Genomic DNA, 110002 nt, shown 5'->3' with positions numbered 1-110002 from the left:
CCGTGGCGGTGATCTCGGCCAGCGTGCGCGCCTGCAACTCCGCCGACAGGCGCGGCAGGATCAGGTTGACCGTCGCGGCCTGGGGGCGCGCGCCCATCGCCCAGACATCGCCCAGCGCGTGGGTCAGGGCGATCCGGGTCATCACGACGGGATCCTCCCAGAAGCTGCGCAGGTGGTCGGTGCTGACGACCTGCCGGGCCTGTCCCAATGCGATCAGGCCCGCATCGTCCCCCGGCAGGACCCGGATGTCGTCCCGCGCCGGAGGGGGCAGGTCCGACAGCGCCGCCCGCAGCGCCGCGCGCCCGACCTTGGCGCCGCAGCCGCCGCACATCGGCTTGTCGCCCAGCGCCTCCCGCAGACCCAGGGCGTGGTGCTTCGGCACGGCGGGGGCCTCCATCGCGGGCAGATCGCCCAGCTTGGCCATGAAGCGGCGGTCGATGCGATCCTTCCACCGCCACAGCAGCCCGCCCGAAAAGCCGGTGCCGAACCGCTCGGCCATCGCGCGCTTCGCCCCGAGCGACACCAGCTTGAGGTAGTCCTTCTGCGGCCGATACCGCCGCATCGACCCGCCGGAAAGCGCCGCGCGCAGATTGTCGAAGAGCACCGGCGCCTCGCGCACGGCGTAGACACCGGCCTTCGGACGGGGCGCGTGGGTCAGGTGCGCGCAATCGCCGACCGCAAAGAGCGCGGGGTCGGAGGTCTGCAAGCTTGGTCCGACGCTCAGGAACCCCTCGTGGCAGTCGACCCCCACCTGCGCCATCCAGTCGTGCGGCTTGGCCCCGGCCGCCCCCACGGTGAAGTCCGAGCGGATCCGGCGGCCGTCGTCCAGCTCTACGGCGCCGTCGGTCAGACGCGCGACCGTGGCGCCTTCGATGAGCGTGACGCCGTTGGCCGCCAAGCCGGCCAGCACCCTGTCCCGCGCGGTGTCGTTCAACCCGGCGAGCGCGCGGCTGCGGTCGATGACCTGCACGGTCGGGTCGCGGTCGCGCAGGGCGTGGGCCATGGCCATCGCAAGCTCCGCCCCCGCGACTCCGCCGCCCAGCACCGCGACATGCGGATCGGTTGCCGTCTGGCGAAACGTGTCCCAGCGGCTGGCGAAGGGGCCCAGCGGTTTCGCGGGCACGCCGTGATCCGCGAAACCTTCGAGGTCGGGCATGGCGGAGGTGATGCCGATGTCCACACTGGCCACGTCGTAGACGACGTCCGCGCGTCCCGGAACGGCGATCCGGCGGGCGGTCGTGTCGATGCCCGTGACCGCGCCGCAGATGAACCGTGCGCCCGCGAACCGGGCGAGGCGCACCAGGTCGATGTCCAGCTCATCCCGGCCGTAGTGCCCCGCGACGAACCCCGGCAGCATGCCGGAATAGGCCGCCGCCGGGGAAGGGTCGATCACCGTCAGCCGCACCCCGGGCAGCGGGTCCATGCCCCATTTGCGCAACACCAGTGCATGGGTATGACCGCCGCCGATCAATACGAGGTCTCGGGTCAGGGGAAGTGTCTGCATGAGGCTTTCTACCCCCCGCCTACGGAGAGCGCCACTGCCCCCGCCAGTCCGCGTCCCTTCTGTAGGTCGCGCGCCGGTGATCGTCGCCCAGATGCGTGAGGTCGATCGCCTCGATCCGGCACGACAGCACCGCGAAGGCATCGAAACTGGCGGTGATTTCGTAGTCGAGCGCGCTGTCCAATTGGGTCCCGGGGTCGGGGCGCTTGCCGTAGCTTTGCCGTCCGCCCGCGCCGATCTTCTCCCACCGGTCGGCGACCGTGTCGCCGCTCAGGATCTCGACCTGCGCCTGCAGGCGGATCTGAAGACGCTGCTTGTCCTCCCAGACGTGCAGGGCGGCGCGGGGGGTGGCGCGCAGGCTTTCGATCTTGTCGGAGCGCAGGTCGGTATAGACCTCCAGCGTCGCGGTTTCGCGCGTGGCGGCGCGCAGCACGACGGTGCGCGCCTCCGGCCAGCCGTCGCGCATCGTCGCGAAGGTGGGTTGGCGGCTGGGGGATTTCGCATCGGCGACCCCGCGCGACAGCCGCTGCCACATGCGGTCGTGCAGACCGTCCAGCGTTTCGAACCACTCACTCATATCCGGTCATCTCCAAATAGCCCCTGCCATCGTGACTGCCGGTCACCGTGACCGGACCTTCCCAGTAGGGGACAGAGGTGTCCATCCAGGCCTGCGGGTTGATCGCCTGCACCGTCACGTCGACACCCCGCTCGGGCAGTTGTACCTGCCAAGCGGTCGGCACCGCGCGGCCCGCCACGTCGGAGGTCTCGAGCGGCGTGGCCGCCAGCGCATCGTTGAACGGCGTCGCGGTGCCGTCGGGCGCGATCCAGGTGGCAGAGGTGAAATCCGCGCCGTCCGTCTGGCGCAGCCGGAACCCCATCATCTTTGCCCCGTCGTCGAAGGAGAGCGAGAACCAGTCCCAACCCGTCTGCGTCTCGGCCAAGGGCTGGCTGGACCATTCGCGGTCGAGCCAGGCATTGCCGGTCACTTCTATTTCTCCCTCGGGCAGGGTCAGAGTTCCCGTGACCTCGTAGAACGGCTGCGAATAGTAGTAGCTGGCCTGCCCGGCGGCGGATTTGACCGAGTAGCCGTCCTCGCCCTGGAAGATCAGTGGGCCGGTGGCCTCCAGCGTCACGTCGTAGGCGAAATCGGGGCCGCTCGCCGTCAACTGGCCCGTGTCGATGCCGCTCATGCGCCAGTCGTCGATCCAGGCCTCAAAGGGATCGGCGACAACCCCCGCTTGCCCGATGCCGCCGCGCGCGATGCGTTCGGTGACGAAATGCGCCTCCGGCGTGGTGACGGCGGCATGGCCCATCCACAGTTGAGGGTCATTCCAGCCCGCTTGCGTCTCTGGCGCCAGTGCGCTGCGGAACAGGGTCCACTGCAATCCGTAGGGCGTGCCGTCCGCCGCTTCGAGGTTGGCGGTCACGTACCACCACTCGATCCGGTAGTCGGGATGCGCGCCGTGGTCGGTGGGAAAGTCGAACTGCGGGTCGGGCTGCGGCACGGCGAAATCACCCGCCTCCGCGCCGAGGCCCGCGAACCCCTGCGCCTGCGCGGTGAAGGGCAGCAGGCAGAGGATCAGGACCTTACCGTTCATTGGAGAACACCTTTAGCAGATCGGCGGGGGGCGTGCGGGCCAGCCGCCAGGCGGGCCAGAGCGCCGCGAGCGCCGCGGCCCCCAGCGCGAAGAGGCCCAATCGGGCGTAATCGGCGGGGAAGAGGAACATCGGCAGTTTCCACCCGAACGCCGCCACGTTCACAACCGCCAGCAGCGCCCAGGCCAGGGCCAATCCCAGCGGAAGCGCCACGACGGCGGTGAAGACCGCCAGCATCACCGCGCGCACCAGTTCCACCACCCCAAGGCTGCGCCGCGTCATCCCCATCGCCCAGGCGGGCGCCAGTTGCGGCAGGCGCAGGGCGGCGAGGGTCAGCAGGCTCATCAGGATCGCGAAGCCCGCAACGGCAAGCGTCAGGACGTTCAGCGCGGTCGTCACCATGAAAGTCCGGTCGAAGACATCGAGGGAGAATTGCTTGATCCCCGCCTGGTCGATCAGGTTGCCCTCGCTGATGCCGACCTCGCGCGTGAGCGCCGCGCGCAGGGCCGCGACGTCTTCCAGATCAAGGCGCAGGCCGAATTGCAGGGGCGTCACCTGCGGATAGAGGCCGGCGAAGACCGGCTCGGTCAGGATCGCCTGGCCGATGGGATTGCCGTAGTCGCCGTAGATGCCCGCCACGGTGAAGGACCGGCCCTGCAGTTGCACCGCGTCGCCAAGGTCCAGCCCGGTGCGCCGGGAAAGCTGTTCGTTGATCGCCACGCCGCTGCCCTCAGCGATCCGCGCCCAGGGGTCCGGCACCGAAGCGAGGAAGGTCCAGTTGTCCACGTAAGTGGGACCGATGCGGGCGCCCAGAACCTCGGTCGGCAGGTCGCGGACTTGCGCCTCTGCCGATTGGATCGGCAGGATCGCACGGGTGCGGGGGGCGGCGAAGGCGACGAGGGCCTCGGCCTGGGCTTCGTCCTCGGCGGTGACGTAAAGCTCGGACGCCAGCCGCTGGTCGAGAAAGCCGCTGAAGGTCAGCCTGAAGCTGCTGACCATGGTGGAGACGCCCACGTTCGCCGCCATCGCAAGCAGCAGGGCGGCCAACGCCAGCGACAGGCCCGGAAGTTGCTGGCGCGTATCGGCCCAGAACCACTGCGCCCGCAGGCTCCGGGCGGCCCCCTCGGCCAGCGCCAGCACCCGGTCGAGGATCAGCGGCAAGGCCAAGGCCGCACCGATCAGCAGCGTGCCCAGCAGCGCGAAGCCCGCGACCAGGCCGTTCGCCGTCAGTGCAAGAAGGCCCGCGACCGCCAGCAGGACGAGTGCGACCGCCCCCTGGACCCAGGCGGCGCGGCCGGCGACAACCGTTAGGGCGCGCCGTTGACCGCTGGCCAGAAGCGGCATCCGTGCCAGCCGCCAGAAGGCCGCCGCCGCCGCGAGCCCGGTCCCCAGAAGCGCCACCGCGAGCCCCGATAGCCACCACGCGGGCCGCAGTTGCAACGTGCCCGAAACGCTTTGCCCGTAAAGCCCGCCCAGCGTGGCCGCCACGTCCGGCAGCAAGAGCGAGGCGATGACATAGCCCAAGGCGACCCCCAGCGTGCCCGCGATCAGGGCCATCGCGGTCAGCTCCAATGCCATCAGTGCCATCAGCCGCCGCAACGGCAGACCCAGTGCACGCAGGGTCCGCACGACGGGGCGGCGCTGTTCGAAGGCCAGGCCGATGGCGCCGTTCACGATGAAGATGCCGACCGCGAAACTGAGCAATCCGAAGGCGGTCAGGTTGAGGTGGAAGCTGTCGGTCAACCGCCCCAGGTCGGATCCCGCCTGCGCCGCCTGCACGGTCACGTCGGGGGCGACCTGCGCAAGATCGGGTCGCCCGAGGGGCTGTTCGGGGCTCACGATCATCCGCGTTACCTGGCCGTCGAGCCCAAGCAGGCCCTGCGCAAGCCCGATGTCGGTGATCGCCGTGCCGGGCGCGACATCGGGGGCCTCGATCCGCTGCGCGTCGAGCTCGGCCAACCCGGCCAGCACCTCCGCCTGACCGAAGATCTGACCGGCCCCCGACAGGAAAGCCGCGATGTCCGTGTCCACAGGGTCGACGGGGCCCAGGCCGCCGGGGGCCGTGAGCGGGTCCAGTCCCACGATCCGCACGCCCGATAGCCGCCCCTCGACCACCGGCGAGACAAGCCACCCGGCGCGGCGCAGGGCGACGTAGGTCTCCTGCGGGATCGACCCGCCGTCGCGCGCCACGATCTGGTCGTAGGTGCCTTCGCCCAAGGTCGCCGCTGCCGCGTCGTAGCTGGCTGCGGCTTCCGCGTTGATCGCCTGCACCCCGGACCAGAGCGCCGTCGCCAGCGCCAGCCCTGCCAGCAGGGTGAACAGCTGCAAGGGGTTGCGGATCCAATGCGAAAGCAGCGCCTGAAGCGTCGCGCGCGTCACGCGATCCGGCCCCGGGCAAGGTGCACCTGCCGCTCCATCCGGGCGGCGAGATCATGCGAATGCGTCACCATCAAGAGCCCCGCCCCGGTGTCCGTCACCAGTTCAAGCATCAGCGCCAGAACCTGTGCGGCGGTCTCCTCGTCGAGGTTGCCCGTCGGCTCGTCCGCCAGCACCAGCCGGGGGCGGGGTGCCAGCGTGCGCGCGATCGCGACCCGCTGCTGCTGACCGCCGGAAAGCTGTTCGGGATACTTGCGCAACTGCGGGGTCAGCCCCATGCGTTCGGCCAGATCCGCGCACCAGCCCGCGTCGTGCTGGCCCGCCAGCCGGGCCTGGAAGCTGATGTTGTCCTCCACCCGCAACGAGGGGATCAGGTTGAACTGCTGAAAGATCACGCCCACGGTGCCGCGCCGCATTCCGGCGCGCGAGACGTCGTCCATTGCCGTCAGGTCCTGCCCGTCCAGCAGGATTCTGCCCGCATCCGCCTCATCAAGCCCGCCGACGAGGTGCAGCAGCGTGCTCTTGCCGGACCCGCTCTCGCCGGTGAGCGCCAGCGTCTCGCCCGCGCCCAGCGACAGGTCGACGCCGTCCAGCACGGTCACGACGCCGTCGCCGGTGGTGTAGGTCTTTCGCAGATCGGTGACGCTCAGCAGCATGGGCTCTCCTTCGACGGGCAACATGACGCCCGAGGGGCGCTTGTCCACCGCGCCTCTGTGCCGCAGGGTCGCGCTGGCCAAACGGCGCTGACCCGATCATCCTTGCGGCCATACACAGGAGGTCCCCATGTCAGACATCGTCATCCTCGGCGGCGCGCGCACCGCCGTCGGCACCTTCGGCGGATCGCTCGCGGGCATCCCGCCGATCGAACTTGCCGCCACCGCGTCCCGCGCGGCGCTCGACCGCTCGGGGCTGGACCCCGCACAGGTCGGCCACGTGGCCTTCGGCCATGTCATCAACACCGAACCGCGCGACATGTACCTGTCCCGCGTCGCCGCGATGGAGGCGGGCGTCCCCGACACCACGCCCGCGATGAACGTGAACCGCCTGTGCGGGTCCGGCGTGGAGGCCATCGTGTCGGTGGTGCAATCGCTGCAACTGGGCGATGCGGAGTTCGGCCTCGCAGGCGGGGCCGAGTCCATGTCCCGTTCGCCCTTCATCGTCTCCGATCAGCGCTGGGGCGCCAAGATGGGCGACGTGACGACGCGCGACATGATGCTGGGTGCGCTGAACTGCCCCTTCGGCACGGGCCACATGGGCGTCACCGCAGAGAATGTCAGCGCGGAACACTCGATCAGCCGCGAAGATCAGGACGCCTTCGCGCTGGAAAGCCAGCGCCGCGCCGCGACAGCCATCGAGGAAGGCCGCTTCGCCGAGCAGATCGTCCCGGTCGAGATCAAGGTCAAACGCGAGACAATGGCCTTCGACACCGACGAACACCCCAAGCCCACCACCGCCGAAGGTCTTGCCAAGCTGCGCCCCGCCTTCGCAAAGGACGGCCGCGTGACGGCGGGCAATGCCTCGGGCCTGAACGACGGGGCGGCTGCGATCACGCTGGCGCGCGCCGACGCCGCCGAGCGGGCGGGCCTCACCCCCCGCTTCCGCGTGCTGGGCTACGCCCACGCCGGCGTCCGGCCAGAGGTGATGGGCATCGGCCCGGTCCCCGCGGTAAGGAAGCTGCTGGAGCGCACAGGCCTCACCGTGCAGGACTTCGACGTGATCGAATCGAACGAGGCTTTCGCCGCCCAAGCCCTCGCCGTCAGCCGGGAGTTGGACTTCGACTCCGCCCGCGTGAACCCCAACGGCGGCGCGATCGCACTCGGTCACCCGGTCGGCGCGACTGGCGCCATCATCACCGTGAAGGCCATGTACGAGCTTGACCGCATTCAGGGCAAACGTGCCCTCGTCACTATGTGCATCGGCGGCGGCCAGGGCATCGCGCTGGCCATCGAACGGATCTGACGCAGGCACGGGTCCCATCGTCGCGCGCGGCCCGTCCTCGCTCTTTTGAAAATACATCCCGCCGGAGGCTCGGGCGATCCTGCAGGGATCGCCCGAAATCGCCTAGTAGAAGGCGGCGGCGTTGTTGATCAGCACGATGCGGATGATCTCGATCGCGATCAGCGCCACGATCGGCGACAGGTCGATCCCGCCCATGCTGGGCAGCACGTTGCGGATCGGCCGGTAGATCGGGTCCAGGATCCTCTGCAGCGTGTACCAGATCTGCCCGACGAGCGGCTGGCGGACGTTGAGCACGTCGAAGCTGATCAGCCAGCTCATGATGAAATGCGCGAAGATGAAGAACCGCGCCACGCCCAGCAGCAGCAACAGGATCTGGAGCAATGAGGTCATCGGTGCATCTTCCTTCGGTCAGGTCCCCGCGCAGGTAAGGGCAGGGGCCCAGGCGATCAAGTCCTTCCTGCCGCAAGGGCACGGGTTGACGGCCCGCATCCGGCTGGAAAGGGTCCGGCCCGTGTATCCCTTCGTCCGCCTTGCCAAGGAATTCGTCGTCCACCACCGGGCGGCCGATCTGCCCATCACCGGGGCGCATGTGAGCCATCACCGCTGCTGGCCGCACGACCTCGACGTCTACCTCGAGATGAACAACGGGCGCATCCTGACGATCCTCGATCTCGGGCGCACGATCCTGGCCCGGCGGACGGGGCTTTTGCGCGTGATGCGGCAGGAACGGTGGGGGCTCGCCATGGCCGGCGCCTCTGTCCGGTGGCGCCGACGCATCCGCAGCTTCGAGCGGTTCCGCGTGGTCAGCCGCTGCGTGGGCTGGGACGCCCGGTTCTTCTATCTCGACCAGTCGATCTGGGTGGGCGAGGTCTGCGCGGCGCAGGGGCTCTACCGTGCGGCGGTGACGGATCGGGGCGGAATGGTCGATCCCGCGCGGGTCTTCGCGGCAATCGGCAGCGACGGCACCTCTCCGCCCTTGCCTGCCTGGGTGAGGCACTGGACGGAAGCGGAAGCCGAGCGCCCCTGGCCCCCGGAATTGCCCGAGGCCCCCTGATCCGGGCTTGCCACTGCTGGCGCGCCCGGGCTTAGTCGGGCGCAGGACCGGGCAGGGGACGGCACATGGCGGTGGCGAAACGACGCATCTGGGGCTGGATGGCCTTCGACTGGGCAAGCCAGCCGCTCTATACGCTGGGGCTGACCTTCGTCTTCGGGCCTTATTTCGCGGCCGTGGCTACCGATTTCTTCATGGGCGAAGGGCTGGACCGTGCCGCCGCCGGGGCCGAGGCGCAGGGCCTGTGGTCCGCGGGGCAGGCGATCTCCGGCTTGCTCATCGCGATCACGGCCCCTTTCCTGGGGGCCTTCGCCGACAACTCCGGACGCAAGGTGCCCTGGATCGCGGGATTCTCGGTCGTCTTCGTGATCGCCACGGCCCTGCTGTGGAACCTCACGCCGGACGGCACCTGGATCCTGCCCGCGCTGGTCGTCTTCTACGTGGCCTTCTTCGCCTCGGAATCCGCGCTGAACTTCGTCAACGCGATCCTGCCGAGCCTCGGAGACCGGCACGAGGTCGGCCGGATCTCGGGCTCTGGGGCGTCCTTCGGCTACTGGGGCGGTGTCGCGTCGCTCTTCATCATGCTCCTCCTGTTCGTCGAGGATCCCGAGAGCGGTGTCACCCTCATCGGTCTCGCCCCCGCGCTGGGCCTCGACCCCGCGGCGATGGAGGGCACCCGTGCGGTCGGGCCCTTCATCGCGATCTGGTTCGCGATCTTCATGGTCCCCTTCTTCCTCTACGTGCGGGATGACCCCCGGCTGGGCGGCCAGTCGACCCGGATCGGCGCCGTCTGGGGAGAGCTCAAGCAGACGCTGCGCGGGGTGATGCGTCGGCGCAGCCTGCGGTCGTTCCTGCTGGGGTCGATGTTCTATCGCGACGGGCTGAACGCGCTCTACGGCTTCGGCGGGGTCTATGCCGCCATCGTGCTGGACTGGAGCACCATCAACATCGGCATCTTCGGGATCGTCGCGGCCATCGCGGCGGCGATCTTCACCTGGGCCGGAGGGCTGGCGGACCAGCGATTCGGACCGAAGCCCGTCATCATCACCTGCATCTGGCTGCTGATCGGGGTCAGCATCGTCATCGTGGGCATGAGCCGCGCGCAGCTTTTCGGCGTGCCCCTGCCCGCGGGGTCCAGCATCCCGGACATCCTGTTCTTCGTCGCGGGCGTGGTGATCGGCGGGGCCGGTGGCGCAACCTACGGCGCCTCGCGGTCGCTGATGGTCCGGCATACCGATCCCGACCGCCCGGCCGAGGCCTTCGGCCTCTTCGCGCTGACGGGCAAGGCCACGGCCTTCCTCGCGCCGGCGGCCATCGCGCTCTTCACGTATCTGACAGGCAACGTGCAATTGGGGTTCCTGCCCGTCATCTTTCTCTTCCTCCTCGGCCTCGCCCTGCTAAGGTGGGTCGACAAAGACGGAGACCGAGCAGAATGATCCGCACCCTTGCCCTGACCCTCGCGCTGACGGCCCTGGCCGCCTGCCAGCCCGAAGAACCGACCGTCGCCCCCGTGGTCTCGACCCAGAACACCAACGACACCCGCATCGCCAAGCAGGTGTTCGGACCGATTCCGGATGCGTCCTCGCAACAGGCGCAGCCGGTTGGCTTCTATTCGCGCGGATGCCAGGCCGGGGCCGCGCAACTGGCCGAGACCGGGCCGACCTGGCAGGCGATGCGCCTGTCGCGCAATCGCAACTGGGGCCAGCCCGAACTGATCGACTTCGTGCAGGACCTGTCGCGCGCCGCCGCCCGGCAGCCGGGGTGGAACGGGATCTACGTGGGCGACCTCAGCCAACCGCGCGGCGGGCCGATGACCTCCGGCCACGCGAGCCACCAGGTCGGTCTGGATGCCGACATCTGGCTCAAGCCGGCGACGCGACTCGACCTCACCCGGGCCGAGCGGGAGAACATCTCCTCCGACCGGATGGACCGTAATAGCGGGGCTTACATCAACGCCGCATGGACACCGCAGCATCACGAGATCCTGCGCGCCGCGGCCTCCGACCCGCGGGTGGCGCGAATCTTCATCTTTCCGGGTGCAAAGGTCGCGATGTGCGATGCCGCGACGGGCGATCGCAGCTGGCTGAGCAAGATCCGTCCCTGGTACGGCCACAACTATCATTTCCACGTGCGGCTGAACTGCCCCCGTGGGGCGCAGGACTGCGAGGACCAGGCCCCGCCGCCCCCCGGTGACGGCTGCGAAGCCGCGCGCCAATGGGTGGACGATATCGTCAATCCCAAGCCCGCGCCGCCGCCCGATCCCAATGCCCCGGCCCCGGCGCCGAAGCGCGATTTGACGATGGCGCAGCTTCCGGGCCAATGCGCGACCGTCGCGGCCTCGGACTGATCGTGCATCGCGTCCTGTGCGCGCTGGCGCTGGTCGCCGGCTGCAGTTCCGTAGCCCAGGGTCAGTCCGGGCCCCGGGCCGAACTTCTGGGCCGCTACGTCTGGCAGGATGGCGGGACGGATTTCGGCGGCCTGTCGGGGTTCGAACTCAGCGACGACGGCACCCGCTTCTGGGCGCAAAGCGACCGTGGTGGCGCGCTTTTCGACGGACGCGTGACGCGCGACCAGGGTATGATTACGGAAATGACCATCGAAGGGCGGCGGGCCCTTCTGAACGGCAAGGGCAATCCGCTGAGGGGCCGCGGCGCCGATGCCGAAGGTCTGGCGTTGGGCGCGGACGGGACGCTCTACGTCTCCTTCGAAGGCAGGGCCCGCGTGTCGGCCTATCCGGATATCGACGGACCGGCCAGGGACGTTCCGCGCGCCCCGGCCTTCGCGGAAATGCAGGAAAATGCCTCGCTCGAGGCGCTCGCCATCGACCGGGACGGTATCCTCTACACCTTGCCGGAACGCTCCGGCCGCGCGACGCTGCCCTTTCCGGTCTATTCCTTCGACGGGCAGGATTGGGACGTGGCTTTCACGGTGCCGCGACGCGATTCCTTCCTGCCGGTGGGGGCCGATATCGGGCCGGACGGTTTGTTCTACCTGCTGGAGCGGGACTTCACCGGGCTGGGCTTCCGGTCCCGCGTCCGGCGTTTCGACATGACCGGCGACAAAGAGGTGACCTTGTTCCAGACCGGCACCGGCACCCATGACAACCTCGAAGGGCTGGCGGTCTGGCGCGACGATCAGGGTATCCGGCTGACGATGGTGTCCGACGACAACTTCAAGTTCTTCCAGACGACCGAGATCGTGGAGTATCGCGTCCGCGATTGACGCTGGGTCCCGCTGCGGCTAAGCGGCGGCGTCCCCGGACCCGGGGGCCAAGTGCCGCACCCTTGCCAAAACGGATATATCCCATGCGACTTCTTCCCGGCGTGATCGCCATGGCCCTCATCGTGGTGGCCTCCAACATCCTCGTGCAGTTCCTGATCCTCGACGGGCTGCTGACCTGGGGCGCCTTCACCTACCCGCTGGCCTTCCTCGTGACCGACCTGATGAACCGCATCTACGGCGTCGCCGCCGCGCGCCGGGTGGTGCTGGTGGGGCTGATCGCGGGCATCGTCTGCTCGCTCATCGGCAGCCAGATCCAGCTGGAGTTCGGGCCCGCCGTGCCGATCCGCGTCGCCATCGCCTCGGCCACCGCGTTCGGCGTGGCGCAACTGCTCGACATCACCGTGTTCAACAAGCTGCGGATGGGCGTCTGGTGGCTGGCACCGCTGGGATCCACCCTGGTGTCGTCCATCGTCGACACGGCGATCTTCTTCGGCGTCGGGTTCGCCGCGGTGTTCAACCCGCTGTCGCCCGCCGCGGCCGAGCAGATCATCTGGGCGCAAGACGCCGCCCCCTTCCTGAACGCAGGTCCGATGGCACCGCTGTGGGTCTCGCTCGCCGTGGCCGACTGGGGCGTGAAGATCGGCGTGGCCCTTCTGGCGCTGATTCCGTTCCGCCTGATCGTTTCGCGTGTCACACCTATGTCATGACCACCGTGGATGGTGGAATTAGGGTTTGACAGCCGCAACATATGCGGCAACCCTGATCACAGGCGAAACATTTGAAAGGAGGTGATCCAGTGCATCATGAAGTTCTGGAGAAGTGTGTCGGGACAGCTTGGGGGGTTCTGATCTAGGGCAGCCCCTGGATCTGTGATCCTTCAGGTGGGTGACCCTACGGGTTCCTAACCGACCCACCTCCGATATTCAGGAAAGGGCTGTTCCATCGCCGGAGCAGCCCTTTTTCACGTCGAATGCAAAGCATTCGACGAGTGCGCGAAAGCGAATTGCGAAGCAAATCGCGGGCGCACCCAGTCGAACACCTGAGCGCTGCTGTCAATCGCGCCCCCGGCTGCTATATCCCCTCCCATGTCCGACGACCTGCGCATCACCGACCAGATCACCCTTCAGGGGTGGGAGCTGACCGAGCAATTCACCCGCGCCTCCGGTCCCGGCGGGCAGAACGTGAACAAGGTCTCCACCGCCGTCGAGCTGCGGTTCGAGGCCGCGCGGTCCCCGTCCCTGCCCGACCCGGTGAAAAGCCGCCTGCGCCGACTGGCCGGGCGCCGCTGGACCTCTGACGGAGCCGTGGTGATCTTCGTGCAGGACACCCGCAGCCAAGCCCGCAACCGCGACCTCGCCCGCGAGCGTCTGGCGGAACTGGTCGAGCAGGCCACCCGCCGCCCCAAGCGCCGCGTGGCCACCAAGCCCACCTACGGATCGGTCAAGCGGCGGCTGAAAGCCAAGAAGGTCCGGGGCGAGGTGAAGGCCCTGCGCGGATCTGTCGACCCCGACTGAGGGAACGGACCACCCCGTTGCCGTGTTTAACCCCAAAGGAGATTAACCCATGCCCAAACGCTTCATCTACGTCCTGATCCCCCTCGGCTTCGTCGCCATCATCGCCGCCATGATCGCCGGAGGCGTCTTCGTGCAGGAAACCACCGATGGTCCGGTGGGGGATGTTGTGGAGGGGGAGGGGTAACGTTTGTCATCAAGAATTGAGATTTTCTGTATCACCTTGTAATGAAGTCGGGGTGACAACGAGGCAGTGGAATCCGTAGAGTGGCATCATTTTTTTCTACCGTCTTTCTCGGGTTAATCGCTGCAGCCATAGGTGCCCTTTTTCAGGATCGATCTTGGCGATACCGAAATCTTGCCGAGATGAAAGAGCGAGAGCGCAGCGAAGCGAGGCAGACTGTCGAAAGGCTTTCAGATGCTCTTGATCGAAGAATTACTGCGCAGAGAGCCTACACCGAAAAGGTCATTAGAGACGAGATAAGTGAAGCTGAGGTGGCAATTTACAGATTGGCTACCTCAGAGTGGATGGGCGGTTACTCTAGTAATCTGTCAAGAATACATCATAGTTTCGGGTATCGCGCAGTTTTGAATTTTGAAAAGAATATTCAAGATCGTTTGCAGCGGCTCAGCGCAGTTGCTGCGCTTGGTCGCCGGTACGGAAAGAGAAATCTTAGTTCTGAGGATCGCGAGGATTTTGAAAACCTTGAAGCTAACCTGTCTTTGGCGCAGCATGCAGTCACAGGATTTCTTCGCTCTCTAAATGACCGTATCGAGGGTGCAGATATCGGGAGAACGAGAAATATCAACAATTTGAATTCTGATGATCTTTCGCTGATTAGTAGAAGCTATTTAATCCGAAGGCTTTTCGCTGTAGATGGAAAGTTATTTAAGCCATATTGATACCTGAGTTTGATCGGATCGGCCCAGTCAAGTTGCATGGTTTCGGCGAGATGAATGATGAGGTCTGGTGTAATATCATACTTCTCTTTTAGAATAATTACGCTGTAGTATATTGGTCTTGGGAGTGGTCGTGCTAGAAGTGCGGCAACGAAAACAGCCTCCTCTTCGGTTAGGTGAATTGCTGGCTTTGAAAATAAGAAGTTTGCGGCGTGAATGCACCCGAAGAGTTTGTAGCCAAAGTAGCTTTGTTTTAAATAAGAGTGAAATATCTCGCTCTTGCTACAGTGGGCATTGAGCGAATATGCAAGAAATATTTCGCGTATCTTTCTTCGTAACGATCTTTCAAACCGACCTGTACAAATTCGGATAAGCTGCTGATCAATGGTGCTTATTCCGCCGGCTCTGCTGCCTTTGCTCAGTCGCTTGAGGACGCGAAGTGGGGCTCTTGCTTCAAAGCCGCTGTGTCTTAGGTATCTTCTATCTTCTATCTTCTAACAGTAAGATAGCGCGGCTTATATTATTGTCGAGATTCCCGAATAGAGAGTAGTCGGCTCCTAGGTTTGTTCTGTAGGTCGCGTTATCTCTCACTTGATAGACTGTTTTCTCCAAATCTCTATTAAGAGAGATTAGAAATCTTTTTAGGCTGAAATTAAGCCGTACCTGCCTCGCGTTGTTAAACGTCAAACCACAACCTCCCTTTCCACCTGTTCCCCCACCCCGAACACCCGCTTGTACCGCTCCACTTCCCCCTCCGGACCCATCGCCTTGTTGGGATTGTCGCTCAGCTTGACCGTCGGGCGGCCCTCGGCGGCGACGGCCTTGCAGACCAGAGAGAACGGCGCCAGCGCGTCGCCTTCCGTCAGGCCGATGAAGTCGTTGGTCAGCATCGTGCCCCAGCCGAAGCTGACGCGGACGCGGCCGGCGAACTGGGCGGCGAGGGTCTCGATCTTGTCGACCGTCAACCCGTCCGAGAAGATGATCAGCTTGCTCGCCGGATCCTCTCCGCGGGCGCGCCACCAGGCGATGGCGGCCTCCGCCCCCTCCGCCGGGTCTCCCGAATCGATGCGGATGCCGGTCCAGCCCGCCAGCCAGTCGGGCGCGCGGTCTAAAAACCCCGGCGTGCCGTAGGTGTCGGGCAGGATGATGCGCAGGTTGCCGTCGTGCTCGGCCTGCCAGTCGCGCAGCACGTCGTAGGGGGCACGGGCCAGGGCCGTGTCGTCGGGGGCCAGGGCGGCATAGACCATCGGCAGCTCGTGCGCGTTGGTGCCGATCGCCTCCATGTCGCGGCTCTTGGCGATCAGGCAGTTCGAGGTGCCGGTGAAGGCGTCGCCCAGCCCTTCCTGCATCGCCTGCACGCACCAGTCCTGCCAGAGGAACGAATGCCGCCGCCGGGTGCCGAAGTCGGCGATCTTCAGCCCCTCGATCCGGCGGAGGCGCTCGATCTTCTCCCAGGTCTTGGTCATGGCGCGGGCGTAGAGGACCTGCAGCTCGAACCGGCCCATCTCCGCCAGCACCGCGCGGCCGCGCAATTCCATCAGCACGGCGAGGGCCGGGATTTCCCACAGCATGACCTCTGGCCAGTTGCCTTCGAAGGTCAGCTCGTATTGCCCGTCGCGCTTTTCCAGGTGGTAGGGCGGCAGGCGCAGGGCCTCGAACCAGTCCATGAACTCTGGCGTGAACATCTGGCGCTTGCCGTAGAAGGTGTTGCCGCGCATCCAGGTGCTCTCTCCGCGCGACAGCGACAGGGACCGTATGTGGTCGAGCTGTTCGCGCAGCTCGCCTTCGTCGACGAGGTCGGCCAGGCGGACCGACTTGGTGCGGTTGATCAGGCTGAAGGTGACCTGCGTGGTCGGGTGGTTGCGGAACACCGACTGGCACATCAGCAGCTTGTAGAAGTCAGTGTCGATCAGCGACCGGACGATCGGGTCGATCTTCCACTTGTGGTTCCAGACGCGGGTGGCGATGTCGACCATGATGGACCTCCGTTTGGGCAGGTTAGACCAAGCGCCCGGTCCGGGGGCAAGCGGTCAGGTGATCCGCGCCCGGGCCATTTCCTCGTCATGAAGCGCGCGGGCCCGGTCCGGGGGCACGCCGAGGATCGCTTCGATCTGGTGCAGAAGGTCGTCCTGCGCCTCCCCCTCGACCCCGTCGGAGAAGACGACGGCCCAGAGCGCGCGCACGGCGCCTTCCAGCTGGTCGTCGGGGATGTGCCGGTGCAGCACCTCGGCCAGTTCGGCGGTGTCGGGCATCGCGGCTTCCAGTTTCTCGCAGCGCGCGCGCATCTTGGCGGCCTCCACGGCGTTCAGACCGTAAAGGTCGCGCAACACGTGGTCGATCTCCTCGACCTCCTCGAAGAGGTAGGCGCGGTCGATCTTGGCGGCGCGGACCAGAAGCGCGCCGAGCGCGTGCCGAGCATCAGCCTCCGGCAGGGTGGTGTCGGGTTTGCCGGGGTGGAAGAGGGACAGCAGGCGGTCGAGCATCGCGGGCCTTTCGAGACGAATCACCCCCGGTTTAGGGCGATTTTCCACGCATCACAACGCGCGAGACCGCGGGGGCGAGCGCGATCACCAGCGTGATGCGCACGATGTGCATGACCGAGACGTAGGCGATGTCCTGACCCAGCGCGAGGGTGAGCAGCCCCATCTCGGCCAGGCCGCCGGGCGAGTAGGCGAGGAAGGCCTGCGTCAGCGGAATGCCCTGCCACCGGGCGATGAGGCCTGCAAAGCTGATCGCCACGATCAGCATCGAGGACGAGGACAGCGCCGACAGCCCCAGGTCGCGCGCGACCTGCCGCGGGGCCACGCCCACGAAGCGCGCACCGATGATCGTTCCGATGACGATCTGGGCCACGATGACCAGCACGGTGGGCGGGGCGGTCTCGACCCAGCCGATGAGATGAACCAGGCCCGAGAGGATCATCGGGCCGAAGATCGGGGCGGCCGGCAGGCGCAGGCGCGGGCCAAGGACGCTCCCCACCACGGCGCAGCCCAGCAGCAGGCCCGCGTCGAGCCAGGTGAGCGCGCCGAGGGGCACGATCCCCGCCCCGTCCGCGCCGGAGCGCACGCCCAGCACGAACCCGTAGAACAGCACCACGAGCGAGACGACGATCAGGATGCGCGCGGCATGGGCCAGCGCGATCCGGCGCGCATCGCCGCCCGCGGCCTCGCCCAGGATCAGCATGTCGTTCAGACCGCCCGGCATCGCGGAATAGAACGAGGTCACCGGATCGTAGCCGCCGATCCTGCGGTAGACCTGGTAGGACAGACCTGCGGCGAGGATCAGGAACAGCGGCAGGAACAGGATCGTCAGCGTCCAGCTTCCCACCCGGTCGAAGAGGTCGGGCGTGATGGCGGAACCCAGGAACACGCCCAGCACCGGGATCGTGTAGGGCCTCAGCCGCGACGGGCCGCGCACCGGAAGACCGAAGAGGGCCGCGAGCGTCGTCCCGATCATCGGCCCCAGCATCCAGGGCAGCGGCAGGGCGATCGCCCAGCCCACGAAACCCGAAACGATACCGATGATAAGCGCCAGGCCGGTGTCGCGGTGATCCCTCATGCCGACCCGATGTGGCGTTCGCCCCGCGCGCGGGCCAAGGCGATCTGGCGCTGGCGCTCGCGAAACCGCGCCTTGTCGGCCTTTGAGGTCGCGTCAACGCAGTGATGGCACGACACGCCTTCCTCGAAGGCGGGCCGGTCGCGATCGGCGGGCTCCAGCGGGCGGCGGCAGGCGTGACACAGGATGTGCGGGCCTTCCTCCAGCCCGTGACCGACCGAGACGCGACCGTCGAAGACGAAACACGATCCCTGCCAGGTACTCTCGGCCCTCGGCACCTCCTCGAGGTATTTCAGGATGCCGCCCTGCAGGTGATAAACCTCCTCCACCCCCTGCTGGCGCAGGTAGTTCGTGGATTTCTCGCAGCGGATCCCGCCGGTGCAGAACATCGCGATGCGCTTGCCCGCCAACCTGTCCTTGTTCGCCGCCCACCAGCCGGGGAAGTCACCGAAGCTTTCGGTCTGCGGATCGATGGCGCCTTCGAAGGTGCCGATCGCCGTCTCGTAGGCGTTGCGCGTGTCGATGACGACTACGTCCTCGGACCGGATCAAGTCGTTCCAGTCGGCGGGTGCGACGTAGGTGCCGGTGCCTTGCGCGGGATTCACGTCGGGCTGGCCCATGGTCACGATCTCGCGCTTGAGGCGCACCTTCATGCGGTTGAAGGGTTGCTCTGTCGCGGTGCTTTCCTTGTGCACCATGTCGGAGCAGCCGGGCAGCGCGCGGATATGTGCCAGCACCCGGTCGATCCCGGCGCGCGGTCCGGCGACGGTGCCGTTGATCCCTTCGCCCGCCAGCAGCAGCGTGCCGCTCAACCCCTCGACGCGGCACAGATCCAGCAGGGGGCCGCGAAGGGCCGCGGGATCTTCGAACCGGGTGAAGTGGTAGAGGGCGGCGACCGTGAACATGCCCCGTGCCTTACGCCTTTGCCGCCGCCCGCGCCAGACCGTCCGAGACGGCGGTGAAGGCCGCCCCCCGGTCCAGCCGCGCGCGGGGAAAGTCCTGGCGCAACGCCTCGACCACGCGCTGCATCAACGACGAGCCGCCGACGAAGACCAGCGCCGCGATCTGGTCCGGGTCGCGGTCGCCGATGGCGGTGCGGGCGGCGGTGCGGATCTCCTCGATCGGATCGTGCAGCGTGCGGGCCAGCGCGGCAGCCGTCAGCGGCACGCCAAGGTTCTTCTCGACCGTCGAAAGGTCGATGCGGGCCTCGCCGTTGTCGTTGGCCGCGATCTTGCCCGCCTCGACCGCGAAGGCGATGTCGTGGCCAAGCTCCATCTCGATCACCTCGTCCAGCCGGGCGAAGGCGGCGCGGTCCACCCCTTGCCGGGCGAGGTCGGCGGTCAGACGGCGGGTTTCGGGCGCGTAGAGAAAGGCGATCTTCTCCCAGGTGGCGAGGTCGTTGAAGATCGCGTTGGGTGCGACGCTGGTGCCGGACCCGAAGGTATCGCGCACCTCCTTCCCGCGACCCAGCAAGGGCATCACGTGATCGAGGCTGAGCATCCGGTCGAAGTCCGTTCCGCCGACCCGTACGCCGTGGCTCGACAGGATCTCGACGCCGTCGTTCTGCCGAAACAGCGTGAAATCCGAGGTGCCGCCGCCGATGTCCACCACCAGTCCCAGCGCGCCGGAGGGCAGGGGATCGGCGGTCAGGGCCGCCGCCTCCGGTTCGGGCAGGAACGCGACGGTCGCGAAGCCCGCCATGTGGTAGGCCTCTTCGAGGTCCGCCAGCGCGCGGGCATGCCGGTCGGGGTCGGGGTGGAACCGTACCGGCCGGCCCGAGAGGGCGGTGTCGAACGAAAGGCCCGTGGCGCGTTCCCCCTCGGCCTTCACGTGGCGCAGGAAGTCCGCGACCACGCCCAGCAGGGTCATGCGGACATAGCCGATCTGTCGCGTCTCGCGCATCAATGGCGTGCCGAGCACGGACTTCAGCGCCCGCATGAACCGTCCCTCGCGGCCCGAGATCAGCGCCGCGTTGGCCGCCGAGCCGGTGCGCATCCGGTGGTCCACCATGTCGAAGAACACGGTCGTGGGCAGAGTGGTCCGGTCGCCCTCGACGGGGATGCGGAAGACGCGGTCGCCCGCCATGACGGCCGCGGCGGTGTTGGACGTGCCGAAGTCTATGCCGAGGGTGGGCATGGTCGCCTCCTGTTGCGGGGAGGCGCGGGATAGGCGATAGCTGCCCGCCTGGCAAGGAGGCGGCCCGAGATGCAGCGCGTGATGATCGTAGGCGGCCCCGGATCGGGCAAGAGTACGCTCGCCCGGCTGTTGGGCGCGCACACGGGCCTGCCGGTCCACCACATGGATCACATCCATCACCTGCCCGGTTGGAAACCGCGCCCCATGGCCGAGAAACGCAGCATGGCCCATGCGATCGAACGGCAGGAGGCCTGGATCTTCGAAGGCGGCATGTCCTCGACCTACGCCAGCCGTGCCGCGCGGGCGGATACGCTGATCTGGCTCGACCTGCCGATGCCGCTGCGCCTGTGGCGCGTGCTGGCGCGGCTGGTGCGGTACTACGGCCAGCGACGGCCCGACATGGCCGAAGGATGCACCGAAAGCTTCGGCGCGCATACCATCGCGTTCCTGCACTGGATCGTCACGACCCGCCGGATCCAGCGAAGCAAGATCGCGGACCTGGTCGCGGCATCGCCCGCGTCCCTAGAGGTGGTGCACCTGACCCGGCCCGGGCAGGTGACGGGTTGGCTGTCGAAGATTGACGCCTCCCGACCCCGGGCCTAACCCTTGGGGAAACACCGCCCGGAGGGTCCCATGACAGAAGCCCTGATCGTCATCGACGTCCAGAATGATTTTTGCGAAGGCGGCGCGCTCGCGGTGCCCGGCGGCTCTGACGTGGTCGCGCCGATCAACCGGATGATGGAGGAGTTCTCGACCGTCATCCTGACGCAGGATTGGCACCCGGCGGGGCATTCCTCCTTCGCCTCGTCACACCCGGGCCGCAGCCCGATGGAGGTGATCGAATTCCCCTACGGCCCGCAGGTCCTCTGGCCCGATCACTGCATTCAGGGAAGCAAGGGGGCCGAGTTCCACCCGGACCTGCGCACCGACGGAGACCTCATCGTCCGCAAGGGGTTCAATCCGGCGATCGACAGCTACTCCGCCTTCTTCGAGAACGATCACGCGACGCCCACGGGCCTGGAAGGCTACCTGCGGACCCGCGGAATCGAGCGGCTGACGCTTGTGGGCCTGGCGCTCGACTTTTGCGTGAACTTCTCGGCCGTGGACGCGGCGAAGCTGGGCTTCGACGTCACCGTGCGACAGGACCTCAGCCGCGCCATCGACGCGGACGGATCCCATACGGCGGCTCTGGCGGGGATGGCGGACGCAGGGGTCATCCTGGCGTGACGCCGCAGGGCGCCTGGGACGTGCTGATCGTGGGCGGGGCGATCTACGGCTCCGCCGTGGCGTGGTTCCTGGCCTCCGATCCGGACTTCGACGGGCGCATCCTGGTGGTCGAGCGCGACCCCACCTACGAATTCGCCGCGACTTCGCATACCAACTCGTGCATCCGCCAGCAGTTCACCAGCGCGCTCAACGTGCAGATCAGCCAGTTCGGCGCGTCTTACGTAAAGGACTTCCGCGCCCAGATGGGGCTGGGCGATGCGGTGCCGCATCTGACCCTGCAGTCCTTCGGCTACATGTACCTGGCCGATACGCCACAGTTCGCGGCGCACCTGAAGGCTGCGCAGGCCCTGCAGGCGGGGCTGGGGGCGGGCACCCGTCACATGACCCCGGAGGAGATCGCGCAGGCGTATCCCTTCTACTCCCTGGACGACATCCTGGCCGCCAATCACAACATCGTCGACGAAGGCTATTTCGACGGCGGCACGCTGTTCGACTGGTGGAAGCGCGGGGCGAAGCGGCTGGGCGTGGTCTTCGTCACCGACGAGGTCGTGGATCTCAAGCGCGCGTGCAACCGCATCACCGCCGCCGTCCTGCGCGATGCGGGCGAAATCCCCTGCGGCTGGCTGGTGAACGCCGCCGGCACTCGGGGACGGGACGTCGCCGCGATGGCCGGGTTGGACCTGCCGGTCGAGCCGCGCAAGCGTTACAGCTTCGTCTTCCAGGCGGCGGAACCACTGGACCGTGACTTGCCGCTGACCATCGACCCCTCCGGCGTGCACGTCCGCACCGAGGGGCGCCATTACCTGGCCGGCTGTCCGCCAGACGACGACCGCGCGGTCGCGGTGGACGATTTCGAATTCGATCACACCCTGTGGCAGGACAAGGTCTGGCCCGCCATCGCCCACCGCATCCCCGCCTTCGAGCGGGTCAAGGTGCTCAACCAATGGGTCGGACATTACGATTACAACACTTTCGATCAGAACGTCTTGCTGGGCCCGCACCCGGAGGTCGACAATTTCGTTCTGTGCAACGGGTTCTCGGGTCACGGGTTGCAGCAATCCCCCGCCCTGGGCCGGGGCGTGGCGGAACGGATCGTCCACGGTGCCTACCGCTCGCTCGACCTGTCGCCCTTAAGCTACCAGCGCGTGTTCGACGCCGCACCGGTCGTCGAACAGGCCGTCATCTGAAGGAAAGACCCATGTTGAAGAAACTCGTCCTGACCGGCGCCGCCGGAAAACTCGGCTCCGTCCTCCGAAAGCCGTTGAGTGCGATGTGTGAGACTCTGGTCAGCACCGACATCGCCGAGGATCTTCCCGATCCGCTGCCGAACGAGACCTACGTCAAGGCCGAGCTCGGTCAGCTCGACCAGGTGGAACCACTTTTGGAAGGGGCGGACATGGTCGTCCATTTCGGCGCCATCGGCGACGAGGCTCCCTGGGAGCAGATCCTGAACTCCAATATCGTCGGCGCCTACACGGTTTGGGAAGCGGCCTATCGTCAGGGTGTGCGCCGGGTGGTCTACGCCTCCTCGATCCACGCGGTGGGGATGCATCCCAAGACTGACTGCCTCGACGGGACGGAGCGGCACCGGCCAGACACCTACTACGGCCTGGCCAAGTGCTTTGCCGAGGATCTGGCAAGCCTCTACTGGGACAAGCGGGGAATCGAATCGGTCTGCATGCGGATCTACTCCTGCGATCCCGAGCCCACGAACGCGCGCGCGCTGAGCACCTGGCTGTCGCACGATGACCTCGTCCGGATGGTGACGGCGGCGATCACCTCTCCCACCACGGGGTTCAGCATCGTCTGGGGCGTGTCGGACAACGATCGCGCGCCGGTCAGCAACGGGCGGGCGTCCTTTCTGGGCTACCGGCCCCAAGACAACGCGGAAACCTATGCAGAGGCGGTGCTCGCCAAGGCCGCGCCCATGGACCCGCAGAACCCCGAGGACATGTGCCACGGCGGACCCTTCGCGATCGTGCCCTTGGGCGAATCGGGTGTCGCGATGATCAAGGCCCGCAGTGTCAAATCCTGAGCCTCTACGAAAAAGGCCGCCCGGCATCGGCGGGCGGCCCATGAGCTTCGGTGTCGGTCAGCCTTTCAGGCTGGTCATCCGCAGGTAGGGCAGGACGGTGCGGAAATCGCCGAACTTGGATTTGGCGTCCTCGTCCGACAGGGGGGCGGGAATCACCACGTCGTCGCCCACGTTCCAGTTGGCAGGCGTCGCCACGCCGTTTCCGGCGGCGGTCTGCAGACCGTCGAGCGCGCGCAGCACTTCCGCGAAGTTGCGGCCGACGTTCATCGGGTAGGTCATCGACAGCTTCAGCTTCTTGTCCGGCCCGATGATGAAGACGGCCCGCACCGTGGCCGTGTCGTTGGGCGTGCGACCCTCGGGCAGGTAGGCCTCGGCGGGGAGCATGTCGAAGGCCTTGGAGATTTCCAGATCCTGGTCCGCGGCGATCGGGAAGTCCGGCTTGGCGCCGCCGGCGGTTTCGATGTCGCCCTTCCACTTCTTGTGCTCTTCCACGCCGTCGACGCTGATGCCCATCACCTTGGTGCCGCGCTTGTTCCATTCGTCGGCAAGCTGGGCCACCGCACCGAACTCGGTGGTGCAGACGGGGGTGAAGTCCTTGGGGTGGCTGAACAGGATCGCCCAGCTGTCGCCGACCCAGTCGTGCAGCTTGACCTCGCCGTGATCGGTCTGGACCGTCAGGTCGGGGATTTCGTCGTTGATGCGCAAAGCCATGGAAGCCTCCATTGATATGTCGTTCAACGCATCACATAGGACGTCGTTCCGGGGGCGCAAAAGGGGGCAAGGCAGATCCGGACCGCTTTTCACCGGATCTCCCGGTTGCTGGAACACTTTTCCGGGCAGGGCGGCGGGGCCGGATCAGAACGGTGCCTTGGAGGTGACCTTGGTGTGCAGCCCCCCGTCGGGGTGGCGGAACGACAGCGCTTCGCTGTGCAGCATCAACCGGGGGTAGTCCCGCGCGGCGCCCGTGGCGTAGAACGGATCGCCCAGGATGGGATGCCCCAGCGCTAGCATGTGAACCCGCAACTGGTGCGACCGCCCCGTCTTGGGGGTCAGCCGCATCCGCGTCTCGGTCTCACCGCGCTTGAGCCTGCGCCAGTCCGTCACCGCGGCGCGACCATTCTCGTGGTCGACCATCTGCCGCGGCCGGTTGGGCCAGTCGACGCAGAGCGGCAGGTCGACGGTGCCCTTCGCCTCCGCCACTTGGCCCCAGACGCGGGCGACGTAGGTCTTGGAAGTCTGGCGTTTCTCGAATTGCAACCCAAGGTGGCGCTGGGCGTGTGGCGTCAGCGCGAAGATCATCACGCCGGAGGTGTCGCGATCGAGCCTATGCACCAGCAGCGCCGTCGGATAGGCGGCCTGCACCCGGGCGATCAGGCAATCGCACAGGTGCTCTCCCTTGCCGGGCACCGACAGAAGGCCCGCGGGCTTGTCGACCAGCACCACCTCGTGATCGTCGTGCAGGATGACCAGAGGATCCTGCGGCGGATCGTAGGTGTCGCTCATGACGGCACCCGCTCACCGAAGATGGCGGAGCCCACGCGCACGTGGGTGGCCCCCAGGGCGATGGCCGTCTCGAAATCGCCGCTCATCCCCATCGAAAGACCCGTCAGCCCGTTGCGTTCGGCAATCCGGGCCAGATGGGTAAAGTGCGGGCCGGGGTCCTCGTCCGCGGGGGGGATGCACATCAGCCCGCGCAGGGGCAGATCCATCTCGCGGGCCTCCTTGATGAAGCTATCGGTCTCGTCGGGCAGGACGCCGGATTTCTGCGGCTCCGCGCCGGTGTTGACCTGCACGAACAGGTCCGGGCACCGCCCTTCCTCCTGCGCGATCCGCGCCATGGTCCGCGCGAGCTTGGGCCGGTCGAGCGTGTGGATCGCATCCGCCAATTGCATCGCGGCCCGGGTCTTGTTGCTTTGAAGCGGTCCGATCAGGTGCAGATCGACGGGTCCGTATTCGGCCTGAAGGTCGGGCCACTTGCCCGAGGCTTCCTGGACCTTGTTCTCTCCGAAACAGCGGTGGCCCGCGTCGAGGACCGCGCGCACCCGCTCCAGCGGTTGCACCTTGGAGACGGCGATCAGGGTGATCTCCTCCACGGGCCGGCCCGCCTTTTCGGCGGCGGCCGCGATGCGGCGGGTGATGTCGGGAAGCGGCATGGCGGTCTCCTGTCGGGGCTGGCTTGCCTTTAAGGCCTTTGCGAGGCGGTGTCATGGCCCGGGCATGACGCGATTGTGTGTCCCTCGTGCATCAATCCCGACCGCACCCCCGGACGGGACTGCAATTCACTTGAGTGAAAGCCTCCGACGGCGCAAATACCCAAGCAATGCCGGACAACTGGCATATCGGGAATGCAAACCACGAGGGAATTATTCATGAAACGCATCCTTCTCACTTCGACCGCGCTGGTCGCCTTCGCCGGCGCCGCGATGGCCCAGGACATGCTGCCCGCGCCGATGGCCGACGGCACGCCGAACGCGTCCGCTGCTGGCACGGATCCGATGCCGGCAAGCACCGGCGTCCAGATCGGCGCTGACGGCTCCTTCGGCTACAACGAAGAAGTCGAGGGTGGCTTCTACTTCGAAGGCGGCCTGATGGTCACCACCTCCGCCGGCATGAACATGGGCCTGAACGCCGGTATCGAGCTGGACATCGACATCTCCTTCGGTGATGCGGAGCGCAGCCAGTTCAGCTCCCCCGGTGGTTCGGGCGCGTTCGACGACATCGTCATCGACGGTTCCGACTTCGTGATCTTCGTCGAAGGTCAGGGCGCTGGCCTCTACGTCGGCGACACCGAAACCGGTGCGGAAACCCGCTGGGCCGGCACCACCAACATGGAAACCGACGGCTTCCTGGAAGTCGGTGACGTGGACGACGGTCAGGAGAACGGCGACTTCATCGACGGCGTGATCCGTGGCGATCTGGAATATGCCAACTTCGCCGCCTCGCTGTCGTTCCTGCTGGTCGACGGTGAAAACGACCTGATCGACACCGGCACCGAACTGGACGGCCTGGACGGCCTGTCGCTGGGCGTCGAGGGCACCTTCGGCAACTTCGTGGTCGGCATGGCCTACCAGGAAGGCATCGATGAGGGCCTGGTCGACTTCAACCCGGGTTCCGACGAGAACGACGACGGCATCATCGAAGCCGGTGAAGGCGATCAGAACGACGGTACCGTCGACGAGCTGGTCGGCCTCTACGCTGGCACCACCTTCTCCGGCGCCGACGTGAAGATCGCCTACTCGCGCAACCTCGACACGGACGAAGACTCCACCGGCCTGCAGGTCGGCTACCCCTTCGGCCCGGTCACCGCGACCGCGTTCTACTCCTTCGAATCCGAAGGTGACGACAACTACGGTGTCGGTGTCGCCTACGAAGCCAACGGCATCGCCGTGGCCGCCTACTACCACGACGGTCAGGACGAAGAGCTTGGTATCGAAGGCTCCTACGACCTGATGAACGGCCTGCAGTTCTTCGCCGGCTACGTCGAAGGCAACGACGACCTGGACGACTACGAAGCCTACGTGGCTGCGGCCTACGACCTGGGCGGCGGTGCGGCTCTGGTCGCTTCCTACGGTGACGTGGGTGACGACTACTCCGACGATCTGGACGAAGTGGGTAACGCCTACGAAGTCAACGACGGCGTGACCGTCGGTGTGTCCTTCGAATTCTAAGCGACACACTCTCGATCGAGAGTTGGGGGCGGTCCGCAAGGGCCGCCCCCTTTCGCATGCGGCCCCCGGTCTTGTGAGGATCGGGCCGCTTCGCTACAGAGGTTCGAGTAATCGAGTGACTGGGAGTGCGGATCGGTGACGCAGGCATTTCGTCTTGGGCGCTTGGCGCTGATCGGGGCCCTCGTGGTCGGCGTGAGCGGCTGCGGTCTGTTCCGAACCGGGCCGACCCCCGTGGTGCAGGACACCGGGCCGAACCCGATCCTCTACCAAGCCAGCCTCGACACGCTGTCCTTCCTGCCGCTGCAAGGCGCCGACGCGACCATGGGCCGGATCGACTACGGCCTGGCGCGGGCCCCCGGCGGGACCACACCCTATCAGGTCAGCGTCCGCGTGACCTCGCCGGTGCTGGACGCGCGGTCCTTGTCGGTCCTGGCCCGGACCGCTGGCGGGGCCTCCGCCCCCGGCGTGCAGGCCGGGCTTCGGGACGCGATCCTGACCCGGGCGCGCCAGATCCGCATCGCCGCAGCCCAGCCCTGAAGGCCGGTCCCGGCCCGCCGAATACCGCCGGCCCAGCGCCCGGCCCCGACCCGCAGAAAGACCGTCATGTCCAGTTACACCCCGTCGCAGATCGAACCCCGGTGGCAGGCCGCCTGGGCCGAGGCCGAAACCTTCACCGCCCGGCGCGATCCTGCACGCCCGAAATACTACGTGCTGGAGATGTTTCCCTATCCCTCTGGCCGGCTGCACATCGGGCACGTCCGCAACTACACGTTGGGCGACGTCGTGGCGCGCTACAAGCGGGCGACCGGGCACAACGTCCTGCACCCGATGGGCTGGGACGCCTTCGGTCTGCCGGCCGAGAACGCGGCCATCGCGACCGGCACCCATCCAGCCGATCATACCTACGCCAATATCGAGGAAATGAAGACCCAGATGCGTCCCCTGGGCTGGTCGCTCGACTGGAGCCGCGAGTTCGCGACCTGCGATCCCGACTACTACGGCCAGCAACAGGCGCTGTTCCTCGACATGCTGGACGCGGGCCTCGTCTACCGCAAGAACGCCGTGGTGAACTGGGACCCCGTCGAGATGACCGTGCTTGCCAACGAACAGGTGGAGGACGGAAAAGGCTGGCGCTCCGGCGCCGAGGTCGAGCGCCGAGAGCTGACGCAATGGTTCTTCAAGATCTCGGACCACGCCGAGGAGCTTCTCGACGGGCTCGACACGCTCGACAACTGGCCGTCGAAGGTCAAGCTCATGCAGGCCAACTGGATCGGTCGCTCGCGCGGGTTGCAGTTCAGTTTCGGCCTCGTCGACGGTCCTGAAGGCCACGACCGGATCGAGGTCTATACCACCCGGCCCGACACGCTTCTTGGCGCGTCCTTCGTGGGCATCTCGCCCGATCACCCGCTGGCCAAGACGCTCGAGGCCGAGGATCCCGCCGTCGCCGCCTTCTGCGCCGAGGTGCGCCGCGGCGGCACCAGCGAGGAGGCGATCGAGACCGCCGAGAAGCGGGGCCATGACACGGGCCTGCGCGTGCGTCATCCCTTCGACACCTCCGCCGAGCTGCCGGTCTACATCGCCAACTTCATCCTCATGGACTACGGCACCGGGGCGATCTTCGGCTGTCCGGCCCACGACGCCCGCGACTTCGAGTTCGCGCAGAAATACGACCTGCCCGTGATCCCGACCTTCCTGCCGGACGAGGACGCCTCGACCGAGTTCTCTCAGGCTTACGTTCCCCTGAAGTCCGAGAAGGTCTTCTACTGCAAGGGGTTCTCCGGCGACGACTGGCAGACCGGCGAGGCCGCGATCGAGGCGGCCATCGACTTTTGCGAAGCCAACGGCGTCGGCCACGCGGTGACGAAATACCGCCTGCGCGACTGGGGCCTCAGCCGCCAGCGCTACTGGGGCTGTCCGATCCCGGTGGTCCATTGCGACGCCTGCGGGGTCGTCCCCGAGCGCAAGGAAAACCTGCCCATCGAACTGCCGCGTGACGTCACCTTCGACGTTCCCGGCAACCCGCTCGACCGGCACGCGACCTGGCGCGACTGCGACTGCCCCGCCTGCGGGCAACCGGCCCGGCGCGAAACCGACACGATGGACACCTTCGTCGATTCGTCCTGGTACTACGCCCGGTTCACGGCCCCGAAGGCGGATACGCCGACCGTGGCCGAGGATGCGGATTACTGGATGAACGTCGACCAGTACGTGGGCGGGATCGAACACGCGATCCTGCACCTGCTCTATTCGCGCTTCTTCGCCCGCGCGATGAAGATCACCGGCCACCTGCCCGAAAGCGCGTCGGAGCCCTTCGACGCGCTCTTTACCCAAGGCATGGTCACCCATGCGATCTACACCACGAACCGCCCGATGGACGGCCGCCCCGTCTACCACTACCCCGAGGAGGTCGAGCTGCGCGACGGCAAGGCCTTCCTCAAGGACACCGGCACGGAGGTGACGGTCATCCCCTCGGCCAAGATGTCGAAGTCCAAGAACAACGTGGTCGATCCGCTGAAGATCGTGGACACCTACGGGGCCGACACCGCCCGGTGGTTCGTCCTGTCGGACAGCCCGCCGGAGCGTGACGTGGAGTGGACCGCCGCCGGTGCCGAAGCGGCAAACCGTCACCTGGGACGCGTCTACCGTCTCACGGACGAGATCACGGCAGCCGAAGGCTCTGGCACGGGCGACGACGACCTCATGCGCGAGATGCACCGCACGATCCGCGACGTGACGGCGGGGCTGGAAAGCTTCGGTTTCAACGCGGCGATCGCCAAGCTTTACGGGTTCACCAACACGCTGTCGAAATCGCAGGCCGGGGCCGAGGCGAAGCGCACCGCCGCACGGACGCTCGCCCAGCTCATGTCGCCGATGACGCCGCACCTCGCGGAAGAGATGTGGCGCATGCTGGGTGGCGACGGCATGGTCGTGAACGCCTCCTGGCCGCAGGCGGACGAGGCGATGCTGGTCGACACGCAGGTCACCTTGCCGATCCAGATCAACGGCAAGCGCAAGGCTGAGATCGTCGTCGCGGCCGATGCCTCCAAGGCGGATGTCGAGGCGCTGGCGTTGGAGCAGGACGCGGTGCAGCGCGCACTCGACGGTGGAAGCCCCAAGAAGATCATCGTCGTCCCCGGCCGGATCGTGAACATTGTCGTCTGACCGCACGCTGTCCCGCCGCGGGGCCGTGCTGACCCTGCTGGCGCTGGGGGCCTGCGGTTTCTCGCCGGCCCTGGCCCCCGGGGGCGCGGCGCGCAGCCTGCAGGGGCGCGTATCGGTGACGGCGCCCGACACGATCGAGGGGTTCGCCTTGCGGGCGCGCCTGCAGGAACGCCTGGGGCGCGGACCGGGCGATCTGCAATTGATCGTCGACATCGAGGAAGCGCTCGAAGCCGCGGCCCGGTCCCGCCGTGGCGACACCTTGCGCTACAACGTCATCGGGGCCGCCGGCTGGCAGTTGCTGGGCCCGGATGGCCAGACATTGGGCGAAGGCCAGGTGGACGGGTTCACCAGCTACGGGGCAACCGGCTCGACCGTGGCGACCCAGACCTCGGCCACTGATGCGCAAGGGCGATTGATGACCTTGCTGGCCGACCGGATCTTCGCGCAATTGGTGCTGCTGGACGTCTCCTCGTGAAGCTGACGGGCCGCGATGCCGCTGCCTTCCTGCGCAAGCCCGACCCCGAACGCGCGGGTATCCTGATCTTCGGCAGCGACGCCGTGCGCGTGGCGGATGCGCGGGCGCAAGTTGTGGCCGCTCTCGTGGGGCCGCAGGCCGAGGCCGAAATGCGCCTCACCCGCCTGCCTGCCGGCGATCTGCGCCGCGATCCCGCCGCGCTGGATGACGCGGTGAAGGCGCAGGGTTTCTTTCCTGGACCGCGCGTGGCTTGCGTGGACGACGCAACCGACGGGTTGTCGAAGCTTTTCGATTCGATCCTGTCCGACTGGCGGCCAGGGGATGCGCAGATCGTCGCCACCGCAGGTCAGTTGAACGCGAAGTCCGCCTTGCGAAAGGCTTTCGAAGGACACCGCAATGCCGTGGCCATCGGGCTCTACGACGATCCACCCGGACGGGACGAGATCGAGGCGATGGTCGCTGCCGCAGGTCTGACGGAGCTGCCCCGCGACGTGATGGACACGGTTCAGGCAATGGCGCAAAGCCTCTCACCCTCCGATCTGCGGCAGACGATCGACAAGCTCGGGCTTTACATGCGCGGCAGCAGCGCGCCGGCGACGGTCACGGATCTGCAACTCTGCGCCCCTGCCGCGGCGGAGATCGACACGGACGACATCCTCGAAGCGATCTGCGCCGGGCAGACGGACCGGATCGCGGGGCTGCTGCGCGAACTCTACGCGCAGGGCACGGTGCCTACGACCCTATGCATTGGTGCGATGCGGCACTTCCGGCAGTTGCACACGATCGCCTCCGACCCCGGCGGCGCGGGGCAGGGGATCGGGAAACTGCGACCGCCGGTCTTTGGTCCGCGGCGGGACCGGATGATGCGGCAGGCCAGCCAATGGGGGCGGCCCAAGCTGGAGCAGGCGATTTCCGTGCTGACGGACACCGATCTGACCTTGCGATCCGCCAGCCGCGCGCCGCAGGCGCCGGTCATGGAACGCACGCTGATACGGTTGGCGATGATGGCGGGGCGCTGAGAAGCGACGGCCTGAAGCGAGGCCGTTCGACCGATGCGGGGCGGGAACGGGTGCGCCTCTTCGGTCCGTTCGAAAGGAACGCGCGGGTGCGCTTATCCCCGCGACGGGTGAAACGACGCTCGTTCCAAACGAAAAAGGGGCCGACCCGAAGGGTCGACCCCATATCTTTTCAAATCCGGAAGGATTTAGTCGGCGACAACCGTGGTGGTGGTCGAAGCGACATCGTCGTCGTCATCGTCGGAAGCCGAAGCGGCAACCAGAGCGGCCAGCAGGCCGAGGACGACGTAGCCGGAGTTGATCGAGCCGGTGGGGGCCATCGGGGTGTCGACGACGACAACCGGGGCTTCCATGACTTCGGGGGCCAGACCGCCAGCGGATGCGGCGAAGCCGGTCACTGCCAGGGCAGTGGAGGCGGCGAGGGTGGTGATGATGCGCATGTCGGTACTCCAATTAGATGCACTGTGTGGATGATCATGAGTTGTCTACTCACGTTTCCCCATCAAAACAAGCCACTTCGGAAAATTGGCCCATGAAACGACGGATTATGGCCGCTGCAATCGCAGGGCGCCGACCTCCGGGCTGACGTTTTGATCGCTCTGGACGATGACGCCGCCGGCGTTGACCCAGTAAGTATTTGTAAAATTGGTCATTTCTCCGTCGCACCGTTCGGTGAATCGCTCGGTTGCGACGGCTTGCTGGACGATCGTGATGGTTTCCGCTCCGTCGGAGGCGATGCTGCACTGCAACAGTTCCGTCGTGATTTGATCCAGACTCGACAAGGTTTCACGGGTGCGCACGACTTGTCCACCCCCATTCAGAATCGCCCGGCGGGACTCGATGACGTCGGCGGCCATCAGGTCCTGGGGCAATCCGCGAGTCGCGACGATCAATCCGTTCTCGGTCACGACCGAGACGTTGTCCTCCGAAATCCAGGTCACCCGGTTGAGGTTGACCACGGCCGGAACCATGAGGATCCGGTTCAGACCTTCGTAGGCTTCCACCACCAGGACGTCGCCGGGCAATTGATCGACCATCGCACGGGTGATCTCGACCCGGTTGCCGGACTCGGCCGCATCGGCCTGACCGGAGCTCACGGTATTGCGCAAGGCGACGAAGACGTCGCGGTAGGGGTTCTCTTCGTTCAACGATCCGCAGGCGGTCAGTCCCAGGGTCGCCGCAAGGAGGAGGGTCAGTCTTTTCATGCGAATCATCTCCAGAAGCGTCCCTTGGTTTCCAGCAACTCGGGGCGCTGGCCGGGGTGGACCGTGCCATAGAGCGAGCCCGGGACCGACAGTCGCGCGCCGCCGTCACGCGTCAGCGACCGCAGGCCGGTGCTGATACTGGTCCGGCTGGGTTGCCCGGTGAAGAAGTCGGACGGGATCGAGATCGTGATTCCCTTGTCGAAAGACCCTTCACCGAATTCGCTGAACGGCATGTCGGTCAGGCTGAAGAATCCACCGATCTCCCAGCCGTTCTCGAACTCGCGGGACAATGCGAAGGTCGCCCCGACGTCGCCCGCAAGGTAACGACCCACGTCGATGCGCCCGACGAAGCCGTTGTCGAAATCGTAGTACCCCGACACGAAACCGGTCACGACGTCGTAGTCGCCGACCTCGACCCGCTCGCCGTCGGGCTGGGTTTCGTAAAGCGCGAAGTCGAAGTTCATGTCCTGGTCACGCAAGGCGGCGTAGGCGACCTCGGCCCCCAGCGCCCACTTCTTGTCGACCGGCGCGTAGAGCACCTCGGTCGAGACACCGCCGTACATCTGCTCGAGGTAGCCGCCGACGATCCGTCCGTAGACCTCCGGGGCGAGTTGATCTGCGTAGGACAGGTAGAGCCGGTCCAGTTGGACACCGCCGTCCAGACCGAAATAGGGCCGATCAGTGCGGACGTTGACGTAGGAATTGTCGTCCCGGAACGCGGTGAGCGGATCGCGCGCGCCGAGGGCGGAGATCGAGGCGCTGCCGGCGATCGAGAAGTTGCGCGTGAAATCGTATTCCGCCCTGAACCGCAGCCCGACGTCCGGATCGACCGGCTTGCCGGGCGTGAAGAACGTGAAGTCCGCATAAGGACCGATGCCGTACCGGAACCTGGGCTCCGGGTCGTCGACCGGCGTCAACCCGGTGGAGGATCCCGCGGGGGCCACCGAAATCGCCTCGAAGATCGCGTCGGTGCTGCCGACGGTGTTCTCCAGCTGTTCGAGGGCGGAGCGCGGCACGTTGATCGCCGACAGCGGCAGGCCGTTGCGCTCGGGCTCCAGAACGAAGGTCTCGATCGCGGGGGGCATCACCTGCGTCATCATGCGCGACACGCGGCCCGCGGCCTGCGTTTCCGAGCGGTAGCGATTGTTCTGGTAGCGGACGCGCGCGCGGCGATCCGTCATCTCGAGGCCCAGAAGGTCGATGCCCTCCACCTCCAGCAGGTCGGCCAGCGTGCTGCGCAGCTGCGGTTCCGCCGCGCGGTTCCAGCTGCGCGCGGCTTCCATCTGCTCGGCGGTGCGGGGCTTGACCGGGGCAGGGGCCTGGTCGAAGCCGCTGAAGGTGGGCCGATCGTTGGGGTTCACGTCGAAGGTGGCGCGTAGGCCAAGCTCGTTGCCGTAAAGGTAGTCCGCGGCCAGCTCGACGCCCGGGCGCGGGCGGTAGGTCACGCCGAAGTTCAGCGGGCTGTCGACCTCTTGCGCGGGGTTCGCGATCCGGCGGGGGTACTCGATCGAGGAGTATTCCGCCTTGAACGACAGGTTCGGAGAATAGACGTACTCGATGCCGCCGAAGGGGGCCATGTCGCCGCGGAACCATTGCTTGACCGAAAGCTGCCCGCCTGTGTTCACCCCGGCGTCCCGGTCGAAGACGTTGGGCTCGTTGCGGGTGTCGAAGCTTCCGCCCAGGGGATTGTCCACGCCGTTGCGCTGGCCCATCCGGCCGAAGCCCAAGCCACCCGTCACCTTGAAGCTGTCGGCGAAGGTCTTGGTGGCGACGAAATACTCCGAGCTGTAGCGCCCGGTGCCGAGGAAATCGCGCAGGCCGACCGCGACGGTAGGCAGGTAGCGGCTTTCGTTCAGCAAGCGGTACTGGATATCGAAGCTGCGATCGTAGGTGCGCGTGATATCATCGAAAGTTTCGGTCGTATCCCGGTCGTAGATGTCGAAGATGGCGTAGCGGAAGCTGCCCGACAGACGGTCGAGCAACTGGAACGTCAAGGTGCTGCGGTATCCGGGCTCATTGGTGAAGGATTGGTTGGAATAGGCCAGCGTGCCGGCAAGTTCCCCCACCGGGGCGCTTTCGGCGGTGGGCATCTCCAGCAGGCCCACGGTCCCGAAGGTGGTATAGGTCGGGCGGGTGTCCTGGGCCGCGACCGACCCGGCGATCGCAGAGACGACGGCGAACAGCGCGATCCGGGAGATGGACAGCGGGCTTCGTTTCAGCATTCTGGCAGGCCCCCAAGGCTTGAAATCCCGTCCGGTCTAACGGGTGCCCGCTTGAATTGGAACTGACAAAAAAGCGCGGTGGCGGGTCGTCACCGGCGGCGCTCCAGCGCCTGGCGTGCCGCCGCGCGACCGGTGGCGAGACTTGCGGTCAGAAGGTAGCCGCCGGTCGGTGCGTCCCAGTCCAGCATCTCTCCGGCCGCGAACCAGCCGGGCCGGGCGCGCAGGCCAAATCCGTCGAGCGCCTGCCACCGCAGCCCCCCCGCGGTCGAGATCGCCTGGTCCAGCGGCAGCGGCCCCGCGACCGGCACCGGCAGCGCCTTCAGCGTCGCGGCAAGGTTCGCCCGCGGGGTGCCGCGCGCAAGCTCGTTGAACAGGGCGAGTTTGACCGGAGGCAGCGCGAGCGTCTTGCGCAGCAGGGCCGTTGCCGTGGCTTTCCGCGACGCGCGCGCCAACCGGGTCGAGACCTCTTCCAGCGACAGATCCGGCAGCAGATCCACCGTCAGTGCGGCCCCTTGGCGCAGCGCCCGCGACAGCGCGTAGATCCCGCCGCCTTCGATACGGCCGCGGCCCAGGACCCATTCCCCACGGCTCGACAGGTGGCCCGAGTGCAGTTCAGTCGCCTTCACGGGCTGGCCGAGGTGGGGCTCCATGTGATCCGACCAGGCCACGCGGAACCCGCCGTTCGACGGCTGGAACGGCGCTACCGCATCTGCGAAAATCCCGACCCAAAGCCCGTCGGACCCAAGCCGCGCCCAACTGCCGCCGCCCAAGGCCAGCACGGTGAGGTCGGCCTTGACCCGGCGGGGACCTTTCGGCGTCTCGAAGGTCGCGGCCTCTCCGTCCCAGCCGGTCCAGCGCCAGCGCGTGCGGCGTTCGACGCCGAAGCCGTCCAGCCGCGCCAGCCAGGCCCGCAAAAGCGGCGAGGCCTTCATCGCGCGCGGAAACACCCGCCCGGTCGAGCCGGTGAAAAGCGGCTGTCCCAGACCCTCTGCCCATCCCTTGACCTGGGCCGGGCCGAAGCTCTCCAAAGCGCGGATCAGCGTGGGATGGGCGTCGGGATAGCGGGCGGCGAAGGCCGCGCCGGGTTCCTCCATCGTCAGGTTGAGCCCCGACTTGCCCGCCATCAGGAACTTGCGCCCGACCGAAGGCATCCGGTCCGCCACCGTCACGGCCAACCCGGCCTCCCCCAGCACCTCGGCGGCCATCAGCCCGGCGGGGCCCGCTCCGATCACGAGTGCTGTCCGGGACATCGTGGCGCCTTTCGCTGCGTGCGCTACCTTGTGCGCCGATGAGCCCCGACGAACAAGACACCGATCCGATTTGCGCGCTTTGCCTGCGTCCGATCCCGCCCGGCGTGCCGCAAAGCCAGCATCACCTGATCCCCAAGCTCAAGGGCGGCAAGGGCGGCGCCACCGTGCTCGTGCATCACATCTGTCACAAGGAAATCCACGCGACCCTGTCGGAGGCCGAACTCGCCCGCGTCTACAACACGCCCGAGATGCTGCGCAGCCATCCGCGGCTGGAGAAATTCGCGAAATGGGTCGCGAAACGCCCGCCGGAGTTCATGTCCCGCGTGCCCAAGCGCAAGCGTCCGCGCTGAGGCGGGGCGCAGCGGCGCAAGGCAGCAGGGGCCTGCGGCCGGCCATCTAGGCAAGGCAAACGGGCATGCTTATGTTCCTCTCATGCCGAGCTTTCTTAAATCCCTCGTCGACGCCCGGATCGAAGCGGCCCGCGAAGACGGGACGCTCGACCGCCTGCCGGGCAGCGGTAAACCGCTCGACCTCAAGGGCGATCCCTTCGACGCGATGATGGACCGGATGCACAAGGCCGCGAAGACCAAGCCGCGGGCGGTATCGCTGAAGGACCAGATCACGGCGGAGACCGCACGGCTGGCCGAACTCGTCGATCCCGAGGCGCGCCGCGCGCAGATGAAGATCCTCTCCGATCTGCAGACCCGCCTCGCCGTCGAGATGGAGCAGTTGAGCCGCCGCCGCTAGACCCTGCCCTTCAGCCGCCGAACGTGGTCGGGCCCCGACGAAAGCGCGGCCTCGGTCCGCGCCGCAACCGCCTCGACCAGCGTGCCCGGCATCGCGCCGGTCAAGGCGTTGGCCTTGTCGGGCCGGTTCAGTTCAGGACCACGAGGCCGCCGTCACGAGTGGTCTCGATCACGCGACACCGACCGCGCGGCGGATCTCCTCGTCCCGGAGCGAGACGTCCCGGCCGAGGTGCGCGTCCGCCTCCGGCCCGCACATCCAGACCAGCGCCCGGGCGGCCCATTCGGGCGGAATGTGATCCGACCAGTCAAGCTGCGACACGGGCCCGACGCCCGAGGCCTTGATGTCCTTTTGCATCTGCGTCGCCACCGTGCCGGGCGACAGGCCCAGGACCCGCAGCCCCTTGCCGCGATATTCGCGGTCGGTGACCTGCGTCAGCATGTGGGCCGCGGCCTTGGAAGCGCAGTAGGCCGACCAGCCTTCCAGCGGATTGTGCGCCGCGCCCGAAGAGACGGTGATGATCGTCCCCGACCCCTGCTGCAGCATCGGGCCCAGGGCCGCGCGCATCCCGTGCATCGCGCCTTTGAGGTTGATGTCGACCGCCTTGGACCACTCCTCGGGGTCGGTCGTGCCAAGCGCGCCCATCGGTTCGATGACGCCCGCGTTGTTCACGATGACGTCAAAGCTGCCGAAGGTCTCGACCGTGGCGCGGACGGCCTGATCCACCTCCCAGTAGCGTGACACGTCGCAGGGAATGGCCAGCGCCTCGCGCCCGATTTCGCCGGCCAGTTCGGCGATCGCCTCCCGACTGCGCGCAACCAGCGCCACCCGCGCGCCCGCATCGGCGAAAGCCCGCGCAGCGGCGGCCCCGATGCCACGGCTTGCCCCGGTGACGAGGACGGTCTTGCCTGAAAGATCGCTGTTGCTCATGGGTCGTCCCTCTTTCGATTTCCTTTCAAACGACCTAGGTTTTCCCGGACGGAAGTCAGCCCGTCGCGGCAGACCGGCCGCAATCGTTCGCGAAAGGACCGCGCCATGACCAAGTTTTCGTTGCCCCTTGCCACCTGTGCCACGGCACTCCTGACCGGCGCGCCGGCGCTGGCCGATGTCACCGCCAGCGAGGTCTGGGACAGCTGGCAGCAGATGATGGCGACCGGCGGCACCGTCACCCTCGAGACGCAATCCGAATCAATCGAGACGGACCGCGTCCTGATCGAGGGGGCCACCTACACCTACCCGGTGGAGGACGGCGAGACCGTCGTCACCATCGACCGGATCGAGCTGACCGACGCCGGCGACGGCACGGTCGAACTGGTCCTGCCGGAAACCATTCCCGTCAAGCTCGAGGACGACGAAGGCAACCTGATCGAACTGTCGGTGATCCAGACCGGCCTGCGTACCCTCGTCAGCGGCACGCCGGAGGCGATGAACTACGCGGTGACCGCCGATCGCTACGCCGTCGAGACGACCCGCGTGATGGATCCCGAAGGCCAGCCTGTCGACGTCTCGGCCCGGGTGGCACTGAACGGTGTTTCCGGGGGTTACGATCAGGCGGCGTCGGGATTGACCGAGTTCGACTACGACGTGCGGTCGGACAGCGTGGACCTGCTGCTCGACATGACCGACCCCGATACCGGGGAGGAGGTCACGATCTCCGGCAAGGTCGACGGGCTCGGATTCGAGGCGACGGCATCGGTGCCGGAAGAGGTCGACACCGCCGACATGCTGGCGATGGTCTCGGCCGGGTTCGCGCTGAACATGGGCTACAGCTACGACAGCGCGGCCTATATCTTCAACATGGGCGGCACGGGCACCACGGGCGACGGCACGGCCACGACCGGTTCCGGCAGCCTGACCTTCGACATGTCCGAGGCGGGATTCTCCTACGACACCGATCTCAACGACGTGATGGTCGAGGTGCGCGGCACCGAACTGCCGTTCCCGATCCGCGTCGGCGCGGCCTCCTACGGAACCGGCGTGACCCTGCCCGTCGTCCCGACCGAGGCCCCGGTGCCCTTCGGCATCCGCGCCCGCCTGCAGCAGCTTACGCTGGGCGACGAGATCTGGGCCATGATCGACCCGCAGAACATGATCCCGCGCGATCCCGCGTCGCTGAACGTCGACGTCTCCGGCGAGGCGCGCCTGGAGCAGAGCCTCTTTGCCGACACCGAGGAAATGGAGGACAGCCCGCTGGGCGAGCTGGTCTCGGTCAGCGTGAACGACGTGAGCCTTGCTCTGGCGGGGGCCATGCTGGAGGCCGTGGGCGCGTTCACCTTCGACCCCGAGGGGCCGCTGGCCACGCCGGACATCGGATCGCCGGTGGGCAAGGCGACGATCGACTTGACGGGCGGCAACCAGCTGATCGACACGGCCATCGCGATGGGCCTGCTTCCCGCCGATCAGGCGATGATGGCGCGGATGATGGTCGGCATGTTCGCCGAGCCGGTGGGCGAGGACGCCCTGCGCTCCGTCATCGAGGTCACCCCCGACGGGCGCGTCACCGCCAACGGCCAGCAGATCCGCTGAGCGGCGCGGCGACCCCCGTCCCGGACAAGACGACGGCAAGGTGCGGCGGACCGATCCGCGCCTTGCCGGATGCCAGGCTCAGCCCCGTGCCGGGCTGCGTATCGCGCGTTCGCCAAAGCAGTGACGGATCTTGCCACCTGACGGCAAACCTTGCGGGAATGCGGCCCGCGGCCTAGGTGACAGGCATCTGATGCAGGACCCTTCCATGACCGATCTCGCCGATTTGACCCACGCCCTTCTGGACGCCGCCCGTGCCGCAGGAGCGGACGATGCCGATGTCCTGGCCGTCGACGGCACCTCGGTCGAGATCGGTGTCCGCGCGGGTCAGCTCGAAAAGGCGGAGCGCGCCGAAGGCGTCGATATCGGCCTGCGCGTCCTTCTGGGGCGAAAGCAGGCGACGGTCGCCTCCTCCGACACTCGCCCCGACGCCCTGGCCCAGATGGCGGCCCGCGCCGTCGCCATGGCGCGTGAGGCGCCGGAAGATCCCCATTGCGGTCTGGCCGACCCTTCGCAACTGGCCACCGACACCGACATGACCCGGCTGGACCTCGTCGACACCGGGCCCGAGCCCGACCCCGCCCAGCTTCAGGACATGGCGCTCGAGGCCGAGGCCGCGGCCCTGGCGGTGGAGGGCATCGCCCAGGTCTCGGAGGCGGGCGCGGGCTACAGCCACCGGCGCCTGCACCTGTCGCAAAGCAACGGATTCTCCGCCGGTTACGCGCGGTCCGACATCGGGCTGTCCTGCGTGGCCATCGCAGGCTCCGGCACGGGGATGGAGCGGGACTACGACTACGACAGCCGCGTCTTCCGGTCCGACCTGCGCAGCCCGCAGGACATCGGCCGCACCGCCGCCCTGCGCACAGTCGAGCGGCTGGGTGCGCGGCGTCCGAAGACCGGCAAGTATCCCGTGCTCTTCGACGAGCGGATCGCCAGCAGCCTGATCGGCCACCTCGTGCAGGCGATCAACGGACAGGCGATCGCCCGCGGGGCCTCGTTCCTGCGGGGGGCCATGGGCGAGCGGATCCTGCCCGCGGGCCTGTCGCTGACGGAGGATCCGCACCGGCGGCGCACCTCCGCCTCGAAACTCTTCGATGCCGAAGGGCTGCCGACCGCGCCGCGCGAGATCGTCTCGGACGGGATCCTGACAAGCTGGACGCTGGACCTTGCCACCGGGCGCAAGCTGGGGATGCCCTCGACCGCGAATGCCGCGCGCGGCACCTCCGCCGCGCCGCGTCCGGCGCTGACCAACCTTGCCCTGACGCAGGGCGCTGCCACGCGGGCCGAGCTCATGGCGCAGATGGGAACGGGCCTGCTGGTCACCTCGATGATCGGATCGACCATCAACCCCAACACCGGGGATTATTCGCGCGGGGCCTCGGGCTTCTGGGTCGAGAACGGAGAGATCGCCCACCCGGTGAACGAGATCACCATCGCGGGCAACCTGCGCGAGATGTGGGCGGGCATGATCCCGGCGAACGACGCCCGGCTGCACCTGTCGCGGGTCGTGCCGTCCCTGCTGGTCGAAGGGATGACCCTTGCCGGAGACTGACCTGGCCCTTCTGCTGGAGGCCGCACGGGAGGCAGGCGAGATCGCCATGTCGCACTTCAAGCGCGACCCGCAGGTCTGGGACAAGCCCGGCGACGAAGGGCCGGTGACGGAAGCCGACCTCGCGGTCGACGCGCATCTCTCCGCACGCCTGCGGGCCGCGCGCCCCGACTACGGCTGGCTGTCGGAGGAAACGCAGGACGATGTGGCCCGGCTGCAAGCCTCCCGCGTCTTCGTGGTCGACCCGATCGACGGAACCCGGTCCTTCATCCGCGGCGACCGCGACTGGGGGCATGCGCTTGCCGTGGTCGAAGACGGTGTGCCGGTCGCCGGGGTCGTCCTGATGCCCGCGCGCGATCTGACCTTCGCCGCGGCATCGGGGCAGGGGGCCACCTGCAACGGCCAGCCCATCGCGGCCAGCGCGCAGGCCGATCCCGCGCAATCCTGCGTGCTGGCGACCAAGCCCAACATGGCGGCACAGCACTGGCGCGCCGGGCCGCCCGCATTCCAGCGCAGCTTCCGCTCGTCGCTGGCCTATCGTCTGTCGCTGGTGGCACAGGGCCGTTTCGACGCCATGCTGACCCTGCGCCCCGCGTGGGAATGGGACATCGCAGCCGGCGCGCTGATCGTGACCGAGGCGGGCGGCCAGATCACGGACCGACGCGGCGCGCCCTTGCGTTTCAACTCGGAAAACCGCCTGCTCGACGGGGTGGTCGCCGGTGGCGCCGTCGTGCCGGCCCTTCTGGACGCGCTTGCCTGAGGGGCGGTTGTGCCGCCCGCGCGCGCGGCATACCTTGCGGAAAACCCGCAGCACAGGATGCCCCCCATGACCCAACGCCTGCACCTCGTCTTCGGCGGAGAGCTGATCGACCCGTCCCGCAACGCCTTCAAGGACGTCGACAAGATCGACATCGTCGGCATGTTCCCCGACTACGACAGCGCCTACAACGCTTGGAAGGCCAACGCCCAGCGCACCGTCGACGACGCCCATACGCGCTACTATATCGCCCACATCCACCGGCTGCGCGATGAGGAACAGCCCGCTTCGCCCACCGAAGAGATCGGCTGATCCATGACCACGCGTCTCTGGTGCCGCTGCAACGCGGTCCGGGACCGGGATCTTGCGGTGACGCTGCACGACGCGCTCACCGACGAGGGCGACCAGATCGACCTTCTCGTGACGGGGGATGGCGGCACCGCCAACCCCACCGGCCGCCGCGAGACGCGCCAGTTCATCGCGCAGGAGCATCCCAGCGCGCTCGTCTGGCTGGGCGGGCCCCTGGACCTCGGCGCGCTACAGGCCGCGGCGGAGACCGCGTTGCCGACCGTGCTGGTGAACATGGCAGAGGACGCGCTGACCCCCCTGGGCGGCTTCTTCCAGCGCGGCCGGGTGCGCACCGCCCTGTCATCCCTGGCGGGCGTCTATACCCGCGACAGCGCCGCCGCCGCGGCGTTTCGCCAGGCGGGGGCGGTCCATGTCTACCCCGCCGCCGTGCTGGAACCCTCCGTCACCGTGCTTCCCTACGCCGAGGCCGACAGGGTCGAGATGGCGGAGGCGCTCAACTCGCGCTCGGTCTGGATGGCCTGCGGCGTACGTGCCGCGGACGTGCCGCAACTGGCAGAGGCCCACCAGCAGGCCACCCGCCGGTCGCACCGCCTTCTGCTGGTGGTCGAGGCCGCGGACCCCGATGAAGGGGAGGAGATCGCGCGCCGCTTCGGCGAACGCTTCCTGCAGACCGGCCGGGCGCGGCTCGACCCTGTCCCGCAAGAGGCCGAGCAGGTGCATGTCGCCGACACGCCCGGCAGCCTGGGGCTCTGGCTCAGGCTGGCCTCGGTCACGCTGGCGGGCGGGACCATGGCGGGCGGCGTGGCGCAGGATCCCTTCGAGATCGCGACACTGGGGTCCGGCCTGCTGCATGGGCCGCGCACGGCCCCCCATGCCGCGCGATACGAGCGGTTGGGGGCGGCGGGCGCGACGCGGCAAGTGGCGGACTGGGCCGAACTTGGCGGGGCGATCGAGGATCTTCTGGCCGCCGACACGGTCGCGCGCATGGTGACGGCGGGCTGGGACGTGACCTCTCGCGGGGCGCAGACGGCGAACGCGATCGCGGCCCTCCTGCTCGATCGCCTGGACCGGGTCGCCTGATGCGCCCGCCCGCCTTCTGGTCCAATGCGCCGGACGCCCCCGGCTGGCGCGCCCGTGCCCTGGCCCCGCTGGGGGCGGTCTACGGGGCGGCGACGGCCCGACGTCTTCGCCGGACGGGCTACCGCGCGGGCGTGCCGGTGATCTGCATCGGCAACCTCAACGCGGGCGGCACCGGCAAGACCCCCACCGCGATGGCGCTGGCCCAGCGTCTGGCCGATGCGGGCGAAGCGGTGCACATCGTCTCCCGCGGCTACGGTGGAGAGTTGCTCGGCCCGCTGCAGGTCGATCCGCGCGGGCACGATGCGACCATGGTGGGGGACGAACCGCTGCTGCTCGCCGCCTTCGCGCCGACCTGGGTCGCGCGCGACCGGGCCGCGGGGGTGCAGGCCGCGGAAGCCGCCGGGGCCGACGTCGTCCTGCTGGACGACGGCCACCAGAACCCCGGTGTCGTGAAGGACCTGAGCGTGGTCGTCGTCGATGCCGCGCGGGGCTTCGGCAACGGCCGCGTCATCCCGGCGGGCCCCCTGCGGGAGCCGGTCGAGACGGGGCTCGCGCGCGCCGACCTGCTGCTGGCCATCGGCGACGACGCGGCGCAGGTCCGCTTCGCGCAAAGATGGCGGTCGCCCGACCTGACCGGAGAGCTGGTGCCGCTCGTTACCGGCATGCCCTGGACGCAGTTGCGGCTGCTGGCCTTCGCCGGGATCGGGCACCCCCGGAAGTTCTTCGACACCCTGAACGCAATGGGGGCCGAGGTCGTCAGGACGGAGGCGCTGGACGACCACCAGCCGCTGACGCCCGCGCTGATGACCCGGCTGGAGAGCGAGGCGCGCGCCGCCACGGCCCAGCTCGTCACCACCGAGAAAGACGCCGTGCGCCTGCCGGAGGCGTTCCGCGCCAAGGTCCTGACCCTGCCGGTGCGCCTGCAGATCCCCGACTGGGGGCCGTTCGACCGGGCCTTTGCGCAGGTTCAGTCCGCGGGCTCCTGACCCAGCTTCGGAGCGGGGCGGTCCGACACGCTCTCGGCGCCCGAGAACCGCACCGGGAAGCGCACGCCCGGGACGCCGCCGCGGTCGATGCGCAGCCCGCGCGCGATGACCTGAGGATCGGCAAAGACCTCGGCCATGTCGTTGATCGGCCCCGCGGGCACGCCGCGCGCCTCGCAGGCGGCAAGCAGCCCCGCCTTGGTGAGCCGCGCGATGGCCGGGGCCAGCGCTTCGTTGAGCGCCTCGATCCCCGCGACCCTGGCCGCGTTGGTCGCGAAGCGCGGATCGGCGGGCAGGTGGTCCAGCCCCAGAACGTCGCAAAGCCGCGCGAACTGCGCGTCGTTGCCCACGGCCACGATCGCGAAACCGTCCGCGCAGGCATAGACCTGGTAGGGGGCGAGGTTGGGGTGGAAGTTGCCGATCCGGCCCGGTGCCGATCCGGTGGCAAGGTAGTTCATCGCCTGGTTGGCCATCACCGCGACGCCCACGTCCATGAGCGCCACGTCGATCCGCTGCCCCAGGCCGGTCGTCTGCCGCTGGTGCACCGCCGCCAGGATCGAGGTCGCCGCATACATCCCCGAAAAGAGGTCGACCACGGCGACCCCGACCCGGTGCGGTGCGCCGTCGGGCGGGCCGGTGACGCTCATCAGGCCGGACATGCCCTGGATGATGTAATCGTAGCCCGCGCGGGGCGCATAGGGGCCGTCCTGCCCGAACCCTGTGATCGAGCAGTAGATCAGCGCCGGGAATTCGTCCTTCAGGCTGTCGTAATCCAGCCCGTATTTCGCAAGCCCGCCGACCTTGAAATTCTCGATCACCACGTCCGCTTCCGCCAGCAGGCGGCGCACCTGGGCCTGTCCTTCGACCGTGCGGAAATCCACGGTGACCGAGGTCTTCCCCCGGTTCGTCGCGTGAAAGTAGGCCGCGGACCGCGCGCCGTCGCGTTCGACGAATGGCGGGCCCCACCGACGGGTGTCGTCGCCGTCGGGGCTTTCGACCTTGATGACCTCGGCGCCCAGGTCGGCCAGCGCCTGACCGCACCAGGGACCGGCGAGGATGCGCGCCAGCTCGATGACGCGCAGCCCCTCCAGCGGGCGCATCAGCCGGCCGCCGCGATCCGCTCGTCCAGGATCTCCTTGAGGTCCTCGTAGCTCATGTTGCTGTGCAACTCGCCGTCGATCAGGAAGGAGGGGGTCGACCGGATGCCATCCTCCTCTGCGTTCTGCTCGAACCAGGCGACGAGGTTCTGGGCGTTCTGCGCATCCGACATGCAGGCGGTGACGTCCTCTTCGGACAGGCCCGCCGTCTTGCCGATGGTTTGCAGCTCTTGCGCGATGGTCGCGGGATCGCCGGACGCGGTCCAGTTGCGCTGTTGGTCGTACAGCTCCTCGGTAATGCCGAAGAAGCGCATCTCCCCGCCGCAGCGCGCGATCATCGAGGCCCAGAGGCCGAAACGGTCGAAATAGACCTCGCGGTAGACGAAGCGCACCTTGCCGGTGTCGATGTAATCGGCCTTCAGCTGCGGCCAGACGGTCGCGTGGAAATTGGCGCAATGCGGGCAGGTGAAGGAGGCGTATTCGATCATCTCGACCGGCGCATCCTCGGCCCCAATGGTCATGTCGGCGATCGCCGTGGGGTCGGCCTCCTGCGCGTCGGCCATGCCGACCAGAAGATTGCCGTCGTGGCCGCCGGTGGTGAAGGCCAGCGCACCGAGTGCGGCCAGCGAAGCGCCGCCAAGGAGAAGTGTTCTGCGGTTCATTTAGTCTGTCCTTCCGGGGAGGTGGTCTTGGTCAGGTAGTTGGTTACGAGCGCTTCTAGCGCGTGTCGCAGCTTGTCGTCACCCACGCCACTGGCGCTGTCGCGGGCTTTCGCCTGCACGGCGGGATCGGGCCGGCGCTCGGGCTTCGGCGCGGGGGTGAAACTGGCGCGCCCGTCGGCGAAACCGGTCGGGGCGGTCTGGGTGATGCGCAGCCGTGCGATGGCGCGGTAGCCGTAACAGGCGTTCACCTTTTCCAGCAGTTGCACCTTCTGCATTTCCAGCATCGGCGCATTGGCCCCGGTCGTCAGCACCGTCAGCGTGGCCCCCATGCCGCCGCGTTTGTAGGACACCTCCACGGGCCGCGCGATGGCGGCGGTGGCCTCGCCCACGATCTCGGCCCAATGGGTCAGAAGCCGCGATTCGGCAAAGCCGCGTCCTTCCGTCGCGCGGCGGATGCGCGACTGCATCAGCGTATCGGCGCGAGAGAAGCCGTAGGTGGTGGACTGGCGACGGGGCTGTTTCATGGTCACGGTCTAATCTATGCAAACCTGCACGCCAAGCCAGAGCAGGGCGGGCCGCACGAGGTTAAGAATGCGTGAAGAGACGAAACATTTGCTAGACTGGTACGACCGGCATGCCCGTGCCATGCCTTGGCGCGTGCCCCCTGCCGAGCGGGTCCGTGGTGTCCTGCCCGACCCCTACGGCGTCTGGCTGTCAGAGGTCATGCTTCAGCAGACCACCGTCGCCGCCGTCCGTGCCTACTGGCTGAAGTTCACCGAAATCTGGCCCACCGTAGGCGACCTCGCGGCGGCGGAGGATGCCGATGTCATGGCGGCCTGGGCGGGCCTTGGCTACTACGCCCGCGCCCGCAACCTGCTCAAATGCGCCCGCACGGTCGTCTCGGATCACGGCGGGCGGTTCCCTTCCGACCGCGAAACCTTGCTGAGCCTGCCGGGGATCGGCCCCTATACCGCCTCCGCCGTGGCCGCGATCGCCTTCGACCGGGCCGAGACGGTGCTCGACGGCAACGTGGAACGGGTCATGTCGCGCCTTTACGAAATCTTCACACCCTTACCTGCGGGTAAGGTCCCGATGATGGCGGCCGCCAAGGCCCTGACGCCGACCGAGCGGCCCGGGGACTACGCGCAGGCCGTCATGGACCTTGGCGCCACGATCTGCACGCCCAAGTCTCCCGCCTGCGGGATCTGCCCCTGGCGCGACCCTTGTCTCGCGCGGCGAAACGGCACCGCGGCGGAACTACCGCGCAAGACCCCGAAGAAGGCCAAGCCGCAGCGCCGCGGCACCGCCTACGTCGTCAGGCGCGCGGATGGCGCCTTGCTGGTCGAGACGCGTCCCGATAGCGGCCTCCTTGGCGGAATGCTGGGCTGGCCCGGCACCGACTGGTCGGACGACCCCACCCCCGCGCCCCCGGTGGAGGCCAGCTGGCGTAGGTTGGAGGCCACCGCGCGGCACACTTTCACCCATTTCCACCTGGAACTCGACATCATGGTGGCCGAGGTCGCCCAAGGCGCGACCCCGGACCGGGGCAGCTTCGTGCCGCCCGCGCAATTTGACGCGAAGGCCATGCCCACGGTGATGCGCAAGGTCTGGGCCCTGGTCGCCGCATCGCCGGGTCACGATTGAACGGAAGGGGCGAAGATCATACTCTGGTCAGGATCATCCCGTAAGGACACAGCATGACCGACGTCGTTGTCCCGCCCCGTATCGCCCGCTTCAGTGCCGCCCTTCCGTTCTGGCTGTCCGTGCTGCTGATCCCCATCGGCTGGGTGTCCGCCATTGCCGGCGGCTGGGCCGTTCTGCTGCTGCCGGTCGCGACCTGGTACCTCTTCGGGATCATCGACGTCTTCGCCGGCCTGAACGAGGCGAACGAGGATCCGTCGACCCCCGACGACCAGCTCTGGTGGTATCGGCTGATCACCATTGTCTGGGCGCCGCTGCAGGCGGTGAACCTCTTCGCCATGATCGCCTACGCCACGCGCGCCGACCACCTGGGCGGCTGGGAGCTGGTGGGCATGTTCTTCGGCATGGGCGTCATCACCGGCACCATCGGCATCAACTACGCGCACGAACTGATGCACCAGAGGCCCAAGGTCGAGCGCTGGATGGCCGACATCCTGCTGGCGATGGCGCTTTATTCCCACTTCCGCAGCGAGCATCTTCTGGTCCACCATCGCTACGTGGGCACGCCGCGCGATCCAGTGACGGCGCGCTACAACGAAGGATTTCACCGCTATTTCCCCCGCGTCTTCGTGCAATGCGCCCGCTCTGGCTTCCGGGCAGAGGCCGCGATGCTCGCCCGCAAGGGGTTGCCCTGGCATCACGCCTCCAATCCCTACTGGCGCTACGCCGCGCTGCAACTGGGCTTCCTGGCCCTCGCCGTGCTGGCGGGCGGCTGGGTGGGCCTCGGACTTTTCGTGCTGCAGGCCTTCATCGCGATCTGGCATCTGGAATTGGTCAACTACATCGAACACTACGGCCTGACGCGCAAACACCTGGGCGACGGCAAGTACGAGCACACCAAGCCGCATCATAGCTGGAATGCCTCGTTCAAGGCGTCGAACTGGCTGCTGATCAACCTGCAGCGCCACTCGGACCACCACTACAAGCCCGATCGGCGCTTTCCGCTGTTGCAGACCTACGACGCGGATGAGGCGCCGCAGCTGCCCTACGGCTATTCCGTCATGGGGATCGTCGCGATGATCCCGCCGTGGTGGCGGCGCATGATGAACCCGCGCGTGCGGGCCTGGCGACGCCGGCACTACCCAGAGATCACGGATTGGTCCGCCTACAAGGCCGGCACGAACCCCCTGCCGCGCTGAGCCTGCCTGCCTGACGCCCTTTGATGACGCCGCCCCTGCCCCGCGGGGAAGGGGCGGCGCAGGCGATCACGGATCGTCGCCGACGCGCACCAGCTGCTTGCCGAAGTTGCCGCCGTCCAGCATGTCCAGGAAGGCCCGTGGCGCGTTCTCCAGACCCTCGGCCACGTCTTCCTTGAACTTCACCCGGCCGTCGCCAACCATCGGGGCCACGTTCTCGATGAAGTCCGGGAACTTGTGGAAATGATCGAAGATGATGAACCCCTCCACCAACAGCCGCCGGGTCAGGATGTTGCGCCAGACGGCGGGCAGGGGCTGCGCGTCCTTCACCCCTTCGCCCGAATACCAGGCGATCATCCCGCAGACCGCGATGCGGCCGCCGACGTTCATCCGGCTCAGGACCGCCTCCAGCGTCTTGCCGCCGACGCTTTCAAAATAGACGTCGACGCCGTCGGGGGCGGCCTTCTTGATCGCCTCCGACAGGCTCTTGGCGTCATGGGCGTGGTGGTCGAGGCAGACGTCGTAGCCCAGCTCCTTCACGGCGAAGTCGCATTTTTCAGGCCCGCCCGCCACGCCGATCACGCGCATGTTCTTGGCCTTGGCCAGCTGGCCCACGACACCGCCCACGGCACCCGTCGCGGCAGAGACGACGATCGTCTCGCCATCGCGCGCGCGCCCGATGTCGTTCAGGCCGACCCAGCCGGTGATGCCGGGCATCCCCAGCACGCCGAGCGCGGTCGAGATCGGGGCGGTGTCGGGATCGATCACCCGCACCCCCTCCCCGTCCGAGATCGCGTGAGAGCACCAGCCGAACTGGCCCGTGACGATCTGGCCTTTCTTGAAGTCGGGGTGACGGCTTTCCATGACTTCGGCCACGGCGCCGCCTTCCATCGTCTCGTCGACCTCCACGGGCTTGGCGTAGGATTTCGCATCGTCCATGCGACCGCGCATGTAGGGATCGAGCGACAGCCAGATCACGCGGACGAGCAACTCCCCCTCGGAGGGGCTGGGAAGGTCGACCGTCTCCTGTCGGAAGTTGTCGGTGGTGGGCTGGCCGTCGGGGCGGCTGGCGAGCACGATACGGGTGGCTTCGGTCATGGGATATCTCCTTTCCCGTCGACCTAGCCGAAGCCCACACAAAAAAAACCCCGACCTTGCGTGAAGCAAGAGCCGGGGCAAGTTAGTGCCTGCGAGACCGCCCCCGCAGGGGGATCTCGGTGCAGGCACCGGCGGTAACTGGTGTGTGTCCTCTAGGCGCTGGCGGCCATCTCGGCGCGGATCTGCTGGCGCAGAATGTCGATGGGCACGCGCTGCCCGTCGCGGCGGAACTGCCAATAGGTCCAGCCGTTGCAGCTGGGTGCCCCTTCGAGGTGGGCGCCGACCTGGTGGATCGACCCCTTGATGTCGTCCCCGATCAGCGTGCCGTCGGCGCGGACCTTGACCTTGTGGCGCCCGTTGAGCGACCACAGCTCCTCGCCCGGGCGCAGCATGCCCCGCTCGACGAGGACCCCGAAGGCGACGCGCGGTTCGGCGCGCTTGGACTGGGTGACCTCAAGCGCTTCGCGGTCGAACTTGCGGACGCGGGCGAGCCGCTTCTCGGCGTGGGCGCGGTAGCTGGCCTCGCGCTCGATCCCGATGAAGTCCCGGCCCAGCATCTTGGCCACGGCCCCGGTCGTGCCGGTCCCGAAGAACGGATCAAGGACGACGTCGCCGGGATTGGTGGTCCCCAGCAGGACGCGGTGCAACAGGCTCTCGGGCTTTTGCGTCGGATGGGCCTTGTTGCCCTCGCCGTCCTTCAGCCGCTCGTGGCCGGTGCAGATGGGCAGCACCCAGTCCGAACGCATCTGCGTGCCTTCGTTGAGCGCCTTCAGGGCCTCGTAATTGAAGGTGTATTTCGCGCCCTCGGACTTGGAGGCCCAGATCAGCGTCTCATGGGCGTTGGTCAGGCGTTTGCCGCGGAAGTTGGGCATCGGATTTGACTTGCGCCAGACCACGTCGTTGAGGATCCAGAACCCCTGGTTCTGCAACTCGGCGCCCATGCGGTAGACGTTGTGGTAGCTGCCTATCACCCAGATCGCGCCGTTGGGCTTCAGCAGACGACGCGCCGCCTTCAGCCAGTCACGGGTGAAGCGGTCGTAGCGCGCGAAGCTGTCGAACTGGTCCCAATCGTTGTCGACGGCATCGACGCGGCTGTTGTCGGGGCGATGCAACTCGCCCCGCAGTTGCAGGTTGTAGGGCGGATCCGCGAAGATCAAATCGACGCTCTCTGCCGGCAGCGCATTCATCCGTTGGATGCAATCGCCGTCCAGAATTTGGTTGAGCGGTAGCGTGAGGGCCCTTTGGCCCTTTGTTTTTATTGTCATGCTCTGCCTCTGTCCCGGCCAGATTTTTTCCGGCTCGTGAATTGAGACAAAGATGGCCTTCGGGCGGTTCGAACCGCAACGATTAAAGTTGACCGGCTTTACCCGTTTTTTTCTTGCCACAAGATGTTGTGGATCGGTGCGAAGGATCGCCGGTGATGTAGGGTGACACCGTGGCATTTCAGTGCCGCTTTGTGTTCGGGTGTCGGGTAGCCGGCGTTTTTCCCCCATCCGTACTCGGGGTGCTGTTGCGCCAAACCCACCATCAATTCGTCGCGCCACACTTTCGCCACAATCGAGGCCGCAGCGATGGAAACCGACCGGCTGTCGCCCTTCACGAGCGCCATGGCCGGGCAGGGCAGGCCCCGGGGCATCATGTTGCCGTCGACCAGGGCGAAGTCGGGACCGGGCGCAAGATCCTCGAGCGCGCGGACCATCGCGATGTGACTGGCGCGCAGGATGTTGTGGTGGTCGATCTCCTCGACCGAGGCGATTCCGTAGCCGACCGTCGCGACCTGCGGGATGAGTTCGGCCAGCGCCTCGCGCCGCTTGCGCGACAGGGTCTTGGAATCGGCCAGGCCCGGCGGGATGTTCGCGGGGTCGAGGATCACCGCCGCGGCGCAAACGGGCCCGGCGAGGGGGCCGCGCCCGACCTCGTCCACGCCTGCGACCCGCGCAAAACCTTTCGCACGGGTCGCCCGTTCCAGCGTGTCGTCGGGGATCGGTCTGGTCATGGCCACAGATGTGACGGCCCCGCCGCCGGGGCGCAAGCCTCAGCGCCGGGGGGTGCGGTAGCCCGCCTCGCGCAGGCAGGCCGCGTCGTAGGTGTCCCGCACCTTGTCGTCGACCAGTTGCCGCGCGCGGCAGGTCTGCGGCAGGGGCGCGCCGAGGGGCATGCGCTCTATCAGGCAGGCCGCGCCGAAGACGCCGCCCGCGACCCGGCACGCGGCGGGCAGTGGATGGCCGGACCAGACGGAGCCTATGCCGGGCACGTTACGGCCCCGATCGCGCGTCGCCCCCAGGCGCGTGCCGGACCCGATCTCGCGCGGCGGGGACGCCAGGCGGTTCCCTTCACCGGTCCGACCCTCGGGCAGACCACCGCGGTCGCGTCGCGCTTCGGGAAGACCGCCGCGGTCGCGCTGAACGACGGGCGGCTCGTGAACGCCCCGGCCGGGCGCCTGCGCCACGCGGGCAGGCTCGCGTGCAGCATCGCGGTCGTCGCGGTCTTCGTCGTCCCGCGCCTCCGATATCAACTTGCTGACGACGACAGCGGCGAGGGCGGCGAAAAGCGCCTTGCCGACATCCTCCTGGTCGAAGCTTTCGGCGGTGACGGGGGCAGGCAGGGTTAGTGCCAGGACAAGGGTACAGGTGGTCAGGAAACGTGTCATCGGGGACTCCTTGAGCAAGGGCCGCCCCGTCGCGGGACGACATCGTGGAACAAGGCTCGCCCGGCGCCGTTCAGTCACACAATAACCGCTCTGGTCACGGGCTGCGTCAGCCGATAGCATCCCGCGATATTGCATAGCAGACTGGCCCCGGGCTGTATGGACGGCATGAAACTTTCCGCGCTTCTTACCCTGTTCGTCCTGCTGTCCGGCACCGCCGCGCAGGCGGCCTGCTATGCCGATTACAAGGCCAAGCAGGACGGTCCCCTGCGGCTGCACTACGGTGTGGTCGAGATCGACGGACCCTGCACCGTCAGCAACGCCCGGCAAGTCCTGCCGGGGCGGCTGAACGCAGGAGGATGGACGCTTCTGACGGTCCTTGGCACCTTCGACGAGAATGGGCTGGACAGCAGAAAGGAAAGTGCCGGTGAGTTTTTCCTCCGCTTCTGAGGGGCGCGAGATCGGCAATCGAATCGTGATCGGCGGCATCGTCGCCATCGTCGCGATTCTGGCGGGTGCCGCCGTGTTGCTGTTCCTGAACCTGCCCGATGCCAACGCCTTCAACGCGCGGGTCGAGCAGCTGTTCATCGAGAACGACACCTTGACCGGCAACGCCGAGATCAAGCTGCTGGAAATCATCGCCCAGTCCGGAACGGCCTTTTCCGACACGCTCTCGTCCTATCGCTTCGTGATCTTCGTGCTGCTGGTCTTCTCGACGGCGCTTCTGGTGGCGGCCATCGCATTCCTGGTGATGCTGATCTTCCTTACCCGCCGCATGGGCCGGATCGAGCGCAAGGGGATCGAGGTGAACTCGCTTCTGATCAGCCGCGATCAGGGGGCGGTCTATCTCAACAACTTCGAGTTCAAGCTGACGGCGGCGGCGATCGAAACCCTCTCGGTCCTGGCCGAAGCGCGCATGGACGACGAGGTGCTCTCGGGCGCCGAGATCGAGGGCGTGATCTCGGGCCGCGACCCGTCGGATTGCGAAGAGGCGGCGGGGGCCACGCGGATCAAGCGGCTACGCGACACGCTGGGCAACCAGATGATCAGCGAGCTTTTGGTGAAGAACATCGCGCGCAGGGGCTACATGCTGGCGATCGACAAGGATGTGATCCGCATGGTCTGACGGCCGGGCCCCGAAAACGGGATAGCCAAGGCGTCAGGAGTTCAAGAAGCGACCGATGGGTGGTGACCGGTGGCACCGGCCGGGCGGCCCATTGCGCCGAGCGCTGAATTATTCACCGATCCCGGGATTCGGGTCGAGTTCTGCCGGAAACTTGATCTTTCCGCTCCGCCTCGCATCCCGGTGGGGTCTAGAAAGCCGTTGACCCTACCTCGGGGCCGCTAATAGCGTCTCCGCGTGCAGAAACCTTCACGGGCCCCGCGTCACAGAATGGAGGTCTGCAAATCTGGCCGGGACCGCGATGCGCGGCTTCGGCGTCCAACCGGGAGAGTCCAATGTTCAAGAAAACGACCTGCAGCTTCATCGCGGGCGCGGTGATGGCGATGACCGGCCAGGCGGCCGTGGCACAAAGCGGCGAGATCACCGTCGGCTACTTCCTGGAATGGCCGATGCCGTTCCTTGCCGCAAAAGCGGACGGCGCCTACGAGGAGGCGATGGGTATGACGGTGAACTGGGTGTCCTTCGACACCGGCACCGCGATGTCCGCGGCGATGGCCTCCGGCGACGTGCAGATGTCGGTCAGCCAGGGCGTGCCGCCCTTCGTGGTCGCGGCCTCCGGCGGGCAGGATCTGCAGATCGTCGACGTGGCGGTCAGCTACTCGGACAACGACAACTGCGTCGTGCAATCCAACCTCGAGATCGACAAGGACAGCGCGGACGAGCTGGCGGGCCAGACCGTCGCCGTACCGCTGGGAACCGCGGCGCACTACGGCTTCCTGCGCCAGATGGATCACTTCGGCGTGGACCTCTCCAGCCTGACGGTGGTCGACATGGCCCCGGCGGAAGGCGCCGCGGCGCTGAGTCAGGGTGACGTGGGCATGGCCTGCGGCTGGGGCGGCGCGCTTGCCCGCATGAAGGAATACGGCAACGTGCTGCTGACCGGCGCCGAAAAGGAAGAGCTGGGGATCCTGGTCTTCGACGTGACCTCGGCGCCCGCGTCCTTCGTGGCAGAGAACGGCGACATCGTGGCCCAGTTCCTCAAGGTGACGGCCGACGCGAACGCCGAATGGGCCGAGACCCAGAGCGACGAGATGCTGGAGACCATCGCCATGGAATCTGGCATGGACATCGAAGCGACGCGGGCCTCGCTGGAGACCTTCTCGTTCCCGGATATCGAGACGCAACTGTCCGACGACTGGCTGGGTGGCAATGCCGCCACCTTCATGAAAGGCGTGGCCGACGTCTTCGTCGAATCAGGCTCCATCGATAGCGCGCTCGAAAGCTACGAAGGCACCGTGAACCTCGGTCCGCTGGAAGCCGCAGCAGAGATGTAGGCGAACGATAGGCCCGGGGGCATCCCCGGGCCTATCCAATGACGGTGCGCCGTCGAGCAAGGGACAGGGCGACGCATGTCGGGACTTCAAATCGAGAATCTGTCGATGCGCTTCGACCTGCCGGACGGCGGTCACGTGCAGGCGCTCAAGGACGTGAGCCTTGATCTGAAAGCGGGCGAACTGTTGAGCGTGCTCGGGCCCTCGGGCTGCGGCAAGACGACCTTGCTGAACATCGTCGCCGGATTCCTGTCGCCCACCGACGGCCGGATGGAGCTGAACGGTCACCGGATCACCGGGCCGGACGCGGAACGCGGGATGGTGTTCCAGCAAGGCGCGCTCTTCGAGTGGATGAGCGTGCGCGACAACGTCAGCTTCGGCCCGCGCATGGCGGGGCGCAAGGCCTCCGACTACCGCTCGGAGGTGGATCACCTGCTGGACGTGGTGGGCCTGCAGGACTTCAAGGAGAAGATGGTCTACGAGTTGTCCGGCGGCATGCAGCAGCGCGTGGCGCTCGCCCGGTGCCTGGCCAACGAGCCCGACGTGATCTTGATGGACGAACCCCTGGGCGCGCTCGACGCGCTGACCCGCGAGAAGATGCAAAGCCTCGTGCTGAAGCTGTGGAAGGAGACCGGCAAGACGATCATCCTGATCACCCACTCGGTCGAGGAGGCGCTGCTTCTGGGCGAGCGGCTGATCGTCATGGCGCCGCGACCGGGACGCATCCATACCGAATACGACCTGCCCTTTGCCGAGATGGGCGTGAACGCCGACCTGCGCGAGGTCAAGAAACACCCCGAGTTCGCCCAGCGCCGCGAGGAGATCCTGAACATGATCTGGGACATGGAAGAGGAAATCATGGGCACCGCGGGGCCCGACGAATGATCATCCTGGCGATCTATGTCGGCATCTTCGTCGCCGCCTTCTTCATCGTGACCCGCGTCGTGGGGATCCGCGCGGCCCGGGACATCAACGCGCTCAAGACCGTGACCTTCGGGGACGAAAGCGCCGTGCGGCCCAACCGGGCGGCGGGCGTGATCTCTGTCCTGACGATCTTCCTGCTCTGGGGGGCCTTCACCGGCTCGGCCCTGTTGCCGGGGTTCCTGCACGCGCCGGGTCCGTTCACGGGCCTTGCCTCCTTCACCTACACGGCGGAAGCGAACGGCCAGACCGATGACGCCACCGTGCAGATCCTCGTCCATCCGCGCTCGGAGAACCCCGACGTGCCGGACATCGCGCCGGGCGAGGGCTTTGCAAAGAACATGAGCGACACTGTCGCGGTCTACCGCAACACGCTGATTTCCTTCGACAGCAACGACGAGATCTCGCGCGACGAGGGATCGCGCGTGATCGCCATCGACGGCGAACCGGTGGAGCCGGGCAGCACCGTGCAGGTCACGGGGGGGCGCGTGACGATCTCCGACAAGGGGACGCCGAACTTCACGCCGAGCGCGGGCTGGCAGATGGAATCGCTCTACCTGCCCGCACCGGAGGAGGTCGTGACCCGGACCATCGACGTGGCGACGGAAGGGTTCCGGGGCACCTCGCTGTTCGGGCATCTGGGGTGGTCGCTGTTCCGGGTCGTCACCGGTTTCATCTGCGGTGCGATCGTGGGCATCCCGCTGGGCTATGCCATGGGCCTGTCGAACTGGTTCCGCGGCTGGTTCGACCCGATCGTCGAGTTCATGCGCCCCGTGCCGCCGCTGGCCCTGATTCCGCTGGTCATCATCTGGGCGGGCATCGGCGAGGTCGGCAAGATCATCCTGCTGTTCCTGGCCGCGCTCTGGATCATGGCCATCGGCGCGCGCTCCGGCGTGTCGGGCGTGGCGATCAGCAAGGTGCACGCGGCCTACTCATTGGGGGCGAGCAAGTGGCAGGTCCTTCGGCACGTGATCATCCCGAACTCCCTGCCCGAGATCTTCACCGCGGCCCGGGTCGCGATGGGCGTCTGCTGGGGCACGGTCGTCGCGGCCGAACTGGTCGCCGCGGAAAAGGGCGCGGGGATGATGATCATGGTCGCCTCGAAGTTCCAGAACACCGACATCGTGATCCTGGGGATCGTGCTGATCGGCATCATCGGCTTCGGCATCGACATGCTGATGCGCTGGGCCGAGCGGTTGATGGTGCCCTGGAAGGGCAAGGCCTAGGCGGGAACCCGAAGGCCGCGTGCTGAATTGAGCCTCCGAAGCCCGCACCGGGCACGGAGAGACTTGATATGACGGACGCAATCGTACTGGGTGGCACCGCCGGCGTGGGCCGGGCCATCGTGGATGCCCTCGTGGCGCGCGGCATGACCGTGGGTGTCGTGGCCCGCGGGCAGGACCGGCTGGATCAGTTGAAATCGGACTACCTCAAGGGGCGCATCCGCACCGCCGCCGCCGATGTGGGTGATGCGGATGCTCTGCGGGAGGCGATCAACACCCTGTGCCCCACCGGCGCGCCGCGGGTCTGGGTCAACTGCGCCATGATCACCGCCTTCTCGCGGTTCGAGCAGATGACCGTCGAGGAATTCGAGAAAATCGTGCGCACCACCTTCCTCGGCCAGGTCAACGGTACGCGCGAGGCGTTGCGGCTGATGGGGTCCGGCAACATCGTGCATATCGGATCGGGCCTGGCCTATCGTCCGGTGCCGGGGCAGAGCGCCTATGTCGCCTCCAAGCACGCGATCAACGGTTTCGTCGGCTCCGTCCGGTCGGAGATCATGCAGACGCGGCCCGACCTGCACCTGTCGCTCGTCCAGCTTCCGGCGATGAACACGCCGCAGTTCGGCTGGGCGCGCAACCGTCTGGACATGGCGCCGCAGCCCGCCCCGCCCGTCTATCACCCCCAGGTCGCGGCGGAGGCCGTCTTGAAGGCGATCGACGGCAACCTGCGCGAAGTGCTGGTCGGAAAGTCGGTCCTGAAGCTGATGTTCGGCGACATGGCGCTGCCCGGCTACATCGACCGCAGGCTCTCCCGCAACGGGATCGAGATGCAGAAGTCCGACGTGCCGGCCTGGGCGCGACCGGAAGAGGACAACCTCTTCGCCCCGGTCGACCACCCAAGTTCCGCGACGGGCGCGTTCGACGGCGAAATCTCGGAAACCGCGATGACCGTGGACAGCGACCGCGCGCGCAAGGTCCTGCTGGGCGGCATCGTGGCCGCGGCCTTCGGGATCGGTGCTTTGGCCGCCTCTGCGGCGGTCACAGCTTCCAGACGCCGCCCCACCAGCCTTCCGCACTGGGAGCAACGCCGTCTGAACAAATAAGCGCCGGCGCTTCGGGCGTGTCCGCGCTGACACCGCTGCCGTGGCAGAAGACGCCACGGTAGCGGGTGCCGTCTTCGGTCACGACGGTCAGATCGAAGATGTCGTTCTGGGTCGAGGAATCCTCTATTTTCGCCGTGGCCCAGCCATGGTCCCGCCGCAGGCCGATGATCCGGCGGTAGAAATCGACCATGCCACCTTTTCCCTGCGCCCGGCGCAGGACGTCACGGTCCCAGCGCATCGGCAGCCAGGGGCACCCGTCGGTAAACCCGTACCATTCGCCGTCGGCGTCCCACGGGATCGGCACGCGCGCCCCTTCGCGCCCCGGCCCGTCCGGCCACCAGAGCAGGTCGAGCGGGTCCGTCACCTCGTGATGGGCAAGGTCGGGCTGGGTAAGGCCCATTTCCTCGCCCTGGTAGATGATCCAGGGGCCCGGCAGGAACGCCATCTGCAAGGCCAGCACCGCGTCCGAGGCGTCGCCGCGCCCGTGCCGCGGCTGGTCGTGGCTCGACAACCAGCCCGGCAGCTTCTGGAAATCCGCACCGCGTGACAGGATGTCACCGAAGGTCGCGGGCGATCCCCGTCCTTCGGGCATGTCGGTGGAATAGGTCGAATCCAGACGTCCCTCCTGCGAGAAATCCATGCAGAGCTCGATGGAATTGTTGCCGGAGGTGTTCTCTCCGAACAGGTAGGCGCGCTCACCGGCCCATTTGCGCAGGTTCGCCGCATAGCTCGCCCCGTCGCCGGGAAGCATGTCGTAGGTGTGGTCCTGGAAGGTATAGGGGTTGAAGGTCTCGCCCGCGACCTTCTCGTGCACCTCCTGGGAGGCCACCGGATTGTCCTTCAGGCTTTCGTCCCACAAGAAGGCCGTCACCACGTCGAAGCGGAAGCCGTCGACGCCGTGGTCGAGCCAGCCTTCGATCTGGGTCCTGATGTGGTCCTGCACTGTCGGATTGCGCAGGTTCAGCGCGGGTTGGTGCTTGGTGAATTGGTGGTAGTAATACTGCCGACGCTTGTGGTTGTAGGTCCAGGCGCGGGTGCCGAACTGCGCGAACCAGTTGTTCGGCTCCGTCCCGTCGGGCTTGGGGTCGCGCCAGAGGTAGTAATCGGCCTTCTCCTCGTCGCCCGCAATGGCTTCCAGGAACCACGGACACTCGTCCGAGGTGTGGTTCAGCACCTGGTCCATGTAGACCTTCAGCCCCAGGTCGTGCGCGCGGGCCACCATGGCGTCGAAGTCCTCCATCGTCCCGTAGCGGTCGTCGATGGCGGTGTGGTCGATGATGTCGTAGCCGCCGTCCATCATCGGCGAGACGTAGATCGGCGACAGCCAGATCGCGTCCACGCCCAGCCCCGCGATGTAGTCCAGCCGGGAGGTGATCCCCGGCAGATCCCCGATCCCGCTGCCGGTCGTGTCCTGAAACGAGCGGGGGTAGATCTGGTAGATCGCGGGTGCGCGGGCCTTCGTTTTCGTCACGGGGCTGTCCTTGTTTTGGTTTTATGCCGTCGAAGCTAGGTCGCATCGCGGCCGGTTCCCGTCAGTGGGACAAATCGTCTCTGGAACCGGCGGCGTTGCCGGCGGTTAGGCCGCGAACCATGAACAGGAGATCACGATGGATCTGGGTATCAAGGGGCGCAAGGCGCTCGTCACGGGCGGCACCGGCGGTATCGGTGTCGAAACGATCAAGTTGCTGAAGGACGCGGGCGTCGAGATCACGGCCACCGATCTGGACAAGGAAAAGGTCGAAAAGGTCGCCCAGGAACACGGTATTCGCGGCGTCGCGGGCGATCTGTCCTCGAAGGACGGGGTCGAAGCCTTCGTGAAGGAGGTCGGAACCGAATTCGACATCGTCGTGCACGCCGCCGGCGTGACCGGCGAGAAAGGCGATCCGCTGAACATGTCCGAGGAGGCCTGGGATCACGCGCTCAACATCGACTTTCTGTCCGGCGTGCGTCTGGCGCGTCACCTCTGCCCGCCGATGATCGACCGCGGCTGGGGTCGCGTGGTCTTCATCACCTCGGAAAACGTGGCGCAGCCCTACCCGGACGAGACGGTCTACAACTCCGCCAAGTCCGCGCTGCTGAGCTTTGCCAAGTCGGTCGCGATGCAGCATTCGGGCAAGGGGCTGCTGGTCAACTGCGTGGCCCCCGCCTTCATCGAGACGCCGATGACCGACGGCATGATGGAAAAGCGTGCCAAGGAACTCGACGTCAGCTTCGACGAGGCGATCGAGAGCTTCCTCGAGGAAGACCGCCCCTACCTCGTGCTGGATCGCCGCGGCAAGCCCGAGGAGGTGGCCCCGGTCATCGCCTTCCTTTGCTCGGAACTGGCCAGTTTCGTCACGGGCGCGAACTACCGCGTGGACGGCGGGGCCGTGGGCTCCATCAACGTCTGATGCCGCGGCTGGCGCTCGAACGTCACATCGCGCGCACGCCGGTCGAAGGGTCACCCGCAGAGATGCGGGAGGCCTTTCGGCGCCTGGCGCTCTGGCCGGATCTGCCCGCGATGCCGAAGCAGGAAACCCTGGGCGGCTGTCCGGGCCGCTGGTTCGGCGAAGGCCGTGACGCGGCGGTCTGGCTGCACGGTGGCGGTTACGTCTTCGGCGGATCGGACACCCACGCCGCCGCGGTGACCTACCTTGCCGAGAAGATGAACGCCCGGGTCTACGTCCCGGACCTGCCGCTGGCGCCGGAGGCCAGCTTCGCCGAGATCAAGGCCGCGGCCCGCGGTGTGATCGACGCGCTGAACGCGCCGGCTGTCATCGGCGACAGCGCCGGCGGGCATCTTGCGCTTGCACTGGTGCAGGAGGGCGTCGCGATGCGGCGGCTGGCGGTCCTGTCGCCCAACACCGACCACACGGGCCTGAGCGAGACGCGCGCCGCGCATTCGGACAGTGACCTGATGAACGACGATGCCCAGGATCACGCGCTGGCGGAGATGACCTTCGGTGCAGATGCCCTGGTCGGTCCGGAAGTGTCGCTGCTCGGCGGGGATTTCAGCGGGGCCGAGCATCTTTTCATCTCGGTCAGCCTGTCCGAGGTGCTGCTGGACGACGGCTTGCTGCTCGCCCGCCGGGCCGCGCTCTGCGGTTGCAAGGTCGAGTTGCACACCACAGCCGACATGTTCCACATGTGGCACCTCTGGCCCGGTCCCTTGACGGAAGCCCGCGCGCTGCTGGTCCGGCTGGCGGAGTTCCTGCGAAACTAGAAGTCCGCGGTCACGCCCGGCAGGTTGAGGGCCTTCACGAGTTCACGCAGTTCCTGCCGGGCGGAAATGTTCGAGATGTTCAGGCTCTTGACCCCGATGTCGCGCAGATCGAGCAGGGTCAGGCCGCGGGGAAAGAGCTCTCGGAAGATCACCCGCTCGTTGAAGCCGGGGGCAACGCGGAACCCGATCCGACGGGCGAGCTTTTCGATTACCCGCTCCATCTTGTCCTTGTTGGTCATCTGCTGCGCACCGACGCGGTTGCGCGCCACGATCCAGTCGATCGGGCTGAGGCCCGCCTGCGCGCGCAGCTGGCGGGCGTTCCAGACCATCTCGGAATAGACGGACGGGCCGGTGATCGTCTCTCCGGCGGTGTCGACATGGGCGAGCAGGTCGAAGTCGACGAAGCTGTCGTTGAGCGGGGTCAGCAAGGTATCCGCCAGACTGTGCGCCACCTGGCTGAGCCGGGTATGGCTTCCGGGGCAATCGATCAGGATGAAATCGCTGTCGGGCTCCAGCATGGCGACGGCCTGGGACAGGCGGTGGTCATGGATGTTCTCCTCCGGGCCGAGACTGGCCTGGTCGATCTCCGGCAGGTCGGCGTAGCTGGGGGAGGGCAGATCCAGCCCTTCGGATTGCAGGTAACTGCGACGGTTGAGCATGTAGCGGCCCAGCGATTTCTGCCGCAGATCCAGGTCGAGGCAGCCGATCCGGTGGCCCATCCGGGCCAGCGCCGTGGCGACATGCATGGCCACGGTCGATTTGCCCGCGCCGCCCTTTTCGTTGCCCACGACGATGATATGCGCCACGCGACTGCCCCTTTCGCTTGTTTGGGGCACCTTATCTTGTGGCCGCGGCGCTGCAAAGCGCAAGCGGACCCGGGGCCGGGTTTTTCTCTGCGGTTGACAGTGCCGCCCGCACGGCCCATGTGGGATGCAAGACGGACGATCCTGCCGCGTGAGCAGGGCCGGGCGAATGTGCCCCGCGAGATCCCCGTTTTCACAGATTCCCAACTCTCACGCAGGGGGGTCCAGCGCCGCGATCGGCGTCCGGGCAATTCGGCGTGGACATCTGACGGGGCGCAACCTTTTTGCGCCGCGCGTTCTCGCGCCGCCGTGGGGCATGCGCCCCGGAAAGATACCGATGGATTTCGACATGCTGGGCCTCGCGCCCCGACTTGTGACTATTTTAAAAGAACAGGGGATCACCGATCCCACCCCGATCCAGAAGCAGGCGATCCCGCACGCGATGCAGGGCCGCGACGTGATGGGTCTGGCCCAGACCGGCACGGGCAAGACCGCCGCCTTCGGTCTGCCGATGATCGACGCGCTGATGAAGGCTGGATCCAAGCCTGCGCCCAAGACCGTGCGCGGTCTGATCCTGGCGCCGACGCGGGAGCTCGCCAAGCAGATCGCGGACAACCTGACCGCCTATACCAAGGGCAGCCATCTGAAGGTCGCCCTCGTCGTCGGCGGGGCTGGCATCGTGGGGCAGACCAAGCGTTTGCAGAACGGCGTCGACCTGCTGGTCGCCACACCCGGTCGCCTGATCGACCTGCTGGACCGCCGCGCGGTGCGGCTGGACGAGACGGTGTATCTGGTGCTCGACGAGGCGGACCAGATGCTCGACATGGGCTTCATCCACGCGCTGCGCCAGATCGCCCCGTTGCTGGCCGCCGACCGCCAGACGATGATGTTCAGCGCGACCATGCCCAAGCTGATGAGCGAGCTTGCGGACACCTACCTCAACAACCCGATCCGGGTGCAGGTGAACCCCCCGGGTCAGGCGGTGAAGAAGATCGACCAGTCGGTGCATTACGTCGCACAGGCCGCCAAGTTCGACCTGCTGGTCGAGCTTCTGGACGATCACCGCGACGAGCTGGCGATCGTCTTCGGTCGCACCAAGCACGGCTGCGAGAAGATCTACAAGCAGCTGGAAAAGAAGGGCTTCGCCGCCGCCTCGATCCACGGCAACAAGAGCCAGGGTCAGCGGGACCGCGCGCTGGAAGCCTTCAAGCAAGGCAAGGTGCGCGTGTTGGTGGCGACGGACGTGGCGGCCCGTGGGCTGGATATCCCCGACGTGGCCTTCGTCTACAACTACGACCTTCCCAACGTGGCCGAGAACTACGTTCATCGCATCGGCCGGACCGCCCGTGCTGGCGCCGATGGCCGCGCCGTGGCGCTGGTGGCCCCGGACGAGATGATCGAGCTGCAGGATATCGAGAAGGCGATGAAGGACACGATCCCCACCGCCACCGGCACCCGCTGGGAGGTCCAGCCGGGTCAGAAGAAGCGGCCCAACGGCGGTGGCGGCAACCGCGGACGCGGCGGTCCCCGTGGCGGCGGCGGTGGCAAGCCCAAGGCGAACAACAAGCCCGGGCACACCAACGCCAAGCCCGGCGGCGGTCAGCGCCGCAGGCGGAGCGGCGGCGGGCGGTCCTCTGCCGCGTAACGGATCGGGGCGCGTCCTTCGGGGCGCGCCTTTTTTCTTGGGCTGGAACCCGGTTGGTGCGGGGCGGGTTGATCCCCGAACCGCCAACAGGAGAGACCCCATGTCCATCAAGGAAATGATCGCCGAACACCCCGACGTCGCCGGCCACGACAACGAGCCGCTGACCCAGGCCGTGCGCTACGCCATGTATTGCGCCGCGATCTGCAACTCCTGCGCGGACGCCTGCTCGGCCGAGAAGGACGAAGACCGCAGCCAGTGCATCCGGTTGTGCATGGATTGCTCGGACATCTGCACGGCCACCTACCGCGTCGCCACCCGCCGCACCGGCGAGAATGTCGCCATCATCAAGGCCACGCTGGAGCTGTGCATCCAGTCCTGCGAAGCCTGTGCCGAGATGTGCGAAAGCCACGACGACGCCCACTGCAAGCGCTGCGCCAAGATGTGCCGCGAGACGGCCCGCGACTGCAAGGCGGCGCTCGAGACGCTGTAAGCTTTCGTTTGACGAAGACAGAAGGGTGCGGTCCGGCCGGGCTGCACCATTTTTCTTGAGTTCGACCAAAAACGCGGTCCCGCCCTAATTCTGCCACGCCGTTGCGTTCGAATTGTTGCCGTAACGTAATCAATGAAAATTCAGGCAGGCTTTTGTGGGACTAAAGGATACGGATTATTCGGATTACCTTTCCTTGCGCGATCTTTCCGCGAAGGAATTACTTGTTCACGCTGCGAAGTCATCAGGGCGATCGCCGATCCAAGTCCAACGGGACTTCATGCGGCTATCAAAGTCGGTCGGGCGCCTGACGATGAGCGAATTTGTGCGTCTCGGCCTGCACCATGCGGACCGCTACGACGAGGCCGAGCGGTCGGCCTTCATCTCGAACGAGCAGCACTGGCCGATCACGCATACCTGTAACGACCGTACCTGGGTCGGCACGGCCGAAGACAAGATCGTCGCTGCGACGATCCTGAGTGCCGGGGGCGTTCGTACACCCGAAACCGTTGCAGTTCTGGACCGGTCCGGGCGGACCTATCCGGGAGTCACCAAGGTCTCAACGACCGACGATCTGTCTGAACTTCTGAACAGTCATGCGGACAAGCCGCTCTTTTGCAAGATCGTTGGCGGAATGGTCAGTTTTGGGGCTTTCCGCATCGAAAGCGGTGGGGCGGGGAAAGTGCTTTGCGCGGGCCATCCTCCGATGGATTACGAAGATTTCCTGCGCGACTTCGTCGCCGACAACGCCTATGTCGTCCAGCGTGTCCTGGACAACCACGCGGCGCTGCAACCCTTCGCCTCGGCCTTGGGGACCGTTCGGATGGTCAACCTCGTGGGGGATGATGCGGTGCATTGTCCGGCAGCGGTGATCAAGCTTCCACAGGGGGATAACATCTCCGACGCGTTCTGGCGGCCTGGCAACCTGGCCTGCGACATCGATGTCGAGACGGGGCGCATCCGCACCGTGGCGCTGCGCGGGATCGAAACGCAGTTCCTGCAGGACCACCCCGAAACGACCGGACTGATGGGAATGGAACTGCCGTTCTGGTCCGAGTTGCGAGAAATGAACGAACGGGCCGCCCGGCTCTTCGGCCCGATCCGGTATCAGTCGACCGACATCGCCATCACCGATGAAGGCCCGGTCGTGGTCGAACTGAACTACGGCGGCGGGTTCGATTTGCCACAATATGCCAGTGGCCGCGGATTGTTGACTGCCGAGGTCCGGTCATTCTTCGAAAGTTGCGGGGTCGATTTTGCACCAGTCAAGCGCAAACGCCGCTTTCCCTGGTCGCGGGCCTGATCGCCCCCCATCCCGATCGAACGCCCCAGATGCAAAAACGCCGCCCCGAAGGGCGGCGTTCGTCGTATCGCGCGGGGCCCCGGATCGGGTCCGGGGTAGGGCTTAGAAGCCCAGGCCGGCGTATTTGCTCTTGAACTTGGAGACACGGCCGCCCTGGTCCATCAGGCGGGTGTTGCCGCCGGTCCAGGCAGGGTGCACGGAAGGATCGATGTCGAGCGACATGGTGTCGCCTTCCTTGCCCCAGGTGGATTTCATCTGAACCACGGTGCCGTCGGTCATCTTGACGTCGATGACGTGGTAATCGGGATGGATGTCTTTTTTCATGTCGTCCGTCCTTATGCGTCGTTGCGGGGCTTGTAGTTCGACATCTCGGCGATGCGGGCCGACTTGCCGCGGCGCGCGCGCAGGTAATACAGCTTCGAGCGGCGGACCTTGCCGCGACGCACGACGGTGATCTCGTCGATGTTGGTGGAATGCAGGGGGAACACACGCTCCACCCCTTCACCGAAGGAGATCTTGCGCACGGTGAACGACCCGGCGATGCCCGATCCGTTCTTGCGCGCGATGCAGACGCCTTCGTAATTCTGAACCCGGGTGCGGGTGCCTTCGGTCACCTTGTAACCGACGCGGACGGTGTCGCCCGCCTTGAAGTCGGGGATCGTCTTCCCCAGCGCAGCGATCTGCTCCGCTTCGATCTGTGCGATGATGTCCATATCATGCGCTCCTTTGATAGCACGGGTGTTCCCGCGACGTTTGTGCGTGCCTCAGAGCTCTTGGTCTTCGTCCGGGTCCCTGTTGTGCGCCGCACAATAAGCCCGCCAGAGGTCAGGTCTGCGTTCCTTTGTCAGCCTTTCGGCCTGCGCCCGCCGCCAGTCGGTGATCTTCGCGTGATGGCCCGACAGAAGCACTTCGGGGATCGCGCGACCGTTCCAGTCGGCAGGTTTCGTGTAATGGGGATGTTCCAGAAGCCCGTGGGAGAAGGATTCCTCCTCCACCGACGCCTGATTCCCAAGCACGCGGGGTATAAGACGGACCGTGGCATCGATCAAGGCCATTGCCGCGATCTCTCCGCCGGTCATCACGAAGTCGCCCAGGGACACCTCGATCATGTCGTGGGCCTCGATCGCGCGCTCGTCGACGCCTTCGAAACGACCGCACAGTAGCGTGACGCCGTCCGAGGCGGCGAGCTTGTGCATCAGGGCTTGCGTCATGGGGCGCCCGCGCGGGGTGAGGTAGATCAGCGGCATCCGACCGCGCGCACCGGCGCGCACATCGCGCAAGGCCCGGTCGAGGATATCGGCCCGCAGGACCATGCCCGCGCCGCCGCCCGCCGGGGTGTCGTCGACGTTGCGGTGCTTGCCCTCGCCGTATGTGCGCAGGTCGGTGACCTGAAGTTGCCAAAGCTCGTCGCGCAGCGCGCGGCCGATGAGGCTTTCGCCCAACATGCCGGGGAAAGCCTCCGGCAGAAGTGTCAGCACCTGGGCCGTCCAGAGACCTGCCAGGTCCGGCGTGTCCGTCATCAGATCGCGCGGGGTCAGGGTCGGGCGGATGGACTTGCGGCCCAGGGATCGTGGTGTGTCGCTCATGGCCCGCATCTAGCGCGATGCGGGCCGGAACGCTAGGCGATGGCGATTACACCGAAGAGGACCAGCAGGAAGAGCACCAGCACGATCACGATCAGGATCTTTGCGCCGGTCATCGCCGCACCGGAGATACGGCCGAAGCCTAGGAACGCCGCGATGGCCGCGACGACGAGGAGAATGAGGATCCATTCGATCATTGGTAAGTCCTTTCAGTAAACTTGCCGCGATAACGCGTCACGTGCCCGTGAGGTTCCACCGGGAGAGTCACACGGCGTCAGGACGATGCGCGCGGGCCGCCTCAAGCAGTGCGTCCTTGCGGGTTCTGACCTCTGCCGACGTGCCCCCGGCCCGGTTCGCGGCCAGGAACGCGGCTTCGAGTTCGGCGCCTAGGTGCACGTTGGCGCGGTCCGCGTGTGGCAGGTCAGCACGCAGGGTGGCTGGCAGCTGGACCAGGTCGAGGATTGCTGCGGCGGGGCCTTCGCGGCGGTCGGCATAGTCCTCCAGCGGGCAAAGATGCAAATCGCGCAGGTCCACGGTCAAGGCGATCCGGCGGGCCTGCTCTGCAAGATCGGGCAGATCGGGAAACCGCGCGCGGAACGTGTCGAAATCGTCGGTGAGGCGGGTCGACCGCAAAAGGTGACCGTAGACGGAGCGGATCCAAGGGTCACGCGCCCGCAGCGTGTAGAGGAAGGTGATCGCGACCTCCTCCCCGAACCGGGCGCGCAGGGCAGCGGTGATCTGGCAGGCCAGCCGCTGGGCGGTGCGCTCGTAGCTGCGGATGAGCCGGCCGGAGGAGCGGCGGTTGCCGGGCATCTCGCCCGAGAACGTCTCGCGGCTCAGCACGATGAGCGGGGCATCGGGGATACCGGCCAGGAAGGCGTCGAAGGCGCGGCGGAAGGCACGCAGACGCCACGGGTAGGGCTTGAGGGCGTATCGGCGGGCGGCGGTGCCGGCGCGCAGGAAATCGGATTTGCCGTAATAGGCAAGGTAGGGGGCCAGGGCGGCGCGGTTCTGGTGCAGGTAGTTTTGCAGGCTCGACGTTCCGGTCTTGTGAAAGCCCGGGTGGACGATGACCTGCGTCATCCGGGGAAAAGACCCTCTGGCGGGTCGGCGACGATGCGGCCAGCGGTCAGGTCGACGGTCGGAACGGCCGCCTGGGTGAAGGGCAGCAGCACGGTGTCGGACTGTCCGGGGATGGACAGTTCCAGCAGATCGCCCGCCCCGTGATCGACCACGCGCGCTACCGTGCCCAGTATCGCACCGCCAGTGTCCACCACGGTCAGGCCTTCGAGGTCCGTGTAGTAGTATTCATCATCGGGCAAGGCGGGCAGGGCATCGCGCGGGGCCAGCAGGTCCACATTCCGCAGGGCATCGGCGTCTCCCTTGGTCACGACGCCGTCGAGCCTTGCGGTGAACCCGCCACTGGTCTGGCCGGTCAGGACCATCTGCGCGAAGGACCGGCCGTCCGGTGTGGTTAGCGGCGCATAATCCGCGATGTCCTGAGGGTCGGCGCAGAAGGACTTGATCCGCACCTCGCCCTTCACGCCGAAGGATCCGCCGATGCGGCCCACGATGACGGTCTCGGTCATGGTCTGTCCTGCTGCATGATCACTCCTGTCGCTGCGCACTCTAGTCCCGCCCGCGTGCGCGTGAAAGACGAGCGGCCAAGAAAAAGGCCCGCCGCGCGTCCTGCGGGGCGGGCCATCACGGTCGCGATGCGAGGGCTTACTCCTCGGTCGCGGCCTCTTCGGCGGGGGCATTGGCGGCCTCGTCGATCGCGGCCTGCTTGGCGGCACGCTCTTCGGCGCGCGCCTTGGCGGCCTTGCCGGGCTCACCCTTCTTGAGGTTCGCGCGGTCCTTCTTGGGCAGGTGGCCGGCGGCCTCGAGCATGCGGCTCACGCGGTCGGTGGGCTCGGCGCCCTGGTCGAGCCAGTACTGCACGCGCTCCATGTCCATCTTGACGCGGTTCTCGTCGTCCTTGGCGAGCATCGGCTGGTAGGTGCCCAGCTTCTCCTTGAAGCGGCCGTCGCGCGGCATCCGGCTGTCGGCGGCGACGATGGAGTAATAGGGGCGTTTCTTGGAGCCGCCGCGGGCGAGGCGAAGTTTCATGGCCATAACGAATAGTCCTTCTTGGTCTCAGGTTTTGTGTTGTTCGTGGTGGTGGATGACTTCCTGAATGATGAAGTTCAGGAATTTCTTGGCGAACTCGGGGTCCAGGTCGGCCCGTTTCGCAAGATCGGTGAGCCGTGCGATCTGCGCCTCTTCGCGCGCGGGATCGGACGGGGGCAGGTCGTGTTCGGCCTTCAGCCGGCCCACGGCCTGGGTGTGCTTGAACCGCTCGCCCAGCGTGTAGACGAGGATCGCGTCCAGCCGGTCGATGCTGGCGCGGTGATCCTTGAGGACCTCGGCGGCGCGGGCGGTGGTGTCGTCAGTCATAGTCGTATTCCGGGCGGGGGTGACGCCAGATCTCGCAGCCGTCGTGCATCCCGTCTTCCTTGACGGCGCCCAGACGCTTGGCCAGCGCGATGGCTCGCGCGTTGTCGGGGTCGATGTAGCTGACGAGGCTGTCGTAGCTGAGCGCGTTCCAGGCGTTGTTGCGCGCGCGCGACGCGGTCTCGAAGGCGTAGCCTTCGCCCTCGGCCTCCTCGGTGAAGAGGAACCCCAGCTCCGGCTCGGGATCGCCGGTCTCATGGCCCAGCAGGACGAAGCCTAGCACGCGCTTGTCGTACTGATGCTCGACCGTCCACAGGCCCGCGCCGCGCAGGATCCAGCTTGCGGTGAGCTGGATGAAATCGTCCCAGGCGCCCTCACGCGTCAGCGGACCGGATACGTAGCGGCCGCGGTCGGACATCACGAGGTCGGCGAAGACGTCGAAGTCTTCCATGTAGGGACCGCGCATGGTGCAGCGCTCTGTCGCGATCTTGGGCAGCGACTGGCCGATGCGCTCGACCGCGACGGCGGCCTGGCCTTGCGGCGGGGTTTCCCAAGGGTGAGTGGTCACGGACGGTCCTCCGGCAGGGGGTGACGATAGACGAGGGTATCGGCCTTGGGGCCGGTGGCATCCGGGTCAAGGCGGGCACCCAACCGTTCGGCCAGGGCCACCGAGCGGTCGTTTCCCGGAGCGATGTAGCTGACGGCGGTGGTCCAGCCCAGCGTGCCGAAGGCATGATCGAGGGCGGCGCGCGCGGCCTCTGACGCGATGCCGGTGCCTTCGGCGGCGGGGTCGAGGACCATCCAGCCGATCTCTGCCTCTGGCCAGTCGGGCGGGGTCCAGGGGCCGACGAGGGCCACGGCGGTGTCGTCACCGGTGCGGGTCACGGCCCACATGCCGTAGCCGAAGATGTCCCAATGGCCGATCTCGGCGGCGAAGGCGCGCCAGATACGACCCTCGTCGCGCGTGTCGCTGATCGCCGCAGATCGGTCCGACAGCATGAAGTCCCTCCAAGCGGGCCAGTCGGCGGCGGTTGGGCGGCGCAACCTGAGGCGTCCTGTCTGCAGGGTCGTGGTCATCGTCCGGTCACGCAGACGCAGGCTGTGCCTGCAACGCCTTTTCTGGCGCGCGCGGTGGCGTTCTCGCATCCCGTGAGGGGGGTGCGGGATGCGGCGTGGGGACGCCTCCGGCGGGAGTTTATCTGGCCAGATGAATGCATGGTCACTTCTTCTTGCCGAAGCCCGACAGGCCGGGGGGCAGGGCCGCGCCACCGCCACCGAGGCCCGGCAGGCCGCCCGCGGGCATCTTGCCTTGCAGTGCCTTCGCAGCCTCCTGCATGGCGGCGGGATCGCTCATGTCGGGCATGGCGCCGCCCTTGCCCATCATCTGCTTCATCGCCTGCTTGAGCATGCCGCCCTTGCCCATCTTCTTCATCATGTCGGCCATCTGGCGGTGCTGCTTGACGAGCTTGTTCAGCTCGGACACCTCGAGGCCAGCACCCTTGGCGATGCGTTTCTTGCGGGAGGCGGCCAGCAGGTCGGGATTGGCGCGTTCCTTCTTCGTCATGGAGTTGATCAGGGCGATCTGGCGCTTGAGGATGCCGTCATCGACCCCGGCCTTGTCCATCTGGCCCTTCATCTTGTTCATGCCGGGCATCATGCCCATCATGCCTTCCATGCCGCCCATCTTGAGCATCTGCTCGAGCTGCATCTTCAGGTCGTTCATGTTGAAGCGGCCCTTCTGGAACCGTTTCATCATGCGCTCGGCCTGTTCGGCCTCCAGCGTTTCCTGCGCCTTTTCCACCAGCGCCACGATGTCGCCCATCCCGAGGATGCGGCCCGCGATGCGCTGCGGCTCGAAGGTCTCGATCGCGTCCATCTTCTCGCCCAGGCCTACGAAGCGGATGGGCTTGCCGGTGATGGCGCGCATCGAGAGCGCCGCACCGCCGCGGCCGTCGCCGTCCATCCGGGTCAGGACCACGCCGGTCACGCCGATCTTGTCGTCGAATTCCTGCGCGACGTTGACCGCATCCTGACCGGTAAGGCCGTCGACGACCAGCAACGTCTCGCGCGGGTTCGCGACGTCGCGGACCTCTGCGGCCTGTGCGATGAGCTCTGCGTCGATGTGGAGGCGTCCGGCGGTGTCGAGCATGTAGACGTCGTAACCGCCCAGGCTGGCCTGCGTCTTGGCGCGCCTGGCGATCTGGACGGGGGTCTCTCCCTTGACGATGGGCAGGGTGTCGACGCCGATCTGGCCGCCGAGGATGGCCAGCTGTTCCATCGCGGCGGGGCGGTTGGTGTCGAGCGAGGCCATCAGCACGCGCTTGCCCTCGCGGTCCTTGAGGCGCTTGGCGAGTTTCGCGGTCGTCGTCGTCTTGCCCGAGCCCTGCAGGCCGACCATCAGGATCGGTGCTGGCGGGTTGTCGATCTTGAGTTTGCCGGGATCCTCGTCGCCGGTCAGGACGTGCTGCAGCTCGTCGTGGACGATCTTGATGACCTGCTGGCCCGGGGTGACGGACTTGGTCACTGCCTGGCCCGTGGCCTTGTCCTGCACCGCCTTGACGAAATTGCGCGCCACGGGAAGCGAGACGTCCGCCTCCAGCAGGGCGATGCGGACTTCGCGCAGGGCGGTCTTGACGTCGTCCTCGGACAAGGCGCCCTGCTTGGTGAGGCGCTCGAAGACGCTGGAGAGGCGATCGGACAGATTCTCGAACATGGGCTCGTCCTGTGTGCGGTTGCGGTCCCCCTCAGATGGGAAGGCCCGCGTCAATGCGGTAGCGCCCCCGTGGGCGCAACGCGCTGACGGAGGGCGATCCCCAAGGTGGGGACCGGAAGACGATGCTTCCGGGGTTGCCGCGCGGGTTACGCGCGTGCGGCTTCGAAGTCAAGCGGGGGGCGGGTCAGGGGCCGTTGCGCGCGCGAGGAACTTCCCGATCTCCGCCACGGCGGTGTCCGCCTCCCGGGTGCGGCCCACGTTGAAGTGCCAGACGTGGGTCAGCCCTTCGGTTTCGGTCAGGGTGACGTCGACGCCCTGGCGGCGCAGCCGGTCGGCCATGAGGCGCGCGTCGTCGTAGAGCACCTCGGTCCGGTCGGTATGGATGAGGACGGGCGGCGCGCCGGTGAAGTCGCCCATGAGGGGGGAGGCGTCGGGCTGCGCGGGATCGGCGTCAGCGAGGTAGGCGTCTATCGCACGCGCCCCCCAGCGGGTCGAGACGAGCGCGTCGCGGCGGCGGTTGCCCTCGAGCGAGGGGTTGGTCAGGCGCAGGTCCGTCACGGGGCAGATGGCGGCGACGGCAGCGGGACGGACGAGCCCCTTGCGCAGGATCCGGTGCAGCAGCGCCAGCGTCAGGTTGCCGCCTGCGCTGTCGCCCGCCAGCGTGAGGGGGCCGGCTCCTGGGTCCGCGGCAAGCGCGCGCCAGGCGGCTTCGGCGTCGTCGAGGGCGGCGGGGAAGGGATGCTCGGGCGCCAGGCGGTAGTCGAGGAAGATCGCGCGCGTGCCGGAGGCCTTGCCGATCCGGGCGACGAGGTGGCGATAGCCGCGCAGGTCGCCCAGCACGAAGCCGCCGCCGTGCAGGTAGAGCGTCGTGCCGTTGGGCGTCGGGTGGCCGGTGGCGCAAACGGCCGCGGGGCGCGTGCCAAGGGTGATCTGCTCTTGCCGGAAGCCCTTTGGCGTGCGCGCCAGGATCATCGAGCTGGCCGTGAACATCCGCCGCGCAATATGGCGGTTGCGGATCAGGGCGAGGGCCGGTTTCTGTACGTTCCAGGCATAGAGGCGGAACAGGCGCTGGCGAAACGAGGTCATGGCCATAAGGTGCGCCGATGCCGAAGGAGTTCAAGCGCGGTTGCGTCCGCCTGCGATTTCGCGGACCTTGGCGATCATGGGTTGCGAGGGAACACCGCCGATGGACAGCTGGGACGAGATCCGCACCGCGTTCCACGTGGCCCGGGCCGGCACGGTCAGCGGGGCCGCCGACCGGCTGGGCGTGCACCACGCCACGGTGATCCGTCACATCGACGCGCTGGAAAGCCGCCTTGGCGTCCGCCTGTTCCAGCGCCACGCCCGTGGATACACCGCCACCGACGCAGGCCAGGACCTGTTGCGGGTAGCGCAGGCGACCGACGACCAGTTCACCCAGCTGGCCGGGCGCATCAAGGGCCTCGGCGAAGGTGTCACCGGAGAGCTGATCGTGACCTCGCTGGGGGAATTCGGTCCGTTCCTTGCCCCCATCGTCGCCGAGTTCTGCGCGCTCCATCCGGAGGTCGATGCCCAGATCCTGACCGACACGCGGGTCTTCCGCCTGGAATACGGCGAGGCGCATGTGGCGATCCGCGCCGGCAGCCGCCCGACGGAGCCCGACAACGTCGTGCAGCCGCTGACGAAGATGCGCATGGCGATGGTCGCTTCATCCGATTACGTGGCCCGGATGGGCAAGGTCGCGGACGAGGCCGACCTTGCGCGCCATGCCTTCGTCACCCATGCCGACACCGATCATCGCGCGCCTTTCTACCGCTGGCTGGCAGAACGCGCGCCCGATGCACGGCGGCCGTTCCGCTCGACCGAGACCCGTGTCCTGCGGGAGGCGATCGTCGCCGGGGCCGGGATCGGTTTCGTGTCGGAATACGAACGGGCCGGCGCGCCCGACCTGGTCGAGGTCTATCCCGCGCAGGACGCCTGGGCGGTCGATCTGTGGATCGTCACCCATGTCGACCTGCACCGGTCGAGCAAGGTGCAGGCCTTTGCGACCTTTCTTAAGGACCGGGTGAAGGAGGGGGCGTCCTGATGCCTCCACACCTGGCGGGGCACCTGGCGATGCTGGGATTCTCGGCCGCCGTGGCGGGCAGTTTCGCGCTGGGCAGCCGGGCGGCGAACTTCATCGACCCGTCGGTGATGACGGCCGCGCGGTTCTGGATCGCGGCGCTGGTCCTTCTGGCGTTGTCGTCCGTCAGCGGACAGGCCCGCAGGTCGGCGGCCCGCGCGCCTTGGCGGTACTTCGTCCTTGCCGCTTTGATGAGCTTCTACTTCGTCACCATGTTCGAAGGTCTCAAGACCGCCACGCCGGTCAGCACGGCGGCGGTCTTCACGCTGACGCCGATCCTGTCGGCGGCCTTCGGGTGGATGCTGATGCGACAACGCTTCTCGGCCCGGATGGGGCTTGCGCTGGCGCTGGGCGGCATCGGCGCGCTTTGGGTGATCTTCCGCGCGGACTGGGCGGCCTTCGCGGCCTTCGACGTCGGCCGGGGCGAGGCGATCTTCTTTGCCGGCTGCGTGGCCCACGCGGTCTACACGCCGCTGGTCGCGCGCTTCAAACGGGGGGAGGGGGTCTTTGCCTTTGCCTTCGGCACCGTGCTGGCGGGGGCGATCCTGCTGACGATCTGGGCCGCGCCCGCGATCATGGCGACGCCCTGGGGCGAGTTGCCCGCCATCGTCTGGATCACGCTGGCCTACATCTCTCTCTTCGCGTCGGCGGCGAGCTTCGCGCTGTTGCAGTTCGCGGCCACGCGCCTGCCGAGCGCCAAGGTCATGGCCTATACCTACCTCACCCCCACCTGGGTCATCGGCTGGGAGTTGGCGCTTGGCGCAGGCGGGCCGCGTCCGCTGATCCTGGTGGGCATCGGTTTGATCGTGTGCGCGCTTGTACTGCTCTTGCGCGACGAGCACGGCCCGGCGCGGGCGGTCAGTCCCGCCTAAGCTCGCGATGCAGGAATCCTTCGAAGGCATCGAGGTCCAGCGGCCCCATCATCCCGAACCCCTGCATCCAGACCGAGGCCACCCGCAGCGCATCGGGTTCCAGCTTGCACCATTTCACCCGGCCCCGCTTTTCCTGGCTGATGAGCCCCGCCGCCGTCAGCACGCCCAAGTGCTTGGAAATGGCGGCCAGCGACATCTCGAACGGCGCCGCGACATCGGTGACGGCCATGTCGTCCTCCAGCAGAAGCGTGAGGATCGCCCGCCGGGTAGGGTCGGCCAGGGCCGCGAAGGTGGTATCGAGTGAACCGCTCATGCCATTTCCTTCCCGTGCACGGGACGAAACGTCAACCGTTCGGTTGAATGACCAAAACCGTGCGCCGGTCCAGCTTGCAAGTGCGCGCCATCGGTTCGGCGGGTCTAGATGCAAGCGATTTCAACAGCTTGGACCGGTTCCGCCGCTTATTGACTCTGCGCGGACCTGTGCCTAGACCCTAGCGCGAGACAGGAAGGGTTCGATCACGTGTCAGCTCCCACTCCGCCGGATCCCGCAGAGCGCCTGAAGGCGCTGGAAGAGAAGCTGGCGGCGCGACGGGTGGCACCGAAGGTCCAGGCTCACGGCGAAAGCCACTATTCCCAGGCCCAGCTGGCCTGGCGCATGGTGATCGAGCTGGTGGCGGGGCTGGGGATCGGATTTGGCATTGGATACGGGTTGGACTCGCTCTTCGGAACGATGCCGATCTTTCTGGTGATCTTCATCTTCTTCGGCCTCGCGGCGGGCGTGAACACCATGCTGCGCTCGGCCAAGGAGATGCAGGCGAAACAAGAGGCGGCAGGTGCCGCGCAGGACGAGGACGAAGCCCGTGGCCGATGAAACCGATGTCGTAACCGAAGTTCCGTCCGTGGCCGAAAGCGTTGCCGATGGCGCGGAAGTCACGCATAGTGTGCCGTCCGGTCACACGGAAGGCGGCGGCCTCGAATTCCACCCGCTCGACCAGTTCATCGTGCGCCCGCTGTTCGGCGACGGCCCGATCCACTGGTACACCCCCACCAACGTCACCCTGTGGATGGCGATCGCCGTGCTGGCCATCGCCGCGCTCTTCGTCTTCGCGACCCGCGGCCGGGCGACGATCCCCTCGCGCTCGCAGTCCATTGCAGAGCTGATCTACGGCTTCACCTACAAAATGGTTGAGGACGTCGCAGGCAAGGACGCGCTGCGTTACTTTCCCTACATAATGACGCTTTTCGTCTTCATCCTCTTCGCCAACTTCCTCGGCCTCATCCCGATGTCGTTCTCGACCACCAGCCATATCGCGGTGACCGCGATCCTGGGCTTCGGGGTGTTCTTCGGGGTGACGATCTTGGGCTTCGTGCTGCACGGCACCAAGTTCCTCGGGCTGTTCTGGATCAAGGAAGCGCCGCTTTTCCTGCGTCCGATCATCGCCGTGATCGAGGTCATTTCCTACTTCGTCCGGCCCGTCAGCCACTCGGTGCGTCTGGCCGGGAACATCACCGCCGGTCACGCCGTGATCAAGGTGTTCGCAGGCTTCGCCGCCCTGGCCGTCATCAGCCCAGTCTCCGTGCTCGCGATCACCGCGATCTACGGGCTGGAGGTGCTTGTCGCCGGGATCCAGGCCTACGTTTTCGCAATTCTGACCTGTGTGTACCTGAAGGATGCGCTGCATCCCGCACACTGACGTCGGATATCTCAAGACCCGCAAATTCCATCTGTAAGGAGAAAAGATCATGGAAGGCGATATCGCAACTCTGGGTGCCGGCCTTGCCGGCATCGGTACCGGCCTCGCAGCACTGGGTGTCGGCAACGTGGCAGGCAACTACCTCGCCGGCGCGCTGCGCAACCCCTCGGCGGCCGCGTCGCAGACCGCGACCCTCTTCATCGGCCTGGCATTCGCCGAAGCGCTCGGGATCTTCTCGTTCCTGATCGCGCTGCTGCTGATGTTCACCTGATCCTCACGGATCGGATCTGAACCCATCCTTACGGCTGACCGGGGCGAGGATCGCCCCGGTCGGTGACGTTCCAAGATCTTTCGGGGGAGCCGATGGCGACTGAATCCACGGAAATGGCAGAAGCGGTCACGGACGCCGGCATGCCGCAGCTGAACTTCGAGACGTTCCCCAACCAGATCTTCTGGCTGATCGTCACGCTCGTGGTGATCTACCTGCTCTTGTCGCGGATCGCCTTGCCGCGCATCTCGGCCATCCTGGCCGAACGCTCTGGCACGATCTCCAACGATCTGGCCGCCGCGGAGGACCTAAAGAACAAGGCCCACGAAGCGGAAGCCGCCTACGACAAGGCGCTGGCCGACGCACGGGCCGAAAGCAACCGCATCGGCGACGCGGCCCGGGCCGATGCGCAGAAGGACCTCGACGCGGCCATCGCGAAGGCGGACGAACAGATCGCCGCCCAGACCGCGGAAGCCGAGGCCGCCATCGCCGAGATCCGCGCCAACGCCACCGACAACGTGGCCGAGGTCGCCCGCGACGTCGCACGCGCGCTGGTCAATGCCGTGGGTGTCGAGGCCTCCGATGACGCGGTCGATGCGGCCGTCAACGACCGGATGAAAGGCTGACATCATGCGCTACTTGCTGATCCCCCTCTTCGCCTTGACCGCCAGCCCCGCGCTGGCCGCGGGCGACGTGTTCTTCTCGCTCGCCAACACCGACTTTGTCGTGCTGCTGGCCTTCCTGCTGTTCATCGGCATCCTCGTCTACTTCAAGGCACCGAGCCAGGCCGCCCGGATGCTGGACAAGCGGGCCGAGGGCATCCAGTCCGACCTCGACGAGGCGCGGGCCCTGCGCGAGGAGGCCCAGACGCTTTTGGCCTCCTACGAGCGCAAGCAGAAGGAAGTGCAGGAACAGGCCGATCGCATCGTCGAGAACGCGCGCGCCGACGCCCAACGTTCCGCCGAGACCGCCAAGGCCGAGATCGAGCGCAGCATCGACCGTCGTCTCTCCGGCGCGGAAGAGCAGCTGGCCGCCGCCCGCGCCGAGGCGATCCGCGACGTGCGGGACCGGGCGATCATGGTCGCCACCGCCGCCGCGAAAGAAGTCGTGGCCAACAACATCGACGGTCGCCGCGCCGATGCGCTGATCGACGAATCGATCGAGACTGTCAAAGCCAAGATGCACTAGGCCAAGTCGAGACCCGAGAAACGAAAAGGCCCGAAGCGCTTGCTTCGGGCCTTTTCGCATTCCATGGGGTCCGATCAGTTCGGGGTGATCACGACCTCGACCCGGCGGTTCTGCTGACGGCCTTCTGGCGTCAGGTTGGTCGCGACCGGCTGGCTCTCGCCCTGGCCGATGGCGCGGATCCGACCGGCGGAGACGCCGTTGCTGATCAGCACCTGCGACACTGCGGTCGCGCGCCGCTGCGACAGGTCCTGGTTGTAGGCCGCGGCCCCCGTATCGTCGGTATGCCCGATGACGTTCACGGTCGAGTTCGGGTAGGACTGCAGGTTGGTGGCCAGCGCGCTCAGGTTGTTGCGCGACGCGGCGGAGACCTGGGTGCTGTCGGTGGCGAAAAGCACGTCCTGCGGCAGGGTCACGGTCAGGCTGCTACCGTCGTTGACGATGCCCACGCCGTTGCCCAGCGAGTTGCGCAGTTCCTGTTCCTGGCGGTCGAGGACGTTGCCGATGGCCGCACCACCCGCAGCGCCGATGGCGCCGCCGAGCAGCGCGCGCTGGCGACGCTCGGTCGCGTCGTCACCGGACGCGAGGCCGGCCAGAACGCCGGCACCCGCGCCGATCAGCGCGCCGTTGCGGGCCTGCTGGTTGTCGTTCGGCCCGCCGGTGTTGGCGCAGGCGGTGGCCAGCAGCAGCGCCGCGGTGGCGGCGGACATGTTCAGTTTCGAAATCATCATGGTTCAGATCCTTTCCGAGGTCGATTCTCCGACCTCTCATGACCGGGATATGGCGCAATTTGTCACGCTATCAAATAGCGGGCTGCAAGGTATCGTCTTGCGCATCGAATCTGGCCCCCTCGCGGGCGAGGATCGCGCGCTTCACCGGCAGGCCCCAATGGTAACCACCCAGGGCACCGGACTTGCGCAGGGCCCGGTGGCAGGGGATCAGCAGGCTGACCGGGTTGCGCCCGACTGCAGTGCCGACGGCGCGTACGGCCCTGGGGTGGCCGATCGCCCCGGCCAGTTCGGAATAGGTGGTGACGGTGCCTTCGGGGATCCGCATGAGCGCCTCCCAGACCTTGATCTGGAAAGGGGCGCCGATCATGTGCAGCGCGACCTCTCCACGCGCGTCCAGGGCCGCGCGGGTCCAGTCCTCGATCGCCGCGGGATCCTCGGTAAAGCGTGCGGCAGGCCAGCGGGCGGTCAGGTCGGCCATCGCCGCCTCGGCCGTGGTTTCGGCCGCGAAGGCCAGCCCGCAGAGGCCCCGGTCGGTCGCCATGGACAAGGTGGGACCGTAGACGCTGTCGAACCAGCCCCACCGGATCGTGACGCCTTTCCCTTCGGCTGCGAACTGGCCGGGGGTCATCGCCTCCCACCGCACGAAGAGGTCGTGCAGGCGGCCCGATCCGGACAGCCCAACCTCCTGTGCGGTGTCCAGCGTGGTGAACCGGTCGCGCAGCAGGTGGCGGGCGTGGTCGAGCGCCAGGTACTGGTGGTAGCGTTTGGGCGAAACCCCGACCCAGGCCGAGAAGAGGCGCTGGAAATGCGCCGGACTCATGCCGAGCCGCGCGGCGATCTGCGGCAGGGTGAGCGGAGCGCCAGCGTGGGCGTCGATCTCGGCGATGGCGCGGGCCATGACGGCGTAGTGGTAGCTGTGTTCCATGATGTCCAACCTACGCCGCGTCGTGCCCGCTCGCGACCCGGAACTTGCGCAACCGTCTGCGGCAGGCGATGAAGCGGGCATGACCCGGCAACTCGACTATCCCACGATCCGCGAGATCTTCCGCCGCTTTGACGCGGCGAACCCCGAACCGAAGGGTGAGCTGGAGCATACCAATGCCTTCACGCTGGTGGTGGCGGTGGCGTTGTCGGCGCAGGCCACCGACAAGGGGGTCAACAAGGCAACCCGCGGCCTGTTCGGCGTCGCCGAGACGCCGCAGGCGATGCTGGACCTGGGAGAGGAGGGCGTCACAGAGCATATCAAGACCATCGGCCTTTACCGCCAGAAGGCGCGCAACGTGATCAAGCTGTCGCGCATCCTCGTCGAAGACTACGGCGGCGAGGTCCCGAACTCCCGCGCGGCGCTGCAATCGCTGCCGGGCGTGGGGCGCAAGACCGCGAACGTGGTGCTGAACATGTGGTGGCAGCACCCCGCACAGGCGGTCGACACCCATATCTTCCGCGTGGGCAACCGGACGGGCATCGCGCCCGGCAAGGACGTCGATGCGGTCGAACGGCGGATCGAGGATCATGTCCCCGCCGATTACCAGCACCACGCGCATCACTGGCTGATCCTGCACGGGCGGTACATCTGCGTCGCGCGCAAACCGAAGTGCGGTGCCTGCCTGATCCGCGACCTGTGCCTCTACCCGGACAAGACGGAGCCGGCCTGACCCGCCGTCGTCCGCGCCCACCCGCCGCTGATGGCGCGCCGTTTCACAGTGAACAGGACGTGAATTCAACGGCCGCTGCGCGGCCGTGCCTCCGGCGGAAGTATTTTCATCCAAAGAAGCCCGGGTGAGCACGCCGCCACCGACGCTGTCGCCAGGCGCAGGCCGAGTGACGGCGGGCTTCTTCGGATACGGTCATCGGCGCTTCCGCCTGTCCCGCAAGCTCAGACTGCCGCGCTCTGATTAACAAATGGTAAAGCGGCTTCTTTGGATCGCAAATACTTCGGGGGAGGGCTGCGAAGCAGACCGGGGGCAGAGCCCCCTAGTCGCCCAGTTTCGCGTGCACCTCGTTCAGGTCGATCTCCCGGACCGGCATCTTGTTGTCGGGGTCGTCGAAGTCGTAGCCGAAGAGCTGGAAGTCCTTCTTGTAGACCTCCATCATCAGGTGCATCGACAGATCGTCGAAGTATTCCGACACCTTGTGGGCGCGCTTGGGCCCGTGACCTTCGCTTTCGTTGAAACGGGGGATCGTCTGAAGATCCAGCGGGTAGGGCGTTTCAACCGCATCCAGGACCTGCGACATGCCGTCGTTGAACTGCTCGGTCCAGAAGATCTTGTCGTAGCGCCCACCGTTCTGGACGAAGGTGCCGATGTGGCCCGACATGGCGGACCAGTGGATGTCGGGGTCCATCGGCTTGCGCCAGCGGATCGTGTCACGCGCGAACAGAAGGAAGCGACGGAAGCTCTTGACCTGGTCGAACTCGAACCCGGTCTCGGGCGACCCCACCTCGATCCCGTATTTCTGGATCAGGAGCGGGACGAGGTTGCCGCGGTAGCGCCGACCGTTGCGCTGGATGCCGCAGATCTTGTCGAAGAAGGACGACAAGATCCGGGTGTAGGGATTGCGCACACAGGTGAAGGCATAGGTGTCGCCGGATCTCACTTTGCGGGTGATCGGGGCCTGGCTGTGGTCCATTGCCCATTTGTGCAAACCGTCCTGGGCGTCGTGGATGTCGCCGTCGAAGAAGGTTCCGTGGTCGGAGTAGTACATGATCTGACCGATCGAGGAGCAGGCGCACTTGGGGACCACGCGGTAGACCATGCTTTCGCTGGTCGTCATCCAGGTGCCGGGAAATCCCATGAACGTCGTCCTTTTCCAACTGCGGTGGCCACGGGCGCACCGGGCCTGCCCGTTCTAATCGAGCGGTATGGTCAAAGAAAGACTGTAACCTGTCGACCGGACCTTGCTATGAGGTTGTTCTACAACATACCGTTTTTCTGGGATATCCCTGCCCGACATGGCCACCATCGCCTTCATCCTTCTGTGTCACAAGGATCCCGACGCGATCATCCAGCAGGCCCGGCAATTGACGGCGGTGGGCGACTGCATCTCGATCCATTTCGACGCGCGCGCGCCGCGCGCGTCCTACGACCAGATCGTCTCGGCCCTGGCGGGCAACCGCAACGTCACATTCGCCAAGCGCCGGGTCAAATGCGGCTGGGGAGAATGGAGCCTCGTGGATGCCACGCTGGCGGCGGTCGAGGCGGCGGTCGAGGCCTTCGCCGAGGTGACGCATTTCTACATGGTCTCCGGCGATTGCCTGGCGATCAAGTCGGCGCAATTCACGCATGCGTTTCTCGACCGGAAGGACTGCGACTACATCGAGAGTTTCGATTTCTTCACCAGCGACTGGATCAGGACGGGCTTCAAGGAAGAACGCCTGATCTATCGTCACTGGTTCAACGAACGCACCCAGAAGCGCCGCTTCTACTGGAGTTTCTGGGCCCAGCGCAGGTTGGGGCTGACCCGCGCGGTACCGGCCGATCTGCAGGTGATGATCGGCAGCCAGTGGTGGTGCCTGCGCCGCGAGACAATCGAGGCGATCCTGGAATTCATCCAGGAGCGGCCCGACGTGGTCCGCTTCTTCCGCACGACCTGGATTCCGGACGAGACCTTCTTCCAGACCCTCGTGCGCCATCTCGTTCCCCGGGACCAGATCGAGACGCGCACGCTGACGTTCCTGATGTTCTCGGATTACGGAATGCCGATCACCTTCTACAACGACCACTACGACCTGCTGATCAGCCAAGACGCTCTCTTTGCCCGCAAGATCAGCCCCGAGGCGAGCGTGCTGAAGGAACGCCTTGGCGCGCTATACGCCTCCGACCAGACGGAGTTCCAGATCTCGAACGAGGGGCGCAACCTGTTTCGGTTCCTGACCGGACGGGGACGGATCGGGCGGCGCTTCGCGGATCGCTTCTGGGAGACGGAAAGCACGCTGGGCCGCCACCGCGAGCTTCTCATCGTGGCTTGCAAGAAATGGCACGTGGCCAAGCGCCTGCTGGAGGCGATCGAGACGCAGACCGATATTCCGACGGTGGCGTATCTCTTCAACGAGGAGAACACGGTGCTTCCCGATCTGGGCGGGATCCAGGCATCGCTGGAAAAGCGGACCCGGCACAGGCGCGCCTTGATGCGGATGCTTTTCGAGTATTTCGCAAGCGATCGTTTGGTCATCTGCCTCGACACCGCGATGCTGGACCTGATGGAGGATTTCTTCTCGGACCGCTCGACCGTTCGCCTGCTCGAGATCGAATGCGAGTTCTCGGACGAGTACCTGGCCGGACACGCCAGGCGCGTGGGGCTGGCCGGCGAACGGACGTCGCAGGCTGCCCTGCGGCAGCTCTTGCCGACGATCCGCCAGGACGTGTTGTTCGAGAGCGACCGCATCCGGGACGCGGAGTTCGAGAACCACGAGCGTCTCGACGAGCGCGCCTCGGTCGAGGAAAATGCCCGGGCGCTCCGCCGCTTTTTGCTGGTGGACGACGATACGGCGCGTAGTCTGGCCGAAACCCCGCATCTTTTCGTGGACTAAGGACCGACCGATGGAATTCGCCTACGACGACCAGAACATCTTCGCCAAGATCCTGCGGGGGGAGATCCCCAACAAGACCGTCTTCGAGAACGCCCATGCGCTGGCCTTCGAGGATATCGAGCCGCAGGCGCCCGTGCACGTGCTGGTCATCCCCAAGGGGTCTTACGTGAGCCTCGATCACTTCGCCCGCGATGCCTCTCCCGAAGAGCAGGCGGGCTTCATGCAGGCCGTGGCGGAGGTATGCCGGATCACGCAGGTGGATGACGGATTCCGTGCCATCTCGAACGCGCGCACCCATGGGGTGCAGGACGTGCCGCATTTCCACATGCACATCATCGGTGGCACGCAGCTGGGGCGGATGCTGCAGAAGTGACGCCGGGCGGCGCCGTTCACGCGGCGGCGAGAGGGAACCCCGCCCGCTGCCCCGTCACCGCGCCGAGGTGAGCGACAGGAACACATCCTCGAGGTCGGGCTGCTCGGAGGTCACGTCGCGGATCGTGATGCCTGCGTTGCGCACCGTTTCGATGATCTGGCCCGCGGGAATCTTGCTGGACTGGTAGGTGAAGGCAAGCGTGCCGTTGGCGCGCTTCTCTCCGGTCACCTCGCCGGGCAGGGCGGGCAGGTCCGGATGCGCGGCGTCCGGCGTGATCACCAGCGTCTTCTGGTCCAGCGTGCCGAGCAGGTTCGCCGTGGTGTCACGGACGATCATCTCACCGTGGTTGATGATGGCGATCTCGTCGCACATCGCCTCGGCCTCTTCGAGGTAATGGGTCGTCAGGATGATCGTCATGCCGCGATCGTTGAGCTCGCGCACGTTGCGCCACAGCTGGTTGCGCAGCTCGATGTCGACGCCCGCGGTGGGTTCGTCCAGCACGAGGATCTGCGGATCGTGGACCAGCGCCTTGCCCAGCAGCAGCCGCCGCCGCATCCCGCCCGAGAGCGAGCGGGCGTAGGCGTCTCCCTTGTCGGCGAGACCGATCGTCTCGAGGATCTCCTCGGTGCGACGCTGGGCGCGCGGCACGCCGTAAAGCCCTGCCTGCACGTCGAGAGAGCCGCGCGGGGTGAAGAACGGGTCGAGGTTCGGCTCCTGCGGCATGATCCCGATGGAGGCGCGGCTTTGTCGCGGGTTCACGTCCTGGTCGAACCCCCAGATCTTCACGCTGCCCGCCGACTTCACCACGAGACCGGCGAGAATGTTGATCAGGGTCGACTTGCCCGCGCCGTTCGGGCCTAGCAGGCCGAAGATCGAGCCGCGCGGAATCGTGAGGTCGATGCCCTTCAGGGCCTCTTTCGCGGGCGAGCGGCCGGTGGCGGCGTAGGTCTTCGTCAGCCCGGCGATTTCGATGGCATTGTCGGTCATGGGTCTTTCGCGTCTCGCTGGGCTGGGCTAGTCTGGCGTCCGATCCCGGCGGGCGTGACCCGCGGCAACGAACAGGCCTATCCCATGACACGTCCCGCACCGGAAACCAAGATCGTCGACCAGTGGCGCATCTCCTGCGACGGCAGCGGTCCGGGCCTGGGCCACCCCCGCGTCTGGCTGGCGATCCCGCACGACACCGGCTTCGTCGAATGCGGCTATTGCGACGCGCGGTTCATCCACGAATCGTTCAAGGACAAGCTGGCCTGAGAGATCAGGATTTCTTCCTCGGGCGAGCAGGGCAGTTCGGCGCTGACCCCGCCTTCGGGCGTGAGGAACCGCAGCACCTGCGCACCGCTCCAGGCGCGGATGTCGCGGCCCGTGCTGTCGGCGCCGTCGCCGATGACCGTGCCGGTCTCGTTGTCGATCGTACGGTAGGTCACGCCAAGCTCCGTCCCGTCGGTGCAGGCCAGGCGCGCCGTGCCGATCCCGTCGCCGCGGCTGCTGTCCCAGGTGCCGTCGCAGGCGATGCCGTCCGATAGGCGGCCCGCCACGGTCCCGCGATCCCATCCCCGCGCTTTCCCGTCGAAGTAGAGGCCGTCATCGCCGACGCAGGCCAGGGTGCGGACGCAGTTGGCGGTGTCATAGGGAATATTCTCGCAGGCGTCCTGCGCGGCAATCGGTCCCGCGCAAACGCCAAAGGCGACTGGCAGCAGACGGCGGAACATGGCAGAACCTTCGCGATAGAGAGAGGATACCTCATGTCTAGCGGTTTCGGAAAAGGCTGTCATCTGCATCTGATCGACGGCTCTGCCTTTATCTTTCGCGCCTACCACGCGCTGCCGCCGCTCACGCGGAAGTCGGACGGCCTGCCGGTGGGGGCGGTGTCCGGTTTCGTGAACATGCTGCAACGCTACATCGAGGGGAACTCCGGCGCGGATGCCGCGACCCACGTGGCGGTGATCTTCGACAAGGGGTCCCACACCTTCCGCAACGAGATGTACGACCTCTACAAGGCCAACCGCGAGGAGATGCCGCAGGACCTGCGGCCCCAGATCCCGCTGACGCGGCAGGCCACGAGGGCCTTTAACATCGCCTGTGAGGAGATGGAAGGTTTCGAGGCCGACGACATCATCGCCACCCTGTCCTGCCAGGCCCGCGAGGCCGGTGGCCGCGTGACGATCCTGTCGTCGGACAAGGACCTGATGCAGTTGGTGGGCGACGGGGTCGAGATGCTCGACCCGATGAAGAACAAGCGCATCGACCGCGAGGGCGTCGAGGAGAAGTTCGGCGTCGGCCCCGAGCGGGTGGTCGACGTGCAGGCGCTGGCAGGCGATTCCGTCGACAACGTGCCCGGCGCGCCGGGGATCGGGATCAAGACGGCGGCGCTCTTGATCAACGAATACGGGAGCCTCGAGGAGCTTCTGGATCGGGCCGACGAAATCAAGCAGCCGAAGCGCCGCCAGACCCTGATCGAGCATCGCGCGCAGATCGAGCTGTCCAAGCGGCTGGTGCAGCTCGACCGGGACATGACGCTCGACTTCAGCCTCGACGACCTGGAGATCCGCGACCCGGACCCCGACACCCTGTTGGGGTTCCTGGCCGAGATGGAGTTCCGCACGATCAGCAAGCGCATTGCCGCGAGCCTCGGCGAAGAGCCTCCGGCGATCGAGGCGGAAACCCCGCAGGAGATAGCCCAGCCCGACGAGGTGCCCTTCGACACGGGTGCCTACGACTGCGTGCGCGACATGGACGCGCTGCAGGTCTGGATCGACCGGATCTACGAGCGTGGTCACGTGGCCGTGGACACCGAGACCACCAGCCTCGACGACATGCGCGCCGATCTGGTGGGAATCAGCCTTTGCGTGGAGGCGGGCCAGGCCTGCTACATCCCGCTGATGCATAAGGATCCCGGGCCGGAGGATCTGTTCGGGTCCGACGCGCTGGCCGAAGGGCAGATGGATTTCGATACCTGCCTTGCCGCATTGAAGCCGGTGCTGGAGGATCCCGCGATCCTGAAGATCGGCCAGAACATGAAGTACGACGCCAAGATCCTTGCCGCGCTGGGCATCGCGGTGGCGCCCATCGACGACACCATGCTCTTGTCCTACGCGATGTTCGCGGGCCTGCACAATCACGGCATGGACGTGCTCTCGGAGCGTTACCTGGGCCATAATCCGATCCCCATCAAGCCGCTTCTGGGCACCGGCAAGAAGGCCATCACCTTCGACCGCGTGCCCATCGCCGACGCCGTGCCCTACGCTGCGGAAGATGCCGACATCACCTTGCGCCTGTGGGAACACCTCAAGCCGCATTTGCACGTGAACCGCGTGACCACGGTCTACGAGACGCTGGAGCGTCCCCTGATCCCGGTGCTGGCGGAGATGGAGCGCGCGGGGATCAAGGTCGATCGCGACACGCTCAGCCGCATGTCCAACGCCTTCAGCCAGAAGATGGCGGGGTTGGAGGACGAGATCCAGACGCTCGCGGGCCGCAAGTTCAACGTCGGAAGCCCTAAACAGCTTGGGGAGATCCTGTTCGACGAGTTGGGCCTGCCCGGCGGCAAGAAGGGCAAGACGGGCGCCTATTCGACCGGGGCCGACATCCTCGAAGACTTGGCGACGGAACACGAACTGCCCGGGCGGGTGCTGGACTGGCGCCAGCTCAGCAAGCTGAAATCGACATATACCGACGCGCTGCAGGACCACATCCACCCCGAGACGGGGCGCGTGCATACATCCTATTCCATCGCGGGGGCGAACACCGGACGGCTCGCTTCGACGGATCCGAACCTGCAGAACATCCCCGTCCGCTCGGAGGAAGGGCGCCGCATCCGAGAGGCCTTCATCGCGGAGGAAGGCAAGCTGCTGGTCAGCCTCGACTACAGCCAGATCGAGCTGCGCATCCTGGCCCATGTCGCCGGCATCGAAGAGCTGAAGCAGGCCTTCCGCGACGGGGTCGACATCCATGCCCTGACCGCATCCGAGATGTTCAACGTACCGCTGGACGAGATGACGCCGGAGGTGCGCCGCCAGGCCAAGGCGATCAACTTCGGCGTGATCTACGGGATCAGTGGCTTCGGCCTTGCCCGCAACCTGCGTATCCCGCGCGAAGAGGCGCAGGGCTTCATCGACCGCTATTTCGAACGCTTCCCCGGTATCCGCGCCTACATGGACGAGACGGTGAAATTCGCCAAGGACCACGGCTATGTGGAGACGCTCTTCGGGCGCCGGATCAACACGCCGGAAATCAATGCCAAGGGCCCGCAGGCGGGCTTTGCCAAGCGCGCGGCGATCAACGCGCCGATCCAGGGCACCGCCGCGGACGTGATCCGCCGCGCGATGATCCGCATGCCCGCCGCCATCGCAGGCCAGCCTGCGAAGATGCTGCTGCAGGTCCACGACGAACTGCTGTTCGAGGTCGACGAGACTGCGGCCGACAGGCTGATCGAGGCGGCGCGCGAGGTCATGGAAGGCGCCGCCGCACCTGCCGTGCACCTCGACGTGAAACTCGCGGTCGACGGCGGCAAGGGCACCACTTGGGCAGAGGCGCACTAGGAACCTGAGCCGCCACCGTCGCGTTGCCCCCCGCAACAAGACAGGAGGCCGCCATGAGCGACGCCAAGCAAGATTTCTGGGACCGCGTGGACGATGTGCAGGCGGGCATGCTGGGGTTGACCAGCAACGGCAAACTGGTGCCCATGGCGCCCGTGCTGCGCGAAGAGCGCGACGGCAAGATCTGGTTCATCGCCAAGGCCGGTGAAGAGATCGTCGCGAACACGACCGGCGCCCCGCAGGAGGCGCGCTTCGTCATCGGCGACGCCAAGACCGGCCTGTGGGCCAACGTGGAAGGCACGCTTTCCCTGTCGGACGACAAGGCCGTGCTGGACGAGATCTGGAACGCCGTCGCCTCTGCCTGGTTCGACGGGGATGAGCAGGACCCGGACGTCCGCCTGCTGTGCTTCGATCCGAAGATGGCCGGCGCGTGGTTCAATACCAACAGCGGGCTGAAATTCTTCTACGAGATCGCCAAGGCCAATCTGACCGACGCCAAGCCCGATCAAGGCTACCAGGCCGATCTGACGTTCTGAAGGGTCCTTTCCCCTCGGGCAATCACGAAAAAGGCGGGCCGTGTCGGCCCGCCTTTCCCTCATCCACGGTCAGTGTTCAGTTGACCGATTTCGCATTTACGACATCCCGGTCGGAGTTGGTGGAAGAGCTTTCGATCGCGATCTGACGTGGCTTCAACGCTTCGGGCACTTCGCGCACCAGATCGATGTGCAGCATGCCGTCGACATGGCTCGCCCCGGTGACCTTCACGTGGTCTGCCAGGTGAAAGCGGCGCTCGAACGCACGGGTCGCGATCCCGCGGTGCAGGTAGGTGCGGCCCTTGTCGTCGTCCGCCTTGCGACCGGTGACCAGCAGGCTGCGGTCATTCAGCTCGATCGACAGGTCGGTGTCCGAAAAGCCCGCGACGGCGACGGAAATGCGCCAGGCGTCATCCTCGGTCTTTTCGATGTTGTAGGGGGGGTAGGTCTGACTGCCGACGTCGGAGGCCAGCGCGCGGTCCATCAGGTCGGCGATCTGGTCGAAACCGACGGTGGCGCGGTAGAGGGGTGTCAGGTCGAAGTTACGCATCTTGGGTCATCCTTTTGCTCAAGCGATAACGATGTCCGGCCGTCCCGTTCACGGACCCGGCCTGTTGCGCGACGGCCCGGATCCGGCACCGTCACGACAGATATCTGGGAAGATTGCGCGACCCGTTCAAGAGAGGCCGGCGCCAAAAATCGGCGTCTCAGGGGCGCACGAACTTGGCCCCGGTGCCGGCGCGCGACAGGCCCTGCGGCACGGCCCCTTCTGCATGGGCCTGGAGCACCCGGCTCAGCGGCGCGGCCAGCGAGGTGCCCAGCGACACCGGCTGCCCCAGCGCGCTGCCCTTGGCCGAGATCACCGAGACGATCCGCGGATGGTTTCCGTTCATCCAGAAGACCGGAGCGCCGCTGGCGCCGAAATCGGCCGTACAGCTCAACACGACGACACCGTCCTGCAAGGTCAGGACCTCGCAGACCTCCTGCAGGCTGGGCGCATTGGCGCGCCCCGTGGCGTAGGACACCACGCCGACCCGTGCCCCCTTCGCGGGCTGGGAGGCCAGCGTGAACGGTGCGATGCGCCCCTGACGGATCGGGCGGTCGAGTTCCAGCACGGCGATATCGACCGCCACCGACAGCGAAAGCGGCTGGTCGGCCCGGTGGACGTAGTCGGGATGGGCCGTCACCCGCGTTACGGTTCGCGTCGCCTCGGCCCGACCGTTGCGCAGCCCGGCCCCGAAACTGAAGCGCTCGGGCGCGATGCGGGTGCCGTCGTCGTCGAAGACGCAGTGGGCCGCGGTCAGGATCAGCCGCTCCTCGATCAGGGAGGCGGTGCAGAAACCGCCGCGATCCACGTCCAGCCGTCCGACCGATTCCCAGCCGCGCCCGGCATCCGCGGTGGACAACTGCCGCAGGTCGCTGTCCTGCGCGACGATCTGCGTGGCGCAGAAGGACAGGAGTATCGCAAGGACGAGGCGCGGCATCGGGGACTCCTTCGGTCGACGCTCGCCATACGGGCCGAACGTGGCCAAGCTATGACCGATCAGCGCAGGATTGGCACGGCTGGCGCCGCGGGCGCGCGCGATAGTGCCGCCGGTTGTGGCCCTCCGGTCGCCCAGTCCAGCAGTTCCACCGTGTGCACGATGGGGGCGCCCGCCGCATCGCCGATCTGCATCATGCAGCCGATGTTTCCCGCCGCCACGATGTCGGGGGTCAGCGCCGCCAGCGTCGCCACCTTGCGGTCCTTCAACTGCCCCGCGATCTTCGGCTGCATCAGGTTGTAGGTTCCGGCAGAACCGCAACACAGGTGGCTGTCCGCAGGCTCCAGCACCGTGAACCCCGCACGCTTGAGAAGTTCCTTGGGGGCGGCCTTGACCTGCTGTCCGTGTTGCAGCGAGCAGGCCGCGTGATAGGCGACCCGCAGGCCCGCGCCCTCCTGCCGCGCCTCCGAAGGCAGATGCACGGCATCGGTGCCCGCGATGGCTCCCTTCGCCACGCTGGGATCGATCTGCGGGCAATCCACCGGCAGCAAGTCCATCAGCACTTCGCTCACGTCCCGGGCGAGGGCTGCGACGCCTGCCGCCTCTTCGGCAAGCGGATCGTTCCGCAGCATGTGGCCGTAGTCCTTGACGGTCGTCCCGCAGCCCGAGGTGTTCACGACGATCGCATCGAGTGGCCCCAGCGCCGTCCAGGCCCGGATGTTGGCGGCGGCAAAGGCATGGGCGGACGTCTCCTGCCCCATGTGATGGGTGAGCGCACCGCAGCATCCCTGGCCTTCGGCGATGACGACCTCGGCCCCCAGGCGCGTCAGAAGTCGGATGGTGGCATCGTTGATATCGGTGTTCAGCGCGCGCTGGGCGCAGCCGGTCATGAGCGCCACGCGCATCCGCCGCTGCGGGGCCGGAAAGGTCTGCGGGTCGTCGTTGCGCGACACCGGCGGGATCGCGCGGGGGGCCATCGACAGCATGGCGCGCAACCTCGCATCCGGCAGGAATCGGGCGAAGGGTCGCCCCAGCTTCGCCGCCGCCAAGGCCAGCCGGAACCGCCGGGGGTAAGGCAGCACCCGCCCCAACACCCAGCGCAAGGCGCGGTCGGGCCAGGGACGTTTGTAACGCGCGTCGATATAGGCGCGCGCGTGGTCGATCAGGTGCATGTAATGCACGCCCGACGGGCAGGTCGTCATGCAGGCCAGGCACGACAGGCAGCGGTCGATGTGCTTGACCGTCGCCGGGTCCGGGTCCCGGTCGTTCTCGAGCATGTCCTTGATCAGGTAGATCCGGCCGCGCGGACTGTCGAGCTCGTCCCCCAGAACCTGGTAGGTCGGGCAGGTGGCGGTACAGAACCCGCAATGCACGCAAGCCCGCAGGATCTGGTTGGACCTTGCGGTAGCGGGGTCTTCCATCTGCGCCGTCGTGAAATTCGTCTGCATCAGCCCATGGCCCCTGGATTGAGGATCCCGCGTGGATCGAACTTGGCGCGCAGTCCTTGAGTGATCGCAGCAATGGGGGGTGCCTCCGGCTGGCGGCGCGGCACCTCGCCGAAATCGCCCTTCACGCCGCTGGCGTGGCCGCCGAGCCTGGCACAGGCGGCCTGCGCGGCCCGCAGCAAGGCTGCGCCGTCCGGGCCCCCCAGCCAGATCAGCCCGCCCCCCCAATCGAGTTGCACCACCTCGGCGTCCACCGCCGCCAGCACCTGCGCCGCGTGGCCGGGCCGGACAGAGACGCGGACCACCGCCGCGCAATCGGCCAGCGCCACCACATCGCGCAGATCGGCCCAGGGGTCGTCGATCGGCGCAAGGCCCAGCCCGTCGGACAACCGGCCCGCGCGATAGGCGACGCTGTCGGCGAAGCCTTCGACCCGCAGGGCCATCCGCCATCCGCCGGCTTCGGGCCAAGCCGCCGCACCGGTGACGTCGAAGGGCGATCCCAACCCTTGGGACAGGGCCTCGACCGCGTCTTCCACCGTGCCGCGTTGCGTCGAGAGTGTCGCTACCCGCTCCGGCTTGGGCAGCACCTTCAGCGACACCTCCGTCAGCACACCCAGCGTGCCGAAGCTGCCCGCCATCAGCTTGACCAGATCGTACCCGGTCACATTCTTCATCACCCGCCCGCCGTTCTTCACGACCCGCCCCGCACCATCGACGAAACGCACCCCCAGCAGGTGATCGCGGCAGGCACCGGCAGAGATCCGTCGCGGGCCCGAGACGTTGGCGGCCACCACGCCGCCGATGGTGGGCGTGCCCGAAGTTCCCAACAGACGCCGGTGATCCGTAGGCTCGAAGGCCAACCTCTGTCCTTCGTCCGCCAGGGCCGTCTCGACCTCCGCCAGCGGCGTGCCCGCTCGCACCACCAGCGTCAACGCGCCGGGCTCGTAAAGCGTGATCCCCGAAAGCGCCCGGGTCGAAAGGTCCGCCCCCGCCGAGACCACTCCGCGGGTGCCACACCCACGCACCCGCAGCGGCCCGCTCGCGTCAGAAATGGCCTCGACCACCTGATCTTCCGTTTGTGGCGTCATCATCTTCTTCCAGCCAAAAATACCTCGGAGGTTTGGATGCCGAGCTTCCGAGGCGGCTTCAGGCCGCCCGGTGCGACGCGGCGGCCTCCAGGGGAAACACCTTCGCCGGGTTCAGCAGCCACCGCGGATCGAAGATGTCCTTCACGTCCATCTGCGCCTCCAGATCGACGGGGGAGAACTGAACGCCCATCAGGTCGCGCTTTTCCATGCCGACGCCGTGTTCACCGGTCAGACAGCCGCCCACTTCGACGCAGAGCTTGAGGATCTCGTCCCCCATCGCCTCGCAGGTCTCCAACTGGCCAGGGGTGTTGGCGTCGAACAGGATCAGCGGATGCATGTTGCCGTCGCCCGCGTGAAAGACGTTGGCCACCTCCAACCCGAACCGGGCGGATAATTCGCCGATCCGGTCGAGGACATGAGGCAGCGCGCTGACCGGGATCGTCCCGTCGAGGCACATGTAGTCGTTGATCTGCCCCATCGCCCCGAAGGCCGACTTGCGCCCCAGCCAGATGCGCGCCGCCTGATCGGCATCGCGCGCCTCGCGCAGCTCTACCGGGTCGTGCCGGCGGGCGATCTCGCCGATCAACGCAAGCTGGTGGTCGATCTCGGCCTCGGCGCCTTCGACCTCGATGATCAGCAGCGCCTCGCAGTCTGGATAGCCCGCCTTGGCGAAGGCCTCGCAGGCGGTGATGCAGGGGCGGTCCATGAACTCGATCGCGACCGGCAGGACGCCCGCCTTGATGATGTCGCTCACGCAGGCCCCGGCCACGGCGTTGCTGTCGAAGCCGATCAGCACGGGCCGCGCGCCTTCGGGCTTGGCGAGGATGCGCAAGGTGGCCTCGGTCACGACGCCGAGTTGCCCTTCGCTGCCGCAGACGACGCCCAGAAGATCGAGCCCCGCGGCGTCCAGGTGCCCGCCGCCCAGTTCCACAACGGTTCCGTCCATCAGGACCACGGTGACGCCCAGCAGGTTGTTCGTGGTCACGCCATATTTCAGGCAATGCGCCCCGCCGGAGTTCATCGCCACGTTCCCGGCGATGGCGCAGGCCAACTGGCTCGACGGGTCAGGGGCGTAGAAGAAGCCGTCGCCCTCCACCGCTGCGGTCACCGACAGGTTGGTGCGGCCCGCCTGTACCCGGATCAGGCGATCGGCCAGATCCACCTCCAACACCTGCGTCAGGCGGGACACCCCCAGCACGACACTGTCGGCGGTGGGCATCGCCCCGCCGGCGAGCGAGGTCCCCGATCCGCGCGGCACGACCGGCACGCCCATCTCATGGCAGATCGCCAGCACGGCAGAGACCTCCTGCGTCGATCCCGGCAGCACCGCGAGCAGGGGAGGACACTTGTAAGCGCTCAAACCGTCGCATTCGTAGGCGCGGGTTTCGGCAATATCGTCGATGACGGCGGCCTCTGGCAGGACAGCGCGCAGGCGACGGGCAAGCTCGGCCTTGCGATCCATGACGCGGGCATCGGGGGCGGGCATGTGCATGGGTCTCCTCCTCGAGGACCGAGCGTAGGTCAGGAAGATCGGGTCTGACAAGCGACACGGGCGTCGCAGGTCAGCCGCGCCGCCGTGTTCCGCGCCCTTCCAGCAGCCAGGCGCCGACGACCAGGAGGCCCGCGATCAGCAGAAAGGCCCAGGCGGGCAGGATCGGCGTGATCCGGATGTCAGCCGTGCGGTAGGCCCCGCGCGGCGTGATCCCCAGCCAGCCGCGCCCGGCCGCGGGCCGACCGGCGCGCACGCGGCGCAGATCGACATCCCCGTCCGAGACGGTGACGATCCCGCCGCCGGTCGCATCCACCGCTTCCTCCACCACCGCGCCCGTGGCGATGGTCTGCTCGAACTCGCGCGGTGCCGCGGGGCCGAGTGCGATGACCGTCTCGATCTCGCCGTCGGTCAGGCGGTAGAACCCGGTCTCTGGCGCCTCCCACAGGGTCTCGAACCGGCCGGGGGAGACCTCTTCCAAGGTCACCGCGACATCCGATCCGTCGGGCGTGGTCACCGTGATTTCGCCCGGCGCGTCGTCCAGGGTACGGCGCACGATGCGCATGGTCAGGCCAGAGGGTTCGACCCAAAGCGCCTCTTCCTCGAGTTCCGGTTCCTTCATCATCCAGTGGGCCAGGCGGCGCAGAAGCTCGGCCTGCGGGCCGCCGCCTTCGAAACCGCGATCCCACAGCCAGCTCTGGTCGCTGGCGATCAGCGCGACGCGGCCTTCGCCGACGCGGTCGAGCGTCAGCAAGGGAAGGTCGTCGATGCCGGTCATCAGCGTATCGGCCCCGTCCGGCACCTCGACTTCCAGCTGGCGCAGCCAGCGTCCCCAACCGGGACCGTCCTCGCCGGGCGACATCGCCTCCAGCCCCGCGGTCACCGGGTGGCGGTCGCCTAGGTCGGTGACCTGCGGCGTGAAGCCTTCCTCGAAGACCCGCGCGGTCGGAGCACCCGGCAGGATCGTCTGCAAGGGCGAGCGGAAGATGCTCTCGGCGCTGCCGTACTCGGGGCCCGAGGAAACCAGGACCGCCCCCCCGGTGCGCACGTATTCGGCGATGTTCTCGAGGTAGAGCGTCGGCAGGATGCCCCGCCTACGGTAGCGGTCGAAGACGATCAGGTCGAAATCCTCGATCTTCTCCATGAAGAGTTCGCGCGTGGGGAAGGCGATCAGCGACAACTCGTCCACCGGCACGCCGTCCTGCTTCTCGGGCGGGCGCAGGATGGTGAAGTGTACGAGGTCGACCGAGGCGTCGGCCTTCAGCAGGTTGCGCCAGGTCCGCTCTCCCGCGTGCGGCTCGCCCGAGACCAGCAACACCCGCAGCCGGTCGCGCACCCCGTTGATCTGGACGACCGCGGTGTTGTTGCGATCCGTCAATTCGCCCTCGACCGTCGGGGTGTCGAATTGCAAGACGTTCATGCCGCCGTGCGGCAGTTCGATGGGCAGTTCGATATCTCGGCCCAGCGGCACCTCGAAGGCAAGCGGCTCCTCGCCGTCGATGCTGATCAGCAAGGGCGCGAGCGCCGCGTCGGTCGGGGCATCGCCCTGGTCCTCGACCCGAACGGTCAGCGTGATCGGCTCGCCCAGGATCGCGAAGGCAGGGGCGCCGACGACGACCAGCCGACGGTCCCAGTCCTCCGGCTGCCCGGTGACGAGCGCGTGCAGCGGGGCGGGGAGCGCGGGCGTGCGTTCAAGGTCGTGGATCCGCCCGTCGGTGACGATCAGCGCACCGGCGATGCGCCCCTGGGGCTCCTCGGCCAAGGCCTCGGTCAGGGCGGTCATCGCCTGCGTGCCCGCGTCGCCCTCGCCATCCGCCACGGTCACGATGCGCAACTCGGTGTTCTCGAGCGTCGCGACCTCGGCCCGGATGTTATCGACGGCGGACTGCGTCTGCGTGGGCCTCTCCGAGATGCGCTGGCTGGCGCTTTCGTCGACCACCAGCATGACGATATCGGACAAGGGCTCGCGTTCCTCGCGGCTCAGCGCAGGGTTCAGCAGGGCCGCCAGCAGTGCAGCACCGGCCAGCCCGCGCAGCCACCAACCCGGCAGTCGTCGCAATACGGCCAGCCCCACGGCCAGCACGACGAGTGCGCCGACCGCATAGATCGCCACCATCGGCAAAAGCGGATCCAGGACCACCGTTTGCATCACGCGCGCTCCCTGCGGCTTCTTTGGATCGCAAATACTTCCGCCGGAGGCACCCGGACCCCTCCACGCGTGCGACAGCCGATCATTGACCCAACCTTTCCAGCAGGTTCGGCACGTGCACCTGGTCCGACTTATAGTTGCCGGTCAGCACGTGCATGATCAGGTTCACCCCGAAGCGATAGGCATATTCGCGCTGGATGTTGCCGGCCTGACCGCGGCCCACGGGAAACATCGGGTCGCCGTAGGCATCGACCGCCCAGGCGCGGGCCCAGTCGTTGCCGCCGATCACGACCGGCGTCACGCCGTCGTTGAGATTGCGGAACGGCATGCCTTCCGCGCGTTCGGCCCCCGGCGGGGCCGCCTCGACCCAGACATCGCGACTGGCGGTGCGGCCAGGGAAGTCCTGCAGCAGGTAGAAGGTCCGCGTCAGCACATGGTCCTCCGGGATCGGTTCCAGCGACGGCACGTCAAGCCCCGCGGCAATCGCCTGCAGCGTCTGGCCTTCGGGGCTGGAGGAACCGAACCGCGCGGTGTCCGCGTCGCGGGTGTCGAACAGGATCATCCCGCCGGTGCGCAGATAGCGGTTCAACTTCGCGTAGGTGTCCTGCGACGGCACCGGCTGGCCGGGCGTCACGGGCCAGTAGAGGAACGGGAAAAGCGACAGCTCGTCATTCTCGAGATCGACGCCGATCGGCGGGGCGGGCTCGATCGAGGTCCGGCGGAAGAGCACGTTCGACAGTCCTTGCAGGCCCGCCTCCGACACCTCGTCAACGCGCGGATCGCCGGTCTCGACATAGGCCAGGGTGACCGCCTCGGTCGCCTGCAGGAGCGCTGCGTCGTCCTGTGCCGCAGCGTCCCGTGGTGCGAAAAGGAGGAGCGCCAGGATCGCCGCCGCCACGTCCGCGCGCGGTCCACGCAACCGGCCGCCCACGGCGAGCGAGGCGATGACGTCCACCACCAGAAGCGCGAGGGCCGCGGCCAGCAGCCAGCCCTTCAGGGGCATCTCTCGGGCGATATCGAGGCCCTCGACGGCGATGCGCGCAGGCCATTGCGCGGTGGAGAGGGTGGTCTCGGCATCGGCGACATTCACCGCGACGCGGGTGTCCTCGAAGGCGTAGAGGCCGGGCGGCAGATCCGCGCTGGCCGTGTTGTCCGCCAGGACCTCGCCTGAAACGCCCGCTTCACTGGTGGCATCGACCAGTTCGCCGAAGGCATCAAGACGCGCCTGGGGCAGCCACGTCGTGCCTTCCAGCACGTCGGCCTCGGGTGTTTCGGGACGGGTGGAGACGGCCAGCCGCTCGAGCATCTGGACGAAAAGGCCGGAAAGCGGCAGGGACGACCATTCGGCGTTGGCTGTGACGTGGAACAGCACGATCTGGCCTTCGCCCAACGTCTTGCGCGTCACCAGCGGGGTGCCGTCCGCGAGACCTGCAATCACGCGCTCCGCCAGGGTCGGGTCGGGTTGTGCCACGACCTGGGCGCTCACGGTCACATCCTCGGGGACGGCGAGGCCCGCGAAGGGCGAGTCCTCCCCGAAGGGCGCCAACTGCTTGGGTTCGCCCCAGCTCATGGCGCCGCCGATGTTGCGCCCGCCCGCGCGCAGGCGCACCGGCAAAAGCGGGTTTTCGGACGTGCGGCCCACGTCGGACGCGGCCAGTCGCGGCCCGGCGAAGCGCAAGAGCAGGCCGCCCGATTCGACCCAGGCGGCAAGATCGTCGGTCTCGCCGCCCGACAGGTTCGCGACATCCGCCAGCACGATCACGTCGGGGTTCGCCAGCAGGACATCGGTCAGCGTGCCGTCGATCAGATCGGCGGTCGGCTCCAGCGCCTCGCGCAGGTAGGTCAGCGGCGACAGAAGCTCCAGCCTTTCGTCGGCGTCGCCGCCCGAGATCAGCGCGACCTCGCGCCGGCGCAGCGCGTCGTCGGTCAGGCTGACGGCCCCGGCAGAACGCACGCCCGCCACGGCGAAGCGCGTCACGCGATTGCGCAACTCGGGCGGCAGGGACAGGAGCGTCTCACCCACCGCTTCCCCCGCCGGCACATCGAGGTCGACGGCGGCCAATGCGCGCTCTGTGCCCGCGGGATCAAGGCCGATGGCCTGGATCGGAACCGTGAGCGGCAGCCCCGTGGGCGTGCGGGCGACCGAGAGGGCGATCTCGTCGCCCTCGAACCGCGCGGGGCGCAGTGCCACGGTAGTCCGCGGCGTCTGGACGACGCGGAGCGTGCCATGCGCCTCGAAGGCGCGGGTCAGCGCATCGCGGCTGTCACGGGCCAGCCCGTCGCTGATCCACAGCGTCTCGAAGGCGCCATCAAGGGCCTGCGCGAAATCGCTCAGGGCCTCGGGCGCGGGATCGAAGGGCGCCGGGGTGACGTTTGGCAAGGTCTGGGCCATCGCCTGCGCCGGCTGGAACGCAGGCATCTCGGCCGGGGGATCGGTCAGCGTCACGACGGCGGCCGGCCGACCCGCGCGCGCGGCATCGTTCAGGGCGGTGCGTGCGCGGTCGATCCGGGTGGGCCAGTCGCGGGCATCGGCCCAGGTCCCGTCGAGGACGATCAGAAGGGGACCGGTGCCGGTGCGCTCCTCCTGCGGGTTCAGGATCGGTCCGGCGAAGCCGATGATGATCGCTGCGACCGCGAGCAGCCGTAGCAAGAGCAGCCACCACGGCGTGCGGTCGGACTGACTGTCGCGGTCGGTCAGGCCCAACAGAAGGGCGACGCCGGGGAAGCGGCGGCGGACCGGGGCGGGTGGCACGGCGCGCAGCAGAAGCCACAGGATCGGCAGGGCGATCAAGCCGAGGAGGAGCCAGGGGGCGGTGAAGGCGAGGGCGGTCATGGAGATAGTCGCCGGGGGCGCTGCCCCCGGACCCCCGGGATATTTCTAGCCAGAAGAAGGGGGCGGCGTGGCGGAAGACGATTTTTGTGGTGCGCCGAAGAGGTGGCGGTCATGCGGGCTGCTCCAACGCGGCGTAGAGCCACAAGAGCGCCTGCGTGGCGGGTGCGTCGGTATGCTGTGTCGTGAACTGCCAGCCCGTGGTGCGGGCCAGGGACGCGAGGCGATCCTTGCGGGCGGCGAGGCGGTTCAGGTAGCGGTCGCGCAGGTCTCGGGCCTTCAGGGTCTCGTGGCGCAGGGCACCGGTCATGGATTCGAAGACGGTGCGGCCATCGAAGGGGAAGCCCTCCTCCTGGGGGTCGAGGATTTGCACCAGCGCACCACGGACGCCTCGATCGGCGGCGCGGGTGAGCGCCGCTTCGATCGGCGCCAGGTCCGACAGGAAGTCCGAGACGAAGACGGCGCGACTGTGGGGCATCAGGCCCCGGGTCTCCGGATGGGCGTAATCGGCCGGATCGTCGTCCGACAGGGCGGCGGCCATCTGGGCGATCTGGGCCGTGCCGCGGCGAGGCGGAAGGGCGGCACCGGTGAGGCCGATCCGCTCCCCCCCGCGGTTGAGCAGGATGGCGCAGGCCAGGGCCAGCGTGCGGGCAGTCGTGGCCTTGGTCGGCAGTGCCTCCGTCGAGGCGAAACGCATCGAGGCGCCCTGATCGACCCAGAAGACCACCGACTGCGCGATCTGCCATTCCTTGTCCTGCACGAAGGCGGAATCCGACCGGGCGGACCGGCGCCAGTCGATGCTGCGCGCGGTGTCGTGGGATTGCGCGGGGCGATATTGCCAGAACGTGTCGCCCGTGCCCGCACGCCGCCGTCCGTGATCGCCCAGGATGACGGTCGAGGCCAGATGCTCTGCCGCGGCCAGCAGGGGCGGCAGGGCGCTGGCCTGCGCTTCGGCGCGCGCGCGAAGGGCGATCGGATCGCTCATGCGGCGGCGGCGGTCCGGGTGATGTCGGCGGCCACCCCGTCGATCAACGCGTCGAGGTCCACGCCCCGGGCGCGGGCCGCGAAGGACAGCGCCATCCGGTGCTTCAAGACGGGACCCGCCATCGCGCGCACGTCCTCGGGGCTGGGGGCAAGGCGGCCCGACAGAAGCGCCTGCGCGCGCACGCAGAGCATCAGGGCCTGGGACGCACGCGGGCCGGGGCCCCAGCTGACGGCGTCGTTGACCTCTCGCGCGGCCTCGGGGCCGGGACGGCAGGCGCGCACGAGGTCGAGGATCATCTCGACGATGGTGTCGCCCACCGGCATCCGGCGCAGCAGCGCCTGCGCGTCCAACAATTCCTGCGCGGTGAAGATGGCGCTGGCCTGCGCCTCGGTGGCGCCCGTGGTGGCGATCAGGATGTCCCGCTCGGTCGCGCGGTCGGGGTAGGGCACGTCGATCTGCACGAGGAACCGGTCGAGCTGCGCCTCGGGCAGGGGGTAGGTGCCCTCCTGCTCGATGGGGTTCTGGGTGGCCAACACGTGGAACGGCAGGCCCAGCTTGCGGTGTGCGCCCGCGATCGTGACCTCCTTTTCCTGCATGGCCTGCAGCAGGGCGGATTGTGTGCGGGGGCTGGCGCGGTTGATTTCGTCGGCCATCAGAAGCTGGCAGAAGATCGGACCTTCGATGAAGCGGAAGGCGCGGCCCCCGTCGGCCGCCGTTTCCAGCACCTCGGAGCCCAAGATATCGGCGGGCATCAAATCCGGCGTGAACTGGATGCGGTTGCCGTCCAGGCCCATCACGGTCGAGAGCGTGTCGACCAGCCGCGTCTTGCCCAGGCCCGGCAGGCCGATCAGCACCGCGTGCCCGCCGCAGATCAGCGCCGTCAGCGTCAGGTCGACGACACGGTCCTGGCCCAGGAAGCGCGCCGCGATCGACGCCCGGGCCTGTCCGAGCCTTTCGCCCAGACCCTCGATCCGGTCCACCAGGTCGCCGCTTTCCGCCATGACAATTTCCTTCGCACTGCTACGTGGGTCATAACAGCACTTATCGCAGGGCACCCCAATGACAAAGCGCGACACCCCACAAACTTCCGTGACACCCAGCGCGCAAAGCCTCGCCGATGCGGCCGGCAAGGCCCAGAAGGCCGGCGGACTGCCGCCGGTCGACAAGTGGAACCCCGATTTCTGCGGCGATCTGGACATGGTGATCAAGCGCGACGGGACGTGGTTCTACGAAGGCACCCCCATCGGGCGGCCGGCAATGGTGCGGCTCTTCTCGACGATCCTCAAGCGCGAGGGGGACGATTACTTTCTCGTGACCCCGGTCGAGAAGGTCGGCATCACGGTCGAGGATGCGCCTTTCGTCGCAATCGATTTCCAGCGGCGCGGCGACGATCTGGTGTTCGAGACCAACGTCGGGGACAAGACCACGGCCGGTCCCGATGCCCCGATCCGGGTGGAACGCGATCCCGACACGGGAGAGCCCGCGCCTTACGTGCTGGTGCGCCGCAACCTGGAGGCGCTCATCGACCGCAAGAGCTTCTACCGGCTGATCGATCTTGGCGAGACGGCGCAGCACGAGGGTGAGGCGTGGTTCGGCCTGCGCTCGGGCGGGGTGTTCTTCCCGGTCATTCCCGCGGCAGAACTGCCCTAGGCACGCGTCACCGGCTTGAAGGTCATCGTGACGCTGTAGCCGGTCTCCATCTCGTCGCGCGTCAGCCGTGCCGCGATCTGCTGGGCCGAGGCGCGCATGATCCGCTGGCCGAGGCTGGTCATCGAGGTAGGCTCCGCCGCACCCTCGCCTACGCCATCGTCGCGGCACCGCATCCGCACGGTGCCGTCGGGCAGGTAGCAGCACTCGATCGAGATCCGGCCCGCGCGGCCTTGCGGAAAGGCATGCTTGATCGCGTTGGCCACGCATTCCGACAGGACGACGGCCAGCGCCGTGGCTTCGGTGGAGGCAAGTTCGAAATCGGCCACTTCGGCTTCGATGACGACGTCGGGGGGGCAGGTCTCGCGCAGGTGGCTGAGGATGCCGCGCAGGAAGGGCTGCACGCGGATCTGGGCAACGGAGCTGGACTGGTGCAGTTCCTTGTGCAGCGCGATCACGGCGGTCAGGCGGCGATCGACGGCCGAGAATGCCTCTTGCGCGGTGGTGTCCTTCACCTTGCCGCTGTAGAGCCGGATCAGCGATTGCACGGTCTGCAGCGAGTTCTTGACGCGGTGGTCCATCTCCTGGCGCAGGATTTCCTGGTTGCGCAGGGTGCGGCGCAGTTCCAGCTGGGTCATCACCTGATCGGCCAGGGTGCGAAGCGCCTGCCGTTGCAGATCGGTCAGGCGGCGCGGCTTGTCGTCGAGGACGCAGAGCGTGCCGATCGGCAGCCCCTTGGGCGTCCGAAGCTGGGCACCCGCGTAGAAGCGCAACTTGTTCTCGTGCACGATCATCCGGTTATCGGAGGTACGCGGGTCCTCGATGGTATCCTCGATCTCGAGGATGTCGTCCTGCAACAGCGCGTGGCCGCAGATCGCCTCGTCGCGCGAGGTGTCGGTCAGATCGGTGCCGTGTCCCGCCTTGAACCATTGGCGATCTTCGTCGACGAGAGAGACCAGCGCCACGCGGGTTTCGCAGATGGCCGAGGCGAGGGCCACGATGTCGGCGAAATCGGTATCCTCCGGTTCGGCGGCATAATCGTAGTCGGCCACGGCCTTCAGTCTTTGCTGTTCCCCCTCGGGAAATGGCGCGCGCATGGAAAGCCTTTCAGATGCCGCATATCGAGACGTATCGTCGCATTCGGTACGGCTTCTACAAGGCTGGTGCGACACGCGCAATCGGGCAATCCGGGCGGCCGCGGCGGTCCATCGTCGGTGCTGGCGATGGACCTGTCGGGATCACGCGGCGTTTCAGGTCGGAACGGGAGCGGAGACGTCGGGTCGAGGTGACACCTCTCGGTCCGGCCCGGTGGAGCGGACCGGCTTGCGGTTCTTGCGGTGCCGTTCCACGAGCCGACGCGCCTTCTTGCCGGGGGCAAGCGGCACCGGACTTGCGGGCAGGTGATCCGGTCGCATCAGTTCGGGGAAGAGGGCGAGAAGTTCAAACCGCGCCTCGCAGCTCAGGGATTTCAGAGCCTGCGGACCGGTAAAGAGACTCTCGGTGGCGAGCCATTCCGAATAGACGATCTCGTGTTGGTCGAGGAGGAAATGGATGTATTCCACCTCTTCGACATCGGTCGCGATCTCCACTCCGTCGAGGTCCAGAAGCTGCTTGGCGGCAACGAGGATGTCGCGGGACCCGAACATCCGCTCGGCGATCCGTGACGTCACCAGTATGCGGTGCTGGGGGGAAACCATCAGGTCCCGCGCGGGCTGGCCGGGGCCGAAAGCACAGGCCCTGATCCGGATCGGCCTGAGGTTGGGATTGGCTTCGAGCACGCTTGCCGACAGGTTGCGCCGCCCGATCCAGCGGACGCTTTGCGCGCCGTGGTCCCGGGTGATGACCTTATCGCCCACCGCAAGCGCCTCGACCGGTGTCTCTCCCGCCTGGGTCAGGATCATGCTGCCGGACGCGAAACAGACGACCAATGTCCCGGTCGCATCGACGTCCACCGTGACGACTGCGGTATCGAGGACGTATTGGGTCAGGTCGGTGATATTACCAAGAAGAGCGCCGAGAACGCCTTGTTCATCGAGAAAGTCATCGAGCTCGGATAGGTCTCCTTCGAAGGTCGTGGTTATTCCCGCGACTGTCAGGTCCGCGGTTACGCCAAGACGCGCGTCGGTCAGGGGGTCTTCGGAAATGAAGCCAAGGCTGCCGTCGTCGTATTGTATCAATTCTCCTTCGATCGGGTTGAGTTGGATATTGAGCCCAACAAGCAGGGCATTCAGTTCGACCGAGGCGGTCGTGATCGTCGCGTCACCGATGTAGGTGCCATCCCGGGAAACGGTATCACCGTCACCGTCAGTGGACGTGACGGTCACTCCGTCCCCGTTTTCCAAGAGTCCATCGCTGTCATCGGCCGAGATGTTTTCGACATCCCGCGATGGGCCGATGAAATTCAGCAGACTGAGGTCGTTGGTGTTCACGACCTCCAAGTCAGCGTTGAGCGTTACGGTTTGATCGAAATTCGTAATCTGTTGCATGACGCCACCTCCAAAAAGTTAACATGCAAAACGTGCAGATCGATACCTCTCATCAACCGTTGGCTGAGGCCGAAAGTGAATCAATTACTAATTATGGGGAGGGCGGAAGCTGGCGGGGTCCTGATAAGATCACCCACGCATTAACCTTTTTTTAACGATTTATGTCGGCAAGCGGCGCGGTCACAAAAATGCCTCAATCTATAAGCGCTTACGCGCGACAGGTATCAATTCAATCTTGGCGTGTTTTTCTTGTTCAAACGTCTGGTCGTTGCCAGGACAGGCTGTTTCCAAAATGGAAATAAAGCGTTTGTGAATTCTTTCGTTCGAGTGTTTGGTGTTTCGTGCAGCGAACCGAAGAACGGAAGCGTGAAAACGAGGAATGCCCGATTCGCTTGCATGCGATCCGGGCATTCCTGAAGCATCATTTTGTACCAGGGCAGGGCCCGAGCCGAGCCCGCCCGGTCAGATGGCGGTGCAGATGTACTTCATCTCCATGTAGTCCTCGATCCCGTGGCGGCTGCCTTCACGGCCGAGGCCGGACTGTTTGACGCCGCCGAAGGGGGCGACCTCAGTCGAGATGATGCCAGTGTTCACGCCGACGATGCCGTACTCCAACGCCTCCTGCACCTTCACCACGCGGGAGAGATCCTTGGCGTAGAAGTAGCTGGCGAGGCCGAAGATCGTGTCGTTGGCCATCTTGATGACCTCGTCCTCGTCCTCGAAGGCGAAAAGCGGGGCGAAGGGTCCGAAGGTCTCGTCGGTGGCGACGAGCATGTCCTGCGTGGCCCCGGTGACGATTGTGGGCTGGAAGAACTGGCCTCCGAGCGCGTGCTCCTCGCCGCCCAGGATCACGGTGCCGCCCTTCTCGACGGCGTCCTTCATGTGCTCGCGGACCTTCTCCTTGGCCTTGGGCTCGATCAGCGGGCCCAGTTCGGTGCCCTCTTCCAAACCGTCGCCGACCTTCATCGCCTCGACGGCCTTTTTCAGTTTCTCGGCGAATTCGTCGTAGACGCCCTTCTGGACGTAGATGCGGTTCGCGCAGACGCAGGTCTGGCCGTTGTTGCGGAACTTGCAGGCGATGGCGCCCTTGACCGCCTCGTCGATGTCGGCGTCGTCGAAGACGATGAAGGGCGCGTTGCCGCCAAGCTCCATCGAGCATTTCATCACCTGGTCGGCGGCCTGGCGCAGCAGGATGCGACCCACTTCGGTCGAGCCGGTGAAGGTCAGCTTGCGCACGGTGTGGTTCTCGCAGAACTCCTTGCCGATGCCGGAGCTGTCGTTCGAGGTCACGACGCTGAAGAGGCCTTTGGGCACGCCTGCGTCTTCCGCGAGCTTGGCCATCGCCAGCGCCGACAGCGGTGTGAGCGAGGCGGGGCGCACGACGAAGCCGCAGCCGGCGGCCAGCGCCGGGGCGACCTTGCGCGCGATCATGGCGTTCGGAAAGTTCCAGGGCGTGATCGCGGCGGCGACGCCGATGGGCTGCTTGATGACCGTGATGCGGGCGTTCGGCTGGTGGGCGGGAATCGTTTCGCCGTAGATGCGCTTGGCCTCTTCGCCGAACCATTCCACGAAGCCGGCACCGTAGGCGACCTCTCCCCGGCTTTCGGTCAGCGGCTTGCCCTGCTCCGCCGTCATGATGATCGCGAGGTCTTCCTGGTTGGCCATCATCAGGTCGAACCACTTGCGCATGACCCCGGCGCGGTCCTTGCCGGTGCGCGCGGCCCAGGCGTGGCGCGCTTCCTCGGCGCTGGCGATGGCGCGGGCCACTTCCTCGCGCGTAAGGTCCGGGACGGTGGCGATCACGTCACCCCGGGCGGGGTTCACCACGTCGATGGTCTTGCCGGAGCCTGCATCGACCCATTCCCCCGCGACATAGGCCTTTTGGCACAACAGATCGGGGTTGGTCAGCATCGAGGCGAGGTCGGTGGTCTGGTCGAGCATGGGGCGCTCCTTCATGACGCGATTGCAATTGATTTCGATATAAGCTGGACGCGCGCTTTAGGAAACCGTGCTCTGCGTTGCGGTGCACGCCGAGAGGCGCTGTCTCTCGCGCTCCAAGAGATATCTTCGGCCCGGAGGAAGATCAGCCGCCGTGCAGGTCCGTGTAGGTGGGCAAGAGGTCGCCGGGGGCCGATGTCGCGTGGTAGATTGCGCGGGCGATGGCCCGGGCGGTGACGGTGGCCGCCGCATGGGACAAGGCCACGGGATCGGCGCTGCGCTCCCCGTGGGACAATGCGAAGACCAGGTCGCCGTCCATCGGCGTATGGCTCGGCACCAGCGCGCGGGCGAAGCCGTCGTGGGCGACGGTGGCCAGCCGGGTGCAGTCGGCCTTGGTCAGGGCCGCATCGGTCGCGACGATGCCCAGCGTCGTATTGCGCGCATCGAGCTTCGTGGGCGGCGGACCGTCGGGTATCCGCAGAGCAGGGCCATGGCCGCCAAACTCGTCCTTCCGTTCCCACGGGGCGGCCCAGAAGTGCGGACCCTGTCCCACCGTCGCCGATCCCAGCGCGTTGACGGCCACGAGTGCGGCGACCGTCGTCCCGTCCGCCAGTTGCATCGAAGCCTGCCCCAATCCGCCCTTCAAGGTTGCCGTCGTGGCCCCGGTGCCTGCACCGACCGACCCAAGGGCCGGGGTCGAACCGGCCGCTTCCAGCGCGGCCGCGCCGAGGGCTGCGTAGGGGTTCACCGTCCAGCCCTTGTCGCCCCCGTTGGCCAGGTCGAAGAGGATCGCGGCAGGCACGATCGGCACGCGCTGGCCTGCGACCTCGACCCCGCGGCCCCGGGCGCGCAGGGCATTGGCGACCCCGCTCGCGGCGTCAAGGCCCAGCGCCGATCCGCCGGACAGAACGAGCGCGTCGACCTCCTGGATCGTCTTGTCGGGGGCCAGAAGATCCGTTTCGCGGGTGCCCGGCGCGCCACCCATGACATGCACGCCGCAGGTGAAAGGTGTTCCGGCCGTCACCACCGTCACGCCGGACTTCAGGCCCGCGTCCTGAGCGTGCCCCACCTGCAGGCCCGCCACGTCGGTCAGCAGGTTGCGCATCATACCCGCACCGTGATCTCGCCCAGGTAGGTCAGGTCGCGGGTATCGTCGAGCGTGTAGGGCAGCCCGCCGAAGGCGTGTTCGGTCAGCAGGATCAGCGTGGTGTCACCGGCCAGGCGCAGTTCGACGTCGTCGATCTCCGGCTCGGTCAGGAACTCGGACAGGCGCGGGGTGATCGGGCTATGGATGACCTCCACCTCGGAGGGGTCCACGTAGGCACCGGTCAGCTGGCGGGTCAGCTCGCTGGGCGCGTCCTCCGTGCCAGTGCAGAATGCGAGCGCCTGGGCTTCGCTGTCGAAGTTCGCACCGAAAAGATGCAATCGCAGCGTACCGGGCGGGGTCGGGGCGGGTGGCTCCGGGCGTGGTTCGCGCGTGGGCTCCGACGGGATCAGCTTCCTTGCATCCCGCAGGCCGCGCCGCTTGAGGTAACGCATCAGGCGATCGGCGATCCGGCTCATGTGAATCTGGCCCCGTCCACGTGAAGCGCCCGGCCGGTGGGGATCGAGGCGGCTTCGGTGCACAGGAAGGCCGCCGCGGCGCCAAGCTCCCGGGGCAGTGCTGAGGCGTCGGCATCCATGGGCACCGCGACCTCGAAACCCCGCGTTCGGGGCAGGCGAGGCGCGTCGTCGCCCATGAGCCGCAGGGCGTAGACGCGCACGCCGTGCGGCGAGAGGTCCGCCGCCATGGCTTGGGTCGCGGCGGTCATGGCATCGGTGCGGGCATTATCCCCGCTCGGGATCACGTTCAGGATCGTGCCGCGACCGCGGGCCTTCATTCCCGGTCCGAAATGGCGTCCCATGAGGGAGATCGCCTCGACGTTGCCGGTCATGGTTTGGTCGAACCCCGCCGCACCCGGATGCGCCGCCATCGCGGGTCTGCATGCGGCGTCGAGGATGTTGACCAGGATATCGACCTCGTCCAGCAGGTCGGCGGCATGGTAGGCCAGGCCTCCGACGGAGGTGTCGCTGCAAGGGTCGACCTCCAGCGCGTCGCCCCCGATCTCGGAGGCGAGGCGCGCCGCGCGTTCGACATCGCGGTCCGCCACCACGACACGCGCCCCCGCGGCGGCCAGCGCACGCGCGATGACGGCGCCGCAACTCGTACCTGCGCCCGTCACGATAGCAGCTTGTCCCGCAAGATCGCCCATGAGGGGAGAATGACCGCCCCGGGTCGCTTCCGCAAGCGATGCAAAGGTCACGACCCTGCGCGGCGATTTGCCTATCGCCGTTTCAGTGTTAAGACGTAAGCCGATCCACCATCACGGAATGACCCATGAGCTTTACCGAAACCCTCTCCCGTCGTGGCTTCGGCGCCCTGCTGCTGGGCTCCGCCGCTGCCGGCTGCACCCCCACCGTTCCGGTCAGCGAACCGCAGATCGCCGCGCCGAACTTCCTGCCGGAGTATCCGCCGCTGCAGGACGCAGGCTACGACCTGCCGCCGGTGCCGCTGGAATATACACAAGGCATCAACCGCCGGATGGAGGGGATCTATACCGGTGAGGCGCCGCAGGGATCCATCGACGTCGACCCCTATGCCAAGTTCCTCTACCACGTGAAGATGGACGGCACCGCCACGCGCTATCCTGTGGGCGTGGGGCGTCAGGGGCGTACCCTGTCGGGACTGGCGACGATCCAGCAGAAGAAGGCCTGGCCGGGCTGGACGCCGACCCAGAACATGCTGAACACCGAACCGGAGGTCTATGGCGACTTCCGCGGCGGGATCCCGGGGGGTCTGCGCAGCCCGCTGGGCGCGCGTGCGCTCTATATCTATCGCAACGGACGCGACACCTACTACCGCGTGCACGGGACCAACGATCTGGAAAGTATCGGCAACTCCGGCTCCGCGGGCTGCATCCGGATGTTCAACCACGACATCATCCACCTCTACAACAACGTCACGGTGCCGATGACGATCAACATCCGTTCCGAGGCCGAATCGCTGCGGGTCGATCCCGAGTATTTCGGTCGCGGCGTCGAGCAGCCCGCACGGCGCATCAGCTCCGACGAGCTTCTGGGCGACGAAGCGCTGGCAAACGACCGGGCGCCGCAACGCGACCAGCTCGCCTCCAACTTCTAGGGGGCGGGCGACCGTGCTCGGCGGCCTGGTCCTTCCCGCGATGGCGCTGGGGTTCCTGGCCTGGCTGGTGCCGAAGATCTACTCGATGGTCCTGCCGGAAGGGGCCTGGCCCCTGGTGCTGAACGCGGTCCTGTCCGCCTTCACGCTGGCCGCCCTCGCCGCGGCGTTCTTCCTCGCGCTCTACCTGCGCGAGGGCATCCCGCTGGACCGGATCGTCGACCTTGGCCTGTGGGGCAA

Annotated in this window: 117 protein-coding genes (2 of these 117 cut by a window edge); 55 read left to right on the top strand and 62 right to left on the bottom strand. The window is 67.0% G+C overall.

Annotated elements, in window-relative coordinates; genetic code table 11:
- The 5 genes in view from selD to EU805_RS01405 are tightly spaced (at most 19 nt apart) and all read right to left on the bottom strand, a layout consistent with a single transcriptional unit that may run on beyond the window.
- Positions 1-1504, bottom strand: the 5' portion of a protein-coding gene (gene selD, locus EU805_RS01425; protein ID WP_129762161.1) for a selenide, water dikinase SelD. The gene continues 650 nt to the left of window position 1, outside the view; only the first 1504 of its 2154 coding nucleotides appear in the window; its start codon is at positions 1502-1504; its stop codon lies off the left edge, out of view.
- A gap of 19 nt (positions 1505-1523) precedes the next feature.
- Positions 1524-2078, bottom strand: a complete 555-nt coding sequence (locus EU805_RS01420; RefSeq protein WP_129762160.1) for a pyridoxamine 5'-phosphate oxidase family protein — start codon at positions 2076-2078, stop codon at positions 1524-1526.
- On the bottom strand, positions 2071-3099 hold the full coding sequence (locus EU805_RS01415) for a lipocalin-like domain-containing protein (protein WP_129762159.1): 1029 nt from the start codon (positions 3097-3099) through the stop codon (positions 2071-2073). Before EU805_RS01415 ends, EU805_RS01420 begins: the two co-directional genes overlap by 8 nt.
- The gene (locus EU805_RS01410; RefSeq protein WP_129762158.1) at positions 3089-5476 is read right to left on the bottom strand and encodes an FtsX-like permease family protein; all 2388 of its coding nucleotides are present in this window, start codon (positions 5474-5476) and stop codon (positions 3089-3091) included. The genes EU805_RS01415 and EU805_RS01410 overlap by 11 nt, the downstream gene beginning before the upstream one ends.
- On the bottom strand, positions 5473-6129 hold the full coding sequence (locus EU805_RS01405; RefSeq protein ID WP_129762704.1) for an ABC transporter ATP-binding protein: 657 nt from the start codon (positions 6127-6129) through the stop codon (positions 5473-5475). Before EU805_RS01405 ends, EU805_RS01410 begins: the two co-directional genes overlap by 4 nt.
- A 127-nt stretch (positions 6130-6256) precedes the next feature.
- On the opposite strand from EU805_RS01405, the gene EU805_RS01400 reads away from it, so the two are divergent.
- Positions 6257-7432: an acetyl-CoA C-acyltransferase family protein gene (locus EU805_RS01400; protein WP_129762157.1), complete on the top strand. Its 1176-nt coding sequence runs from the start codon at positions 6257-6259 to the stop codon at positions 7430-7432.
- A gap of 102 nt (positions 7433-7534) precedes the next feature.
- Here EU805_RS01400 and EU805_RS01395 read toward each other — a convergent pair whose 3' ends face one another.
- A complete protein-coding gene (locus tag EU805_RS01395) occupies positions 7535-7822 on the bottom strand; it encodes a YggT family protein (protein WP_129762156.1) in 288 nt (95 codons plus the stop codon).
- 121 nt (positions 7823-7943) lie between these two features.
- Here EU805_RS01395 and EU805_RS01390 point away from each other — a divergent pair, with 121 nt between their 5' ends.
- From EU805_RS01390 to EU805_RS01355, 8 genes are all read left to right on the top strand, one after another.
- Complete coding sequence (locus EU805_RS01390) at positions 7944-8486, top strand: acyl-CoA thioesterase (RefSeq protein WP_129762155.1); 543 nt, start codon at positions 7944-7946, stop codon at positions 8484-8486.
- 65 nt (positions 8487-8551) lie between these two features.
- Positions 8552-9919 carry an MFS transporter gene (locus EU805_RS01385; protein ID WP_129762154.1) on the top strand — a complete coding sequence of 456 codons (1368 nt, stop codon included), beginning with the start codon at positions 8552-8554 and terminating at the stop codon, positions 9917-9919.
- Positions 9916-10830, top strand: a complete 915-nt coding sequence (mepA, locus tag EU805_RS01380) for a penicillin-insensitive murein endopeptidase (protein ID WP_129762153.1) — start codon at positions 9916-9918, stop codon at positions 10828-10830. Before EU805_RS01385 ends, mepA begins: the two co-directional genes overlap by 4 nt.
- Positions 10831-10832: 2 nt before the next feature.
- Positions 10833-11705: an esterase-like activity of phytase family protein gene (locus EU805_RS01375; protein WP_242494018.1), complete on the top strand. Its 873-nt coding sequence runs from the start codon at positions 10833-10835 to the stop codon at positions 11703-11705.
- A gap of 83 nt (positions 11706-11788) precedes the next feature.
- Positions 11789-12412 carry a queuosine precursor transporter gene (locus EU805_RS01370; protein WP_129762151.1) on the top strand — a complete coding sequence of 208 codons (624 nt, stop codon included), beginning with the start codon at positions 11789-11791 and terminating at the stop codon, positions 12410-12412.
- A 378-nt stretch (positions 12413-12790) separates the two neighbouring features.
- Positions 12791-13219 carry an alternative ribosome rescue aminoacyl-tRNA hydrolase ArfB gene (gene arfB / locus EU805_RS01365; protein ID WP_129762150.1) on the top strand — a complete coding sequence of 143 codons (429 nt, stop codon included), beginning with the start codon at positions 12791-12793 and terminating at the stop codon, positions 13217-13219.
- Between the two features lie 49 nt (positions 13220-13268).
- Positions 13269-13403, top strand: coding sequence for a nicotinate phosphoribosyltransferase (locus EU805_RS01360; RefSeq protein ID WP_129762149.1), 135 nt, complete (start codon positions 13269-13271; stop codon positions 13401-13403).
- 80 nt (positions 13404-13483) lie between these two features.
- Positions 13484-14119, top strand: a complete 636-nt coding sequence (locus EU805_RS01355; RefSeq protein ID WP_129762148.1) for a hypothetical protein — start codon at positions 13484-13486, stop codon at positions 14117-14119.
- Here the strand turns inward: EU805_RS01355 and EU805_RS17900 are convergent.
- The 6 genes from EU805_RS17900 to EU805_RS01325 all read right to left on the bottom strand — a co-directional run bounded on the left by EU805_RS17900 (position 14065) and on the right by EU805_RS01325 (position 19807).
- On the bottom strand, positions 14065-14607 hold the full coding sequence (locus EU805_RS17900; protein WP_129762703.1) for a transglycosylase domain-containing protein: 543 nt from the start codon (positions 14605-14607) through the stop codon (positions 14065-14067). The two genes, EU805_RS01355 and EU805_RS17900, sit on opposite strands and share 55 nt — an antisense overlap.
- 192 nt (positions 14608-14799) lie before the next feature.
- The gene (pncB, locus tag EU805_RS01345) at positions 14800-16092 is read right to left on the bottom strand and encodes a nicotinate phosphoribosyltransferase (protein ID WP_129762147.1); all 1293 of its coding nucleotides are present in this window, start codon (positions 16090-16092) and stop codon (positions 14800-14802) included.
- Between the two features lie 54 nt (positions 16093-16146).
- Positions 16147-16599, bottom strand: coding sequence for a TerB family tellurite resistance protein (locus EU805_RS01340; protein ID WP_129762146.1), 453 nt, complete (start codon positions 16597-16599; stop codon positions 16147-16149).
- Positions 16600-16630: 31 nt separating this feature from the next.
- Positions 16631-17674, bottom strand: a complete 1044-nt coding sequence (locus tag EU805_RS01335; RefSeq protein ID WP_129762145.1) for an AbrB family transcriptional regulator — start codon at positions 17672-17674, stop codon at positions 16631-16633.
- Positions 17671-18576 carry a rhodanese-related sulfurtransferase gene (locus EU805_RS01330; RefSeq protein WP_129762144.1) on the bottom strand — a complete coding sequence of 302 codons (906 nt, stop codon included), beginning with the start codon at positions 18574-18576 and terminating at the stop codon, positions 17671-17673. Before EU805_RS01330 ends, EU805_RS01335 begins: the two co-directional genes overlap by 4 nt.
- A gap of 10 nt (positions 18577-18586) precedes the next feature.
- Positions 18587-19807, bottom strand: coding sequence for an Hsp70 family protein (locus tag EU805_RS01325; protein WP_129762143.1), 1221 nt, complete (start codon positions 19805-19807; stop codon positions 18587-18589).
- Positions 19808-19876: 69 nt separating this feature from the next.
- Between EU805_RS01325 and EU805_RS01320 the strand changes: the two genes are divergently transcribed.
- From EU805_RS01320 to EU805_RS01305, 4 genes are read left to right on the top strand one after another with little or no spacing between them, the layout of a single operon-like run.
- Positions 19877-20410, top strand: a complete 534-nt coding sequence (locus EU805_RS01320; protein WP_129762142.1) for a DNA topology modulation protein FlaR — start codon at positions 19877-19879, stop codon at positions 20408-20410.
- A gap of 30 nt (positions 20411-20440) precedes the next feature.
- Positions 20441-21034 carry a bifunctional nicotinamidase/pyrazinamidase gene (gene pncA / locus EU805_RS01315; protein WP_129762141.1) on the top strand — a complete coding sequence of 198 codons (594 nt, stop codon included), beginning with the start codon at positions 20441-20443 and terminating at the stop codon, positions 21032-21034.
- Complete coding sequence (locus tag EU805_RS01310) at positions 21031-22221, top strand: FAD-binding oxidoreductase (RefSeq protein WP_129762140.1); 1191 nt, start codon at positions 21031-21033, stop codon at positions 22219-22221. Before pncA ends, EU805_RS01310 begins: the two co-directional genes overlap by 4 nt.
- A 14-nt stretch (positions 22222-22235) precedes the next feature.
- Positions 22236-23069 (top strand): NAD(P)-dependent oxidoreductase, encoded by an 834-nt coding sequence (locus EU805_RS01305; protein WP_207208063.1) that lies wholly within the window; start codon positions 22236-22238, stop codon positions 23067-23069.
- A gap of 57 nt (positions 23070-23126) precedes the next feature.
- On the opposite strand, the gene EU805_RS01300 is transcribed toward EU805_RS01305, so the two are convergent.
- The 3 genes from EU805_RS01300 to EU805_RS01290 all read right to left on the bottom strand — a co-directional run bounded on the left by EU805_RS01300 (position 23127) and on the right by EU805_RS01290 (position 25222).
- The gene (locus tag EU805_RS01300; RefSeq protein ID WP_129762138.1) at positions 23127-23780 is read right to left on the bottom strand and encodes a peroxiredoxin; all 654 of its coding nucleotides are present in this window, start codon (positions 23778-23780) and stop codon (positions 23127-23129) included.
- 144 nt (positions 23781-23924) lie between these two features.
- Complete coding sequence (locus tag EU805_RS01295; RefSeq protein WP_129762137.1) at positions 23925-24572, bottom strand: pseudouridine synthase; 648 nt, start codon at positions 24570-24572, stop codon at positions 23925-23927.
- Positions 24569-25222, bottom strand: a complete 654-nt coding sequence (locus EU805_RS01290) for a YggS family pyridoxal phosphate-dependent enzyme (protein ID WP_129762136.1) — start codon at positions 25220-25222, stop codon at positions 24569-24571. Before EU805_RS01290 ends, EU805_RS01295 begins: the two co-directional genes overlap by 4 nt.
- 216 nt (positions 25223-25438) lie before the next feature.
- On the opposite strand from EU805_RS01290, the gene EU805_RS01285 reads away from it, so the two are divergent.
- The 5 genes from EU805_RS01285 to holA all read left to right on the top strand — a co-directional run bounded on the left by EU805_RS01285 (position 25439) and on the right by holA (position 31393).
- Complete coding sequence (locus EU805_RS01285) at positions 25439-26737, top strand: porin (protein ID WP_165351859.1); 1299 nt, start codon at positions 25439-25441, stop codon at positions 26735-26737.
- A 135-nt stretch (positions 26738-26872) separates the two neighbouring features.
- Complete coding sequence (locus EU805_RS01280) at positions 26873-27274, top strand: DUF3576 domain-containing protein (protein WP_129762134.1); 402 nt, start codon at positions 26873-26875, stop codon at positions 27272-27274.
- Positions 27275-27340: 66 nt separating this feature from the next.
- Positions 27341-29899 carry a leucine--tRNA ligase gene (leuS, locus tag EU805_RS01275; protein WP_129762133.1) on the top strand — a complete coding sequence of 853 codons (2559 nt, stop codon included), beginning with the start codon at positions 27341-27343 and terminating at the stop codon, positions 29897-29899.
- Entirely contained in the window at positions 29889-30374 is a 486-nt protein-coding gene (gene lptE, locus EU805_RS01270; protein ID WP_129762132.1) for an LPS assembly lipoprotein LptE, read from the top strand. The genes leuS and lptE overlap by 11 nt, the downstream gene beginning before the upstream one ends.
- Complete coding sequence (gene holA / locus EU805_RS01265; protein ID WP_129762131.1) at positions 30371-31393, top strand: DNA polymerase III subunit delta; 1023 nt, start codon at positions 30371-30373, stop codon at positions 31391-31393. The genes lptE and holA overlap by 4 nt, the downstream gene beginning before the upstream one ends.
- A 185-nt stretch (positions 31394-31578) precedes the next feature.
- Here the strand turns inward: holA and EU805_RS01260 are convergent, their stop codons facing one another.
- The 4 genes from EU805_RS01260 to EU805_RS01245 form a co-directional block, all read right to left on the bottom strand.
- Positions 31579-31830 carry a hypothetical protein gene (locus tag EU805_RS01260; protein WP_129762130.1) on the bottom strand — a complete coding sequence of 84 codons (252 nt, stop codon included), beginning with the start codon at positions 31828-31830 and terminating at the stop codon, positions 31579-31581.
- 105 nt (positions 31831-31935) lie between these two features.
- The gene (locus tag EU805_RS01255) at positions 31936-32595 is read right to left on the bottom strand and encodes a YjbF family lipoprotein (RefSeq protein WP_165351858.1); all 660 of its coding nucleotides are present in this window, start codon (positions 32593-32595) and stop codon (positions 31936-31938) included.
- Positions 32596-32600: 5 nt separating this feature from the next.
- On the bottom strand, positions 32601-34817 hold the full coding sequence (locus EU805_RS01250) for a YjbH domain-containing protein (protein WP_129762128.1): 2217 nt from the start codon (positions 34815-34817) through the stop codon (positions 32601-32603).
- Positions 34818-34906: 89 nt separating this feature from the next.
- On the bottom strand, positions 34907-36067 hold the full coding sequence (locus EU805_RS01245; protein ID WP_129762127.1) for a TIGR03862 family flavoprotein: 1161 nt from the start codon (positions 36065-36067) through the stop codon (positions 34907-34909).
- A gap of 38 nt (positions 36068-36105) precedes the next feature.
- On the opposite strand from EU805_RS01245, the gene EU805_RS01240 reads away from it, so the two are divergent.
- Entirely contained in the window at positions 36106-36417 is a 312-nt protein-coding gene (locus EU805_RS01240; protein ID WP_129762126.1) for an HNH endonuclease, read from the top strand.
- Between the two features lie 82 nt (positions 36418-36499).
- Positions 36500-36814: a DnaJ family domain-containing protein gene (locus tag EU805_RS01235; protein WP_129762125.1), complete on the top strand. Its 315-nt coding sequence runs from the start codon at positions 36500-36502 to the stop codon at positions 36812-36814.
- A 168-nt stretch (positions 36815-36982) separates the two neighbouring features.
- Here EU805_RS01235 and EU805_RS01230 read toward each other — a convergent pair whose 3' ends face one another.
- On the bottom strand, positions 36983-37741 hold the full coding sequence (locus EU805_RS01230) for an SDR family oxidoreductase (RefSeq protein WP_129762124.1): 759 nt from the start codon (positions 37739-37741) through the stop codon (positions 36983-36985).
- A gap of 105 nt (positions 37742-37846) precedes the next feature.
- On the opposite strand from EU805_RS01230, the gene EU805_RS01225 reads away from it, so the two are divergent.
- The 6 genes from EU805_RS01225 (at position 37847) to lpxK (ending at position 44015) form a co-directional block, all read left to right on the top strand.
- Positions 37847-39337, top strand: a complete 1491-nt coding sequence (locus EU805_RS01225; protein WP_129762123.1) for a hypothetical protein — start codon at positions 37847-37849, stop codon at positions 39335-39337.
- A gap of 205 nt (positions 39338-39542) precedes the next feature.
- Positions 39543-40886, top strand: coding sequence for a TldD/PmbA family protein (locus EU805_RS01220; RefSeq protein WP_129762122.1), 1344 nt, complete (start codon positions 39543-39545; stop codon positions 40884-40886).
- Positions 40873-41643, top strand: a complete 771-nt coding sequence (locus EU805_RS01215; protein ID WP_129762121.1) for a 3'(2'),5'-bisphosphate nucleotidase CysQ — start codon at positions 40873-40875, stop codon at positions 41641-41643. Before EU805_RS01220 ends, EU805_RS01215 begins: the two co-directional genes overlap by 14 nt.
- A gap of 66 nt (positions 41644-41709) precedes the next feature.
- A complete protein-coding gene (locus EU805_RS01210; protein WP_129762120.1) occupies positions 41710-41952 on the top strand; it encodes a DUF4170 domain-containing protein in 243 nt (80 codons plus the stop codon).
- Between the two features lie 3 nt (positions 41953-41955).
- A complete protein-coding gene (locus EU805_RS01205) occupies positions 41956-43029 on the top strand; it encodes a hypothetical protein (RefSeq protein ID WP_129762119.1) in 1074 nt (357 codons plus the stop codon).
- Positions 43029-44015: a tetraacyldisaccharide 4'-kinase gene (gene lpxK / locus EU805_RS01200; protein ID WP_129762118.1), complete on the top strand. Its 987-nt coding sequence runs from the start codon at positions 43029-43031 to the stop codon at positions 44013-44015. Before EU805_RS01205 ends, lpxK begins: the two co-directional genes overlap by 1 nt.
- On the opposite strand, the gene EU805_RS01195 is transcribed toward lpxK, so the two are convergent.
- Genes EU805_RS01195 through EU805_RS01185 form a run of 3 tightly spaced genes read right to left on the bottom strand, consistent with a single transcriptional unit; the run spans position 43997 to position 46295 of the window.
- Complete coding sequence (locus tag EU805_RS01195; protein WP_129762702.1) at positions 43997-45115, bottom strand: CaiB/BaiF CoA-transferase family protein; 1119 nt, start codon at positions 45113-45115, stop codon at positions 43997-43999. The genes lpxK and EU805_RS01195 overlap by 19 nt on opposite strands.
- Positions 45112-45771, bottom strand: coding sequence for a DsbA family protein (locus EU805_RS01190; protein WP_129762117.1), 660 nt, complete (start codon positions 45769-45771; stop codon positions 45112-45114). Before EU805_RS01190 ends, EU805_RS01195 begins: the two co-directional genes overlap by 4 nt.
- Positions 45768-46295: a DUF721 domain-containing protein gene (locus EU805_RS01185; protein ID WP_129762116.1), complete on the bottom strand. Its 528-nt coding sequence runs from the start codon at positions 46293-46295 to the stop codon at positions 45768-45770. The genes EU805_RS01190 and EU805_RS01185 overlap by 4 nt, the downstream gene beginning before the upstream one ends.
- 67 nt (positions 46296-46362) lie before the next feature.
- Here EU805_RS01185 and mutY point away from each other — a divergent pair, with 67 nt between their 5' ends.
- Together mutY and EU805_RS01175 are read left to right on the top strand one after the other, a co-directional pair.
- Positions 46363-47415 (top strand): A/G-specific adenine glycosylase, encoded by a 1053-nt coding sequence (gene mutY, locus EU805_RS01180; RefSeq protein ID WP_129762115.1) that lies wholly within the window; start codon positions 46363-46365, stop codon positions 47413-47415.
- 53 nt (positions 47416-47468) lie between these two features.
- On the top strand, positions 47469-48611 hold the full coding sequence (locus EU805_RS01175) for an alkane 1-monooxygenase (RefSeq protein ID WP_129762114.1): 1143 nt from the start codon (positions 47469-47471) through the stop codon (positions 48609-48611).
- Positions 48612-48677: 66 nt separating this feature from the next.
- Here EU805_RS01175 and EU805_RS01170 read toward each other — a convergent pair whose 3' ends face one another.
- The 4 genes from EU805_RS01170 to EU805_RS01155 all read right to left on the bottom strand — a co-directional run bounded on the left by EU805_RS01170 (position 48678) and on the right by EU805_RS01155 (position 52356).
- Positions 48678-49706: an NADP-dependent oxidoreductase gene (locus tag EU805_RS01170; RefSeq protein ID WP_129762113.1), complete on the bottom strand. Its 1029-nt coding sequence runs from the start codon at positions 49704-49706 to the stop codon at positions 48678-48680.
- 152 nt (positions 49707-49858) lie between these two features.
- Positions 49859-50971, bottom strand: a complete 1113-nt coding sequence (locus EU805_RS01165) for a site-specific DNA-methyltransferase (RefSeq protein WP_129762112.1) — start codon at positions 50969-50971, stop codon at positions 49859-49861.
- A 98-nt stretch (positions 50972-51069) separates the two neighbouring features.
- Positions 51070-51702, bottom strand: a complete 633-nt coding sequence (locus EU805_RS01160) for a ribonuclease HII (RefSeq protein ID WP_129762111.1) — start codon at positions 51700-51702, stop codon at positions 51070-51072.
- A 39-nt stretch (positions 51703-51741) separates the two neighbouring features.
- Entirely contained in the window at positions 51742-52356 is a 615-nt protein-coding gene (locus EU805_RS01155) for a hypothetical protein (protein WP_129762110.1), read from the bottom strand.
- Between the two features lie 165 nt (positions 52357-52521).
- Between EU805_RS01155 and EU805_RS01150 the strand changes: the two genes are divergently transcribed.
- The 6 genes from EU805_RS01150 (at position 52522) to EU805_RS01125 (ending at position 58054) form a co-directional block, all read left to right on the top strand.
- On the top strand, positions 52522-52803 hold the full coding sequence (locus EU805_RS01150; RefSeq protein ID WP_129762109.1) for a hypothetical protein: 282 nt from the start codon (positions 52522-52524) through the stop codon (positions 52801-52803).
- Positions 52751-53479 (top strand): hypothetical protein, encoded by a 729-nt coding sequence (locus EU805_RS01145; RefSeq protein WP_242494017.1) that lies wholly within the window; start codon positions 52751-52753, stop codon positions 53477-53479. Before EU805_RS01150 ends, EU805_RS01145 begins: the two co-directional genes overlap by 53 nt.
- Before the next feature lie 332 nt (positions 53480-53811).
- Positions 53812-54810, top strand: a complete 999-nt coding sequence (locus tag EU805_RS01140; RefSeq protein WP_129762108.1) for an ABC transporter substrate-binding protein — start codon at positions 53812-53814, stop codon at positions 54808-54810.
- 75 nt (positions 54811-54885) lie between these two features.
- Complete coding sequence (locus EU805_RS01135; protein WP_129762107.1) at positions 54886-55692, top strand: taurine ABC transporter ATP-binding protein; 807 nt, start codon at positions 54886-54888, stop codon at positions 55690-55692.
- On the top strand, positions 55689-56954 hold the full coding sequence (locus EU805_RS01130) for an ABC transporter permease (RefSeq protein WP_129762106.1): 1266 nt from the start codon (positions 55689-55691) through the stop codon (positions 56952-56954). Before EU805_RS01135 ends, EU805_RS01130 begins: the two co-directional genes overlap by 4 nt.
- A 68-nt stretch (positions 56955-57022) precedes the next feature.
- Positions 57023-58054, top strand: coding sequence for an SDR family oxidoreductase (locus EU805_RS01125; RefSeq protein ID WP_129762105.1), 1032 nt, complete (start codon positions 57023-57025; stop codon positions 58052-58054).
- Here the strand turns inward: EU805_RS01125 and EU805_RS01120 are convergent.
- Entirely contained in the window at positions 57990-59525 is a 1536-nt protein-coding gene (locus EU805_RS01120; RefSeq protein WP_129762104.1) for an alpha-amylase family glycosyl hydrolase, read from the bottom strand. The genes EU805_RS01125 and EU805_RS01120 overlap by 65 nt on opposite strands.
- Positions 59526-59661: 136 nt before the next feature.
- On the opposite strand from EU805_RS01120, the gene EU805_RS01115 reads away from it, so the two are divergent.
- A complete protein-coding gene (locus tag EU805_RS01115; RefSeq protein WP_129762103.1) occupies positions 59662-60444 on the top strand; it encodes an SDR family NAD(P)-dependent oxidoreductase in 783 nt (260 codons plus the stop codon).
- Positions 60444-61256 carry an alpha/beta hydrolase fold domain-containing protein gene (locus EU805_RS01110; protein ID WP_129762102.1) on the top strand — a complete coding sequence of 271 codons (813 nt, stop codon included), beginning with the start codon at positions 60444-60446 and terminating at the stop codon, positions 61254-61256. Before EU805_RS01115 ends, EU805_RS01110 begins: the two co-directional genes overlap by 1 nt.
- On the opposite strand, the gene EU805_RS01105 is transcribed toward EU805_RS01110, so the two are convergent.
- Positions 61253-62062: a division plane positioning ATPase MipZ gene (locus EU805_RS01105; RefSeq protein ID WP_129762101.1), complete on the bottom strand. Its 810-nt coding sequence runs from the start codon at positions 62060-62062 to the stop codon at positions 61253-61255. The genes EU805_RS01110 and EU805_RS01105 overlap by 4 nt on opposite strands.
- 334 nt (positions 62063-62396) lie before the next feature.
- Between EU805_RS01105 and EU805_RS01100 the strand changes: the two genes are divergently transcribed.
- The 3 genes from EU805_RS01100 to EU805_RS01090 all read left to right on the top strand — a co-directional run bounded on the left by EU805_RS01100 (position 62397) and on the right by EU805_RS01090 (position 65494).
- Positions 62397-63704, top strand: a complete 1308-nt coding sequence (locus tag EU805_RS01100) for a DEAD/DEAH box helicase (protein ID WP_129762100.1) — start codon at positions 62397-62399, stop codon at positions 63702-63704.
- Positions 63705-63804: 100 nt separating this feature from the next.
- On the top strand, positions 63805-64194 hold the full coding sequence (locus tag EU805_RS01095) for a four-helix bundle copper-binding protein (RefSeq protein WP_129762099.1): 390 nt from the start codon (positions 63805-63807) through the stop codon (positions 64192-64194).
- 193 nt (positions 64195-64387) lie between these two features.
- On the top strand, positions 64388-65494 hold the full coding sequence (locus EU805_RS01090) for a sugar-transfer associated ATP-grasp domain-containing protein (protein ID WP_129762098.1): 1107 nt from the start codon (positions 64388-64390) through the stop codon (positions 65492-65494).
- Positions 65495-65596: 102 nt separating this feature from the next.
- Here the strand turns inward: EU805_RS01090 and rpmE are convergent, their stop codons facing one another.
- The 12 genes from rpmE to EU805_RS01030 form a co-directional block, all read right to left on the bottom strand.
- Positions 65597-65818: a 50S ribosomal protein L31 gene (gene rpmE / locus EU805_RS01085; RefSeq protein ID WP_129762097.1), complete on the bottom strand. Its 222-nt coding sequence runs from the start codon at positions 65816-65818 to the stop codon at positions 65597-65599.
- A gap of 11 nt (positions 65819-65829) precedes the next feature.
- Positions 65830-66207 carry a 50S ribosomal protein L19 gene (gene rplS, locus EU805_RS01080; RefSeq protein WP_129762096.1) on the bottom strand — a complete coding sequence of 126 codons (378 nt, stop codon included), beginning with the start codon at positions 66205-66207 and terminating at the stop codon, positions 65830-65832.
- A gap of 51 nt (positions 66208-66258) precedes the next feature.
- Positions 66259-67080: a tRNA (guanosine(37)-N1)-methyltransferase TrmD gene (gene trmD, locus EU805_RS01075; protein ID WP_129762095.1), complete on the bottom strand. Its 822-nt coding sequence runs from the start codon at positions 67078-67080 to the stop codon at positions 66259-66261.
- A 32-nt stretch (positions 67081-67112) separates the two neighbouring features.
- Positions 67113-67274: a DUF1328 family protein gene (locus tag EU805_RS01070; RefSeq protein WP_129762094.1), complete on the bottom strand. Its 162-nt coding sequence runs from the start codon at positions 67272-67274 to the stop codon at positions 67113-67115.
- Positions 67275-67341: 67 nt separating this feature from the next.
- Positions 67342-68160, bottom strand: coding sequence for a hypothetical protein (locus EU805_RS01065; RefSeq protein ID WP_129762093.1), 819 nt, complete (start codon positions 68158-68160; stop codon positions 67342-67344).
- Positions 68157-68666, bottom strand: coding sequence for a ribosome maturation factor RimM (gene rimM, locus EU805_RS01060; RefSeq protein WP_129762092.1), 510 nt, complete (start codon positions 68664-68666; stop codon positions 68157-68159). The genes EU805_RS01065 and rimM overlap by 4 nt, the downstream gene beginning before the upstream one ends.
- 136 nt (positions 68667-68802) lie before the next feature.
- The gene (rpsP, locus tag EU805_RS01055) at positions 68803-69192 is read right to left on the bottom strand and encodes a 30S ribosomal protein S16 (protein WP_207208048.1); all 390 of its coding nucleotides are present in this window, start codon (positions 69190-69192) and stop codon (positions 68803-68805) included.
- A gap of 21 nt (positions 69193-69213) precedes the next feature.
- Positions 69214-69513, bottom strand: a complete 300-nt coding sequence (locus EU805_RS01050; RefSeq protein WP_129762091.1) for a chorismate mutase — start codon at positions 69511-69513, stop codon at positions 69214-69216.
- Positions 69506-70078, bottom strand: a complete 573-nt coding sequence (locus EU805_RS01045; RefSeq protein WP_129762090.1) for a GNAT family N-acetyltransferase — start codon at positions 70076-70078, stop codon at positions 69506-69508. The genes EU805_RS01050 and EU805_RS01045 overlap by 8 nt, the downstream gene beginning before the upstream one ends.
- A complete protein-coding gene (locus tag EU805_RS01040; protein WP_129762089.1) occupies positions 70075-70587 on the bottom strand; it encodes a GNAT family N-acetyltransferase in 513 nt (170 codons plus the stop codon). The genes EU805_RS01045 and EU805_RS01040 overlap by 4 nt, the downstream gene beginning before the upstream one ends.
- A 142-nt stretch (positions 70588-70729) precedes the next feature.
- A complete protein-coding gene (gene ffh / locus EU805_RS01035; RefSeq protein ID WP_129762088.1) occupies positions 70730-72223 on the bottom strand; it encodes a signal recognition particle protein in 1494 nt (497 codons plus the stop codon).
- Positions 72224-72391: 168 nt separating this feature from the next.
- A complete protein-coding gene (locus EU805_RS01030) occupies positions 72392-73315 on the bottom strand; it encodes an alpha/beta hydrolase (protein ID WP_129762087.1) in 924 nt (307 codons plus the stop codon).
- Between the two features lie 94 nt (positions 73316-73409).
- On the opposite strand from EU805_RS01030, the gene EU805_RS01025 reads away from it, so the two are divergent.
- Complete coding sequence (locus EU805_RS01025) at positions 73410-74288, top strand: LysR family transcriptional regulator (RefSeq protein WP_129762086.1); 879 nt, start codon at positions 73410-73412, stop codon at positions 74286-74288.
- Entirely contained in the window at positions 74288-75196 is a 909-nt protein-coding gene (locus EU805_RS01020) for a DMT family transporter (protein WP_129762085.1), read from the top strand. Before EU805_RS01025 ends, EU805_RS01020 begins: the two co-directional genes overlap by 1 nt.
- Here EU805_RS01020 and EU805_RS01015 read toward each other — a convergent pair.
- Complete coding sequence (locus tag EU805_RS01015; RefSeq protein WP_129762084.1) at positions 75183-75509, bottom strand: metalloregulator ArsR/SmtB family transcription factor; 327 nt, start codon at positions 75507-75509, stop codon at positions 75183-75185. The genes EU805_RS01020 and EU805_RS01015 overlap by 14 nt on opposite strands.
- A gap of 207 nt (positions 75510-75716) precedes the next feature.
- Between EU805_RS01015 and EU805_RS01010 the strand changes: the two genes are divergently transcribed.
- The 5 genes from EU805_RS01010 (at position 75717) to EU805_RS00990 (ending at position 78346) form a co-directional block, all read left to right on the top strand.
- Complete coding sequence (locus tag EU805_RS01010; RefSeq protein ID WP_129762083.1) at positions 75717-76067, top strand: AtpZ/AtpI family protein; 351 nt, start codon at positions 75717-75719, stop codon at positions 76065-76067.
- A gap of 70 nt (positions 76068-76137) precedes the next feature.
- Complete coding sequence (locus EU805_RS01005; RefSeq protein ID WP_129762699.1) at positions 76138-76890, top strand: F0F1 ATP synthase subunit A; 753 nt, start codon at positions 76138-76140, stop codon at positions 76888-76890.
- A 49-nt stretch (positions 76891-76939) separates the two neighbouring features.
- Entirely contained in the window at positions 76940-77161 is a 222-nt protein-coding gene (locus tag EU805_RS01000) for a F0F1 ATP synthase subunit C (protein ID WP_129762082.1), read from the top strand.
- Positions 77162-77253: 92 nt separating this feature from the next.
- Positions 77254-77784, top strand: a complete 531-nt coding sequence (locus tag EU805_RS00995) for a F0F1 ATP synthase subunit B' (RefSeq protein ID WP_129762081.1) — start codon at positions 77254-77256, stop codon at positions 77782-77784.
- Between the two features lie 4 nt (positions 77785-77788).
- Complete coding sequence (locus EU805_RS00990) at positions 77789-78346, top strand: F0F1 ATP synthase subunit B (protein WP_207208047.1); 558 nt, start codon at positions 77789-77791, stop codon at positions 78344-78346.
- A 74-nt stretch (positions 78347-78420) separates the two neighbouring features.
- Here EU805_RS00990 and EU805_RS00985 read toward each other — a convergent pair whose 3' ends face one another.
- On the bottom strand, positions 78421-79074 hold the full coding sequence (locus EU805_RS00985; RefSeq protein WP_129762079.1) for an OmpA family protein: 654 nt from the start codon (positions 79072-79074) through the stop codon (positions 78421-78423).
- Between the two features lie 70 nt (positions 79075-79144).
- Positions 79145-79999, bottom strand: coding sequence for a bifunctional helix-turn-helix domain-containing protein/methylated-DNA--[protein]-cysteine S-methyltransferase (locus tag EU805_RS00980; protein ID WP_129762078.1), 855 nt, complete (start codon positions 79997-79999; stop codon positions 79145-79147).
- Positions 80000-80078: 79 nt separating this feature from the next.
- On the opposite strand from EU805_RS00980, the gene nth reads away from it, so the two are divergent.
- On the top strand, positions 80079-80729 hold the full coding sequence (gene nth / locus EU805_RS00975; RefSeq protein ID WP_129762077.1) for an endonuclease III: 651 nt from the start codon (positions 80079-80081) through the stop codon (positions 80727-80729).
- 319 nt (positions 80730-81048) lie between these two features.
- On the opposite strand, the gene EU805_RS00970 is transcribed toward nth, so the two are convergent.
- The gene (locus EU805_RS00970; RefSeq protein WP_129762076.1) at positions 81049-81867 is read right to left on the bottom strand and encodes a sulfotransferase family protein; all 819 of its coding nucleotides are present in this window, start codon (positions 81865-81867) and stop codon (positions 81049-81051) included.
- 157 nt (positions 81868-82024) lie between these two features.
- On the opposite strand from EU805_RS00970, the gene EU805_RS00965 reads away from it, so the two are divergent.
- Both EU805_RS00965 and EU805_RS00960 read left to right on the top strand, forming a co-directional pair.
- Positions 82025-83602 (top strand): DUF5928 domain-containing protein, encoded by a 1578-nt coding sequence (locus tag EU805_RS00965; RefSeq protein ID WP_129762075.1) that lies wholly within the window; start codon positions 82025-82027, stop codon positions 83600-83602.
- Between the two features lie 10 nt (positions 83603-83612).
- On the top strand, positions 83613-83975 hold the full coding sequence (locus EU805_RS00960; protein WP_129762074.1) for an HIT domain-containing protein: 363 nt from the start codon (positions 83613-83615) through the stop codon (positions 83973-83975).
- A gap of 54 nt (positions 83976-84029) precedes the next feature.
- On the opposite strand, the gene EU805_RS00955 is transcribed toward EU805_RS00960, so the two are convergent.
- Positions 84030-84962, bottom strand: coding sequence for an ABC transporter ATP-binding protein (locus tag EU805_RS00955; protein ID WP_129762073.1), 933 nt, complete (start codon positions 84960-84962; stop codon positions 84030-84032).
- 84 nt (positions 84963-85046) lie between these two features.
- Here EU805_RS00955 and EU805_RS00950 point away from each other — a divergent pair, with 84 nt between their 5' ends.
- A complete protein-coding gene (locus EU805_RS00950; protein ID WP_129762072.1) occupies positions 85047-85229 on the top strand; it encodes a zinc-finger domain-containing protein in 183 nt (60 codons plus the stop codon).
- Here the strand turns inward: EU805_RS00950 and EU805_RS00945 are convergent.
- Positions 85178-85687, bottom strand: a complete 510-nt coding sequence (locus tag EU805_RS00945; protein WP_129762071.1) for a hypothetical protein — start codon at positions 85685-85687, stop codon at positions 85178-85180. The genes EU805_RS00950 and EU805_RS00945 overlap by 52 nt on opposite strands.
- Positions 85688-85720: 33 nt before the next feature.
- Between EU805_RS00945 and polA the strand changes: the two genes are divergently transcribed.
- Both polA and EU805_RS00935 read left to right on the top strand, forming a co-directional pair.
- Positions 85721-88516, top strand: a complete 2796-nt coding sequence (gene polA, locus EU805_RS00940; RefSeq protein WP_129762070.1) for a DNA polymerase I — start codon at positions 85721-85723, stop codon at positions 88514-88516.
- Between the two features lie 53 nt (positions 88517-88569).
- Positions 88570-89049: a pyridoxamine 5'-phosphate oxidase family protein gene (locus EU805_RS00935; protein WP_129762069.1), complete on the top strand. Its 480-nt coding sequence runs from the start codon at positions 88570-88572 to the stop codon at positions 89047-89049.
- A 76-nt stretch (positions 89050-89125) separates the two neighbouring features.
- On the opposite strand, the gene EU805_RS00930 is transcribed toward EU805_RS00935, so the two are convergent.
- From EU805_RS00930 to EU805_RS00890, 9 genes are all read right to left on the bottom strand, one after another.
- Positions 89126-89596 carry an Hsp20 family protein gene (locus EU805_RS00930; protein WP_129762068.1) on the bottom strand — a complete coding sequence of 157 codons (471 nt, stop codon included), beginning with the start codon at positions 89594-89596 and terminating at the stop codon, positions 89126-89128.
- 157 nt (positions 89597-89753) lie between these two features.
- The gene (locus EU805_RS00925; RefSeq protein WP_129762067.1) at positions 89754-90530 is read right to left on the bottom strand and encodes a serine protease; all 777 of its coding nucleotides are present in this window, start codon (positions 90528-90530) and stop codon (positions 89754-89756) included.
- Positions 90531-90589: 59 nt separating this feature from the next.
- Positions 90590-91975, bottom strand: coding sequence for a glycolate oxidase subunit GlcF (gene glcF / locus EU805_RS00920; RefSeq protein ID WP_129762066.1), 1386 nt, complete (start codon positions 91973-91975; stop codon positions 90590-90592).
- A complete protein-coding gene (locus EU805_RS00915) occupies positions 91975-93060 on the bottom strand; it encodes an FAD-binding protein (RefSeq protein WP_129762698.1) in 1086 nt (361 codons plus the stop codon). The genes glcF and EU805_RS00915 overlap by 1 nt, the downstream gene beginning before the upstream one ends.
- 58 nt (positions 93061-93118) lie before the next feature.
- Positions 93119-94552 carry an FAD-linked oxidase C-terminal domain-containing protein gene (locus EU805_RS00910; RefSeq protein ID WP_129762065.1) on the bottom strand — a complete coding sequence of 478 codons (1434 nt, stop codon included), beginning with the start codon at positions 94550-94552 and terminating at the stop codon, positions 93119-93121.
- A 70-nt stretch (positions 94553-94622) separates the two neighbouring features.
- Entirely contained in the window at positions 94623-96698 is a 2076-nt protein-coding gene (locus tag EU805_RS00905) for a hypothetical protein (protein ID WP_370318150.1), read from the bottom strand.
- Between the two features lie 82 nt (positions 96699-96780).
- Positions 96781-99531 (bottom strand): DUF4159 domain-containing protein, encoded by a 2751-nt coding sequence (locus EU805_RS00900; RefSeq protein ID WP_129762063.1) that lies wholly within the window; start codon positions 99529-99531, stop codon positions 96781-96783.
- 109 nt (positions 99532-99640) lie between these two features.
- Entirely contained in the window at positions 99641-100513 is an 873-nt protein-coding gene (locus EU805_RS00895) for a DUF58 domain-containing protein (RefSeq protein ID WP_129762062.1), read from the bottom strand.
- Positions 100510-101514, bottom strand: a complete 1005-nt coding sequence (locus tag EU805_RS00890; protein ID WP_129762061.1) for a MoxR family ATPase — start codon at positions 101512-101514, stop codon at positions 100510-100512. Before EU805_RS00890 ends, EU805_RS00895 begins: the two co-directional genes overlap by 4 nt.
- 58 nt (positions 101515-101572) lie before the next feature.
- Here EU805_RS00890 and EU805_RS00885 point away from each other — a divergent pair, with 58 nt between their 5' ends.
- Entirely contained in the window at positions 101573-102163 is a 591-nt protein-coding gene (locus tag EU805_RS00885) for a DUF1285 domain-containing protein (RefSeq protein ID WP_129762060.1), read from the top strand.
- Here the strand turns inward: EU805_RS00885 and EU805_RS00880 are convergent.
- The 6 genes from EU805_RS00880 to EU805_RS00855 form a co-directional block, all read right to left on the bottom strand.
- Entirely contained in the window at positions 102160-103257 is a 1098-nt protein-coding gene (locus EU805_RS00880; protein ID WP_129762059.1) for a sensor histidine kinase, read from the bottom strand. The genes EU805_RS00885 and EU805_RS00880 overlap by 4 nt on opposite strands.
- Before the next feature lie 153 nt (positions 103258-103410).
- On the bottom strand, positions 103411-104646 hold the full coding sequence (locus EU805_RS00875) for a Hint domain-containing protein (protein WP_129762058.1): 1236 nt from the start codon (positions 104644-104646) through the stop codon (positions 103411-103413).
- A 462-nt stretch (positions 104647-105108) separates the two neighbouring features.
- Complete coding sequence (locus tag EU805_RS00870) at positions 105109-106587, bottom strand: NAD-dependent succinate-semialdehyde dehydrogenase (protein ID WP_129762057.1); 1479 nt, start codon at positions 106585-106587, stop codon at positions 105109-105111.
- A 142-nt stretch (positions 106588-106729) separates the two neighbouring features.
- Positions 106730-107692 (bottom strand): P1 family peptidase, encoded by a 963-nt coding sequence (locus tag EU805_RS00865; RefSeq protein WP_129762056.1) that lies wholly within the window; start codon positions 107690-107692, stop codon positions 106730-106732.
- A complete protein-coding gene (locus EU805_RS00860; protein ID WP_129762055.1) occupies positions 107689-108147 on the bottom strand; it encodes a hypothetical protein in 459 nt (152 codons plus the stop codon). The genes EU805_RS00865 and EU805_RS00860 overlap by 4 nt, the downstream gene beginning before the upstream one ends.
- Entirely contained in the window at positions 108144-108836 is a 693-nt protein-coding gene (locus tag EU805_RS00855; RefSeq protein WP_255465850.1) for an SDR family oxidoreductase, read from the bottom strand. The genes EU805_RS00860 and EU805_RS00855 overlap by 4 nt, the downstream gene beginning before the upstream one ends.
- Before the next feature lie 125 nt (positions 108837-108961).
- Between EU805_RS00855 and EU805_RS00850 the strand changes: the two genes are divergently transcribed.
- Positions 108962-109765: a L,D-transpeptidase gene (locus EU805_RS00850; protein ID WP_129762053.1), complete on the top strand. Its 804-nt coding sequence runs from the start codon at positions 108962-108964 to the stop codon at positions 109763-109765.
- A 13-nt stretch (positions 109766-109778) separates the two neighbouring features.
- A protein-coding gene (locus EU805_RS00845) for a hypothetical protein (RefSeq protein ID WP_129762052.1) crosses the window boundary here: on the top strand, positions 109779-110002 show its 5' portion. The gene runs 109 nt beyond the window's last position; only the first 224 of its 333 coding nucleotides appear in the window; the start codon lies at positions 109779-109781; its stop codon lies beyond the right edge, outside the window.

This window comes from Salipiger sp. IMCC34102, from assembly GCF_004145405.1.
Classification (GTDB): Bacteria; Pseudomonadota; Alphaproteobacteria; order Rhodobacterales; family Rhodobacteraceae; genus Loktanella.
Note: the sequence above shows the minus strand (reverse complement) of the source record. Positions and strands in the feature narration are given on the sequence as shown.

What these genes read in the sequence shown, in the direction of transcription:
- EU805_RS01420 (WP_129762160.1), bottom strand. Translation starts at nt 2,078, where the DNA reads ATGAGTGAGTGGTTCGAAACGCTGGACGGTCTGCACGACCGCATGTGG.
- EU805_RS01415 (WP_129762159.1), bottom strand. Translation starts at nt 3,099, where the DNA reads ATGAACGGTAAGGTCCTGATCCTCTGCCTGCTGCCCTTCACCGCGCAG.
- EU805_RS01405 (WP_129762704.1), bottom strand. Translation starts at nt 6,129, where the DNA reads ATGCTGCTGAGCGTCACCGATCTGCGAAAGACCTACACCACCGGCGAC.
- EU805_RS01400 (WP_129762157.1), top strand. Translation starts at nt 6,257, where the DNA reads ATGTCAGACATCGTCATCCTCGGCGGCGCGCGCACCGCCGTCGGCACC.
- EU805_RS01395 (WP_129762156.1), bottom strand. Translation starts at nt 7,822, where the DNA reads ATGACCTCATTGCTCCAGATCCTGTTGCTGCTGCTGGGCGTGGCGCGG.
- EU805_RS01385 (WP_129762154.1), top strand. Translation starts at nt 8,552, where the DNA reads ATGGCGGTGGCGAAACGACGCATCTGGGGCTGGATGGCCTTCGACTGG.
- mepA (WP_129762153.1), top strand. Translation starts at nt 9,916, where the DNA reads ATGATCCGCACCCTTGCCCTGACCCTCGCGCTGACGGCCCTGGCCGCC.
- EU805_RS01370 (WP_129762151.1), top strand. Translation starts at nt 11,789, where the DNA reads ATGCGACTTCTTCCCGGCGTGATCGCCATGGCCCTCATCGTGGTGGCC.
- arfB (WP_129762150.1), top strand. Translation starts at nt 12,791, where the DNA reads ATGTCCGACGACCTGCGCATCACCGACCAGATCACCCTTCAGGGGTGG.
- EU805_RS01360 (WP_129762149.1), top strand. Translation starts at nt 13,269, where the DNA reads ATGCCCAAACGCTTCATCTACGTCCTGATCCCCCTCGGCTTCGTCGCC.
- pncB (WP_129762147.1), bottom strand. Translation starts at nt 16,092, where the DNA reads ATGGTCGACATCGCCACCCGCGTCTGGAACCACAAGTGGAAGATCGAC.
- EU805_RS01340 (WP_129762146.1), bottom strand. Translation starts at nt 16,599, where the DNA reads ATGCTCGACCGCCTGCTGTCCCTCTTCCACCCCGGCAAACCCGACACC.
- EU805_RS01335 (WP_129762145.1), bottom strand. Translation starts at nt 17,674, where the DNA reads ATGAGGGATCACCGCGACACCGGCCTGGCGCTTATCATCGGTATCGTT.
- EU805_RS01330 (WP_129762144.1), bottom strand. Translation starts at nt 18,576, where the DNA reads ATGTTCACGGTCGCCGCCCTCTACCACTTCACCCGGTTCGAAGATCCC.
- EU805_RS01325 (WP_129762143.1), bottom strand. Translation starts at nt 19,807, where the DNA reads ATGCCCACCCTCGGCATAGACTTCGGCACGTCCAACACCGCCGCGGCC.
- EU805_RS01320 (WP_129762142.1), top strand. Translation starts at nt 19,877, where the DNA reads ATGCAGCGCGTGATGATCGTAGGCGGCCCCGGATCGGGCAAGAGTACG.
- pncA (WP_129762141.1), top strand. Translation starts at nt 20,441, where the DNA reads ATGACAGAAGCCCTGATCGTCATCGACGTCCAGAATGATTTTTGCGAA.
- EU805_RS01300 (WP_129762138.1), bottom strand. Translation starts at nt 23,780, where the DNA reads ATGGCTTTGCGCATCAACGACGAAATCCCCGACCTGACGGTCCAGACC.
- EU805_RS01295 (WP_129762137.1), bottom strand. Translation starts at nt 24,572, where the DNA reads ATGAGCGACACCTACGATCCGCCGCAGGATCCTCTGGTCATCCTGCAC.
- EU805_RS01290 (WP_129762136.1), bottom strand. Translation starts at nt 25,222, where the DNA reads ATGCCGCTTCCCGACATCACCCGCCGCATCGCGGCCGCCGCCGAAAAG.
- EU805_RS01285 (WP_165351859.1), top strand. Translation starts at nt 25,439, where the DNA reads ATGAAACGCATCCTTCTCACTTCGACCGCGCTGGTCGCCTTCGCCGGC.
- leuS (WP_129762133.1), top strand. Translation starts at nt 27,341, where the DNA reads ATGTCCAGTTACACCCCGTCGCAGATCGAACCCCGGTGGCAGGCCGCC.
- EU805_RS01260 (WP_129762130.1), bottom strand. Translation starts at nt 31,830, where the DNA reads ATGCGCATCATCACCACCCTCGCCGCCTCCACTGCCCTGGCAGTGACC.
- EU805_RS01255 (WP_165351858.1), bottom strand. Translation starts at nt 32,595, where the DNA reads ATGAAAAGACTGACCCTCCTCCTTGCGGCGACCCTGGGACTGACCGCC.
- EU805_RS01250 (WP_129762128.1), bottom strand. Translation starts at nt 34,817, where the DNA reads ATGCTGAAACGAAGCCCGCTGTCCATCTCCCGGATCGCGCTGTTCGCC.
- EU805_RS01245 (WP_129762127.1), bottom strand. Translation starts at nt 36,067, where the DNA reads ATGTCCCGGACAGCACTCGTGATCGGAGCGGGCCCCGCCGGGCTGATG.
- EU805_RS01240 (WP_129762126.1), top strand. Translation starts at nt 36,106, where the DNA reads ATGAGCCCCGACGAACAAGACACCGATCCGATTTGCGCGCTTTGCCTG.
- EU805_RS01235 (WP_129762125.1), top strand. Translation starts at nt 36,500, where the DNA reads ATGCCGAGCTTTCTTAAATCCCTCGTCGACGCCCGGATCGAAGCGGCC.
- EU805_RS01230 (WP_129762124.1), bottom strand. Translation starts at nt 37,741, where the DNA reads ATGAGCAACAGCGATCTTTCAGGCAAGACCGTCCTCGTCACCGGGGCA.
- EU805_RS01225 (WP_129762123.1), top strand. Translation starts at nt 37,847, where the DNA reads ATGACCAAGTTTTCGTTGCCCCTTGCCACCTGTGCCACGGCACTCCTG.
- EU805_RS01220 (WP_129762122.1), top strand. Translation starts at nt 39,543, where the DNA reads ATGACCGATCTCGCCGATTTGACCCACGCCCTTCTGGACGCCGCCCGT.
- EU805_RS01210 (WP_129762120.1), top strand. Translation starts at nt 41,710, where the DNA reads ATGACCCAACGCCTGCACCTCGTCTTCGGCGGAGAGCTGATCGACCCG.
- EU805_RS01205 (WP_129762119.1), top strand. Translation starts at nt 41,956, where the DNA reads ATGACCACGCGTCTCTGGTGCCGCTGCAACGCGGTCCGGGACCGGGAT.
- lpxK (WP_129762118.1), top strand. Translation starts at nt 43,029, where the DNA reads ATGCGCCCGCCCGCCTTCTGGTCCAATGCGCCGGACGCCCCCGGCTGG.
- EU805_RS01190 (WP_129762117.1), bottom strand. Translation starts at nt 45,771, where the DNA reads ATGAACCGCAGAACACTTCTCCTTGGCGGCGCTTCGCTGGCCGCACTC.
- EU805_RS01185 (WP_129762116.1), bottom strand. Translation starts at nt 46,295, where the DNA reads ATGAAACAGCCCCGTCGCCAGTCCACCACCTACGGCTTCTCTCGCGCC.
- mutY (WP_129762115.1), top strand. Translation starts at nt 46,363, where the DNA reads ATGCGTGAAGAGACGAAACATTTGCTAGACTGGTACGACCGGCATGCC.
- EU805_RS01175 (WP_129762114.1), top strand. Translation starts at nt 47,469, where the DNA reads ATGACCGACGTCGTTGTCCCGCCCCGTATCGCCCGCTTCAGTGCCGCC.
- EU805_RS01170 (WP_129762113.1), bottom strand. Translation starts at nt 49,706, where the DNA reads ATGACCGAAGCCACCCGTATCGTGCTCGCCAGCCGCCCCGACGGCCAG.
- EU805_RS01165 (WP_129762112.1), bottom strand. Translation starts at nt 50,971, where the DNA reads ATGACAATAAAAACAAAGGGCCAAAGGGCCCTCACGCTACCGCTCAAC.
- EU805_RS01160 (WP_129762111.1), bottom strand. Translation starts at nt 51,702, where the DNA reads ATGACCAGACCGATCCCCGACGACACGCTGGAACGGGCGACCCGTGCG.
- EU805_RS01155 (WP_129762110.1), bottom strand. Translation starts at nt 52,356, where the DNA reads ATGACACGTTTCCTGACCACCTGTACCCTTGTCCTGGCACTAACCCTG.
- EU805_RS01150 (WP_129762109.1), top strand. Translation starts at nt 52,522, where the DNA reads ATGAAACTTTCCGCGCTTCTTACCCTGTTCGTCCTGCTGTCCGGCACC.
- EU805_RS01145 (WP_242494017.1), top strand. Translation starts at nt 52,751, where the DNA reads ATGGGCTGGACAGCAGAAAGGAAAGTGCCGGTGAGTTTTTCCTCCGCT.
- EU805_RS01140 (WP_129762108.1), top strand. Translation starts at nt 53,812, where the DNA reads ATGTTCAAGAAAACGACCTGCAGCTTCATCGCGGGCGCGGTGATGGCG.
- EU805_RS01135 (WP_129762107.1), top strand. Translation starts at nt 54,886, where the DNA reads ATGTCGGGACTTCAAATCGAGAATCTGTCGATGCGCTTCGACCTGCCG.
- EU805_RS01130 (WP_129762106.1), top strand. Translation starts at nt 55,689, where the DNA reads ATGATCATCCTGGCGATCTATGTCGGCATCTTCGTCGCCGCCTTCTTC.
- EU805_RS01125 (WP_129762105.1), top strand. Translation starts at nt 57,023, where the DNA reads ATGACGGACGCAATCGTACTGGGTGGCACCGCCGGCGTGGGCCGGGCC.
- EU805_RS01115 (WP_129762103.1), top strand. Translation starts at nt 59,662, where the DNA reads ATGGATCTGGGTATCAAGGGGCGCAAGGCGCTCGTCACGGGCGGCACC.
- EU805_RS01110 (WP_129762102.1), top strand. Translation starts at nt 60,444, where the DNA reads ATGCCGCGGCTGGCGCTCGAACGTCACATCGCGCGCACGCCGGTCGAA.
- EU805_RS01100 (WP_129762100.1), top strand. Translation starts at nt 62,397, where the DNA reads ATGGATTTCGACATGCTGGGCCTCGCGCCCCGACTTGTGACTATTTTA.
- EU805_RS01095 (WP_129762099.1), top strand. Translation starts at nt 63,805, where the DNA reads ATGTCCATCAAGGAAATGATCGCCGAACACCCCGACGTCGCCGGCCAC.
- rpmE (WP_129762097.1), bottom strand. Translation starts at nt 65,818, where the DNA reads ATGAAAAAAGACATCCATCCCGATTACCACGTCATCGACGTCAAGATG.
- rplS (WP_129762096.1), bottom strand. Translation starts at nt 66,207, where the DNA reads ATGGACATCATCGCACAGATCGAAGCGGAGCAGATCGCTGCGCTGGGG.
- trmD (WP_129762095.1), bottom strand. Translation starts at nt 67,080, where the DNA reads ATGAGCGACACACCACGATCCCTGGGCCGCAAGTCCATCCGCCCGACC.
- EU805_RS01070 (WP_129762094.1), bottom strand. Translation starts at nt 67,274, where the DNA reads ATGATCGAATGGATCCTCATTCTCCTCGTCGTCGCGGCCATCGCGGCG.
- EU805_RS01065 (WP_129762093.1), bottom strand. Translation starts at nt 68,160, where the DNA reads ATGACGCAGGTCATCGTCCACCCGGGCTTTCACAAGACCGGAACGTCG.
- rimM (WP_129762092.1), bottom strand. Translation starts at nt 68,666, where the DNA reads ATGACCGAGACCGTCATCGTGGGCCGCATCGGCGGATCCTTCGGCGTG.
- rpsP (WP_207208048.1), bottom strand. Translation starts at nt 69,192, where the DNA reads ATGGCCATGAAACTTCGCCTCGCCCGCGGCGGCTCCAAGAAACGCCCC.
- EU805_RS01050 (WP_129762091.1), bottom strand. Translation starts at nt 69,513, where the DNA reads ATGACTGACGACACCACCGCCCGCGCCGCCGAGGTCCTCAAGGATCAC.
- EU805_RS01040 (WP_129762089.1), bottom strand. Translation starts at nt 70,587, where the DNA reads ATGACCACGACCCTGCAGACAGGACGCCTCAGGTTGCGCCGCCCAACC.
- ffh (WP_129762088.1), bottom strand. Translation starts at nt 72,223, where the DNA reads ATGTTCGAGAATCTGTCCGATCGCCTCTCCAGCGTCTTCGAGCGCCTC.
- EU805_RS01030 (WP_129762087.1), bottom strand. Translation starts at nt 73,315, where the DNA reads ATGGCCATGACCTCGTTTCGCCAGCGCCTGTTCCGCCTCTATGCCTGG.
- EU805_RS01025 (WP_129762086.1), top strand. Translation starts at nt 73,410, where the DNA reads ATGGACAGCTGGGACGAGATCCGCACCGCGTTCCACGTGGCCCGGGCC.
- EU805_RS01020 (WP_129762085.1), top strand. Translation starts at nt 74,288, where the DNA reads ATGCCTCCACACCTGGCGGGGCACCTGGCGATGCTGGGATTCTCGGCC.
- EU805_RS01015 (WP_129762084.1), bottom strand. Translation starts at nt 75,509, where the DNA reads ATGAGCGGTTCACTCGATACCACCTTCGCGGCCCTGGCCGACCCTACC.
- EU805_RS01000 (WP_129762082.1), top strand. Translation starts at nt 76,940, where the DNA reads ATGGAAGGCGATATCGCAACTCTGGGTGCCGGCCTTGCCGGCATCGGT.
- EU805_RS00995 (WP_129762081.1), top strand. Translation starts at nt 77,254, where the DNA reads ATGGCGACTGAATCCACGGAAATGGCAGAAGCGGTCACGGACGCCGGC.
- EU805_RS00990 (WP_207208047.1), top strand. Translation starts at nt 77,789, where the DNA reads ATGCGCTACTTGCTGATCCCCCTCTTCGCCTTGACCGCCAGCCCCGCG.
- EU805_RS00985 (WP_129762079.1), bottom strand. Translation starts at nt 79,074, where the DNA reads ATGATGATTTCGAAACTGAACATGTCCGCCGCCACCGCGGCGCTGCTG.
- EU805_RS00980 (WP_129762078.1), bottom strand. Translation starts at nt 79,999, where the DNA reads ATGGAACACAGCTACCACTACGCCGTCATGGCCCGCGCCATCGCCGAG.
- nth (WP_129762077.1), top strand. Translation starts at nt 80,079, where the DNA reads ATGACCCGGCAACTCGACTATCCCACGATCCGCGAGATCTTCCGCCGC.
- EU805_RS00970 (WP_129762076.1), bottom strand. Translation starts at nt 81,867, where the DNA reads ATGGGATTTCCCGGCACCTGGATGACGACCAGCGAAAGCATGGTCTAC.
- EU805_RS00965 (WP_129762075.1), top strand. Translation starts at nt 82,025, where the DNA reads ATGGCCACCATCGCCTTCATCCTTCTGTGTCACAAGGATCCCGACGCG.
- EU805_RS00960 (WP_129762074.1), top strand. Translation starts at nt 83,613, where the DNA reads ATGGAATTCGCCTACGACGACCAGAACATCTTCGCCAAGATCCTGCGG.
- EU805_RS00955 (WP_129762073.1), bottom strand. Translation starts at nt 84,962, where the DNA reads ATGACCGACAATGCCATCGAAATCGCCGGGCTGACGAAGACCTACGCC.
- EU805_RS00950 (WP_129762072.1), top strand. Translation starts at nt 85,047, where the DNA reads ATGACACGTCCCGCACCGGAAACCAAGATCGTCGACCAGTGGCGCATC.
- EU805_RS00945 (WP_129762071.1), bottom strand. Translation starts at nt 85,687, where the DNA reads ATGTTCCGCCGTCTGCTGCCAGTCGCCTTTGGCGTTTGCGCGGGACCG.
- polA (WP_129762070.1), top strand. Translation starts at nt 85,721, where the DNA reads ATGTCTAGCGGTTTCGGAAAAGGCTGTCATCTGCATCTGATCGACGGC.
- EU805_RS00935 (WP_129762069.1), top strand. Translation starts at nt 88,570, where the DNA reads ATGAGCGACGCCAAGCAAGATTTCTGGGACCGCGTGGACGATGTGCAG.
- EU805_RS00930 (WP_129762068.1), bottom strand. Translation starts at nt 89,596, where the DNA reads ATGCGTAACTTCGACCTGACACCCCTCTACCGCGCCACCGTCGGTTTC.
- EU805_RS00925 (WP_129762067.1), bottom strand. Translation starts at nt 90,530, where the DNA reads ATGCCGCGCCTCGTCCTTGCGATACTCCTGTCCTTCTGCGCCACGCAG.
- glcF (WP_129762066.1), bottom strand. Translation starts at nt 91,975, where the DNA reads ATGCAGACGAATTTCACGACGGCGCAGATGGAAGACCCCGCTACCGCA.
- EU805_RS00915 (WP_129762698.1), bottom strand. Translation starts at nt 93,060, where the DNA reads ATGACGCCACAAACGGAAGATCAGGTGGTCGAGGCCATTTCTGACGCG.
- EU805_RS00910 (WP_129762065.1), bottom strand. Translation starts at nt 94,552, where the DNA reads ATGCACATGCCCGCCCCCGATGCCCGCGTCATGGATCGCAAGGCCGAG.
- EU805_RS00905 (WP_370318150.1), bottom strand. Translation starts at nt 96,698, where the DNA reads ATGCAAACGGTGGTCCTGGATCCGCTTTTGCCGATGGTGGCGATCTAT.
- EU805_RS00900 (WP_129762063.1), bottom strand. Translation starts at nt 99,531, where the DNA reads ATGACCGCCCTCGCCTTCACCGCCCCCTGGCTCCTCCTCGGCTTGATC.
- EU805_RS00895 (WP_129762062.1), bottom strand. Translation starts at nt 100,513, where the DNA reads ATGAGCGATCCGATCGCCCTTCGCGCGCGCGCCGAAGCGCAGGCCAGC.
- EU805_RS00890 (WP_129762061.1), bottom strand. Translation starts at nt 101,514, where the DNA reads ATGGCGGAAAGCGGCGACCTGGTGGACCGGATCGAGGGTCTGGGCGAA.
- EU805_RS00885 (WP_129762060.1), top strand. Translation starts at nt 101,573, where the DNA reads ATGACAAAGCGCGACACCCCACAAACTTCCGTGACACCCAGCGCGCAA.
- EU805_RS00880 (WP_129762059.1), bottom strand. Translation starts at nt 103,257, where the DNA reads ATGCGCGCGCCATTTCCCGAGGGGGAACAGCAAAGACTGAAGGCCGTG.
- EU805_RS00875 (WP_129762058.1), bottom strand. Translation starts at nt 104,646, where the DNA reads ATGCAACAGATTACGAATTTCGATCAAACCGTAACGCTCAACGCTGAC.
- EU805_RS00870 (WP_129762057.1), bottom strand. Translation starts at nt 106,587, where the DNA reads ATGCTCGACCAGACCACCGACCTCGCCTCGATGCTGACCAACCCCGAT.
- EU805_RS00865 (WP_129762056.1), bottom strand. Translation starts at nt 107,692, where the DNA reads ATGATGCGCAACCTGCTGACCGACGTGGCGGGCCTGCAGGTGGGGCAC.
- EU805_RS00860 (WP_129762055.1), bottom strand. Translation starts at nt 108,147, where the DNA reads ATGAGCCGGATCGCCGATCGCCTGATGCGTTACCTCAAGCGGCGCGGC.
- EU805_RS00855 (WP_255465850.1), bottom strand. Translation starts at nt 108,836, where the DNA reads ATGGGCGATCTTGCGGGACAAGCTGCTATCGTGACGGGCGCAGGTACG.
- EU805_RS00850 (WP_129762053.1), top strand. Translation starts at nt 108,962, where the DNA reads ATGAGCTTTACCGAAACCCTCTCCCGTCGTGGCTTCGGCGCCCTGCTG.